The sequence below is a fragment of the Flavobacterium rivuli WB 3.3-2 = DSM 21788 genome (genome assembly GCF_000378485.1).
In the GTDB taxonomy this organism is placed as follows: domain Bacteria; phylum Bacteroidota; class Bacteroidia; order Flavobacteriales; family Flavobacteriaceae; genus Flavobacterium; species Flavobacterium rivuli.
The window spans coordinates 173,015-267,771 of record NZ_KB899972.1 but is presented as its reverse complement, the minus strand read 5'-3'; the positions used below and the strand labels follow the sequence as shown (position 1 = coordinate 267,771).

At 39.5% G+C, this 94,757-nt stretch carries 87 protein-coding genes, 1 tRNA gene, 2 rRNA genes and 1 pseudogene (1 of these 91 cut by a window edge); 51 read left to right on the top strand and 40 right to left on the bottom strand.

From position 1 onward, the window contains the following. Window positions 1-210, top strand: a 23S ribosomal RNA gene (locus tag F565_RS0116150); the annotation flags it as partial. Between the two features lie 145 nt (window positions 211-355). Beyond that, window positions 356-464 (top strand): 5S ribosomal RNA (gene rrf, locus F565_RS0116145). Between the two features lie 61 nt (window positions 465-525). Here the strand turns inward: rrf and F565_RS23260 are convergent. Next, on the bottom strand, window positions 526-939 hold the full coding sequence (locus F565_RS23260; protein ID WP_020214282.1) for a winged helix-turn-helix transcriptional regulator: 414 nt from the start codon (window positions 937-939) through the stop codon (window positions 526-528). A 56-nt stretch (window positions 940-995) separates the two neighbouring features. Here F565_RS23260 and F565_RS23445 point away from each other — a divergent pair, with 56 nt between their 5' ends. The 13 genes from F565_RS23445 to F565_RS0116080 all read left to right on the top strand — a co-directional run bounded on the left by F565_RS23445 (window position 996) and on the right by F565_RS0116080 (window position 11,305). Next, window positions 996-1,244 (top strand): SDR family NAD(P)-dependent oxidoreductase, encoded by a 249-nt coding sequence (locus F565_RS23445; RefSeq protein ID WP_081621354.1) that lies wholly within the window; start codon window positions 996-998, stop codon window positions 1,242-1,244. A 34-nt stretch (window positions 1,245-1,278) separates the two neighbouring features. Then, entirely contained in the window at window positions 1,279-1,494 is a 216-nt protein-coding gene (locus F565_RS0116135; protein ID WP_020214281.1) for an SDR family oxidoreductase, read from the top strand. A 329-nt stretch (window positions 1,495-1,823) separates the two neighbouring features. Beyond that, complete coding sequence (locus F565_RS0116130; protein WP_020214280.1) at window positions 1,824-2,732, top strand: TIGR01777 family oxidoreductase; 909 nt, start codon at window positions 1,824-1,826, stop codon at window positions 2,730-2,732. Between the two features lie 324 nt (window positions 2,733-3,056). Next, a complete protein-coding gene (locus F565_RS0116125) occupies window positions 3,057-3,653 on the top strand; it encodes a nucleotide exchange factor GrpE (RefSeq protein WP_020214279.1) in 597 nt (198 codons plus the stop codon). A gap of 32 nt (window positions 3,654-3,685) precedes the next feature. Next, the gene (gene dnaJ / locus F565_RS0116120) at window positions 3,686-4,816 is read left to right on the top strand and encodes a molecular chaperone DnaJ (RefSeq protein ID WP_020214278.1); all 1,131 of its coding nucleotides are present in this window, start codon (window positions 3,686-3,688) and stop codon (window positions 4,814-4,816) included. Window positions 4,817-5,015: 199 nt separating this feature from the next. Then, window positions 5,016-5,945, top strand: coding sequence for an ABC transporter ATP-binding protein (locus F565_RS0116115; protein ID WP_020214277.1), 930 nt, complete (start codon window positions 5,016-5,018; stop codon window positions 5,943-5,945). Beyond that, the gene (locus tag F565_RS0116110; protein ID WP_020214276.1) at window positions 5,945-7,243 is read left to right on the top strand and encodes an ABC transporter permease; all 1,299 of its coding nucleotides are present in this window, start codon (window positions 5,945-5,947) and stop codon (window positions 7,241-7,243) included. Before F565_RS0116115 ends, F565_RS0116110 begins: the two co-directional genes overlap by 1 nt. 208 nt (window positions 7,244-7,451) lie before the next feature. Beyond that, window positions 7,452-8,615: a sigma-54-dependent transcriptional regulator gene (locus tag F565_RS0116105; RefSeq protein ID WP_020214275.1), complete on the top strand. Its 1,164-nt coding sequence runs from the start codon at window positions 7,452-7,454 to the stop codon at window positions 8,613-8,615. Window positions 8,616-8,651: 36 nt separating this feature from the next. After that, window positions 8,652-9,128, top strand: a complete 477-nt coding sequence (locus F565_RS0116100; protein ID WP_020214274.1) for a hypothetical protein — start codon at window positions 8,652-8,654, stop codon at window positions 9,126-9,128. A 127-nt stretch (window positions 9,129-9,255) separates the two neighbouring features. After that, entirely contained in the window at window positions 9,256-9,930 is a 675-nt protein-coding gene (locus F565_RS0116095) for a DEAD/DEAH box helicase (RefSeq protein WP_020214273.1), read from the top strand. A gap of 12 nt (window positions 9,931-9,942) precedes the next feature. Beyond that, a complete protein-coding gene (locus F565_RS0116090) occupies window positions 9,943-10,161 on the top strand; it encodes a putative signal transducing protein (protein ID WP_026300110.1) in 219 nt (72 codons plus the stop codon). A 10-nt stretch (window positions 10,162-10,171) separates the two neighbouring features. Next, window positions 10,172-10,669, top strand: coding sequence for a hypothetical protein (locus F565_RS0116085; RefSeq protein WP_020214271.1), 498 nt, complete (start codon window positions 10,172-10,174; stop codon window positions 10,667-10,669). Between the two features lie 42 nt (window positions 10,670-10,711). Then, window positions 10,712-11,305 carry a Uma2 family endonuclease gene (locus F565_RS0116080; protein ID WP_020214270.1) on the top strand — a complete coding sequence of 198 codons (594 nt, stop codon included), beginning with the start codon at window positions 10,712-10,714 and terminating at the stop codon, window positions 11,303-11,305. Between the two features lie 30 nt (window positions 11,306-11,335). Here F565_RS0116080 and F565_RS0116075 read toward each other — a convergent pair whose 3' ends face one another. Beyond that, complete coding sequence (locus F565_RS0116075) at window positions 11,336-11,536, bottom strand: hypothetical protein (RefSeq protein WP_020214269.1); 201 nt, start codon at window positions 11,534-11,536, stop codon at window positions 11,336-11,338. A gap of 185 nt (window positions 11,537-11,721) precedes the next feature. Here F565_RS0116075 and F565_RS0116070 point away from each other — a divergent pair, with 185 nt between their 5' ends. Beyond that, window positions 11,722-13,359 carry an ABC-F family ATP-binding cassette domain-containing protein gene (locus tag F565_RS0116070; protein WP_020214268.1) on the top strand — a complete coding sequence of 546 codons (1,638 nt, stop codon included), beginning with the start codon at window positions 11,722-11,724 and terminating at the stop codon, window positions 13,357-13,359. Between the two features lie 483 nt (window positions 13,360-13,842). Here the strand turns inward: F565_RS0116070 and F565_RS0116065 are convergent, their stop codons facing one another. Further along, complete coding sequence (locus F565_RS0116065; protein ID WP_020214267.1) at window positions 13,843-14,763, bottom strand: helix-turn-helix domain-containing protein; 921 nt, start codon at window positions 14,761-14,763, stop codon at window positions 13,843-13,845. Between the two features lie 163 nt (window positions 14,764-14,926). On the opposite strand from F565_RS0116065, the gene F565_RS0116060 reads away from it, so the two are divergent. From F565_RS0116060 to F565_RS0116020, 10 genes and pseudogenes are all read left to right on the top strand, one after another. Beyond that, complete coding sequence (locus tag F565_RS0116060; RefSeq protein WP_020214266.1) at window positions 14,927-15,772, top strand: aldo/keto reductase; 846 nt, start codon at window positions 14,927-14,929, stop codon at window positions 15,770-15,772. A gap of 24 nt (window positions 15,773-15,796) precedes the next feature. After that, on the top strand, window positions 15,797-16,774 hold the full coding sequence (locus tag F565_RS0116055) for an aldo/keto reductase (RefSeq protein WP_020214265.1): 978 nt from the start codon (window positions 15,797-15,799) through the stop codon (window positions 16,772-16,774). Between the two features lie 37 nt (window positions 16,775-16,811). Continuing rightward, complete coding sequence (locus F565_RS0116050; protein WP_020214264.1) at window positions 16,812-17,186, top strand: nuclear transport factor 2 family protein; 375 nt, start codon at window positions 16,812-16,814, stop codon at window positions 17,184-17,186. Between the two features lie 70 nt (window positions 17,187-17,256). After that, window positions 17,257-17,877, top strand: a complete 621-nt coding sequence (locus F565_RS0116045) for a flavodoxin family protein (protein WP_020214263.1) — start codon at window positions 17,257-17,259, stop codon at window positions 17,875-17,877. A gap of 19 nt (window positions 17,878-17,896) precedes the next feature. Continuing rightward, entirely contained in the window at window positions 17,897-18,613 is a 717-nt protein-coding gene (locus F565_RS21830; protein WP_262486804.1) for an aldo/keto reductase, read from the top strand. 4 nt (window positions 18,614-18,617) lie between these two features. Continuing rightward, window positions 18,618-18,896 carry an aldo/keto reductase gene (locus F565_RS23340; RefSeq protein WP_262486805.1) on the top strand — a complete coding sequence of 93 codons (279 nt, stop codon included), beginning with the start codon at window positions 18,618-18,620 and terminating at the stop codon, window positions 18,894-18,896. A gap of 19 nt (window positions 18,897-18,915) precedes the next feature. Beyond that, the gene (locus tag F565_RS0116035; protein WP_020214262.1) at window positions 18,916-19,308 is read left to right on the top strand and encodes a (R)-mandelonitrile lyase; all 393 of its coding nucleotides are present in this window, start codon (window positions 18,916-18,918) and stop codon (window positions 19,306-19,308) included. A gap of 20 nt (window positions 19,309-19,328) precedes the next feature. Beyond that, window positions 19,329-20,383, top strand: a pseudogene (locus tag F565_RS21825) (NAD(P)-dependent alcohol dehydrogenase). Between the two features lie 57 nt (window positions 20,384-20,440). After that, entirely contained in the window at window positions 20,441-20,689 is a 249-nt protein-coding gene (locus tag F565_RS21820; RefSeq protein ID WP_081621353.1) for a dihydrofolate reductase family protein, read from the top strand. A gap of 133 nt (window positions 20,690-20,822) precedes the next feature. Further along, window positions 20,823-21,482 carry a carboxymuconolactone decarboxylase family protein gene (locus F565_RS0116020; protein WP_154652631.1) on the top strand — a complete coding sequence of 220 codons (660 nt, stop codon included), beginning with the start codon at window positions 20,823-20,825 and terminating at the stop codon, window positions 21,480-21,482. A 562-nt stretch (window positions 21,483-22,044) separates the two neighbouring features. Here F565_RS0116020 and F565_RS0116015 read toward each other — a convergent pair. After that, window positions 22,045-22,119 (bottom strand) — tRNA-Pro (locus F565_RS0116015). A 161-nt stretch (window positions 22,120-22,280) separates the two neighbouring features. Between F565_RS0116015 and trxB the strand changes: the two genes are divergently transcribed. Further along, window positions 22,281-23,234 carry a thioredoxin-disulfide reductase gene (trxB, locus tag F565_RS0116010; RefSeq protein WP_020214256.1) on the top strand — a complete coding sequence of 318 codons (954 nt, stop codon included), beginning with the start codon at window positions 22,281-22,283 and terminating at the stop codon, window positions 23,232-23,234. 218 nt (window positions 23,235-23,452) lie between these two features. Here the strand turns inward: trxB and F565_RS0116005 are convergent, their stop codons facing one another. Genes F565_RS0116005 through F565_RS0115990 form a run of 4 tightly spaced genes read right to left on the bottom strand, consistent with a single transcriptional unit; the run spans window position 23,453 to window position 25,570 of the window. After that, window positions 23,453-23,974, bottom strand: coding sequence for a hypothetical protein (locus tag F565_RS0116005; protein ID WP_020214255.1), 522 nt, complete (start codon window positions 23,972-23,974; stop codon window positions 23,453-23,455). 41 nt (window positions 23,975-24,015) lie between these two features. Beyond that, window positions 24,016-24,330 carry a rhodanese-like domain-containing protein gene (locus tag F565_RS0116000; RefSeq protein WP_020214254.1) on the bottom strand — a complete coding sequence of 105 codons (315 nt, stop codon included), beginning with the start codon at window positions 24,328-24,330 and terminating at the stop codon, window positions 24,016-24,018. A gap of 23 nt (window positions 24,331-24,353) precedes the next feature. Then, window positions 24,354-24,965, bottom strand: coding sequence for a thioredoxin family protein (locus F565_RS0115995; protein WP_020214253.1), 612 nt, complete (start codon window positions 24,963-24,965; stop codon window positions 24,354-24,356). An 8-nt stretch (window positions 24,966-24,973) separates the two neighbouring features. Next, window positions 24,974-25,570, bottom strand: coding sequence for a TlpA family protein disulfide reductase (locus F565_RS0115990; protein WP_020214252.1), 597 nt, complete (start codon window positions 25,568-25,570; stop codon window positions 24,974-24,976). Between the two features lie 172 nt (window positions 25,571-25,742). On the opposite strand from F565_RS0115990, the gene F565_RS0115985 reads away from it, so the two are divergent. Genes F565_RS0115985 through F565_RS0115975 form a run of 3 tightly spaced genes read left to right on the top strand, consistent with a single transcriptional unit; the run spans window position 25,743 to window position 27,452 of the window. Beyond that, the gene (locus F565_RS0115985; RefSeq protein WP_026300106.1) at window positions 25,743-26,195 is read left to right on the top strand and encodes a MarR family winged helix-turn-helix transcriptional regulator; all 453 of its coding nucleotides are present in this window, start codon (window positions 25,743-25,745) and stop codon (window positions 26,193-26,195) included. Between the two features lie 19 nt (window positions 26,196-26,214). Then, entirely contained in the window at window positions 26,215-26,853 is a 639-nt protein-coding gene (locus F565_RS0115980; protein WP_020214250.1) for an NAD(P)H-dependent oxidoreductase, read from the top strand. A gap of 29 nt (window positions 26,854-26,882) precedes the next feature. Continuing rightward, window positions 26,883-27,452 (top strand): YceI family protein, encoded by a 570-nt coding sequence (locus F565_RS0115975; protein ID WP_020214249.1) that lies wholly within the window; start codon window positions 26,883-26,885, stop codon window positions 27,450-27,452. Window positions 27,453-27,509: 57 nt separating this feature from the next. Here the strand turns inward: F565_RS0115975 and F565_RS23440 are convergent, their stop codons facing one another. From F565_RS23440 to F565_RS0115930, 8 genes are all read right to left on the bottom strand, one after another. After that, window positions 27,510-27,689 carry a GldL-related protein gene (locus tag F565_RS23440; protein ID WP_020214248.1) on the bottom strand — a complete coding sequence of 60 codons (180 nt, stop codon included), beginning with the start codon at window positions 27,687-27,689 and terminating at the stop codon, window positions 27,510-27,512. Between the two features lie 147 nt (window positions 27,690-27,836). Continuing rightward, window positions 27,837-28,013, bottom strand: a complete 177-nt coding sequence (locus tag F565_RS23040; protein ID WP_169336033.1) for a GldL-related protein — start codon at window positions 28,011-28,013, stop codon at window positions 27,837-27,839. A 27-nt stretch (window positions 28,014-28,040) separates the two neighbouring features. Next, window positions 28,041-28,475, bottom strand: coding sequence for a GldL-related protein (locus F565_RS23255; RefSeq protein WP_020214245.1), 435 nt, complete (start codon window positions 28,473-28,475; stop codon window positions 28,041-28,043). Further along, on the bottom strand, window positions 28,472-28,810 hold the full coding sequence (locus F565_RS0115950; protein ID WP_020214244.1) for a PadR family transcriptional regulator: 339 nt from the start codon (window positions 28,808-28,810) through the stop codon (window positions 28,472-28,474). The genes F565_RS23255 and F565_RS0115950 overlap by 4 nt, the downstream gene beginning before the upstream one ends. Window positions 28,811-29,111: 301 nt before the next feature. After that, entirely contained in the window at window positions 29,112-29,651 is a 540-nt protein-coding gene (locus F565_RS0115945; protein ID WP_154652630.1) for a hypothetical protein, read from the bottom strand. Window positions 29,652-29,717: 66 nt separating this feature from the next. Next, on the bottom strand, window positions 29,718-31,892 hold the full coding sequence (locus tag F565_RS0115940) for a S9 family peptidase (RefSeq protein WP_020214242.1): 2,175 nt from the start codon (window positions 31,890-31,892) through the stop codon (window positions 29,718-29,720). Window positions 31,893-32,120: 228 nt separating this feature from the next. Beyond that, window positions 32,121-34,844 (bottom strand): Kelch repeat-containing protein, encoded by a 2,724-nt coding sequence (locus F565_RS0115935; RefSeq protein ID WP_020214241.1) that lies wholly within the window; start codon window positions 34,842-34,844, stop codon window positions 32,121-32,123. Between the two features lie 129 nt (window positions 34,845-34,973). Next, window positions 34,974-36,200 carry an aminotransferase class I/II-fold pyridoxal phosphate-dependent enzyme gene (locus F565_RS0115930; protein WP_020214240.1) on the bottom strand — a complete coding sequence of 409 codons (1,227 nt, stop codon included), beginning with the start codon at window positions 36,198-36,200 and terminating at the stop codon, window positions 34,974-34,976. A gap of 163 nt (window positions 36,201-36,363) precedes the next feature. Here F565_RS0115930 and F565_RS0115925 point away from each other — a divergent pair, with 163 nt between their 5' ends. After that, complete coding sequence (locus F565_RS0115925) at window positions 36,364-36,822, top strand: Lrp/AsnC family transcriptional regulator (RefSeq protein WP_020214239.1); 459 nt, start codon at window positions 36,364-36,366, stop codon at window positions 36,820-36,822. Here F565_RS0115925 and F565_RS0115920 read toward each other — a convergent pair whose 3' ends face one another. Further along, window positions 36,823-37,383, bottom strand: coding sequence for a DUF1543 domain-containing protein (locus F565_RS0115920; protein WP_026300104.1), 561 nt, complete (start codon window positions 37,381-37,383; stop codon window positions 36,823-36,825). Window positions 37,384-37,495: 112 nt separating this feature from the next. Here F565_RS0115920 and F565_RS0115915 point away from each other — a divergent pair, with 112 nt between their 5' ends. Further along, entirely contained in the window at window positions 37,496-38,014 is a 519-nt protein-coding gene (locus tag F565_RS0115915) for a hypothetical protein (protein WP_020214237.1), read from the top strand. A gap of 159 nt (window positions 38,015-38,173) precedes the next feature. Here the strand turns inward: F565_RS0115915 and F565_RS0115910 are convergent, their stop codons facing one another. The 11 genes from F565_RS0115910 to thrA form a co-directional block, all read right to left on the bottom strand. Further along, entirely contained in the window at window positions 38,174-39,229 is a 1,056-nt protein-coding gene (locus F565_RS0115910; protein WP_020214236.1) for a hypothetical protein, read from the bottom strand. Continuing rightward, a complete protein-coding gene (locus tag F565_RS0115905; protein ID WP_154652629.1) occupies window positions 39,210-39,758 on the bottom strand; it encodes an anti-sigma factor in 549 nt (182 codons plus the stop codon). Before F565_RS0115905 ends, F565_RS0115910 begins: the two co-directional genes overlap by 20 nt. Then, complete coding sequence (locus F565_RS0115900; protein ID WP_020214234.1) at window positions 39,755-40,306, bottom strand: RNA polymerase sigma factor; 552 nt, start codon at window positions 40,304-40,306, stop codon at window positions 39,755-39,757. Before F565_RS0115900 ends, F565_RS0115905 begins: the two co-directional genes overlap by 4 nt. A gap of 38 nt (window positions 40,307-40,344) precedes the next feature. Continuing rightward, window positions 40,345-40,524, bottom strand: coding sequence for a hypothetical protein (locus tag F565_RS0115895; RefSeq protein WP_020214233.1), 180 nt, complete (start codon window positions 40,522-40,524; stop codon window positions 40,345-40,347). A gap of 210 nt (window positions 40,525-40,734) precedes the next feature. After that, window positions 40,735-41,448, bottom strand: coding sequence for a YebC/PmpR family DNA-binding transcriptional regulator (locus F565_RS0115890; RefSeq protein ID WP_020214232.1), 714 nt, complete (start codon window positions 41,446-41,448; stop codon window positions 40,735-40,737). Window positions 41,449-41,512: 64 nt separating this feature from the next. Beyond that, window positions 41,513-43,558: a S41 family peptidase gene (locus F565_RS0115885; protein WP_026300102.1), complete on the bottom strand. Its 2,046-nt coding sequence runs from the start codon at window positions 43,556-43,558 to the stop codon at window positions 41,513-41,515. A gap of 1 nt (window position 43,559) precedes the next feature. Then, window positions 43,560-44,654, bottom strand: coding sequence for a glycine cleavage system aminomethyltransferase GcvT (gcvT, locus tag F565_RS0115880; RefSeq protein ID WP_020214230.1), 1,095 nt, complete (start codon window positions 44,652-44,654; stop codon window positions 43,560-43,562). A gap of 219 nt (window positions 44,655-44,873) precedes the next feature. Continuing rightward, window positions 44,874-46,175: a threonine synthase gene (gene thrC, locus F565_RS0115875; protein WP_020214229.1), complete on the bottom strand. Its 1,302-nt coding sequence runs from the start codon at window positions 46,173-46,175 to the stop codon at window positions 44,874-44,876. A 71-nt stretch (window positions 46,176-46,246) separates the two neighbouring features. Beyond that, complete coding sequence (locus tag F565_RS22915; RefSeq protein WP_020214228.1) at window positions 46,247-46,420, bottom strand: DUF6364 family protein; 174 nt, start codon at window positions 46,418-46,420, stop codon at window positions 46,247-46,249. Window positions 46,421-46,442: 22 nt separating this feature from the next. Next, window positions 46,443-47,372 carry a homoserine kinase gene (locus F565_RS0115865; RefSeq protein ID WP_026300101.1) on the bottom strand — a complete coding sequence of 310 codons (930 nt, stop codon included), beginning with the start codon at window positions 47,370-47,372 and terminating at the stop codon, window positions 46,443-46,445. A gap of 97 nt (window positions 47,373-47,469) precedes the next feature. Further along, the gene (gene thrA / locus F565_RS0115860) at window positions 47,470-49,920 is read right to left on the bottom strand and encodes a bifunctional aspartate kinase/homoserine dehydrogenase I (RefSeq protein ID WP_026300100.1); all 2,451 of its coding nucleotides are present in this window, start codon (window positions 49,918-49,920) and stop codon (window positions 47,470-47,472) included. Between the two features lie 276 nt (window positions 49,921-50,196). Between thrA and F565_RS0115855 the strand changes: the two genes are divergently transcribed. After that, a complete protein-coding gene (locus tag F565_RS0115855; protein WP_020214225.1) occupies window positions 50,197-51,696 on the top strand; it encodes a bifunctional ADP-dependent NAD(P)H-hydrate dehydratase/NAD(P)H-hydrate epimerase in 1,500 nt (499 codons plus the stop codon). Window positions 51,697-51,767: 71 nt separating this feature from the next. Continuing rightward, a complete protein-coding gene (gene hutH, locus F565_RS0115850) occupies window positions 51,768-53,276 on the top strand; it encodes a histidine ammonia-lyase (RefSeq protein WP_020214224.1) in 1,509 nt (502 codons plus the stop codon). Window positions 53,277-53,408: 132 nt separating this feature from the next. Here hutH and F565_RS0115845 read toward each other — a convergent pair whose 3' ends face one another. The 8 genes from F565_RS0115845 to bglX all read right to left on the bottom strand — a co-directional run bounded on the left by F565_RS0115845 (window position 53,409) and on the right by bglX (window position 62,594). After that, complete coding sequence (locus F565_RS0115845) at window positions 53,409-54,485, bottom strand: alkene reductase (RefSeq protein ID WP_020214223.1); 1,077 nt, start codon at window positions 54,483-54,485, stop codon at window positions 53,409-53,411. Between the two features lie 107 nt (window positions 54,486-54,592). Beyond that, window positions 54,593-55,009 carry a DUF1801 domain-containing protein gene (locus F565_RS0115840; RefSeq protein ID WP_020214222.1) on the bottom strand — a complete coding sequence of 139 codons (417 nt, stop codon included), beginning with the start codon at window positions 55,007-55,009 and terminating at the stop codon, window positions 54,593-54,595. Between the two features lie 83 nt (window positions 55,010-55,092). Further along, entirely contained in the window at window positions 55,093-55,506 is a 414-nt protein-coding gene (locus F565_RS0115835; protein WP_020214221.1) for a hypothetical protein, read from the bottom strand. Beyond that, the gene (locus F565_RS0115830) at window positions 55,503-55,700 is read right to left on the bottom strand and encodes a GldL-related protein (RefSeq protein ID WP_020214220.1); all 198 of its coding nucleotides are present in this window, start codon (window positions 55,698-55,700) and stop codon (window positions 55,503-55,505) included. Before F565_RS0115830 ends, F565_RS0115835 begins: the two co-directional genes overlap by 4 nt. A gap of 5 nt (window positions 55,701-55,705) precedes the next feature. Beyond that, a complete protein-coding gene (locus F565_RS0115825; protein WP_020214219.1) occupies window positions 55,706-56,068 on the bottom strand; it encodes a DUF1304 domain-containing protein in 363 nt (120 codons plus the stop codon). Between the two features lie 6 nt (window positions 56,069-56,074). After that, a complete protein-coding gene (rimK, locus tag F565_RS0115820; protein ID WP_020214218.1) occupies window positions 56,075-57,451 on the bottom strand; it encodes a 30S ribosomal protein S6--L-glutamate ligase in 1,377 nt (458 codons plus the stop codon). A 337-nt stretch (window positions 57,452-57,788) separates the two neighbouring features. After that, window positions 57,789-60,236 (bottom strand): beta-glucosidase, encoded by a 2,448-nt coding sequence (locus F565_RS0115815; protein ID WP_020214217.1) that lies wholly within the window; start codon window positions 60,234-60,236, stop codon window positions 57,789-57,791. Window positions 60,237-60,299: 63 nt separating this feature from the next. Beyond that, window positions 60,300-62,594, bottom strand: coding sequence for a beta-glucosidase BglX (bglX, locus tag F565_RS0115810; RefSeq protein WP_020214216.1), 2,295 nt, complete (start codon window positions 62,592-62,594; stop codon window positions 60,300-60,302). A gap of 377 nt (window positions 62,595-62,971) precedes the next feature. On the opposite strand from bglX, the gene F565_RS0115800 reads away from it, so the two are divergent. From F565_RS0115800 to F565_RS0115750, 11 genes are all read left to right on the top strand, one after another. Continuing rightward, the gene (locus F565_RS0115800) at window positions 62,972-64,024 is read left to right on the top strand and encodes a LacI family DNA-binding transcriptional regulator (RefSeq protein ID WP_020214214.1); all 1,053 of its coding nucleotides are present in this window, start codon (window positions 62,972-62,974) and stop codon (window positions 64,022-64,024) included. 349 nt (window positions 64,025-64,373) lie between these two features. Beyond that, window positions 64,374-67,724, top strand: coding sequence for a SusC/RagA family TonB-linked outer membrane protein (locus tag F565_RS0115795; protein WP_020214213.1), 3,351 nt, complete (start codon window positions 64,374-64,376; stop codon window positions 67,722-67,724). 27 nt (window positions 67,725-67,751) lie between these two features. After that, window positions 67,752-69,281: a SusD/RagB family nutrient-binding outer membrane lipoprotein gene (locus tag F565_RS0115790; RefSeq protein ID WP_020214212.1), complete on the top strand. Its 1,530-nt coding sequence runs from the start codon at window positions 67,752-67,754 to the stop codon at window positions 69,279-69,281. A 56-nt stretch (window positions 69,282-69,337) separates the two neighbouring features. Further along, window positions 69,338-70,657: a gluconate:H+ symporter gene (locus F565_RS0115785; RefSeq protein WP_020214211.1), complete on the top strand. Its 1,320-nt coding sequence runs from the start codon at window positions 69,338-69,340 to the stop codon at window positions 70,655-70,657. Between the two features lie 20 nt (window positions 70,658-70,677). Continuing rightward, window positions 70,678-73,338 carry a glycoside hydrolase family 2 protein gene (locus tag F565_RS0115780; RefSeq protein ID WP_154652628.1) on the top strand — a complete coding sequence of 887 codons (2,661 nt, stop codon included), beginning with the start codon at window positions 70,678-70,680 and terminating at the stop codon, window positions 73,336-73,338. Window positions 73,339-73,386: 48 nt separating this feature from the next. Further along, window positions 73,387-74,553 (top strand): mannonate dehydratase, encoded by a 1,167-nt coding sequence (uxuA, locus tag F565_RS0115775; RefSeq protein WP_035642382.1) that lies wholly within the window; start codon window positions 73,387-73,389, stop codon window positions 74,551-74,553. Between the two features lie 5 nt (window positions 74,554-74,558). Then, the gene (locus tag F565_RS0115770; RefSeq protein ID WP_154652635.1) at window positions 74,559-75,560 is read left to right on the top strand and encodes a sugar kinase; all 1,002 of its coding nucleotides are present in this window, start codon (window positions 74,559-74,561) and stop codon (window positions 75,558-75,560) included. Next, window positions 75,560-76,222: a beta/alpha barrel domain-containing protein gene (locus tag F565_RS0115765; RefSeq protein ID WP_020214207.1), complete on the top strand. Its 663-nt coding sequence runs from the start codon at window positions 75,560-75,562 to the stop codon at window positions 76,220-76,222. Before F565_RS0115770 ends, F565_RS0115765 begins: the two co-directional genes overlap by 1 nt. Window positions 76,223-76,342: 120 nt before the next feature. Beyond that, window positions 76,343-78,331: a retaining alpha-galactosidase gene (locus tag F565_RS0115760; RefSeq protein WP_026300096.1), complete on the top strand. Its 1,989-nt coding sequence runs from the start codon at window positions 76,343-76,345 to the stop codon at window positions 78,329-78,331. A gap of 114 nt (window positions 78,332-78,445) precedes the next feature. Beyond that, the gene (galA, locus tag F565_RS0115755; RefSeq protein WP_020214205.1) at window positions 78,446-81,292 is read left to right on the top strand and encodes a beta-galactosidase GalA; all 2,847 of its coding nucleotides are present in this window, start codon (window positions 78,446-78,448) and stop codon (window positions 81,290-81,292) included. An 88-nt stretch (window positions 81,293-81,380) separates the two neighbouring features. Continuing rightward, entirely contained in the window at window positions 81,381-84,236 is a 2,856-nt protein-coding gene (locus F565_RS0115750; RefSeq protein ID WP_020214204.1) for a TIM-barrel domain-containing protein, read from the top strand. A gap of 13 nt (window positions 84,237-84,249) precedes the next feature. Here F565_RS0115750 and F565_RS21810 read toward each other — a convergent pair whose 3' ends face one another. Then, window positions 84,250-84,927 carry a DUF1345 domain-containing protein gene (locus F565_RS21810; protein WP_020214203.1) on the bottom strand — a complete coding sequence of 226 codons (678 nt, stop codon included), beginning with the start codon at window positions 84,925-84,927 and terminating at the stop codon, window positions 84,250-84,252. 185 nt (window positions 84,928-85,112) lie between these two features. Between F565_RS21810 and F565_RS0115740 the strand changes: the two genes are divergently transcribed. From F565_RS0115740 to F565_RS0115725, 4 genes are read left to right on the top strand one after another with little or no spacing between them, the layout of a single operon-like run. Next, window positions 85,113-86,081, top strand: a complete 969-nt coding sequence (locus F565_RS0115740; protein WP_020214202.1) for a sugar phosphate isomerase/epimerase family protein — start codon at window positions 85,113-85,115, stop codon at window positions 86,079-86,081. Between the two features lie 3 nt (window positions 86,082-86,084). After that, on the top strand, window positions 86,085-87,317 hold the full coding sequence (locus F565_RS0115735; protein ID WP_020214201.1) for a nucleoside permease: 1,233 nt from the start codon (window positions 86,085-86,087) through the stop codon (window positions 87,315-87,317). Between the two features lie 2 nt (window positions 87,318-87,319). Continuing rightward, the gene (locus tag F565_RS0115730; protein WP_026300095.1) at window positions 87,320-88,462 is read left to right on the top strand and encodes a Gfo/Idh/MocA family protein; all 1,143 of its coding nucleotides are present in this window, start codon (window positions 87,320-87,322) and stop codon (window positions 88,460-88,462) included. 4 nt (window positions 88,463-88,466) lie between these two features. After that, window positions 88,467-89,522, top strand: a complete 1,056-nt coding sequence (locus F565_RS0115725; protein ID WP_020214199.1) for a sugar phosphate isomerase/epimerase family protein — start codon at window positions 88,467-88,469, stop codon at window positions 89,520-89,522. Between the two features lie 165 nt (window positions 89,523-89,687). Here the strand turns inward: F565_RS0115725 and F565_RS0115720 are convergent, their stop codons facing one another. After that, window positions 89,688-90,569, bottom strand: a complete 882-nt coding sequence (locus F565_RS0115720; RefSeq protein WP_020214198.1) for a 3-keto-disaccharide hydrolase — start codon at window positions 90,567-90,569, stop codon at window positions 89,688-89,690. A gap of 201 nt (window positions 90,570-90,770) precedes the next feature. Here F565_RS0115720 and F565_RS0115715 point away from each other — a divergent pair, with 201 nt between their 5' ends. Both F565_RS0115715 and F565_RS0115710 read left to right on the top strand, forming a co-directional pair. Beyond that, a complete protein-coding gene (locus F565_RS0115715) occupies window positions 90,771-91,643 on the top strand; it encodes a helix-turn-helix domain-containing protein (protein WP_020214197.1) in 873 nt (290 codons plus the stop codon). A 120-nt stretch (window positions 91,644-91,763) separates the two neighbouring features. Then, window positions 91,764-92,147 carry a cupin domain-containing protein gene (locus F565_RS0115710; protein WP_231559618.1) on the top strand — a complete coding sequence of 128 codons (384 nt, stop codon included), beginning with the start codon at window positions 91,764-91,766 and terminating at the stop codon, window positions 92,145-92,147. Between the two features lie 116 nt (window positions 92,148-92,263). On the opposite strand, the gene F565_RS0115705 is transcribed toward F565_RS0115710, so the two are convergent. Further along, the gene (locus F565_RS0115705) at window positions 92,264-93,925 is read right to left on the bottom strand and encodes an NAD(P)/FAD-dependent oxidoreductase (RefSeq protein ID WP_020214195.1); all 1,662 of its coding nucleotides are present in this window, start codon (window positions 93,923-93,925) and stop codon (window positions 92,264-92,266) included. Between the two features lie 35 nt (window positions 93,926-93,960). Next, window positions 93,961-94,757 carry the 3' portion of an ATP-binding protein gene (locus F565_RS0115700; RefSeq protein ID WP_020214194.1) on the bottom strand. The gene runs 598 nt beyond the window's last position, so the window shows 797 of its 1,395 coding nt (coding positions 599-1,395); the start codon falls outside the window, past its right edge; its stop codon occupies window positions 93,961-93,963.

The following is a 94,757-nucleotide window of genomic DNA, read 5'->3' as shown; positions in this document are numbered from 1 at the left end:
CAAACCTCTGGTGTATCTGTTGTTCCGCCAGGAGCATCGCAGAGTAGCTACGTTTGGAAGGGATAAGCGCTGAAAGCATATAAGCGCGAAACCCACCACAAGATGAGATTTCTTTTAAAGGTCGTGGAAGATGACCACGTTGATAGGCTATAGATGTAAAGGCAGTAATGTCATAGTCGAGTAGTACTAATAACCTGTAAGCTTATGTACGCTCTTTTCCCCGCTGTAAAGCGGGGGAAGAACTTTCTAAATACTATTTTTTCTTTATCTCAGTATGTTAATATTATTAGTTTACGGTTTACAGTTCATAGTTAACGGTATACGCGTAAATCATTGTCCAAAGCAATGAACCTTTTAAGGTGATTATTGCGGCGGGGCTCACCTCTTCCCATCCCGAACAGAGTAGTTAAGCCCGCCTGCGCAGATGGTACTGCAGTTTGTGGGAGAGTATGTCATCGCCTTTCTTTTTAAAAGCCCTTTATCCGTATAGATAAAGGGCTTTTTGTTTTATAGAAATTATGAAAATTAGATCAATACCAAATGTGGGATTGGCAATTTATGCATATAAATTACCCTCAAATTAAATAATTTTACACAACGTATAATCCCTAAATTTACTTCTAAAGTCCTCTGTTTTTGCATCGAAAGGATCTGCTGAAGCATTGTTACTTCTGTTGTTAAAATAGTTAAGGATTGCTTGATAATTATTCTATAGAGTTTTTGATATAGTATTAAAAGACTTACTTTCTTAATTTCAATCCGGTGCTTTAAGCCGAATGCTATTAATGCATTTATAACCGGATGCGTTGCGGCCGCATGCTCTGTAAGTGCATACGAAACTGTAACAGGCTTTGTTTTATTTACGGTTCTTGTAATTAACAGATTTTCTTCAAAATCCTGTAATTCTTTAGACAGTACTTTAGGCGATATACCGCTCATAGAATTTGTCATGAGATCTTTAAAATGTTGCGTTCCATAAATATAAATTTAGAAGAATACAAAATTTCCAGGCAGGCGCGAAGGTTATTGTAACAGCCAGAAATCAGTCATTAGACTTAAATCCGGATTATCATTTTATTGCAGCCGACCTGACAAAAGGCAATGAGGTTTCCAACCTGGCAAGACAAATTAGTGAATTATTTGGCGGGATTGATATCTTAATTGATAAGATTGGTGGCCTTAACACGCCGGGCGGTGGCTTTAGCGCATTTAGCAATGAAGACTGGAAAATGAGCTTCAGTTGAATTTATAGGCAGCAATAAGATTAGACAGGGCACTATGGAAAAATTTATTGAAGACTATACGAATGCTTTAGGAATTCCGATTAAAGATGCACTTATGCAAATGATGAGCCAATTTGGGGGTATCCCTATGGGAAGATCGGCAGGGCCGGATGAAATTGCATCGCTGGTACATTTTCTCGTTTCGCCGTCAGCCGCATATCATACAGGAACAAACTACCTAATTGATGGAGGGAGCCTTCCTGTTGTATAACCTTAAAAATCTAAAGGTATTATGATAAGCAATCTGAATTTTTGGTAGTAAACGTTCAGAGCTATGCTGTCTTAATATTAAATTGAGGCGGCTTCTTTTTTATTTATAATCGGCTATTGTGCTAGCAATCACGTTAACAGTTTTGTTAAGCCTGAATTATAGATATTTAGGTAATTTAAAACTGAAAATATATAATAACTATATTTAACTTCGCGAATGGAGTGTTAATACAAAAGCTCTCAAATTGTGCAATTCATAAATATACGTTAAACATATTATTATTAACGCAAACTTGGTAGTATGAGATTTAAATTTACAGCAAAAAGAATATGAAAGTTTTAATAACCGGAGCTACCGGGCTTGTGGGTAAAGAACTGGTGTCGCTCTTGCTAAAGAATGGTATTCATATTAACTACCTCACAACATCTAAAGACAAGTTACAAAACGAAGAAAACTATAAAGGATTTTTGTGGAATCCTAAAAAGGGAGAAATAGACCAAGCATCCATTAATGGTGTAGATGCGATAATTCATCTTGCGGGCGCTACTATCTCTAAACGCTGGACACCGGCGTATAAGGAAGAAATTGTAGAAAGCCGTATACTAAGTACGAACCTGCTCTATAAGGTGCTTAATGAAAATACAAATAATGTGTACCATTTTATAGGGGCATCGGCAACAGGAATTTATCCAGACAGCCTTGATAAGGTTTACAGCGAAGATGATACAGAAACTGATAATTCTTTTTTGGGTATCGTAGTACAAAAGTGGGAAGCTGCTGAAGATAGCATAGCGAGCCTTGGTATAAAGGTAGCTAAGATAAGGACAGGTTTAGTACTATCGGGCGATGATGGTGTACTAAAGGAGCTTGCCGGGCCAACAAAATTTGGTTTGGGTACCGCTTTTGGCAGTGGCAGGCAAATACAATCCTGGATACATCATAGTGACCTTACCGGTATTTACATGTATGTACTTGAAAATGAACTTGAGGGTGTATATAATGCTGTAGCGCCATTTCCGGTTAGCCAGGAAGAATTGGTAAAAACCATAGCTAATGTATTAGATAAACCATACTTTATGCCTAACATTCCGGAGTTTGCAATGGAACTTGTTTTAGGAGAAATGCATACACTGCTTTTTACCAGCCAGAATGTAAGCGCAAAAAAAATAATAGCAGAGGGATACCAGTTTAAGTACCTCTCGCTCGAGAAAGCAATTAAAAATGCCCTTCTTAACTAACCGCCTTATGGCGGTTTTTTTATTGGTTTAAAGTGTCTTAATAAAAAAAGTAAAACTTATAACACAGGACATATATAAAGCATTTTCTAAAAAAGGAGCTGGATAGGCAACAATTAGATTAGAGGGGTTAAAATAAGCCTGTGCTAAAAATTTATTTCTATCTGGCCTCAATCCTAACTAAGGCCTATGTTTTTATGTTGTAAACTCCTTTAGTCTATTATCTCAAATCTACCATCTAATACTCTCTTTATCCTGCCAATTTGACATTTTTCTGCTTTTGGCAAAACTTTTGCATTTCGCTTTAGCGACTATACAACAAAAGTAATGTTTAAGAAAATATTTAAAAATATGAGCCAGGATAATTCTGAAAAAGTGGAAAAAGAAATAACACATGAACAAATAGTTAATGATGATACCACTAACACTGCTGATGCAGCGACCGAAGCTGGAATAGGTTCGGCAGAAGAACTGACCGAGGAAGAAAAACTTAGGGAAGACCTTGCTGCAGAGAAAGATAAATTTTTGCGCCTGTTTGCAGAGTTCGAAAACTATAAAAAACGTACCTCTAAAGAGAGGATAGACCTGTTTAAAACAGCTAACCAGGATGTGTTACAGTCTTTATTGCCTGTACTTGACGATTTTGACAGGGCATTGGTGCAAATTGCAAAAAGCGAAGACGACGTTCTTTTTAAAGGCGTAGAGCTTATACACAATAAACTTAAAGATACTTTAGTTTCTAAAGGATTAGAACAGGTAGAAATTAAAGCAGGTGATGCATTTAATGCAGATTTTGCCGAGGCTATAACGTCTATTCCTGCACCAACAGATAAGCTAAAAGGTAAAATTGTAGACGTAATAGAAAAAGGATATAAACTGGGCGACAAAATTATCCGTTTCCCTAAAGTAGTTTTGGGTAATTAATAATTTGAGGCAGTTTAAAAACGGAAGGTGAGATGAAAAAGGATTATTACGAGGTATTAGGGATACAAAAAGGCGCTACGGCAGAGCAAATTAAAAAGGCTTACCGTAAAAAAGCTATTGAATTTCACCCTGATAAAAACCCCGGCAACAAAGAGGCAGAAGAGAATTTTAAAACTGCAGCCGAAGCGTATGAAATACTAAGCGATGCTGATAAAAAAGCGCGTTATGACCAGTATGGCCATGCAGCCTTTAATGGCGGCGGCGGTGGCGGTGGTGGTTTCCATGGCGGCGGTATGAACATGGATGACATCTTTAGCCAGTTTGGAGACATCTTTGGCGGAGGCGGATTTGGTGGTGGTTTCGGCGGATTTGGCGGCGGCGGTGGCCAGCGCAGGGTAAAAGGAAGCAACCTTCGCATAAAAGTAAAGCTTACGCTGGATGAAATTGCCAATGGCGTAGAGAAGAAAGTAAAAGTAAAACGTAAAATACAGGCTGCCGGTGTTAGCTTTAAAACATGCCCTACCTGTAATGGCGCCGGGCAGGTTATGAAGGTAACAAATACCATTCTTGGCAGGATGCAAACAGCATCCACCTGTCATACCTGTGGCGGTAGCGGCCAGATCATAGAGTCTAAACCTAATCATGCCGATGCGCAGGGTATGGTAATGGAAGATGAAACGGTATCTATAAAAATTCCTGCAGGAGTGTCTGACGGGATGCAGCTTAAAGTAAGCGGTAAAGGTAATGATGCTCCGGGCAACAACAGTGTAGCCGGAGATCTTATTGTCGCTATAGAAGAGGTAGAGCATGAAAGCCTTAAGCGTGAGGGCGAAAACCTTCACCTGGATCTTTATATTAGTGTAGCCGAGGCTGTACTTGGTACATCGAGAGATATTGAAACAGTTACCGGTAAAGTAAGGATTAAGCTGGAAGAAGGTATACAAAGCGGCAAAATATTAAGGCTTAAAGGTAAAGGTATACCAAGCCTTAACAGCTACGGCAGCGGCGACCTTTTAGTACATGTTAATGTATGGACACCTAAAACGTTAAGTAAAGAGCAGCGTCAGTTTTTCGAAAAATCGTTAACAGATGATAACTTTGCTCCACACCCGGAAAAGAGCGATAAATCTTTTTTTGAAAAAGTTAAGGATATGTTTTCATAATTTAAGAAAACTTTATTATATTTGAATCTCACTAGTTCGCTAGTGATTTTCTTTTTCATAGCAATTTTTCCCTTCCTTATGCAAATAAGGGAGGGTTTTTTGTTTTTAGGCAATTTTTATATTCCCAAATTATTAATGTAACATTTTAAGAAATGTGCGTCTTATAATCGTTATTTTTACAACTTGCAATTCAAATTTAATGAAACCAATCTTAGAAGTAAAAAATGTTGTAAAGCAGTATGGCGATTATACGGCTTTAAACAGTGTTTCGCTTTCTGTTCCACAAGGGAGCATATATGGCCTTTTAGGTCCTAACGGTGCAGGAAAAACCTCGCTTATACGCATCATCAACCAAATAACCATGCCCGATGGCGGTGAGGTATTGCTTGATGGCGAAAAACTGGGTTCGCAACACATAAAACAAATAGGCTACATGCCCGAAGAGCGTGGTCTGTACAAATCTATGAAAGTAGGGGAGCAGGCTTTGTATCTTGCCCAGCTTAAAGGCCTTACCAAAAAAGAAGCCAAAGAGCAGCTTGATTACTGGTTTAATAAACTGGACATACAAGGATGGTGGGATAAAAAGATCCAGGAACTGTCTAAGGGGATGGCGCAGAAGATACAGTTTGTGGTAACGGTCCTGCACCAACCCAAGCTGCTTATCCTTGATGAGCCTTTTAGTGGATTTGACCCTGTAAATGCCAATCTTATAAAAGATGAGATAATGGAACTTCGCGATAAGGGCACTACCATTATTTTTTCTACCCACCGCATGGAAAGTGTAGAAGATATGTGCGACCACATTGCGCTGATTCACCAGTCTAACAAACTTATTGAAGGCCCGCTTAATGAAGTTAAAAAACAATACCGTACCAATACTTTTGAGGTGGGTATCGCGCCAACTAACTTTCAGCACCTGCTGGCAGATATCAGTACTAAATACCAAACCACCCAGGCGAACTTTAAAACGCTCGATGACGAACTTAAACTACAAGTAGCGCTGCCACAGGGCACGCCGCCGCGCGAGTTGCTTAGTTATCTTATGGATAAAGGCGACGTGACGTATTTTGTAGAAAAGATACCAAGTGTAAATGATATATTTATAGAAACCGTAAGCAAAAAGAACTAATGAGTCTGTCTTTAATTATAAAAAGAGAATTTAACGCCAAGGTGCGCAACAAGTCGTTTATAGTGATGACGTTTCTTAGCCCTATACTGTTTGTAGCTATGGGAGCTTTAGTAGGCTATCTGGCAAGTGTAAACGGCGATGAAGTTGAGAAAATAGCACTTTATGACCCTGCCGGTGTATTTACTAAAGATTTTAAATCAGATAAAAAAACGGCCTTTACAGATTTGTCTAAACTTCCACTGGACAAAGCAAAAAAAGAAGCTGCTGAAAACTACGAGGGCCTAATTTTTGTCCCTAATGTGGCCGACTCTAAAGAGTTGGTTAATAAAGTGGAGTATATTTCTAACGATAGTCCATCGATGGAATTAGTTGATAAAATAGAGGATGTTGTTAACGACAACCTCACTAAACAAAACCTTGTAAAAGCAAATATAGACTACAAGGCTATTGATGCCGCTAAAACTAAAGCCGAGGTTAAGCTTAGTAAATTCTCCGGAGAGAAAAGTTTTAAATGGTTTAACTATCTTAAGGTGTTTATAGGTTTCGGCTTTGGCTACCTTATCATGATGTTTATAATTATTTATGGCAACATGGTAATGCGTAGTGTTATAGAAGAAAAAACCAACCGCATTATAGAAATCATTATATCATCTGTCAAGCCGTTTAAACTTATGATGGGTAAAATAATAGGAACTTCACTTGCGGGTATACTGCAATTTTTAATCTGGGCAGTTTTAGGTGGTATACTGCTTACGGTAGCTATGGGCTTCTTTGGCCTAAAAATGGGAGCAGCATCGGCAGTATCGCCGGATATGATAGCCGCAGGCACAAGCAAAACAGAAGAAATGCAGGTATATATTACAGAGATATTAACTTTGCCATGGGCAACCATGCTATTATCATTCCTTATATTTTTTATAGGAGGTTTCTTTTTATACAGCTCTATATATGCCTCTATTGGTGCAGCTGTAGATAGCGAGACTGACTCTCAGCAATTCCTGTTGCCTATTATCCTTCCGCTTATGCTTGGTGTTTATGTAGGCTTCTTTACCGTAATGAATGACCCTCATGGCACCGTGGCAACGGTATTCTCTATGATACCGCTTACATCGCCCATTGTAATGATGATGCGATTGCCTTTTGGCGTGCCGCTTTGGCAAATCGCGCTTTCTATGGCTATACTATTTGCAACATTTTTTGGCGTGGTATGGTTTGCAGCAAAAATTTACCGCATAGGTATTTTAATGTATGGCAAGAAACCTACGTATAAAGAAATTTATAAGTGGCTTAAGTATTAAGATTAGTTTACAGTCGCAGTCACAGTTTTTCAGATTGCCGCTGATACATTTATTATAATTGCAGTTTACAGTAGTGCGAAGCAGCGTAAATAGTTAAAACTTTTTTAGATTATTTGCTATGCTTCGCACTATTTGTTACTTTTAAATCGGGTCTGTAGTATTGCATAAGCAATAATACAATCCCATCATCCAAAAATCTAAAAGAAAGATGCCCAAAATATTAATTATAGAAGACGAGTCTGCCATACGCCGTGTGCTGGGTAAAATACTCAGGGAAGAAAATGATACGTATACAGTAGACGAGGCTGAAGATGGCCTGCAGGGGCTTGAGAAAATTAAAGCCGATGATTACGACCTTGTACTTTGCGATATAAAGATGCCTAAAATGGATGGTGTTGAAGTGCTGGAAGCCGTTAAAAAGTTTAAGCCCGAAATACCGTTTGTAATGATATCCGGCCATGGCGACCTGGAAACAGCCATTAATACCATGCGTCTTGGTGCTTTTGATTACATTTCTAAACCGCCCGATCTTAACCGCCTGCTTAATACGGTACGTAACGCGTTAGACCGTAAAGTGCTTGTGGTAGAAAACAAAATGCTGAAAAAGAAAGTAAGCAAAAGTTACGAAATGGTGGGCAATAGCGAACCCATAAACCACATAAAACAAATTATAGAAAAGGTAGCCCCTACAGATGCGCGCGTGCTTATAACCGGGCCTAACGGTACCGGTAAAGAGCTTGTGGCACACTGGCTGCACGAAAAAAGCGAACGTGCCCCGCAGCCTTTTATAGAGGTTAACTGTGCAGCAATCCCATCCGAACTTATTGAGAGCGAACTTTTTGGCCACGTAAAAGGAGCCTTTACCAGTGCAGTTAAAGACCGTGCGGGTAAGTTTGAAGCAGCCGACAAAGGTACTATTTTTCTTGACGAGATAGGCGATATGAGCATGTCGGCGCAGGCAAAAGTACTTAGGGCTTTGCAAGAAAATATGATACAGCGTGTGGGTGCCGAGAAAGATATTCGGGTAGATGTACGCGTTATTGCGGCAACCAATAAAGACCTTAAAAAAGAAATTGCCGAAGGGCGTTTTCGTGAAGATTTATACCACCGCCTTGCGGTAATACTTGTAAAAGTACCGGCACTTAATGACAGGAGGGACGATATACCTTTATTAATAGAGTATTTTGCCGAAAAAATAGCTACAGAACAGGGGACTGCGCAAAAGAGTTTCTCGGCCGATGCTATTAAATTATTGCAGGAATATGACTGGACAGGTAACATTCGCGAACTGCGCAATGTTGTAGAGCGCCTTATAATACTTGGCAGCAGCGAAATATCAGAAACCGATGTAAGGTTGTTCGCCAGTAAATAATTTAGTATAAATTACACTATTATTTTATTATGAATAATGCTGATAGTAAGCTCTGCGATGCATAAACTTTTTATAGCCATACTATTCTTCGCTTTTGTGTCGTGCGTAGAAGAAGATCATTTTATTCATTATAGTTATGATGGTGTTACTATAACGCGGGTAGACAGAGGTAATGATATTGGTTTTTATTACGGAAATTATAATAGCAGGAATATATTGCCCAATGCAAATATTAAAGTAAGTTATAGGGGTTTTGATGGTTTTGTAGATGGCTATTTGGTTTTTAAAGAAGATAAAATTGTCAAGATAGTACCTATGGGTGGTTTATTTAAAACTGTTAGTGCGAGTGATGTATTTAAGATAGAAGAATTTAATAACAATATTGATTTTATCAAATGGGAAGATAAATTTAAAGGCAACTATCACAATATCTATCGTATATCTAATATCAAAAAAGCAGAAATTGAGCGTAATAAAGAAAATAAAACAGCAGTTAAAGCAATATACAATTGAGGCTATTAGCTTGTTCGCTTAGTAAATAGTATCTTTGCCACGAATTGCACAAATTCCACCAATTATTTTAGTTTTAGACTATTAAAATTTGTGATAATTAGTGTAATTCGTGGTAAAAAATTAAACTATGTTTCTGAAAAAAATAAATCCGGGCCTGTCTGAAGCGCTTGAAGATGCGGGCTTTACCCAACCTACAGAGTTACAAAAAGCAACGTTTGGTACCATAAAAAGTGGTGCCGACTGTGTACTTATTGCCGATGATACACAGGGCAAGAGTACCGCTATTGTAATCAACGTAATACAAAAGCTTGAAAAAGAGTTTGAGGAGTCGCCCCGCGCCCTTATAATTGTGCAGACTAAAGAAAAGGTGCTGGAAATGATGGAACAGTTTAAACTGTTTGGCCGCAATACCGACCTTAGGCTATATGGTGTACATGAAAAAGGTGACCTTGACTACGATAAAAATCAGATATCACTGGGTATAGATGTGCTTATAGGTACGCCACAAAGGCTTAGCGATATGTTTGCATCGGCAGGTTTTGATGTTAACCAGCTTAAAATGTTTATCCTTGATGATGCCTATGAGATACTGAAACTGCGCCATGACGTGCGTATTATGCGTATGAGCGACGGTATACCAAAAACACAAAGGCTTTTTTATACCAGCGCATCATCTGACAGGGTAGAAGCACTTGCCGATAAAATAATGATAGAACCCACTTTTTTTGAGTTTGACGAAGAAGAGGATCAAGAAGAAGAAGAAGATAATGAAGAGGATACAGAAACTAATGAAACCGAATAACTAAAAAAGATCATGGGATTAAAGAAAATATTTTCAGGGAGCGAAATTTTAGCAATGGCTTTACAATCGCGCATTGAGGCAGCAGGTATAGGTGTTGTGGTTAAAAATAACATTCAGGCGGCAAGGATATCAGGTTTTGGTCAATCAGGCCAGGCAGTAGAGGTTTTTGTTGAAGAATACAACATGGCTAAGGCTGAACCTATTATAGAAGCTTTTAAAATGGGAGAGTAACTATTTCATCATGAGTGAAGAAAAAATATTCCGTACAAAGACAGGATTTTGCCACATATTACCTGATAAAATAGTTTTAACCCGCGACGGTATTGCCGGTAGTGCCGCTAATGCAGTACCGGGTAAAACAAAATCCATTGGCAGGACGTTAATAATTTACGGCCTCCTTACCATTTACTTTGCCTATAAAGCTTTTACTATGTTTAGTAGAGGCGAAACGGTATGGGCTGTCTTATATTCTTTAGTAGTTATATTTAATATTTATGCTATTGCTACGAGCATTAATAATTCTACTGCTTCGGTTATAGAAAGAAGCAAAATAAAATCGGTTACTTTTAAAAATGCTCAACCGGGAATAACACGCTCTTATTTTGAAATTTACTTTGAAGATGAAAATGGCAAAATAAAAAAACGGTTAATCATGCTTCCGGGATCATTATCTAACGGAAATAATGAAACACAAAAGGCGGTGCAGATAATGCAAGGAGAGGGATTACTTTTTAAGTAGATATTTGTTTAAAAATGCTATTTTTACATAAACGCTTTTCTCATGGCACCAATAACCAATATTGAGCAACTTGATTTAGATAAGGTATATTCTTATGCTGATTATCTTACATGGAAGTTTCAGGACAGGCTGGAATTGCTTAAGGGCAAAATTTTTAAAATGAGTCCTGCACCAGGAAGGCTTCATCAAAATATTTCTGGGAAGTTATTTTTTAATCTGTATAAGTATTTTGAGTATAAAAGCTGTAGTGTTTATTCGGCTCCTTTTGATGTCAGGCTGCTTAATAAAAAATTAAGCACTCCTGATAATGATATTTTTACTGTAGTTCAGCCGGATCTTTGTATTATTTGCGACGAAGAAAAACTGGATGAAAGAGGCTGTAATGGTGCCCCGGACCTTGTTATAGAAATATTGTCTCCGGGAAATTCTAAAAAAGAAATGGGCATTAAGTTTAACCTCTATGAGGAAGCTGGTGTTAAAGAATACTGGATAGTGGAACCTACCCAAAAAGCAATATTTGTTTATTATTTACATAATAAAAAATTAATAGGGCAAAGGCCACTTACTACAGATGATGTTATACAAAGTCCTTTGTTTCCTGAACTTAACTTTGATGTTGCAGCAATTTTTGAATAGTCATTAAAGTTATCCAAAAAATAAGCCCAGTCAGGGCTTAATTATTTTTTTGCGTCTTGGCTTCTTCTCAAAAAGATACCCTATAATTAATCCTACCACTGCCCACAGTGGTAAACCAAGCAATAACTTTTCGAGGTTAAAACCTTCATGATCTATAATGGGAAAAAATCCCATGGTAATTATATATAATATACCGGCCCACACAAGGCCGGAGCGAACCCACTTTTTCATGACTTAAAAATTTAGGTTATACATTAAACGTACAATTACAAAATAGCCTTGCTAAATAAGTAACTGTATATCTAATTTAAGATTTTTTTTTGAGATTGGCAATTTGATAATCCATTAAATATGTAAATTTCTGTTTCGCTGCCTTCGCTAATTATCTATCTTTGCGGCTTTAAAAAATATCCCTGATGATTACAGTAGATTCTATTTCGGTACAGTTTGGCGGTACCACACTTTTTAGCGATGTTTCGTTCTCTATAAACGAGACCGACAAAATAGCCCTTATGGGTAAAAATGGTGCCGGAAAATCGACCCTGCTTAAAATTATAGCCGGCGAAAGTAAACCATCATCAGGTAATATATCTGCACCTAAAGGTACTGTTATAGCATATTTGCCACAGCATTTGCTTACGCATGACAATGCTACCGTGTTTGAAGAAACATCTAAGGCGTTTGCATCCATTTTTAAAATGAAGGCTGAGATAGATGCGCTTAACGAAGAACTTACGGTGCGTACTGATTATGAATCGGATGAGTATTATAAGATCATCGAGAAGGTATCAGAGCTTAGCGAGAAATTTTATTCGATAGAAGAAATAAATTATGTAGCAGAGGTAGAAAAAGTACTTATAGGCATGGGTTTTACCCGTGAGGATTTTACAAGGCAAACATCTGAGTTTAGCGGCGGATGGCGCATGCGCATAGAACTTGCAAAGATACTCCTTCAAAAACCCGACCTTATATTGCTGGATGAACCTACCAACCACATGGATATAGAAAGTATACAGTGGCTGGAGGATTTTCTTGTAAACAGTGCAAAGGCCGTTATGGTAATTAGCCACGACAGGGCTTTTGTAGATAATATTACAACCCGCACCATAGAAGTTACTATGGGAAGGATATACGATTATAAAGCTAAATATTCGCACTACTTAGAATTGCGCAAAGACCGCCGTGTGCATCAGCAAAAGGCATATGACGAGCAGCAAAAATTAATTGCAGATAACCAGGCGTTTATTGAGCGTTTTAGGGGTACTTTCTCTAAAACTGAGCAAGTGCAGTCCCGCGTGCGAATGCTCGAAAAACTGGTTCTCGTTGAGGTAGACGAAGTTGATACATCGGCCCTAAGGCTTAAGTTTCCATCATCAGTGCGTTCCGGTCAATATCCTGTTGTGGTTAATGAGCTGACTAAAGCGTATGGCGACCATGTTGTTTTTAACAATGCCTCTATGGTTATAGAGCGTGGGCAAAAGCTGGCGTTTGTGGGCAGGAACGGCGAGGGTAAATCTACCATGGTAAAGGCCATTATGAACGAGATAGGTTATGATAGTGGTAAATTAGAACTGGGACATAATATACAAATAGGATATTTTGCACAAAACCAGGCAGCAATGCTCGATGAAAACCTTACTGTTTTTGAAACGATAGACCGCATTGCAGAAGGTGATATCCGCACGCAAATAAAAACGATATTGGGAGCTTTTATGTTTAGTGGAGATGATACCACAAAAAAGGTTAAGGTACTTTCGGGGGGAGAGAAAACCCGTTTGGCAATGATTAAATTATTGCTGGAGCCGGTTAACCTGCTTATCCTGGATGAGCCTACCAACCACCTTGACATGAAAACCAAGGATATTATTAAAGATGCCCTTAATGCATTTGATGGTACTTTGATATTGGTATCTCACGATAGGGATTTCCTTGACGGCCTTGTAACAAAGGTTTTTGAATTCGGTAACAAACGCGTTAAAGAACATTTTGAAGGCATTAAAGGTTTCCTTGAGCTTAAAAAGATGGAAAATTTAAGAGATATAGAAAGAAAATAGCTTTTAAATATACATTGATATTTATAATAGAATACTCCTGCCTTTTCTTTTACTTGTAATTTATGCAGTACGGGAAAAGGCAAGTTATATAAAGCTTTCTATAAATATTTTTTGCTCCAAATTAGTCCTGTAAAATGAGGTAGTATACCTTAATTAAAACATATTTTCAACATAATTTTATCGCTTAATATTATTGCGAAATCGGACATTTTCCGGTTAGATGTAAATTAATATTACATTTACTTCTTATTTTTGGTTGGTAAAAGATGTACCAGATCCGGGTCATTTTTTATCTTATCCAGTTGCTAAGCGAGCGTGGAGTCACACACTGATTTTCCTTGATGAAGTACTGAAATAGGTTAAAAAAGAAGCCGCATCAAAACAGAGGAGGCTCTTTTGTGTGTTATCTCGAAAGTGTTGTTGCAGCAGAAGTTTAAATGTTAGTCACGAACCAATTGAATACATAATACGCTAAAGACAGGCTTAATTACTGGAAAAAATCATGTCTTCATTTGACTTCCTAAACTCACTTGGCGTACATCCCACACGCTGCTTAAAAAGTCTTGTAAAATGCTGTGGGTATTTAAAACCTAAGTCATAGGCTATTTCGCTTACTGATTTATTAATGTTAAAAATTCGCTCCTTGGCGATGTTGATGACCTTGGCCTGTATATATTCCTGTGCTGACTTTCCGGTTTCTTTTTTAACCAGGTCACCAAAATAGTTAGCCGACAAGTTTAGTTGGTCTGCACACCACGCCACAGAAGGCAGGCCTTCTGTACGGGGCCTGTCCGACGTAAAATATCCGTTAAGCAAATCTTCAAACCGCTCTAATACGCCTTTGTGCACGGTATCGCGGGTAATAAACTGCCTGTCGTAAAAACGCGTGCAGTAATTTAGGAACAATTCTATATTAGAAGCTATAAGGGTTTTGCTATGCTTATCAATTGACTGCTCCAGCTCATATTCAATTTTCGCGAAGCAATCTAAAATAATTTTACGTTCCTTCTCAGATAGGTGTAACGCTTCATTAGTATTATAGGAAAAAAAGCTATAATCGTCCATATGTTTGCCCAGTGCGGTACCGTGCAGAAAATCGGGGTGAAATATCAGGGCTTTCCCTACAGGCTGGTATATTTCGCCATTAGCATCCACTTCAATAACCTGCCCGGGGGCAAAGAACACCAGGGTGCCTTCCTGGTAATCGTAATAATTATTGCCATATTTTAAATCGCCGCATTTTATCTCTTTAAGGATAATACAAAAAAGCCCAAAATTCATTTTGTAATGCGAACGCGGATCTGCTTTAGACAGGTCTACAATGCTTATTAGCGGGTGTAACGTTTCGTTATTATTGAATGCATTATAATCATGCACACTATCAAAATTTATGATCCTTTCCATAATCTGTTTCTTTTCTTCAACAAATTTAAAGCTTTTTTAACAAGTGACTCATGGCGAGGATACTAATCAGTAATAATGGTAAGTAATACCGTAATCTGTATACAGCCTGCGGAGGATTTACATCGGAAATTTGCATTGTACAAATTAGTTAAACACGTAGATCATGAAATATATCACATTGAACAACAACATTAAAATGCCAATCCTTGGATTTGGCGTTTATCAAATTTCTGACCTGGAAGAATGCGAAAGAAGTGTATTTGACGCATTGCAAGCGGGCTACCGTCTTATTGATACCGCTGCCGCTTACGGCAATGAACAGGCTGTAGGCAAAGCTATTAAACGAAGCGGTGTTAACCGTGAAGATTTATTTATAACCACAAAACTCTGGATACAGGATGCAGGTTACGACAGCGCAAAAAAAGCTTTTGAAAAATCACTGCACAACCTTGGCCTGGACTACCTCGACCTGTATCTTATTCACCAGCCGTTTGGAGATTACTATGGTGCCTGGAGGGCTATGGAAGAGCTTTACAACGAAGGTAAAATACGGGCAATTGGTGTGAGTAATTTTCAGCCTGACCGTATCATGGATCTAATAGTGCACAATACAGTAGTTCCTGCAGTAAACCAAATCGAGACACATCCTTTCAACCAACAGATTCAGACACAGGAATTCCTTGAGGAGAATGGCGTACAGATACAATCGTGGGGGCCATTTGCAGAAGGTAAGAATGATATTTTTAATAACGAATTACTTAAAGATATAGCATCTAAGTACAATAAATCAGTAGCACAGGTAATACTGCGCTGGCTTACGCAGCGCGGTGTTGTAGTTATTCCAAAATCAGTAAACAAACCCAGGATCATTGAAAATATTGACATTTTTGATTTTGAGCTTACCGCTGAGGATATGAATGCGTTTGCTGGCCTGGATACAGGAACGAGCGTTTTCTTCGACCATCGTGACCCGGCAATAGTAAAATGGCTGGGGACAGTACAATTTTAATAATAGTTGCAACAACACATAAAAATGGAAAAGCGTAAATTAGGAAACAGCGGTCTTGAAGTGTCGGCACTTGGAATGGGATGTATGAACCTTAGCTTTGGTACAGGTAAGGCAGCAGATGTAAACGAAGGTATAAAAGTAATCAGGGCGGGCTATGAAAAAGGGATCACCTTTTTTGATACTGCTGAGGCGTATGGACCTTACACCAATGAAGAGTTGGTCGGGCTGGCATTGCAACCCATCCGTGATAAAGTAATTATTGCTACTAAGTTTGGGATGATATCCGATACCGGTATCAACAGCAGGCCGGAACACATCCGTAAGGTTGCTGAAGAATCCCTTAGAAGACTAAAAACAGATTACATCGACCTTTTTTACCAGCACCGGGTAGACCCAAATGTACCAATAGAAGACGTTGCAGGTACTGTGGCAGACCTGATAAAAGAAGGAAAGGTAAAATATTTTGGCCTTTCAGAGGCCGGGGAGGAAACAATTAAAAAAGCGCATTCGGTACAAAGCGTATCAGCTGTACAAAACCAGTACTCTATCTGGACAAGAGAACCTGAAGAAAAAGTTTTACCATTATGTGAAGCATTAGGTATTGGATTCGTGCCGTGGGCTCCTATAGGAACCGGTTTTTTGACAGGAAAAATTACCCCCGATATAAAATTTGACAGCGACACCGATTTAAGGGCTGTGTTCCCAAGATTTACCCCCGATGCTATTAGGGCAAATATGCCGGTTGTAGAATTACTTACAAAAATAGCAAACCGAAAAAACGGCACACCTGTGCAAATTGCACTTGCCTGGCTGATGGCTCAAAAACCGTTTATAGTACCCATTCCGGGAATGGACAAGATCGAATATTTAGATGATAATATCAAATCGGTGAATATTGCCCTTACAACGGAAGATTTGCAGGAAATTGAAGAAGGTCTTGCCGGTATTACTTTTCAGGGGGCACGGCTTAACGATGAGCTTCTTGGACTTTCAGAAGATTAATAAACAGAGGATTTCCAGATAAACAAATTCTTTAATAATGGATGCTACTGATGAAAAAATTCCGGTACTTGCCATAACCCGCCAATTGACAGATTTGATGATTAAGAGGGATATAGCAGCACTGCACACAATTTTAGATACCCATTTCACCTTAACACATATAACCGGATTTGTACAGTCAAAAGCGGAATGGCTTTCAGAGATTGAGAGTGAGCAAATGAAATACTATTCGTATACCGAAGTAAAAACTTCTATTGAAATAGAGGGAGACAAAGCACGTTTTGTAGGCCAAAGCATCCTGGATGCCAGGATTTGGGGTATGCGGAATAACTGGCGATTACAGCAAACAATGCAGCTCGAAAAACATGACGGCACCTGGATTTTTTTAAAGTCAGTCGCTACCACTTTTTAAGGTTAGGTATCTGTTGAGCCTTATACGGTGGAATTCCGGAAAAAAAAATAGTTAACTAAAAATCATAAATATGGACTCTATTAAAAAAAGTAAGCAGCATAAGATAGTAAGATTGTTGCTTATGGTAATGGTAATGGGGTCGTCCTGTTCAAAAGCACAGGAAGTTGTGCCCGGCAAAAAAATACTGATTGTATATGTATCCCGCACAAACAACACTAAAGCCGTTGCACAAATTATCCAAAGAAATGTTGGTGGCGATCTGGTGGCACTGGAACTGGAAACACCTTATCCTGCTGATTATAAAATAACCGTAGACCAGGTAAGTAAAGAGAACGAGACAGGATACCTGCCGCCCTTAAAAACGAAGATTAACAATATTTCAAAATACGATATCATATTTGTAGGGGCTCCCACGTGGGGAATGCAGCTGCCGCCACCCATGAAAAGTTTTTTAAGTGAATACAACCTTAGTGGTAAAACAGTCGTACCCTTTAACACCAATGCAGGTTATGGCATTGGGAGCAGCTTTGAAACCGTGAAAGAATTTTGCCCAAAAAGTACTGTATTAGAGGGGTTTTCTATAAAAGGCGGAATAGAGCGGGATGGCGTTTTATTTGTGATGGAGGGAAAAAAAGAGGAGGAAGCGGAAGGAAAAATAAAAAGCTGGCTGCAAAAAATTAAACTATTATAAAAGTTAGAAATATAAAATTATGAAAACAGATATTCAAAAACGTACGCTGGGTAATAGCGGCCTCGAAGTTTCCGCATTAGGTTTTGGGTGTATGGGATTAAACTTCTCGTATGGTCATTCTTTAGATAAAAGTGAATCTATAGCACTGCTTCGCGCCGCCGTAGAGCGTGGGGTTACTTTCTTTGATACTGCTGAAGTATATGGACCTTATACCAACGAGCAGTTAGTTGGCGAGGCACTGGAGCCTTTTAAAAACGAAGTGGTTATTGCTACTAAATTCGGATTTAATATCGTTGATGGCAAAATGGCCGGGCTTAACAGTACGCCGGCACAGATTAAAAAGGTAGCTGAGGCCTCTTTAAAAAGCCTGAGAGTTGAGGCTATCGACCTTTTTTACCAGCACCGTGTAGACCCTAACGTACCTATTGAAGATGTGGCCGGTGCGGTTAAAGACCTGATAGCAGAAGGTAAAGTGAAACATTTCGGACTTTCAGAAGCCGGTGCAGACACTATTCGCCGTGCCCATGCAGTACAGTCCGTAACAGCTTTACAAAGCGAGTACTCGTTATGGACACGCCGCCCGGAAGAAGCGGTTATCCCAACACTTGAGGAATTAGGTATTGGTTTTGTGCCTTATAGTCCACTGGGCAAAGGTTTCCTTACAGGTACTATGAATGCCGGTACTAAAATTGAAAGTAACGATTTTCGTGCCAACCTTCCCCGATTTACCCCCTGAGGCTATGCAGGCCAACCAGGCATTAATTGACCTCCTTACTAAAGTTGCCCAAGAAAAAGACGCTACGCCGGCACAGATAGCCCTGGCATGGTTACTGGCTCAAAAACCATGGATCGTGCCAATACCGGGAACAACCAAACTACACAGGCTGGAAGAAAACCTGGGGTCGGTAAATATTGAACTTACTAAACAAGACTTAAGTGATATTGAATTTGCGGCCGCTGCAATCAAAATTGAAGGTACGCGCTACCCTGAGCAATTGGAAAAAATGACAGGGCTTTAATCAATAAAATATACATATCATGGATATAAAATCTTTCAAAGAGAAAGGTGTACCCGGACCTGCAAATTATTTTACGGGTACGGTACATGTAAAAACGCTTATCACTCCAGAGGAGGATATTAATGCAATTATGGCTATTGTAAGCTTCGATGCTAAGGCAAGGACTAACTGGCACACACATACCTCCGGGCAGATACTCACGGTGGTAGAAGGAAAAGGCTATTACCAGGAAGAAGGACAGCCTAAGGTTGTAATTAACGAAGGCGATGTGGTAAAAATACCTAAGAATGTAAAGCACTGGCACGGTGCATCACACGAAAGTGCCATGAGGCATGTTGCCATGGTTCCCGACAGGGATGAGGATAAAACCGAATGGCTGGAACCTGTAACTGATGCGGAATATAACAGTTAAACAAAACGACATAAATTTAAATGAATACGAAAGATGTAAAGGCGTATGCTGCCCAGAATGCAGAAACGCCATTAAGGGAATTTACCATTAAGCGTCGTGAAGTCACGGCGCACGATGTAGAGATCGAAATATTATTTTGCGGTATTTGCCATTCTGACCTGCACCAGGTGCATAACGATTTTGGCGGCACTATGTACCCAATCGTTCCCGGCCACGAGATCGTGGGCAGGGCCACTGCCATTGGCGACCACGTTACCAAATTTAAAGTGGGCGATCTTGCCGCTGTAGGCTGTATTGTAGACAGCTGTGGCAAGTGCAGGCAATGCGAGGCCGACCTTGAGCAGTTTTGCGAGGTAGAAACGACGTTCTCATTCAACTCACCTGATAAATATTTAGGAGGTGCGACCTTTGGCGGCTATTCTGAAAGCATAGTTACCGATGAAAACTATGTGTTAAGCGTACCCCAATCGTTAGACCTTGCCGGTGCTGCACCACTGCTTTGTGCGGGTATCACAGTGTATTCACCTTTAAAACACTGAATGCAGGCCCCGGTAAAAAAGTAGGTGACTTGGGTATTGGCGGTTTGGGCCACTTGGCTATTAAGGTTGCAAAAGCCATGGGCGCTGAGGTTGTGGTGTATACCACCTCGCAATCTAAAGTGGATGATGCCAAACGCCTTAGTGCAGACGATGCCATATTATCTACGGATGAGGAGTAGATGGCTAAATATACAAAGTCACTTGACATTATTATTGACACAGTTTCGGCGAAACATGATGTAAACACCTACCTGAACCAACTGACTGTTGATGGCAGCCTTGTACTGGTTGGCCTTCCACCGGAGCCGCTGGAAATAGGCGCGTTTAACGTAGTTATGGGCAGGAGAAGCTTCTCGGGGTCTAACATCGGCGGTATCTCAGAAACACAGGAAATGCTGGAGTTCTGCGCCGAACACAACATTGTATCTGATATTGAAGTCATCAATATCCAGGATATTAACCAGGCGTATGACCGCCTTTTAAAAGGTGACGTTAAATACCGCTTTGTTATCGATATGGCTTCACTCAAAAACTAACACAGGCCTGCCCTGAGACGCTCAGGGCAGGTTTTTCAATGAAAAGCTTATGAAAAGATATCCTATCTTTTTGCCGGAAAAAAGGAGGTTGATTTTGCATTGGCATTAGAACAACTGGGAAGACTGTTCCCTATTACCACGCTTATGGCAGAAGGCGGTGGCCACCTTAACGGTGCTTTACTGGCAGCAGGCCTTTTGGATGAAGTAAGCCTGCTGACCATTCCCATTGCAGATGCCACGATTGATACACCAACCGTATTTGAAATGCTAAAAGAAGCAAGCGGTATTACATCTGTAGCCCTGTAGTTTACTGATGTCAAGAAACTTGAAAATGGCGTACTATGGCTTAAATACAAGGTTTAAACAGATTTTATGAAAAATATAGTAACCCTGATGGTACTTGTCCTTGGCAACCAATACCCTAAACGCACAAAACACTATGAAAACTACAACACCGCTCGATAATAAGCAGAAAAAACTGGTGACCATTTCAGCCTTCACAGCAAGGGGCGACCTCATAAGCCTTGCAAAAGAACTAAATGCGGGGCTTGATGCAGGCCTTACCATCAACCAGGTTCAGGAAGAACTGGTACAGCTCTATGCTTACTGCGGTTTCCCGAGAAGCCTCCAGGGGATCAACACTTTTATACAGGTGCTTGAAGAACGCAAGTCAAAAAGAATTACAGATAGCCCCGGCAGGGAAGCAAGCCCTTTAAACGACAGCCTTACCCGTTACCAGCGAGGAGAAAGAACGGTAGCAGTATTAACGAATAAACCTGTTGATGCACCCAAAGCCGGACCCCAGGCTTTTGCCCCGCGGATAGATACTTTTTTAAAGGAACACCTTTTTGCTGACATTTTTGATAATGACATTTTAAATTACCAAGAACGTGAGATAATTACCATCGCGGCACTGATAAGTATGGAAGGCGTTGAGCCGATGGCACAGTCACATATTGGCAACGGCCTAAATGTTGGGCTTACTATTAGCCAGATAGAGGGTATTATTGAACTTATTGCCGACAGCGTCGACAAAGAACAGGCAAAAACTGGCACTGCCCTGCTAAAAAAGGTGATGGGATCAAGGGAAGAGCAATAGTCCATAAAAAAATGAAACACAGAACGTAATATGAAAATTAAAGTATACGCGAAAAGAAAAAGTAGAGAATACCAATATTAGGCGCCGTCAATTCCTAAGCCTTGTAGGTGCCGTGATCATTGCAGTACCTTTTTTGAGCAACATTGCCTCGTGTATTTCGACATCAGACAATGAAAATAAAAACACGAATACGGCGGGTTTGGCACCCCTGCCGCTAACCACAGCAAAATGAAAAAAGGTGTAATTGGGTGTTTGTGCTTTTCATACCAATGTACTATTAAATTAAACTTACATTAAGTACCGATTCAATTTAATTGCTCACATCAGGTGGCTTTGAGAGGCATTATTCGGCGGTAAAAGTGTTAAAGAAACAAGTTTAAGTTATTTACATACAGTAACTTACAGCACTTTCTGTGAGTAGTTTTTGGAATGTCCATTTTTACTCACCTAATTGCTCACATTTATATTGATTGTTTTGGGGTATTTTGATGCCAAAAAGGCACAAAAAAACCCGTAAATACTTACAATTTACGGGTTTTGAGGTGTTTTTACCTCTATATTGTCGGGGTGGCAGGATTCGAACCTGCGACCTCCTGGTCCCAAACCAGGCGCGATGACCGGGCTACGCTACACCCCGAAAAGTATTTCCCTGTTCGAGGCTGCAAATATAACACTATTTTTTAATTTGCAAAGCTATAAACTAATTTTATTTAGTAATAACTAAAACTAATGTAAGGACTTGTTTATTTCTTCATTAAAAACTTACCTTTGTACCACAATTTCAAATAATACAAGACTATGTCTGATACTATAGAGAAAATAAAATGTTTAATTATTGGTTCTGGTCCTGCAGGTTATACTGCAGCCATTTATGCAGCCAGGGCAGACATGAACCCAATTTTATATACAGGCCTTGAGCCTGGAGGTCAGCTTACAACTACTACCGAGGTGGATAATTTTCCCGGATACCCGGAAGGCATTGATGGCCCCACCATGATGATGCAATTACAGGCACAGGCAGAGCGCTTTGGTACCCAGGTACGCATTGGCATGGCCACAGCAGTAGAATTTAGTACTGTTGAAGGTGGCTGGCATAAAGTTACTATAGACAATAATAAAGTAGTGCTTGCACATACCATAATAATATCTACCGGGGCTACTGCAAAGTATCTTGGCCTGCCAAGCGAGCAGCGTCTTAGGGGTGGTGGTGTTTCGGCATGTGCCGTTTGCGACGGTTTTTTTTACCGCGGACAGGATGTGGCTATTGTAGGCGCGGGGGATACCGCCGCCGAAGAAGCTACCTATCTTGCTAACATTTGTAAAAACGTAACTATGCTGGTACGCAAAGATGTTATGAGAGCGAGCAAGGCTATGCAGCACCGTGTACAAAATACTCCTAACCTTACAGTTCTCTATAATACCGAAGTTGATGAGGTACTTGGCGACCAGGTTGTAGAAGGTTTAAGGGTGGTAAATAATGTAAGCGGCGAAAAACAGGAAATTGCGCTTACAGGACTGTTTGTAGCTATAGGGCATAAACCAAATACTGATATTTTTAAAGGTCAGCTTGAAATGGATGAAACAGGTTATCTTATTACGCAGCCTAAAACAACTAAGACCAATCTACCGGGCGTGTTTGCAGCAGGTGATGTACAGGATAAAGATTATCGCCAGGCTATTACAGCTGCAGGCAGCGGATGTATGGCAGCTCTTGATGCCGAACGTTACCTGGGTGAACTTGGTAGCCACTAATAGGGCATTCAATTAAGATATATTATAAAAAGTATATAGCCAATGGCTAATCATGGTCGGAAGATTTATCTTCCGGCTTTTTTATTTATAATCCTGCCGCTTCCTTTTAAAGGTCATATTTATCTTAGAGCATTTTATTTACTTAAAAGTTAAAATAATGTACGTTAGGTAGTTAACGTGCACTACACTTTTTTATAATGCAGGATAGAAAAGTAGTTTTACGTACATAATGTTTTAGTTTGGTACAGCATATTTAACAGGCAAAGGGAAAAAGGATATGTGCCGGTGTATGAAGTAATTGTTATTGTTCCGGCGCTGTCAATAGCTGTCCACGTTACCGGCCGTATATAATTATTATTTGGAAAAGTGTCAATGATAAATTTTTTGCGTTCATCATGTATCTTTTTATTGTTAAAATAATGTTCTGCTCCACTAAAAACCTTAAACTCTTTGCCTGATACAGTTAACTTTTCTAACGCTAACTGGTTATAATGTATATTCTCATCTTGCGTAAGTGAAAATTTGCCTGTGTAAATTGTGAGTATAAATTTTTCGGGAAACTCTTTATTAATATACAGCTCATAATAACATTTCTCGCATGGATTTTTTTCCACAAAAAATCGTAATAACTGCTCTAACTGTTTATTGGGTTGTAACGATGCGCTATCAGGTTCTTTTATAATATTACAGGAACAGAAAGTTATAAAAGAAATTATAATTAAGAACTTTAGGTTATTCATGAATATTAGATATTTAAAAAGCCCTTTCGGGCTTTTAAAAATTATTCAGCGGCTACTACCGGGCCACTCCATTGAGAAATACCTCCTAAAAGGTTGTTGGCCTTTTCAAAACCTAATTCATTCATAATGCTGCAGGCATTAGCACTGCGGACACCACTACGGCAATATACATAATAAGTTTTGCTTTTATCAAGCTGAGAAACTTCGTCTATAAAGCCCTGCCCTTTATAATAATCAATATTTATGGCACCGGGAATTATACCTTGGTCCCATTCTTCGGGAGTACGAACATCAAGTAGTACAGCATTGCTGTCCTGCTGTGCTTCTTCCCACCATTGTTGCTGGTCTAAATTCATGTGTTGTATTTTTGGCAAAGGTATTATGCTTTTATCGAACAGCCAATAGCCTTTGTTTCTTTTACGGTTACTTCTTTACCTTTTATAAGGGCATCAACAGCGTTTTCTACATATTTTTGCTTTACGGCTTTGGCATCTTCATAATTATCGTCTATAGCGCCTATATATTTTACAACATTGCCTTTAGGCGTTTTTTGTAACACATATACATGTGGTGTTTTTGTAGCGCCATATTGCGGGAATATTTTTTGGCCTTCATCTAAGAGATACGGAAACGAAAACTTTTTATCTTTTGCCCTTTCCTGCATTTTTGCAAAACTGTCTTCCTTTTGCTTTTCCGGGTTGTTAGGATTTATAGCGACAACAGGGTAGCCAAGAGCTTTGTATTTGTTATTAAGCGCCACGATCCTGTCTTCATAAGCCTGTGCATAGGGGCAATGGTTGCACGTAAACACAACTATATAACCTTTAGCATTTTTAATATCTTTAAGAGATACCATTTTGCCATCTACGTTTTTAAGGCTAAAATCGGTTGCTGTGTCGCCCACTTTATAACCACCGGCAGGAGGGTTAACGGTAAAGGCTGCAAGAGCGCCTAACATAATAAACAGGGCCAAAAATTGTATTTTTTTCATTACATTATTTATTTAAAATTACTAACTTCTTTTTCAAGCTCATCATACGTAAACGACTTTTCGTAAAACTTGCGCATATCGGCATTATATATTAAGGTTGCGGGTATAGCACCGCTCCAGGTGCTGTCTACTTTAGATATCCAGGAATCTGCATCAGGATCGCGAAGCAGGAGTACCTCACTTTTTATCTGTTTTTCCTTAATAAAAGGCAGCAGCCTTGTATCGATCATTTTTGCCATATCAAGGCTTACTAATATTACCTTAACCTTATTCTTTTTATAATTGGCATTAATCTTTTCAAAATTGGGAAGTTCAGCAACGCAGGGTACACACCAGGTAGCCCAAAAATTAACTACATACGTAGTGTCATTTTTTTGCTTAAGAAAGTATTCCAGTCCTGCATAATCATACGCATTTACAGATACCGTATCGTTACTGTATATCTTTAGTGGCTTTGGCAGTTTAGGTAAGGTATCTTTTACTGCTTCTGTGGTCTTTACAGTTTCTGCGGGTATAGGCTGGGGTGTATTTGCTTCTTTTTTACATGAAACACTTAACGTTGCTGCCAGCACTGCTGCTAATAAATATTTTTTTTTTATTATCATTATGCACTTATTAGTATTGCTTCCATAAAATTACCTTAAAATAAAAGCCTTTATTTTGTTTAACAAAAATTTAACAATTAAAAAGCTTGTCAGAATTTCAAATCAGCCTACATTTGTATATACAAATATTGTAGATACAAATGTTACAATTACAACTATAACAAATGTAACCATGAAGATCGAAGACGTTATAAAATCGGAAAACATGACATTGTCTAAACGGGCAATCATGAATGTTATGTATGCGCACAGTGTGGTTGCAGAGAATATTTCTGATGTTATGAAGGGGTACGATCTTTCGCCGGAACAATTTAATGTACTAAGAATATTACGCGGCCAAAAAGGAAAGCCCGCGAATATGGGTATTATTCAGGAAAGGATGATTGCCAAGACAAGCAACACAACAAGGCTGGTAGACAAGCTTTTACTTAAGGAGTTGGTAAACCGTAAGGTATGCCCCGGTAACCGGAGGCAAATGGAAATAACCATTACAGAAAAAGGGTTAGAGCTCTTAAAAGAACTTGATCCCAAAGTAGATGAGCATGAAGCTAAATTTGCAAATAATTTAACAACAGAAGAGCAGGAACAACTTATTAACCTGCTTGAAAAATACAGAACAATTTAATTATATTTATACATAGATTATGACAAACTATATTGACAGCTTAAACTGGCGTTATGCAGTTAAAAAATATGATACAACTAAAAAAGTATCTGCAGAAGACCTTGAGTTTTTAAAAGAAGCTGTACGTCTTAGCGTATCATCTGTAGGATTACAGCCTTATAAAATTTTTGTAGTAGAGACTCAGGCGGTTAAAGAACAACTTGCCGAAGCTGCCGGAGGAAACAACAAAAATATATTTGCAGATGCATCGCACCTTTTTATTTTTGCTAACGAAGTTAATGTGGGTGCTGCACATGTAGATACTTATGTTAATAATATTAGTGCCCAGCGTGGTGTTGCTAAAGAGGCGGTAAGCGGTTTAAGCGATTATATTAACGGGTTTTTAGCCGGCCTTACAGATGAGCAGAAAAATGTATGGACAGCAAAACAGGCTTATATTGCGCTTTCTACCCTTATAAATACGGCTGCTATATTAAAAATTGATGCTACACCCATGGAAGGTTTTGATGCTGCCAAAATTAATGAGATCCTTATCCTTGAAGAAAAAGGACTTAACGCCGCTGTTATTGCCGCAATAGGGTACCGCCATGACGAAGATGCCGTGCAGCATGCGAAAAAGGTAAGGAAACCAAACAACGAATTATTTATTACACTTTAATATTTACCCTTAATTTAATTTAAAAAACGATGAAAAATTTCAAAACAATTGCAATTGCATTATTAGTAGCAGTAACTACACTTACAGCTACAGCTCAGGACAAAAAAATCAACGCTGCTAAAAGTACCATTACGTGGGTTGGTAAAAAAGTAACAGGCCAGCATGAAGGTACTGTAGGTATTAAAGATGGTGTTCTTAGCTTTAAAGGCGGTAAAGTAACAGGTGGTAACTTTACTGTAGATATGAACTCTATTGCTGTTACAGACCTTAAAGCGGGTGAAGGTAAAGAAAAACTTGAAGGACACCTTAAAGCTGAAGATTTCTTTGGTACTGATAAATTTGCTACATCTAAATTAGTTTTTAAATCAGTTAAAGCAAAATCAGCAAACGTTTATACTGTAACTGCAGATCTTACCATAAAAGGTATCACTAAACCGGTAACTTTTGATCTTAACACCACAAAAAATACTGCTACAACTAAGTTTAACATAGACAGGACTAAATATGGTATTAAATACAACTCTAAAAGTTTCTTCGAAACAATTGGCGATAAAGCTATCTATGATGAGTTTGAACTTACAGTAAACTTACAGTTCTAATTTATAGGGTTTAAATAGAATGTGAAAGAGGGTGTCCGTTAAAGCGGCACCCTTTTTTTATTTAGGTCCATTTTTATATCTGTTGTAAAGATATAGTGGCAAAAAACCAATTGTTAATAATGTGATACCGCTAATTAGTAACATACTGGCATAAGGCCAGTGCATAAGCTTAAAGAGGTACCCAACGAACATGAAACATGCAATTATGTATGCCAGGATATAATAAATTTTTCTCATGTATAAATTTGTAAGTCTTTATATATTTCAAATATATTATATAAAAAGTAAAGTATACTTAATCTTTTACAGTTTTGCAGGACTTAGTTACATACCTATACAAAAATGGGAGCCTGAGGCTCCCGTTTTTTTTAAAACCCAGTAATACTATACCGCAGCTTTGTATTTTTGATAAAAATAAGTGGGTAAAAAGCCAACGTTAAGCAGTAAAAAACCTGCAAATAGTAATACAGTGGCTAATGGCCAGTGCATAATTTTAAACATAAGCCCTGTAATTAGGGTAAAGCAGGCAATAAAGCCCATGACATAAACTGATCGTTTCATGATGTGATTGATTTAAATGATTATTAACTAACTCGAAATTATTTTTTTATCTGCCGTTTTGTATTTGTGGTAAAAAAACAACGGCATAAATAATACGTTCAGGATGATGAAGCCCAAAAGTAAAAGTATGGATGCAAATGGCCAATGCATAATTTTAAATAGAGACCCGGTACTAAGGCAGAAGCCCGCCACAAAACCACTTATATAAATTGTTTTTTGCAGTTGCACATTCTTTTTAAGCATTAACATAATCACAGTTTCCTGTTGCAGTATAGCCATAGCGTGATGCCCACCAAATTTTAGTATTGCCTCTTTATAGGCACTCTCAAAATCTGTAAATGTATCATTTTCGATATATGTGCATATATGGTCGAGAAGGTCTTCTCTTAATTCCTGCTGCACAACACCATAAAATTCAAGGTTAGCAGCTATATAAGCCGCCTGATCATCGGTTATTATCATGATGTTACAGTATTTTGCTTAAATATTAAAGACAGTGTTTCAATAAAATCTCCCAGTTCGTTAGTGGTTTCCTGTACAGCTTTTTTACCTGTACCTGTAATACTATAGTATTTGCGCACACGCTTGCCTATGTATACCTTTTCTGTTTCAAGTATTTTTTCGGCTTCCAGCTTATGCAAAATAGGGTAGAGCGCACCTTCAGATATTTCTATCCTGCCTTTGGTAAGTACTTTTACATGCTGGGTAATTTCGTACCCATACATTTTTTCGTTATCGCCCAATAGTTTTAAAATTATGGGCTGCAATATTCCTTTGGTAAGTTCTTTACTATACATAGTACAAATATACATTTTATTTAAATGCATTTATGTTACTTGTATTTTTTTTTTAAATATTCATAGTATTAATAATTGGTATAATCAAAAACAACACCCTGAGGTGCTGCTTTCTTAAAATAAACAAGTTTCGAACCCCGTTTATATTTATTATAAAATTTATATTTTTAGAAATATTTCCTTCTAATGACTGTATTGTAAAATTACTGATTTATAATTAAATATGTAATATTGCAAAGTTAAATAATTTATTATCAAATACATATACCTATTAATGGGTATTTTTTCTGTAAGCTGCTGCTCAAAGTTGGCAGGCGTCAATGTAAATGGTTCTATTATCTTTGCCAAAGCCAATATATAAATACTTGCCCGACTTATCTTTCGCTGTCCTTATGAATTGATAAGTTAAAGTTTCTTTTGCATGGCTTCCGGAAATATTTAGTATTTCGCCACCTTTAGTCAGTCTGTCATCTTTATGTAGTTCCCATAATAATTTGCTGTAATCTTTTTTTGAAAGTTTTATTTCCGACTGCGAACAATATTCACCATGAAAATCAGGGTATGATGCCGACTTACTTACAAACTCTGCCGACTTTGGCAACTCTCTTAATGTGACATCTTTAAATTCGTCAGCATAAAAACTTTCGTCGGGAAATATCCCTGCGTAAGTAATGCCTAATACGATAACGACTAATAAATAAATGTAGATCTTATTAATAAGTCTGCTTCGTGCAGTGCTCATTTTACCCGAACGTAACAACCATAATTTAAAAGGTATGTAAATAAAGTATGCAATTCCTCCTGCAATAGCGATACTAAAGGTTACGAGAATAAAAAACACTAATTCCATTTTGAATTTAGGTAGTAATTTAGATAAAAACAGCGCCCTAAGGCGCTGTATAAAATACTATTTCTTTAAATACGTATCAAAATAATCGGCAATCTTCTGGTTAAGGTGTGCACGGTCTTTACCTCGCACATTATGCTCGTGAGTGGGGTATAAAAAATAATCTACCTGTTTGCCTGCTTTAATACAAGCCTCTATAAACTCCATACTGTTTTGCTGCACTACAACATTATCCTGGGCACCATGTATTACTAATAATCTTCCCTGTAATTTTTGGGCTTTTTTAATAACGCTTGTTTTTTCATAACCTTCAGGGTTTTCCTGCGGAGTGTCCATGTAACGTTCGCCATACATTACTTCATAATATTTCCAGTCGCATACGGGGCCGCCGGCAACGCCCACTTTAAAAGTATCAGCATGGTCCAGCATTAACGATGTGGTCATGAAACCACCAAAACTCCAGCCGTAAACCCCAATTTTGTTTTGGTCTACAAAGGTTTTACTTTTCAGGAAATCTACACCTTTCATCTGGTCGGCCATTTCGTTAACGCCCAGGTTGCGGTGTACTACGTGCTCAAAATCACGCCCACGGGCATCGCTGCCACGGCTATCGAGCGTAAATACTACGTAGCCCTGTTGCGCCATATAATAGTCAAAGAGGCTTGCACCGCCCAGCCATTTGTTAGTAACCAACTGTGCGTGAGGGCCTCCATATACATAAACCATTACAGGGTATTTTTTGGCAGCATCAAATTTAGCAGGGTAAATAATCCTGCCATTAAGCGGGGTTTTGCCATCGGCAGATGTAAGTGTAACCAGCTCCATTTTAGGTAATACCGTTTTACCGGTATATGGGTTTTCTGCCTTAAACAGGGTAGTAGCTTTATTGCTTTTAAGGTTAATAATAATTACGTCGTTAACAGTAGTGGTGTTTGCAAAATTATCAAGAGATAATGTGCCATCGCTGCTCACTTCATCTTCGTGCGTGCCGGATGTTGTAGTAACCTGCGTGGTTTTTCCTGAAGACAATTCTGCTCTATACAATTGCCTGTCCAATCCGTTATTTGCAGTCCCTATATAAAATACATTTTTTGCGTTGGTATCAAAATTAAGTAACTCTGTTACAACAACGTCTTTATACCCCAATTTTTTTACAAGCTTTCCATCGGTAGTATAAAGGTAAAATTGCTCATAACCTTCTTTTTCTGTACGGTATAAAAACTGGTCGGCATGGCCGGGCACAAAAGTTAACCCATGTAAAGGTTCAACATACGTAGCCGCTTTTTCTTCAAACAAAGTTTTAATAAGATTACCCGTTACAGCATCATACTTGTTTAGCTTAAGATGGTTTTGCTCACGGTTAAGCACGCCCACATATATTTGCTTACCATCCGGCGACCATGTTACAGTAGTTAAAAACTGTTCTTTAGGGCCTTCAGTTTTAAGTGTTAGGCTTTTGCCTGTAGCTATATCATATAGTACAAGGGTAACTTCTTCACTCTTCATACCTGCCATTGGGTATTTTATCTCCTTATCGGTAGCAATGCGTTCTCCCCATTGCACCAACGGAAAGTTGGCTACCATACTTTCGTCTTTACGGTAGTATAGAAGTTTGTCGCTGTTAGGGCTCCACCACATACCTTTATCTATGCCAAATTCCTGGCGGTGCGTGTAGTCACTACCATTTACAATACCTTTATCGGTATCATTAGTAACATTTATGTCTTTGCCATTATTAGTAATAACTATGTTATTTTCTTTAAGCCATGCTGCCGATGTTCCGTTAGGAGATAATACCTGGTTAGCAGCATCCTGAGCGATTGCAACAGCACTTACAACTGCTTTCTTATCGGCATCAAAAACAACCATATAATTGCCTTTTGCGCCTTCTGCATTTAGTATAAGGGTACTTTTATTTTTCCAGATATAATCGTATGGGAATATCCTTAATGCAAATGTATCCTCAGGAAATTTTGCCTTTAGCGCAGCAGCAAGTTCATATTTAGTTATTAATGTGCTCTCTGCCCATTGAGAAGCCTCACTTCGCTGTATAAGCTTAGCATAAGTTTCATCAAGGTATGTTATAGTGTGGGTATCCGGCCTCCAGTGTGGAGAAACAAGGCTTTTAGGAGCAAAAATTTGGTATTGGCCGGAAGTAGCTTCCTGTATGGTTAAGTTTTTTTGAGCCGTAGCAGCCATTCCGGATATAAGGAACAGCCATATAATTTTTTTCATTTGAGTTTGTTTAAAAAGCGAATTTAATTAAAATCTACGGTTTTAGCAGGGATTTATTTATTGCGAATTATGAAAATAGATTTTTCCGGCTAAAAATCTATAGCAGTATTAATAAATAGAAAACCTTATAATAACCAAAGCCCAAAAATTATAAATATTTTTGGGCTTTGTATCTAATTACTAACCTATGCATTTAAGTTAGCTTTATAAAGTATTATTTTATAAATACTATTTTTGGATGATGATTTTGCTGGTTTCTAACGAATCTCCATTTTCTAACCGAACAAAATAAATACCCTCTATAAGGTTTTTAAGGTCTATACCATTACTTTTAGCAAATACTGCTTGCTCATGCACTTTTTGGCCGCTAATATTATATACCGTTACTAATGTTTCTTTGGCATCAGCAAGTTCTATGGTCAATGCGCCTTTTGTTGGATTAGGGTATACAAGATTTTTTAACTCATGGTTAGCAATACCCAAATTATTTGAGGTAAGTAATACGGTGTAAATTTCGCCAATTACGTAATCAGATCCAAGATCACTTGCAATGTCCATATATTTATCAGTATCATAACTTGTAAGCTGAGGACTGTAAAGTTTATAAAGAGCCGATGTGTTGTTTAAAGGATTATTATCGGTACCGTTAACTTCAAAATACTGGATAACTTTAATGTCATTAATAGTTTTATTTTCAGCATATTCTTCGTTAAATGAAGTTACAAATTGCTCAAGTTCTTCTGTTGTATAGTAAAGCCTTAACGCTGCCCCGGCAGATAGTCCTGCATTATTTTTAAACTCTACACTTTTATTATGGAACATAGCATTTTGTGTAGTGTTATTATTAAGGTTTACACTTGCTGTTCTGTAAGGTAACGATGTATCAATAGAATTTACTTCATAGCATACGCTGGATGTTCCATTATTTGCTGCTATTACAGCTGTAAAGAGGTCGCCATTTTCGTCGGTATTTGCTTTAATAGTATTTGCAAGCAAAGGTCCTGTACCACAATCGTTCCCTACAGTAGGCCAATAGTAAGATGACTGAAAAATGCCCGTTTGCTCCGATACCGGCGTGTTAAACCTAAGCTTCCACAAAGCGTTAGAATGGTTTATACCCAAAGGTGAAGTAGGTGTTTGGCCAAAAGCAAAAAACACTTCATTTGGTGTAGCAATAATAGTGTTATCATCCCCATCAAAAGGAAGGTTAGTAACATCTGTAAAAGTATTTGTTGCAGGGTCATACTCTACTAATTTACTATAGCCATAACCGCCATAAGCTCTTTGTATATATCCTTTGCCGTTGTAGGTAAAGGCTTTGTTACCAGAAAACCCACCTCCTGATGTACTTAATGTCATATCGGCCAAACTTTCCGAAGTCCAGGTATTAGTTGTAAATGAATATTTATAAAACGTTACGTTACTGGAATAATCAGTAATAACATAAGCTACATCGCCTATAGTAAAGTATGCAAATAAACTTGCAGATATTGCCGGGGCGCTGGCAAGCTGCGTCCATTGGTCTGTAGCAGGGTCATATTCATAAAAGTCGTTAGTACTGCTAAAAAAAGTGTGTATAAGTCCCATACCGGCATATAGTTTCCCGTTGTGTGAAAACGATACTATTGATACTCCACCATTACCGGGATAAGGTGCTTTCTCTGTCCAGGTATTTGTTGCAGGGTCATAAACCCAAAGATCATCTGTTGTTGTTTGTGGGTTACGGCTAAATCCGCCAATAAAATAACCTTTACCGTCAATCTCCGTAGCAGAACGCCAATGGTGCTTACTGTTAAGATCTTCTTTTTGGGTCCATGCATCAGTAGCAATATCATATTCCCAAAAATCGGTCATGTGCTCGCCATTTTCTCCACCGCCCAAGTACAGTTTTCCGTTAGCATAGAACCCAGATGCAGATCTTCTGTTGCCACCCATTTCTTCATTAACTGTTTCCCATAAATTTGTTGTAATGCTGTATTTATAAAGGTTATCAGTAAAATTAGATGTATAATCTGTAAATGATTTGTCACCGCCAAAAATATAAATATCGTTGCCTATATTACTTATAGCAGCTTTACATACATTTTCTAACCTCGGTTGGGTAATTTCAGGAGCCTGGTTTAAAAAATTGGTTTTAGCAGTCCATGTGTTTGCAACGGGGTCATACTCAAACCAGCTATCTGTACGGGTAGCTAATGTTACATTATTAACCAAATAATTATATTCGCCAAGCCCGGCATATCCTTTACCATTTTGGCTTATGCTACTGCCATAAACAGGTGGTATAAGGGTAGATGCTTTTTCGGTCCATGCGTTAGTTTCAGGATCGTATTCATAAAACTCGTTAAAAACGCAATTATTTCCTGTACAGCCTATAATTTTTCCGCCGCCATAATAACCTTTTCCATTTATTGCAAAAGCAAAGGTTCCGCTTTTGTTTTCCGTTCCGGGAGCATCTGCCATTGCTGTAACAGTATTGTTTTCTGTGTCGTAGGCATAAAAATCATTACCTATAAATGATTTTACATAAATAATGTTGCCAATTACAAATCCTGAGTCGGGAAAGAAATTTTGAGGCTGCGTTAATACATTTGATGTCCATGTATTTGTTTCAGGATCGTAAACAGATATACCGGTGCCACTATCGCTAAACTGGTACATTAAGTTGTTAACAGTAAAAAAACAACGCCCTAAAGGGTTACTGCATCCGGTAGAAAGTTGTGCCAGTTTAGTAACCTGTCCATTAGAGGGATCGTACTGTATAAAATCTTTTGGCGCACAGCCATTATTACCGCCTAATATAAATAACTTATCGTTGTAAGTTACCATAGAGGCGCCTTCTCTGGCGGTAATATTATTACCTAATGATGCCTGCTGAGTAAACACAGGTGTTTCCTGCGCAGTAGCAGCTGCGCAAAAAGCAAAAAATAATGTGGTAAATAATTGTTTCATAATCTGTAAGTTGTTGATTTCCTACAAAATTACCACATACCTGTATTCTAAAAAATACCTATAAATAGGTATTTTTTTATCGAAAATTAAGCTATTTAGTTGATTATTAAATTTTTATTTAAATATTATTTATAATGCATTGGTCAACTTATTTGTAAGTATTCCTAACTCTACCATACAATCCTTCATCATCCTGTATGTCCTTTCAATATCATTATCAAGCCCTACAGAAAACCGGATAAGCCCATCGGTAAGACCCATTGCCTTTTGCTCTTCTAACGGTATTTCGCTCGATGTTGATGTTCCCGGTGCACTAAATAGTGTTTTGTAGAAGCCAAGGCTTACGGCAAGATAGCCCAGATTACGATGCTGCATTAATTCCATAAGGTCATTAGCTTTATCTATAGACCCTACATCTACGGTCATCATTCCGCCAAAACCATATTCAGGGTTTATCATGGTTTTGTAAAGTTCATGGCTTGGGTGGCTTGCAAGGCCGGGGTAAACCGTTTTTAACCCGTCTTTTTCAAAACGTTGTGCTAAGTAAAGGGCATTGTGACTGTGCTGTTTTATACGTATATGCAGGGTGCGCAGGTTTTTCATGATGCTTGCAGCGCGTAGGCTATCCATAGTAGGGCCAAGCAGCATGGCAGCGCCATCGTTAACATTGCGCAGGGCATCTATAAATTTTTGAGTGCCACAGGCTACACCGCCCACAGTATCGCTGCTGCCATTTATAAATTTGGTAAGGCTGTGTATAACCACATCTGCACCCAGCTTAGCAGGAGAAACCGATAGGGGAGAGAAGGAGTTATCTACAATTAGTTGCAGGTTATGTTTTTTTGCAATTTTAGATAATGCAGGAATATCTGCAACCTCAAGCAATGGGTTGCTTACTGTTTCGCAAAATAAAACTTTGGTATTAGATGTAATAGCAGCTTCAACAACTTCTAATTTTGTGCTGTCAACAAAAGTTGTAGTAATCCCTAAACGCGGTAAAAAGTTTTTCATGAAAGCATAGGTGCCACCATAAATTGTGCGGCTGGAAACTATATGATCACCACTATGGCACAACTGCAACAGGGCGGTAGTTATGGCTCCCATGCCCGATGCTGTTACATTAGCAGTCTCAGTACCTTCCATAGCTGCAAGTGCCTGCCCAAGGTATAAATTACTGGGAGATGAATGGCGTGAGTACAAATAGCAGCCATCGGCATTTCCCTCAAAGGTGTCAAACATGGTTTTTGCTGAAAGAAAGGTATAAGTGGATGAGTCAGAAATTGATGGATTCACACCGCCAAATTCTCCAAAGTATTGCAGGTCTTGTATATTATCGGCAGGGTTAAAATTTTTCATCACGTTTGTTGTTTATGTTTGTTATATATCAAATTGACGATTTAATAATTTTAAAATCAACAATTATGTGAGTTGTTAGATTATAAATCTAATAAATTTAATTTTGTTAGATTTTAAATTTATAACTTGCCAATAACTCTAATAAGAACCGAAAATTTATCTTATGGCTTTAGATGCAATCGATAAAAAACTAATATACCTGTTGCAGGAAGACAGCACAAGGACAACAAAAGAGCTCTCTGTAAAGTTAAACCTTTCGGTTACTGCCGTATATGAGCGTGTAAAAAAACTGGAACGCGAGGGTATTGTGCATAAGTATGTTGCAGTTGTAAACCGCAATAAAGTAAATAAGGGCTTTGTGGTTTTTTGCCATTTAAAGCTTATACAGCATACTAAAGAATATCTTACCAGGTTTGAGCAGCAGGTTACTAAACTTGACGAGGTTTTAGAGTGTTACCATGTTAGCGGCGATTATGATTATATACTTAAAATATTTGTAGCTAATATGGAGGAGTATCGCGAGTTTATGGTAACCAAGCTTACAACACTACAACATATAGGCAGTACCCATAGTACATTTATGATAAGCGAGGTAAAAAACTCTAATATTATTGTAGTATAATTATAAAGCTTTACCCAGTTTTAAATAGCCAATGTGCAAGTCGTCTTCAATGCCATCATCAGTTTTGGTAATTTTAATGTGGTATTTATCTTTCATGTGTGCGGGCAATATGTCCTCCACCTTATGCATATCATCTACGTCAAGGCCATACTTTTCATCAATATGGCTTTCGGCACCTTTAAAGCCATAATGTTTGTAAAAAATAGTTTTTTTAGATTCTTTAATAGCCTTGCTCATAGTATCTGCAACTATAAGGGCTTTATAATGGTATTCTTCAAACTCGCCGGGTTTGTAACCACCCAGGTTAATCAGGAATAATTTTTCGGGTTGTTCTGTAGCTTCTTCTTTCGGTACAATAGATATCCGGTAGCCATTTACGTGTGTTACCGCCCTCCATGAGTCTCCATGCAGCTGCCCTGCATCGGGCCATGAGGCATACATATCGCGTTTTAAATCAAGCACTGATTTACCTATCCCAAAAAAGATATCGTGCTGCTCTGTTAGCCTGCCGGGAGGTGTGCATCCCAGCAAAACCATATAAAGATTGAGGTTCGTGTTCATAATATGGTAAAGGTAGATAAATAAAATTTTATTAAAATTAAGCTAAAACGATTTTCTGGCTCATTTTTTGAATCTACCTTAGTAACTAATAATAATACATAAAATTTAAATTATGAAAAAGATACTTATACTTTTTTCTGCTATTGGGCTTATTTCGTTAACGGGTTGTAATAATGATGACGATGTTGCCGTAGTTCCCGCTAACCAGGTTGTAGAAAATGAGGTTTTCCAGGTAGGGCCGGTAAATTTTGCTTACGATTCTTCAATCAATATGTATTCTTTAATATATGACCTGAATCCTCAAATCTTACCTGCAGATATGATACTCGTTTATAGAAGAACAGTTGATCCGGGTGCTAATAATGCGCCTGTATGGCAATTAATACCAAGAACGATACACAACGGGGCAGATGAAATTGATTATGATTTTAATTTTGACCAGGGAACTATATTATTTACCGTAGATGCTAATTACGATTTACAGGAAACACCAACATATATTAACAACCAGATATTTAGAGTTGTAATATTACCGGGTTATGATAGCTCTGCAAGATTTGATTATAGTAACTATGATGCCGTGGTTAAAAAATTCAATATTAAAGAAAGCGATATTAAAGTGCTAAAATAAATTTTAAATTACCCAATAAAAAGGCTCCTGTAAAGGAGCCTTTTTATTGGGTTTAAATATTTGATTTAAACGTAATGAACTAATGATTATTGATGATGACTGAACTGTAAAGCCCTGATTGCAATTAATTCAAATTGACTTTTGCTAATTATTATTGTCTTAGTTACTCTTGCCCACAGATAGGTCGCCGTATTGAGACTTAACATATATACGGCCTACGCCACTTGTTTTATAGTACCCTTTATAGATATATGTAGATGACTTTTCTATCTTTTCAGATGTTTTAAGATTGCTTAAACCCGACACATCTGAATAAGACCCTGTAAATTCAAAATCAAAAGCAATTTCCGGGTCAAAGTTTAATTTTACATCGGCATAAGTATTAACGATGGTTACGTTTTTAACCAGCCTGCCTAATTTAGATACGGTTAAGTCGCCATAATTTGTAGTAATATTTAAAAGCTGGTCTATTGTCCCAAAAGAAAGGTCTGAATAGCTTCCAGAGCCTGTAAGCCTGTCGGCAGATCGTACAATTAAGTCGCCATACTGGCATTTATAATTTACTGTACCTGCATTATTAACTATAACATCGCTATACTGGCTGTCAAGCTGTAAAGTGCCAACTTTTCCCAAATTAAAATCAGAATATTGTGCAATGATGTCGGCATTTTTAAAATAGTTTAATTTGCCACTACTGCAGTACTGCATTTTTAGGTTATTAGTATCGCCATTAAGTTCATCTATAGAAACTTCTCCATACTGGCAGCTAAGGTTAATATCACCATAAATCTTGCCTAATTTAATGGCCCCATATTGATTAGCAATGCCTAATGTACCATTTTTTGGTATTTTTACAGTATAGTTAATTTCTATATTTACATTTCTGCCCCTAAAGTTAGCTATTACTGTTTTGGCAGTTACAGATGCTTTTGATGCAGAAAATTCTACATCTATGCCATCGAGCCTTTTTGTAATAACATCTTCATCATTGCCGCTAACTTTAATAAGCACATCAATTTCGGTCCTGTTCTCATCCCAGGTTGTAATATAAACGCTGCCATACCTGTTAGCAATTGTAGTACCGGCATTGCCATTTACCACGTAGGCTTTGGTTATACGTTTTTCTTTATTGTATTTTCCTTTTGTATTTCCTGCCATCATAACAGTGGGCAGTATAAGTACAACAAACAGGATTTTATATAATATTGTTTTCATGGTGACTTTCTTTAATCTTTTTAATATTTTCTATTTGTACCAATACCTTTTCTAAAAATGCAATGCGTACCTGCAGGTTAGTAATCATGGCATGCAAAATTTTCTTGTTCTCGCCCTTTTCCTGTAGTTCCAGTGTAAGCCTGTTATAATCAGCTTCCAGTAGTTGCATGTGGTTTAAGGCATCCTGAACGATCTTTTTAGTTTCGGGGCTATTTTCTTTTTCTACTTTTGTGAGTTCCTTTTCTATAATAGAAGAAAAATATATTTGTGTTTCCTTAGCCTGCGGCGACATTTTATTGAGCGCCATATTTTTATTCTGCATAGGGTTAAAAACAATGAGTAAACCCATAAGTATTGCAACAGCTGCCGCTACAGGTGCTGCAAGTTTAAAAGGAAAACGTTGTTTCTTTTTACCATCAAGCCTGTTTAAAAAGCGTTCCTGGTGCCCTAAGTCCGGATGATCAGTATCCCATTGGCCTTCAAAATGGCTAAATAATTCGTCTAAATTGTCTTTTTCATTTTTCATCATGCATTCAGTTTTTTTAGCAGGCTTTCCTTCGCCCTGCTTATGGTAGTGCGGCAGTTACCGGGGGTAATAGCCATAATTTCACTAATTTCTTCATGGTCGTAACCTTCAATGTACAGTAGGGTAAGGGCAATACGGTAATTTTCTTTAAGCGACTGCAGGGCCGCCATAACCTGCTGAACCTTCATATTAGTAAAGTCCAGTTTTGCCTCTTCCTTATAACCATCATCTTCTACTTTATACAAAATATCATCCAGGCTGTCCATGGCATTCCTGTTTATCTTCTTGTAATTATCAAGTGTCTGGTTAACCACAATTTTTTTTAACCATGCGCCAAAAGTAACCTCGCCTTTAAACGAATCCAGCTTGGTAAACGCCTTTAAAAATGCTTCCTGCATAATATCTTCGGCCCAGTGGCTGTCCTTAACAATACGCAGCGCCGTGTTAAACATGGTTTTATAATAGCGGTTATACACCTCAAACTGCGCGTTGCGGTTGCCCTGCCTGCACAGGGTTATTAATGTATCTATATCCGGGTTTGCGTTACTCAACTTTGGTTGCTTGGTTTATACTAATGACGTTGCGAAACTTAAGATGTTACAGTTTCATGAAAAAAAGATACTATTTTATATGTAATAAATTGCATGATCATTCGTTTAGGGTTGAATTTCAGGTTTTTATAAGCAGCACTACGCTTGCGCATTTTATAAGCCCTGTTCCTGCTTTCCGCTTTATCTGCCTCCCTGCGGTTGGCAGGATGCCGCTGCAATCAGGGCTAAGCGAGTGCTTTAGGTGTTTTTTGGATGTAGTGTAGTACTTAACCTGCAAGGTTTCTAAGACCTTGTAGGTTTAACCTTACAATAACTATTGAAAATAATTATACCTACAAGGTCTTAAAGACCTTGCAGGAACTCACATTCTAAAAAAAAGTAAAGGCCACCTCACGGCAGCCTTCAATATAAATATATAAGCAAAAGTATTACTCCTGCATAGTGTGGTACACGTTCATAACGTCGTCGTCCTCCTCAATTTTTTCAAGAAGTTTCTCAACATCAGCAACCTGGTCTTCGGTAAGTTCTTTAGTAATTTGCGGAATCCTTTCAAAGCCTGAAGATAATATCTCAATACCTCTGTGCTCTAATTCTTTCTGGATGGCACCAAAACTTTCAAACGGGGCATACATAACGATACCGCCATCTTCATCGGCAAAAATCTCTTCTACGCCAAAGTCGATCATTTCAAGCTCCATCTCTTCAACATCGCGGCCTTCGGCAGGAATACGGAAGTTACAGGTATGGTCGAACATAAATTCTACAGATCCCTGCGTACCCATAGTACCATTACATTTATTAAAATAACTGCGGATGTTTGCTACCGTACGGTTGTTATTATCTGTAGCGGTTTCTATAAGTATGGCAATGCCGTGAGGTGCATATCCTTCAAACAATACCTCCTTAAAATTTGCGGTATCCTTATCAGATGCTTTTTTAATGGCACGCTCTACATTATCTTTAGGCATGTTAGCTGCCTTGGCATTTTGTATAACCGCCCTTAGCCTGGAGTTAGTTTCGGCATTTGGCCCGCCTTCTTTAACGGCCATTACTATATCTTTACCTATCCTTGTAAACGTTTTGGCCATAGCCGACCAACGTTTCATTTTCCTGGCTTTCCTAAATTCAAACGCTCTTCCCATAGTTAAATAATTTGCAGCACAAATTTATAATTATTCGTTGTTTTTGCAAACACAAATTTTGCTGCTATCTCTTTTTATAATTGTTCATGTCCTGCAGTATTTTCAGGCTCTCAAATATGTACGGGTCTGTCCGTACCGATTTTACTTTAGACTCTGTAACCGTCTTTAAAAACGAATCTTTCTCTGTTTCAACAGCACCTGTAACCGGGGTTACAGTTACACTGCTTTCCTTATCCATCTCGCCGGATATTTCTTTCCACAGGTTATCTGTAACATGCACATCGTCATAAACGGTGTCAAAGGTAACAGGTAGTGGTGGCTTCTGGTTTTTATAAACGCCGTTAATTTTAGTGTTAACCTCTTTTATGTGATTAAGCGATTTACTCTTATTTATACGTTCTTTGCTCAGTACCACGGCCTCTTTTAAAATTTCATCGGGCATTTTGCTGTAGCGCAGGCTAATGTCTATACTGTCATTTTTTAGGGCAGTAGGCATGGTCTTTTCGCGGGGCAGCATATCGTTAAAAAAAGTAGGCAACTCTACATCCGGCAGTATGCCTGTGTACTGGCTGCTCTTACCTGTAACGCGGTAAAACTTATCTATAGTAACTTTTACAAAATCGTTAGGGTCGTCGTTGTCCAGTTGTTGTATGGTTTGCATAGTTGCCTTGCCTACAGTGGGTGTACCCACAATAACGGCACGGTTATAATCCTGCATTACACCGGCAAAAAATTCGCTGGCAGATGCTGTAAAACCGTTTACTAATACTATCATGGGGCCATTATACAACATGCCGCGGTTATAATCGCGAATGGTGTTATATTGCATATTCCTGTCAGTTACTACTGCTATAGGGCCAAAGCTAATAAACATGCCCGCCATACGGATAACCTCGTCCATAGAGCCGCCACCATTATATTGCAGGTCTATAATAAGGCCGCTTATCTCGCTTTTTTTAAGTTTAGCCACCTCTTTAGCCACGTCATCGGCAACACCTCCATTTTGGTCGCCATTTTCAAAAGCGGTATAAAAGCTTGGTATTTTTATGTAGCCTGTTTTTTGTTTGCCTTCGCCCAGTATAAAGCTGTAAACAGTGTGGTCATCGGCTTTCATAATTTGTTTTTCCAGGCTAACGTTGTACAGCGTACCATCTTTTTTACGCATGGTGAGGTCTACTTTTTTGTAATTATCGCTGCTTACAATATTGTTTATGGCCTCCATAGATGCGCATGATACCGTATATTCCGTATCGTTTGCAGCGAGCTTTATAATCTTGTCGCCCTTTTCAACTTTTTTAGTGCCAAAGGCCGGCCCTCCTGGAACCACTTCTTCCACAACGATCTCTTCTTTTTCGTTTTGGCTTACATAAATGCCAAGCGAATAATTTTCGGTAGAGATTGATGATACAAAAGACGCTTTTTCGTTATAATTAAAATAAGTGGAATGCGGGTCGAAATACGAACAGAATACCGAGTAAAACCTGTTGTACATACTCTCGTCAAATCCTTCCGACGGGTTAAGCTGACTGTTTACACGGCAGAGGTAAGTGTCTATAACTTTATTTTTAGATGCTTCAAAAAGCCCGGCCACTTTACCGCGAAGTGAATCTTTGTTTTTACTAAGCATAGATATGTCCTCCAGTATATCGAAGGTTATTTTCTTGCGCAAAAATTTTTTAATCCGTTCCGGGTCAGAATGGTAGGGGAATGTTTTTTTGCTGTAAAAAATGGTGTCTTTAGAATTGTAGGAGAGGGGTTCTTTGGCAATTTCTTCTACAAATCTTTTGTTGCGCTCCAGTGCTTTTTTATATGAAGCTACAAAATCTCCAAAAAAAGCACAGTCTTTACCGGTAAGGTAATCGTCTATTTTGTACTTATGTTTTTCCAACAACGCATTTTCCTGGGCTAAAAACAATATTTTGTTATCGTCCAGCTGCTCCATTACTGTAGTGTAGACATAAACCGAAAGGCTGTCGTCTACCGGTTTTGGTTTATAATGCCTGGTTTGCAGCACATCATTAATGCGGCTAAAAACGCTGCATGCCTTTTCCTGCCCCTGTGCCATTGCCTGTAGGGAGCAAAAAAAGGCCAATACAGCTATTTTTTTCATACTATTCTTTTTCTTCTTTTTTATAGAAAGGTAGTTTTACTACCGTTGCAGCCACATCGTTTTTACGAATGCGAATAAATATTTCGCTTCCCGGTGCAGCATATTCGGTTGGTACATAACCCATGCCAATACCTTTGTTAAGTGAAGGTGCCATAGTGCCCGATGTTACAATACCTATAACAGTACCTTCGGCATCTACAATTTCGTAATCGTGGCGTGGCACACCTCTTTCGGTTAGTTCAAAGCCTATAAGCTTGCGGCTTACACCAACTTCTTTTTGCTGCTTTAGAGATTCTGAATTTACGAAATTTTTATTAAACTTGGTTATCCATCCTAAACCTGCTTCAAGAGGCGATGTTGTATCGTTAATATCGTTACCATAAAGGCAAAAGCCCATCTCTAAACGTAACGTATCGCGGGCAGCAAGGCCTATAGGCTTAATGTCATAAGCGGCGCCTGCCTCAAATACTTTGTTCCAAATTTGTTCTATCTCGCTGTTTTTTGCATAAATCTCAAAGCCACCACTACCGGTATATCCTGTAGCTGAAATAATTACATGCTCTATACCTGCAAAATCGGCCACTTCAAAATGGTAATACTTAATGGCGGCAAGGTCTATAGATGTTAACGATTGCATTGCCTCCATAGCCATAGGCCCCTGAATGGCAAGCAGCGAATAATCATCGCTAAGGTTGCGCATGGTAACGTCAAGATCGTTATGAGACGATATCCATTCCCAGTCTTTATCTATGTTACTTGCATTTACAACAAGCAAATATTCTTCTTCTTTAAGTTTGTACACAATAAGGTCGTCTACAATACCGCCAATAAGGTTAGGTAAACAAGAATACTGTGCCCTGCCAATAGTAAGCTGAGAGGCATCGTTACTGGTAACTTTTTGTATCAGGTCTAATGCTTTAGGGCCGCTTAAAAGAAATTCTCCCATGTGCGATACGTCAAAAACACCCACGCCGTTGCGCACCGTGTCGTGTTCTGCATTAACTCCTTCATAAAGTACAGGCATATTGAAGCCCGCAAACGGAACCATTTTGGCACCAAGGCCCTCGTGTATGTGCGTAAGCGCAGTATTTTTCATTTATGTGTAAAGTAAAAGTTTGATTGCGCTAATTTATTGAAAAAACCGCAACCAATGTATCTGTATTTTAACAATTATGATTTATTAACGAAATTGCAGCAACGTGTGATTCCTAATTTATCAGATTGCTTTGTGTGTAATATAAGTAGCAGGAAATTATCTATTCAAAATTTAAACTGTTTTGGCTTTATGAATTCTTATAGTCTTTGTTAATACTACCTACTGCGCTGATAACAAATATCCCTTCAACCCTTCATAACTATTTATAGCAATAACTTTTTTCTCGCCATTCATAACACTTTTTATTTGCTCAGGTATAGGGATTTCAATAGCAAGGTTTTTAATAATACTGTCGGCAAACTTAACCGGGTGGGCAGTTTCAAGGAACACGCCTGTGTATTCACCATGCTTATCTGCCAGATATTTTTTTAAGCCTAAGTACCCTACAGCCCCATGCGGGTCGCACAGGTATTCATCTTCGGTATATACTTTTTGCAGGGCAGCTATAGTTTCCTTATCCGTAAAACTGTATGAAGTCAGTTCTTCATCAAGCTTCCCAAATTGCTTCCCGAACAACTCCAGTATGCGTACAAAATTGCTTGGGTTACTCACATCCATAGCGTTAGATAGCGTTTCTATAGTGCCTTTGGGTGTATATTCCTGTGTATCCATATAGCGTGGCACGGTATCATTGGCATTGGTAGCCGCTATAAAATGAGCAATGGGCAGCCCGATTTTTTTAGCCATCATACCCGCGCAAATATTGCCAAAGTTACCGCTGGGTACTGCTACAACAAGTGGCTTGCCGGCCTTCTTTAAAGCTTTGTAGGCAAAAAAGTAGTAGAACATTTGCGGCAGCCAACGTGCAATATTTATCGAGTTGGCCGATGTTAAGCTCACGTCTTTAAGTTCTTCATCAAGGAATGCTTTTTTTACCATATCCTGGCAATCGTCAAATGTGCCTTCTACCTCAAGGGCAGTAATATTCTGGCCGAGTGTGGTTAACTGTTTTTCCTGTACATCGCTTACTTTACCGCTTGGGTATAATATTACTACATTAATACCCTCTACACCAAGAAAGCCACTTGCTACAGCGCCACCGGTATCTCCGGATGTTGCTACGAGTATGGTTATTTTTTTATCTGCTTCGTCTTTTGTAAAGTAGTTAAGGCAGCGCGACATAAAGCGTGCACCCACATCTTTAAACGCCATAGTAGGCCCGTGGAATAACTCCAGCGCATACACATCTTCCTCAACTTCAACTAATGGGAAATTAAACGACAATGTTTCCTCAACGATTTGTCTCAGTCTGTCTTCCGGAATTTCGTCGCCTATAAATGGGGCAATTACTTTATAGGCAATCTCTGCCCCGGTATAATTTTCTATATTCTCTATAAAATCAGCATCAAGCTGTGGTATGCTTTCCGGGAAGTAAAGGCCTTTATCGGGCGCAATGCCGGTTATGGCAGCTTCCTTAAAGGATACTTTATGCGATGGATTATTTAAACTGTAGTATTTCATGATTGTAAAATGTTAGGGCAACAAATAATAGCGCTCCCTGATCTTTAATAATATTTTGTTCGCTTTATCAGCTACGGTTTTATTTGCTGAGTTTCCTCATCTTTTTCATTATCATTTTGCTCGGATGTTATGTGCTTCAAATAATTACTGACAATGTCAGATAAACTGCAATTCTGCTGCTTAGCAAACTCTTTAGCTTCCTTCAGTACCTCTTCGTCTATTGTTAAAGTTAGTTTAGAATTCATAATAAAAGATTTAGATATTAAATTATTGCACGTGTATTATTTTTATCCCCTCCGGGTTTATTGCCGATACATGCACTTCAAACGGGATTCCTGTGTCTTTCATTATGGCAGCCATTACCTGCCCGGCTCTTTTTGCAGTAGTTAATCCTTTGGACAATGCAAATACCGATGGCCCGCTGCCGGATATCCCTCCGCCTAAAGCGCCTGCTGCAATAGCTGCTGCCTTGAGCTCGTCAAATTTCGGGATAAGGATACTACGAACCGGCTCAACGAGCTCGTCATGAAGTGACCGTCCTATAAGGTCGTAATCGCCGGTGTATAAACCACTGATTAACCCGCCCAGGTTACCGCATTGTATGGTCGCCTTTTTAAGGCTGATATTCTCTTTTAGTACAGATCGCGCATCTTTAGTTTTAAGTTCTATTTGCGGATGGATTACGGTAGCGTACAATTCTGTCGGCGATTTAATAGCAATAATATCCAGCGGGTCGTAACTGCGCACAAGGGTAAAACCACCCAAAAGGGCAGGGGCTACATTATCGGCATGGGCGGTACCACTTGCCAGTTTTTCGCCCTGCATGGCATACTGCACAAGTTCTTTTGTGCTTAGCGGGCTGCCAAGTAAGTGGTTAATGCCAAATACCGCACCCGCAGCACTGGCAGCACTGCTGCCTATACCACTACCTGCTTTTATATTTTTTGTAATGCTAATGCTAAAACCAAAGTCAGGGTCTAAGGCTTCAATTAAAGCCAAAGCTGCAACACCCGCCACATTTTTCTCTGTCTCCAACGGGAGGTCGGCACCAATGATCTCTGTTATCCTGATTCCTTTTTCAGGAGTTTTGGTAACCGTCATGGTATCGCCCACACTTTCCAGGCAAAGGCCAAGCACGTCGAACCCGCAGGAAACGTTAGCTATGGTAGCAGGGCAAAATAGTTGTATCTCGTTCATGATATTTTTAGCCACGAATTGCACGAATTACACCAATTCAGTTTAGAACGGGCAAAAATTTGTGCTAATTCGTGAAATTCGTGGTTTAATCTAATTTTTACTTATTCCCAATCCTTATCACATCTGCAAAAATACCCGATGCTGTTACTGCCGCACCTGCACCTGCACCTTTTATAATTAGAGGCTGGTCGGCATAACGATCGGTGTAAAACAGCACAATGTTATCTTTACCCTCAAGGTTATAGAACGGGTGGGTTAGAGGGATAAACTGCAGTCCCACATTTGCCTTGCCATTCTCGAACGACGCAACAAATTTAAGTCGGTCGCCATTTAAATGAGCTCTTTTATACAAAGCATCAAAGTGCGCAGCATTGTTAACCAGCGACTGTAAAAAATTATCGTTATTAGTTGTTGCCAGGCATTCATCCGGCAGGAACGAAATAGTGTCTATATCGTCAATTTCCATCTCATACCCGCTTTCGCGGATAAGTATAACAAGTTTGCGCTTTACGTCAATCCCGCTAAGGTCAATCTTAGGGTCGGGTTCCGTGTAACCTTCCGTCATAGCTTGCTTTACGACGTTTACAAACGGAGTGTTTTCGCCAAAATTATTAAATATAAAGTTAAGGCTGCCGCTAAGCACCGCCTGTATTTTATGTACCCGGTCGCCACTGGCAATAAGGTTTTTAAGCGTATCTATAATGGGTAATCCGGCACCCACATTGGTTTCGAAGAGGAATGGCGCATTATATTGCCTCGACAGGTTTTTAAGGTGTTTGTAATTAGCATATTCAGATGAGCAAGCTACTTTGTTACATGTAACCACGGCAATGCTATTCTTTAAATATTCTGCGTATGTAGCTGCAACGGTATCGCTTGCCGTATTATCTACAAAAATACTGTTGCGCAGGTTAAGCTCTTTTATTTTGCTAATAAAGCCATTGGTACTGGTAGCTTCGCCGGTTTCAAGAAGCGGTTTGAATCCTTCAAGGTCTATGCCTTCTTCATCAAAATACATTTTGCGGGAGTTAGAGAGCCCCACAATACGCACATTAATCCTTAAATTATCCTTAAGATAGCTATACTGCGATTTTATCTGGTCAAGGAATTTTTCGCCCACATTACCCACGCCCATTACAAAAAGGTTAAGCTGAATGGTAGCATCTTCAAAAAAAGTTTCGTGCAAGGTATTAAGTGCTTTCTTAACATCTTTTTTATCAATAACTGCAGAGATATTTCTTTCAGAAGCGCCCTGTGCAATCGCCCTTATGTTTATATTGTTCTTACCAAGCGTGCTAAACATACGTCCGCTCAATCCCTGGTGGTTTTTCATATTCTCGCCAACTACGGCGATAATTGAAAGGCCATTCTCTATAATGGCGGGATATATTTTAAGCTGCTTAATCTCAAAATCAAATTCGGCATCAATGGCAGCCTGTGCTTTTTTGGCTTCAGCCTCCACAATACCCAGACAGATGGAATGCTCAGACGATGCCTGAGTAATAAATATCACGTTAATGTTCTCTTTAGAAATTACTTCAAACAGTCGTTTAGAGAAACCTGCCACACCCACCATACCGGGGCCTTCAAGAGTTATCAGGGTAACATCATCTACATTACTAATACCGCGAATAGGGTTACCGCTCTTTACCTCGGGCACTTTGTTTATGGTGCTACCGTGGGCATCGGGCTCAAAAGTATTTTTTATATGAAGCGTAATATCTTTATTTAATATCGGCTGAATGGTAGGAGGGTAGAGTACTTTAGCACCAAAATGCGAAAGTTCCATAGCCTCTTCAAACGTAATGTAAGGTATCGGTTCGGCCTGTTTTACAATTTTAGGGTTGGCGGTATAAATACCGTTCACATCAGTCCATATTTCAAGACTTTCCACATCAAGCGCGGCGGCTACAATGGCAGCGGTATAATCGCTTCCACCACGGCCCAGGGTAGTGGTGTGACCGTCGCCGGCCTGTGCAATAAAGCCGGGCATTACAGTAATGTCGTGCTTATTTGTAGAGAAATATTCTGCAATAAGCGCATTGGTAACTTCAAAATTAACCACCGCTTTACCAAAACGGCTGTTGGTTTTTATCAGGTCTCGGCTATCGGCAAGCGAGGCATCTTCGCCTTGTGCCTTTAAAACCTCCGATATAATGTAAGACGAAAGCACTTCGCCAAACGACAGTATAAGATCTTTAGTACGTTCAGATAATTCGCCAAGCAGGAAGCAACCGTCTAACAATGTTTCAAGGCGGTTCAGTTCTCTTTTGGCATGGCTTAAAACGCTGCTTTGCCCCGTTGCAGGCACTAACGTTTTAATGACCTCAAGGTGGCGTGCTTCAACTTTTTCAAGTACGGGTTTGTACTCCTCACTTTTTTCTGACGCGCTTATGGCGGCAGCAAGCAGTAAATCGGTCACTCCGCCAAGGGCAGAAACTACCACAACAACAGGGGCAGTTTGCTTTTTTTGTTTAACAATATTTATACAAAGCGATATATTTTGGGCATTGGCAACAGATGTTCCGCCAAATTTTATAATGTTCATGGGAGTAGGTTTGTTATTAGTGTACATGGGGGTTTAAGCTATTTGTATAAATAACCATGGCACGCGGTCTATATGTAATTATTATACCCCAATTGGGGTGATCGTAGTTGTGGTAATAGAAATATTTACAGCCCCTGTAGAGGTAGGGGTTATTGTAGTTAAATATTTGTTGCTATTAGCCATCATATACTTACAAATGTAATAAATTTACATAGCTGCCCAAGTTTACTGGGGCTTTTTACGGATATTTTATTAATACAACAAATTGACTGGTAAATGAAGATTTTTGACACAATAAACATACGTGAGGCTGATAAAATAACAATTACCAACCAGAGTATTACATCCATCCAGCTTATGGAAAGGGCCGCTTTTGAAGTTTTTTTGTGGCTTAAAAAACATTTTGCCGATAAAGAGACCACTTTTCATGTTTTTTGCGGGCGGGGTAACAATGGTGGCGACGGGCTTGTGGTTGCCCGGCTGCTTAAGGAAGACGGGTATCCGCTTATACTGGATATTATAGAAGATGCCGGAAGGCCCACCCCCGAATATGAAGTTGCCTTAAAGCATATAGAAGAAAACAATATAGCTTATAACACCGGCGAAGTTTACGATTTTAAAAGGGGAAAACTTGTTTATATCGACGCATTATTTGGTATTGGGATGAACCGAGACCTGCCTGAAAGTGTGGTAACCGTTATCGACAGGATAAACCGTTGCCAGGGCACTATTATATCTATAGATGTACCATCGGGTATGTATATGGATAAGCCTACTGAGTTTGCAGTACAGAGCGATATTGTTTTAACATTCATGTTCCCAAAGCTTGCCTTTTACATGGCAGGCAATAGTGATTATATAAACCGTGTAGAAATATTAAACATAGGCATAGACAAGCAATTTATACATGACACCCCGTCTTATTACGAGTTTATAGATAGCCACCAGATTGAAAAACGTTACCGCCCCATAAAACCCCATGCACATAAGGGCACACAGGGGCATGCATTAATTATAGGTGGTAGTTATGGTAAAATAGGTGCGGTGTGCCTTTCGGCAAAGGCTGCTTTAAAGTCGGGATGCGGACTGGTAACGGCATACCTGCCTAAATGTGGGTACGAAATTATACAGTCTTCTTTCCCCGAGGCTATGGCACTTACTGATGGCGATGAGCATATTACAAAAATAGGTTTCGAATTGCAGCCCAAAGCTGTAGGGTTAGGCCCCGGTATTGGGCAGCATCCTGAAACCCAGCAGGCCATCCATGATTTTTTAAAACTTGCCACTGTACCGATGGTAATAGATGCCGATGCGCTCAACATCTTATCATACAATAAAGAATGGCTGGAACACCTACCGGAGAACAGCATCCTGACCCCGCACCCCAAAGAACTGGAACGCCTTTTAGGCAAATGGGATAACGATTTTGATAAGCTGGAAAAAGCAAAAGCTTTTTCAACTCAGTATAAATTGGTTATTGTGGCTAAAGATGCCCATACCTTTATTGTTAACGGCAATAGTGTGTATATAAATTCTACAGGTAATGCAGCTTTGGCAACCGGTGGCACGGGCGATGTGCTTACCGGTATTATAACCGGGCTTCTTGCGCAGGGGTATGTAGCGGCAGATGCAGCAGTACTGGGCGTTTACCTGCACGGGCTTACCGCCGATATTGCAGTTACAGAGACGGGGCATCAGGCATTTACAGCGTCAGATGTTATTAATTATTTGGGCAAAGCCTATCTTAAAATAGAAGCAGAATGCAGGCAAAAATGAAAAATTGCTAAAAATGTTGTTTTTTACTTGCGAATTAGTGAATTTTGCGGATTCTAAACCACAGCCTAAACATGGATACTATACATTATATCAGCAGCGACATCTTATCTCTTGAAACCGTGAACGATATCCTTTCGCAGGATAAAAAACTCGCTCTTTCTGAAGAGGCACGCGCCAACATAGAAAAATGCCGCAACTACCTCGATAACAAAATGCTGGATAATGATAAGCCCATCTACGGTATCAATACCGGTTTTGGCTCGCTTTACAACATCAAGATATCTAACGACGACCTTTCTAAATTACAGGAAAACCTTGTAAAATCGCATGCCTGCGGTACAGGGGATGAAGTACCCGGAGCGGTGGTAAAGATCATGCTGCTGCTTAAAATACAGTCGCTTAGCTACGGCCATAGCGGTGTGCAGTTAGTAACGGTAGAAAGGCTTATCGATTTTTATAATAACGACATCCTTCCTGTAATATATACATTAGGATCACTGGGAGCCTCGGGCGATCTTGCACCGCTGGCACACCTTTCTTTGCCTCTTTTAGGGGAGGGCGAAGTATATGCAGATGGTTTCCGCCAGCCTGCACATAAAGTGCTGCAAAAAATGGGATGGGAACCTATTGTCCTTAAATCGAAAGAAGGTTTGGCACTGCTTAACGGTACCCAGTTTATGAGTGCTTATGGTGTTCATGTATTGCTAAGAAGTACTAAATTTTGCTATCTGGCAGATGTTATTGCTGCCGTTTCCCTTGAAGGTTTTGATGGCCGTATAGAGCCGTTTAATGAGCACATACACATGATTCGCCCACACAAAGGGCAAATTATTACGGCCCGCAGGTTTAACGATTTGCTTGAAGACAGTGAGATCATTGCACAGCCTAAACAGCACGTTCAGGACCCGTATTCTTTCCGTTGTATACCGCAGGTGCATGGCGCTACCAAGGATACTATAGATTATGTGAAAAAAGTATTTAAAACCGAGATCAATTCGGTAACCGATAACCCAAATATATTTGTTGAAAGCGATGAGATCATCTCCGGTGGTAATTTCCACGGGCAGCCACTTGCCTTAACACTCGACTTTTTAGGCATTGCCCTTGCCGAACTTGGTAGTATATCCGAAAGGCGTACCTACCAGCTTATATCAGGGTTGCGCGGCCTGCCGCCATTCCTTGTCAGCAACCCCGGACTTAATTCCGGCTTTATGATTCCACAATATACTGCGGCGAGCATTGTGAGCCAGAATAAGCAACTTGCTACCCCTGCAAGTATAGATAGTATAGTATCGAGCAACGGCCAGGAAGACCACGTGAGTATGGGTGCTAACGCTGCTACCAAAGCATTGCGTATTATGGAAAACCTGGAGCGTATATTGGCAATAGAACTTATGAATGCTTCCCAGGCATTAGAATTCAGGAGGCCATTGAAATCAAGTGATTTCATCGAGATGTTCATTAAATCTTATCGCGAAGAAGTGCCTTTAGTTACCGAAGACCGTATACTTCATTACGATATAGAAAATACCATTGCATTTTTAAATAACCTGCATCTTGATGATAGTGTTATTGAATAATCCTATTTCAGATTTTTGATTTCAGAATTGACCACATAAATTTCCCGTAGAGACGCATTGAATGCGTCTCTCGTGCTATAATTCAGTTTTCATTGTGCGAGACGCATTTAATGCGTCTCTACGGGGTAAATATTACTCTTTGTAAACAGGATAATCTGTATAGCCTTTTTCGCCGGGTGTATAAAACGTGCTTTCTTCTGCCTGTGTAAGATACTGGTCGTTCTCAAAACGGTTTACCAGGTCGGGGTTGCTGATATACAAGTTGCCAAATGATACCATATCGGCTTCGTTACTTTCTATGGCAGCAGTTGCCCTTTCTTTTGTATAGCCACTATTAAGGATTAATATTCCATTAAAATAAGCGCGCATTGCCGATATAAGTTCTAACCCTTTTTGCTGTTTTCGTGCTGCACCATCTAACAGGTGAATGTATAGAATACCTGTTTTATTCATCTCTTTTGCAAGGTATTCGTATGTTTCATATACTTCGTCATACGGGGGCATGGTATTAAAATCATTATAAGGCGAAAAACGTATACCGGTTTTATCCTTGCCAATAGCATCTGCCACAGCTTTAGTAACCTCAATAACAAAACGGGCACGGTTCTCAATGCTGCCGCCGTATTCATCAGTTCTGGTATTGGCATTCGGGTTTAAGAATTGCTCCAGTAAGTAGCCATTGGCACTGTGTAATTCCACACCATCAAAGCCTGCAGCAATAGCATTTTTCGCCGACTGAACAAATTCAGCAATGGTATCTTTAATGCTATCTGGTGTAATTGCTTCGGGAGTATCGGTTTTTACCATACCCTTAGTGTCAGTAAACATATCTCCAAAAGCTGAAATAGCCGATGGCGCAACCAGTGTAGCTCCCTCAGGTAAATTTTCGTAACTGCCTACGCGTCCTACATGCATAAACTGTATAAATATCTTACCGCCTTTAGCATGTACGGCATCGGTGGTTCTTCTCCATCCTTCAATTTGTTCTTCACTAAAAATTCCCGGAATACGTGGGTAGCCAAGCCCGTTAGGCGATGGGGAAGTCCCCTCCGTAATAATTAGCCCTGCCGTTGCGCGTTGGCTGTAGTATTCAGCCATCAGGTCGTTTGGGATATTATCTATCGCACGCGAACGGGTCATGGGAGCCATCACGATGCGGTTGCTAAAATGCTGTAGGGGGCTTAGGAGTATATTGCTTTCTGTTGCCATTTTTGTTACAGTTTAAATTGTAGGTACAATTTACAAAATAACGCAGTAAGTAACTGTAGATTATAGGTTAACCTTGCCTTAAAATATTACTGATAATCTTAATTTTGTTAAGGCTTTTCTACCTGTGCCAGCCATTGCCTCAGCACAGTTTGAAGATCGTCATTTTTAGAAGTAAGATTATCCATACCGGTTATGGTTACCATACGGCGGCCATCGGCATAACTGCCCTCAAATAATCCTGAAGTATCATTTATAGTTGCCCCTGTTGGAAAAATAAGAAGAATATAATTGTTTTTGCGAAGGTTAAAAACTACAATATCGCGTTTGTATTCTTTGGCATTAAAACTAGCCATAACGCCATTGTAGTAAAAGGCTGGTGAGTTCCATTTTATTTGTTCGCTGATACCTTCATCAGTACTTAAAATTACTTCGCGCAAAGCCTGCATCACATCGGCTAAAGGATGTGCTGAGGTTGTAATATATTGTGTAACCAAATCTGAATCTGAAAGTTTAACTTTAGCCATAGATTTTTTATCAAAGATAAAAGTTACAATCTATCCCGATACTATGTAAAACGGACAATAAAGGGAGGGAAATAAGACAGTAATCAGCCTTTATTTTCTTCATTTTTAACCAGGTACACTTTATCCTCACGCCTAAATTTAGGTTTGTTAGCAATTTTTATGCGTTGCACATAAGAGCTGTCTTTTGCCCGTGTAATCATAACCGTCATAGTACCCGCCTTATTAATATCTTTAATGCGTGCTGCTGTGGCAGGGGTAGGGCTAACGGTATACGTACAGTCATCTATCCACACAATATCAAAATCATATACCTCTTCGGCATTTTCCATTTTTTCAGTCTGCACGTTGCCCTTACGGGTTATGTAGCATATTTTTTTACTGGTGGGGTCGGTTACTTTAAAAGTTCCCTCCTTAAATTTTGAGCATGTTTTTTCCTGTGCATTAGTAAAAAAAGAGAGTAGTAGTGTAAAAGCTATAAATGTAATTTTTTGAATCATATTTTATTATTTTTAGTAGGCGACGGAGCCATTAGTGACCTGATAACCAATTTAGCAAGTGCTATAACCTCGGCAGCAAGGCCGGCAATAAGTATAACTGTTGAACCCGGCCAGTGCATTATCCTGAATAAAGCACCCACAATTACAACCACCATTCCTGCGAGCATTAGTATGAGCAACCCTTTATTTTTCATCTTCGCTATATTTTAAAATAATTAGCAAGCAGCCCCACTATAGCAGGGACTGCCTGTACATATAATATTTTTTTCTGCACTGTGGCTGCTCCATATATTCCGGCCACTAAAACGCAGCCCAGAAAAAATGAGGCAATATTAGCACTCCATTCAGCATCATTTATTAATAAAGACCATATAAGCCCTGCTGCCAGGAAGCCATTGTAAAGCCCCTGATTTCCCGCCATAGACTTTGTTTTCTCAAACATATCTGGTTGTAAAGTACGAAAAACTTTTCTTGCTAGTGTAGTCCATGCAAACATTTCGAGCCACATTATATAAATATGGATTATGGCAACAAAAGCTATTATTACAGTGGCTACAATCATAATTAGTTATACTACGTTAGTCCATTTAAAGTTACGTTCTATGGCACGTATCATTTCTCCGGCAATGTCTTTATGGGTTGCGCCTTCAATACCTTCAAGTCCCGGCGATGAGTTTACTTCTAATAGTAATGGCCCTTTTGCCGAGCGGATGATATCTACACCCGCCACTTTCAGGTTCATGGCTTTGGCAGCCCTTATGGCAATACGCTTTTCATCGGCAGTAACCTTAATTATAGAGGCTGTACCGCCAAGGTGAATGTTAGCACGGAATTCTCCCGGCAACGCTTCACGCTGAATAGCAGCTACTACTTTGCCGTCTATAACAAAACAGCGAATGTCTTTACCATTAGCCTCTTTTATAAATTCCTGAACTAATATATTGGCATTTAGGCTTTTAAAAGCATTTATAACGCTCTCTGCGGCTTTTTTAGTTTCGGCAAGTACTACTCCTTTACCCTGCGTACCTTCTAACAGTTTAACAATAAGCGGGGAACCACCTACCATTTTAATAAGGTCGTTAGTATCAAGCGGAGAATTAGCGAAACCTGTAGTAGGGATATCTATACCGCTGTTAAGCAGTAATTGTAGCGAATATAATTTGTCGCGGCTTTGGCTTATAGCCATTGCAGAGTTTAAGCAAAATACCTTAAGTGCTTCAAAGTGGCGCGTTAATGCACAGCCGTAAAACGTCATGCTTGGGCGTATGCGGGGTATAACAGCATCAAAATCATTAAGTACGCGGCCGCCCCTGTAGTGTATTTCAGGAGTATCAGCATCCAGCTTCATGTAGCAGTACTTAAGGTTTAAAAAATGCATTTCGTGGCCGCGGGCTTCTCCGGCTTCCATGATGCGCTTGTTGCTGTACAGTTCCGGGTTGCTGGCAAGCACACCTATGCGCAGGCCGCGCTTGGGCTCTTCGCCTTTTTCGTAATATTCGAGTAGTTTTTCGCGTGTTGGCTGGCCCAATAAGTATTTTTGTTCGGGGTCTACCAGTAATCTTCCGCTCATTGCTTCGCGGCCTAAAAGCATCCTGAAACCCATAGAGTCACGGTTGGTTAGCGTAAATTCTGCTTCCCAGTTAATTTCGCCCACCTGTATCTGCGACCTTATAACATAACGCTGTTCACGGTAGCCGCTGCTGCTTTTTACCACACGCTTATCTACCAGCGGAGCCTGGCAATGTATAACGGTTTTAGAGTTATTTTGTATAGGATTTATGTCAAACTTTACCCAGTTTTCTCCATCTTTCTCAAAAGGGGCAATGTTTATGGCATGCAGTGCCGATGTTTTTGCGCCAGAGTCTACACGTGCTTTAATGGTGGGTATTCCAAGTTCCGGGAAGGAGCACCATTCTTCGCTTCCTACTATTACTTTTTCGTGCATTTTTAGATTTAATTTCTTAATCTAAATTACTACTTTTTTTAATAGTGGAATGTGATGGTGCAATATTTAGCAAAAAAATAATACGCCTGCTTTTTTAAAAGAAACATATTTAATTTTGTTAAAAAATTCTTACAAAATTTATTGATGATAATATGTTTAATGTTATCAGATTAGTTTACTAATATTCAAGAGATATAATAATTATTATTTGTTTATAAATAATGTCAACCTGTTCAAAATCGTGTTGCCATTCTTTAAATTTTTTTTGAATGATTATACAAAAGCCTGGATTTACAGTAGAAACCAGGCCTTTTATATGGTGATAATATTAATTTCACTATGGTTTTAAATCTTCAAATTTTACATCTGCTGCAAAAGAGTCATGTACTTTTTCGGCTACAATTTCTTTCGGGACAGTAAACGTAACTGTTTTTCCGGCTGCAGCCGATGAGGCAGATGCTTTAATTGTATAGCTTCCGGCCTCTGCAATCCATGCGCTTTTGCTTTCTGTAAACGATGCAATGTCTTTTGCTGTTAATGTAAAAGTTAGCGTTTCACTTTCGCCCGGCGCAAGTGTTTTGGTTTTACCAAAAGCCTTAAGTTCCTGCTTAGGTTTATCCAACGTTTTGGCAGGTGCCGAAACATATAGTTGTACCACCTCTTTACCGGCAACTTTGCCTGTGTTTTTTACCGTTACAGATACGGTTACATTATCGTTAAATGTTTTAGATGATAACTTTACAGTACTATAATCAAAACTGGTGTATGATTTCCCGAAACCAAATTCAAACGACGGTTTTACTTTAAAAGTATCATAATAGCGGTAACCTATATAAATACCTTCCTGATAGTTTACGTCTTTAGGGGCTTCTTTTGGCGTACCCAGCCAGTTTTTTGCCGATGGAGTGTCTTCATATTTTACAGGAAATGTCATGGTAAGCCTTCCAGACGGGTTAACTTTTCCGCCAAAAACATCGGCTACAGAGTTACCGCCTTCCTGTCCCGGCTGCCATGCCAGGAGTATGGCATCTACCTTATCTTTCCAGCTTGCAGTTTCTATAACCCCGCCAATGTTAAGTATCACTACCACTTTTTTACCTTTGGCATGAAAGGCTTTCGCTACATCTTCTATTAATTTATGCTCATCTTCGCCCAGGTTAAAGTCGTTATCCACCACACGGTCACTGCCTTCGCCACTATTACGGCCTATGGTAATAATAGCAAGATCGTCGAATGCTGCTTTTTCATTAAGCTCTGCTGTTGTAAATCCCATTTCGGGTAACCTTTTGTGGGTGGTAAGTTTGCCTTCTTTTTTGCGTCGGGCATCTTCTATGCCTTTTACTTTATCTGTATAAGGCTGGTATATTGCCCTAAGGGGTTCATCTACTTTATAACCTGCATTTTTAAGTCCGTCAAGCAGCGATACTGTATAGGCTTCGTTAACATCGCCACTGCCTGTACCGCCCGAAATAAAGGCATACGACGTAACCCCAAATGCAGCAACCGAATTTGTTTTGCTTGTGTAAGGCAAGGCATTGCCCTCATTTTTTAGGAGTATGATACCCTCTGTAGCAACACTGCGGGTTATGGCTGCATTAGCAGTAAGATTAGGTTTATTGCTGTACGGAATTTTTTTTGTAGTTGGTGATTTCATTACCAGTTCCAACATTCTTTTTACGCAGGCATCAACAGCTTCCTTACTTAGTTTGCCACTTTTAAGGTTCTCTATAATAGATGCCCTTTGCTCTTTCATGCCCGGCATAAGCAAGTCGTTACCGGCAGTTAATTGTGTGGTTACATCGCTCGTTCTGCCCACTAATGCTGTTAGAGCGGCATAACCACCATACCAGTCGGTCATAACAATGCCTTTGTATCCCCATTCGTCACGAAGCACATCGGTAAGTAAATCTTTCCTTTCAGATGTATATGTACCGTTTATAAGATTGTAGCTGCTCATAACCGTCCAGGGTTGCGACTCTCTTATGGCAATTTCAAAATTGCGCAGGTAAATTTCGCGTAGTGCCCTTTTGCTTATGTGTTCGTTAATAGAAAACCGGCTTGTTTCCTGATTGTTTGCTGCAAAGTGTTTTATACTTGTACCCACACCATTACTCTGTATGCCCCTTACCATTGCGGCGGCAATTTTGCCTGATATTAAAGGGTCTTCAGAATAATATTCGTAATTACGGCCGCACAACGGGTTACGATGAATATTAAGGGCAGGGGCAAGGAGCACATCAACACCATAGTCTTTTGTTTCGCTGCCTATGGCGGTACCCACACTTTCTATAAGTGCTGTATTCCAGGTACTGGCAAGCGATGTGCCTACAGGGAAAGCGGTACAGTAATACGTATTGGCATCATTATCACGAACAGGTTTTATGCGCAATCCTGCAGGGCCATCGGCAAGGGTTACACCGGGAATGCCAAGCCTTTCTATAGCATATGTAACTCCGGCAGCACCGGGTACACGCCCCTCTACAGATCCTATCACGGCTGTTAACCCATCATTACCGGGTTTTCCTGTCCCTGTTAAAAAGTTTGCCTTTTCTTCATCGGTCATCTGGCTTACCAAATCATTAATGCGTTCTTCAAGGCTAAGGCGGTAATCTTCATATTTATCAAGCTTACCGTTACGGTTAAGGTCGCTAAATTCCAGCCCTTCAATTTTTAGTACAGGAGGATCTCCCACATGACCGGTTGCGGCTTTAGTTCCTAAAGATGCAAGCACAAGTGCTGTAAGCAACGGCACTTTTATAAATTTGTTATTGTTTATTTTTTTCATGATAGCAAATGTTTGATGCAGATGGCACTTATAAAGTATGAGCAGCCTCTTATATTAATTTGTTTATTTAAGTTCAAATTGCAATTCCTGTACATTATCGCTGGCTGTGCCTACAAATATTTTAAATATTCCCGGTTCTGTCAGGAAGTCACCGTCGTTGTTGTAAAAGCCAAGTTCGGTATCTGTTAGCGTAAAGTTTACGGTTTTGGTTTCTCCTTTTTTAAGCGATACCATTTCAAAACCTTTGAGTTCTTTTACGGGGCGTGATAAACTGGCCGAAATATCCTGAATGTATAGTTGGGCTACTTCTTTACCATCAAAATTCCCTGTATTAGTAATAGCAACAGTTATTTGTACGGGTTCGCCCTTTAAATAAACTGTTTTATTTAACTTAGGTATACCATATTTAAAAGTAGTATAGCTAAGGCCGTGGCCAAAAGCAAACTGGGGAGTTTTCTCCACATCTGTATAATGCGACCAAAACACATTTTTATCGCTGTCTGCCGGCCTGCCGGTACTGTGCTGGTTGTAATAAATAGGAATCTGGCCTACGTTTCTGGGAAAACTCATAGGTAATTTCCCACTTGGGTTATAATCGCCATAAAGTACCTGTGCCACGGCATTTCCGGTTTCGCTGCCCAGGTGCCATGCTTCAACAATTGCAGGTATATGTGCTGCAGCCCAGGGTAGTGCAAGGGGACGGCCATTGTTAAGCACTAAAACTATATTGGGGTTTACTTTATAAATTTCTTCTAACAATTCCTGCTGAAGCCCCGGCAGGTCAAGGTTAGTACGGCTGCGGCCCTCGCCACTCTGAAAGCCATGCTCACCCAAAACCATTACCACAACATTGGCCTCTTTAGCGGCTTTTTTAGCGGCTTCAAAACCACTTCTGTCTGTAGTATTAAAAACCAGTTCCTGCTGAAAAGAAGTTTTACCAATAGTAAGGTGGGCTCCTTTTTCGTAAGTAAGTACATTACCTTTATATTGCTGCATCCCTTCTAATACAGATATTGCAGAGTTATCGTCTCCGGCGATCCTCCAGCTTCCCAGCGGGCTGTTTTTATCGGCGGCAAGCGCACCTATTAATGCTATTTTCTGTCCTGATTTTTTAAGCGGCAAAAGGCTATTTTCGTTTTTTAAAAGTACTATAGATTTCCTGGCAACATCAAGCACAGCTTCGTGATTTGCCTTGCTGTTTATGGTTGTTCTTTCGCGCTTTTCGTTGCAATAGCGGTACGGGTCGTCAAACAGTCCAAGTTCATATTTTACCCTTAGTATCCGGCGCACCGCATCATCTATCAGCTTAACATCTACTTTACCATCATTAACAAGCTTAACAAGTTCGGTTACATACAAACGAGATTCCATATCCATATCGGCACCGGCAGTAACTGCTTTTAAAGAAGCCTCTGCACCATCTTTTGCATATCCCCATGTTATCATTTCACGTATAGAGGCCCAATCTGTTACAACAAAGCCTGTAAAACCCCATTTGCCTTTAAGTATCTCTCGCTGTAAAAAGCTGTTACCTGTTGCAGGCACGCCATTAAGTATATTAAAAGAGTTCATAAAGGTGCGTACCCCTGCATCTTTAGCGGCTTTAAAAGGAGGCAATATGGTATTATATAAGGTTGCATTGCCTACATCTACAGTATTGTAATCACGGCCTGCCTCGGCAAAACCATAACCGGCAAAGTGCTTGGCACATGCAGCAATAGTATTTGGTAAAGAAAGGTCATCTCCCTGGAAACCCTTAACCCTGGCAAAAGCGACCTTACTGCCCAGGTAGGGGTCTTCGCCGGCACCTTCCATCACGCGGCCCCAACGCGCATCGCGGCTAATATCTACCATAGGGCCAAAGGTCCAGTTGATGCCGGAAGCCGATGCCTCATCTGCAGCTACTTGTGCACTATGCTTTATTGCATCCATATCCCAACTGGCTGCTTCGGCAAGCGGAACGGGGGAGAGGGTCTTGTAACCGTGTATAACATCAAAGCCTATAATAAGCGGTATGCCTAACCTTGTTTCTTCAACAGCTATTTTTTGTATGGCGCGAACTTCTTTTACACCACGCACGCTTAGCATAGACCCTATCCAGCCCTTGCGCAGGTGTTCATATTTTATAGCAGCATTACCTTCTTTTGGCGCAGGGCCTGTAACATCCCAAAAGCCATTGTACTGATTCATCTGGCCCACTTTTTCTTCAAGGGTCATTTTAGCCATTAAAGCTGTTATCTTTTGTTCGTTATCCTGTTTAATAAGCTTAGTTTTTTCTTGTGCTTGCCCTATTGTAGTTGCAAAGCACAATGTCGCAATCGTTATAATGAGTGGTGTAATTTTATTTTTAGGCAGCATAGTATTTTTTGTATGAAAATGAATGAATTTATGGCTAAGTACTTACAAGCCATCTGCGGGATTAAAATAAATAGCAATATTACATTTGATAAATCGATTTACCAAATATTATATGTACTTTTATCCAAAAATTAAAATAGTTTTAATAATTTTGATGCAGTATTTTGATTATCCTGTAAAACTTTAAAGATGTTTTAAGTTTTATCTCTAAAGATGTTTTAAAGTGTTTACTATACATTTATTATTATAGTTTTGGAAGGAATTTTGTATGTCCTGGCAATTTAAAATTAATAGGTACATACTGTGATGATTTAGGTATATTTGTATTATTGGCTCATAAAGAAGCAATCTCGTATTAAGTTAGTATTTAATAAATAATGAAAAAGAATAAAATATCAATTAAAGATATAGCAGCGGCTGCAGGTACATCTACCACGACCGTGTCTTTTATTCTTAACGGGAAAGCAGACCATAAAGTTAGCCCGGCATTAATAGAGAAGGTGCTCAGGATAATTGAAGAGAAAAATTATCGGCCAAGTTCTCTTGCCCAGAGTCTTAGGACCGGGAAAACCAATACTATTGCATTACTTGTAGAGGATATTTCTAATCCGTTTTTCTCTGGCATAGCCCGCCTGATAGAAGAAAGAGCTGCAAAGAGCGGTTATAAAATTGTTTACAGCAGTACTGAAAATAATCCTGAAAAGACAAGCACTTTGCTTGATTTTTTTCAGGAAAAGCAAGTAGACGGCTATATAATATCTCCACCGGATGGCGCTTTAGAGGATATTCTTAAACTGAAAAATAAGAATATTCCTGTAGTTTTATTTGACCGGCATTTTGCAGAAACTAATATGAACCATGTTGTGGTAGATAACAGGCTTAGCTCTCAAACAGCAATTAAACATGTTATTAACAATGGTTTTAAAAATGTGGGCTGCATTACGCTAAACTCTCATCAAACCCAGATGGCCGGGCGTCTACAGGGATATAATGACGCCATTGAGCAGGCCGGGCTTAAAAAATACATATTAAATATAGATTATAAAGCGGGCGAAAATGAAAGGATGGTTATAGAAATGGCCAAATTTTATAAGGCCAATCCATCTATGAACGCCTTATTTTTTTGCACTAACTATTTGGCTATATTAGGGTTAGAGGCTATGCAGCGCAGCAATTTAAAAGTAGGTAAGGATTTTGCCGTTGTGTGTTTTGATGAGCATGACCTGTTTAGGCTTTACTCGCCTCCTATTACCGTTATAGCACAGCCACTTGCTGAAATTGCAGAGAATGCCTTTGCTATACTTCTTAACGAGATGGAAAACCAGTCGAATATTAAAAGGGTAGAAATGATTGAAATTCCCGCTACCTTAATAATTCGTCAGTCCACTTCAAACTTCTCAAACTTTAGTATTACTGGTTCTGTATTCTAATATAAGAATGAACTATTACGATACAGTTTAGTAAATATTTACTGAAACGGGAATTTTTAAATTCGATTATATATTTAATAATTTAGCATTTATCAATATAAACAGTATTTTATTGATTTTTTATAAAATTACAACGATGTAGTTTTGATAAAAAAATCCATCTTAAAATGCTTCTTTCAAATATTTTTATGTTAAATATTTAATTTATATTTCAATATAACATGATTTTAAATCATTTTTTTAAATTATACAAAAAAATGTAAAAATATTTTTTAGCTAATGTTATTATATTAACAAAATATTATATTTTTGGTAAATCGATTTACTAACTATTTTAAAAATCTAATTTATGACTAAAAAAATATTTATGGCCGTTTTTTGGCTTTTTATTGTAAATATTGGATATGCGCAAAACCATGACGTGTCCGGTACTGTTACTTCGGGGGCAGGACTACCGTTAGTAGGGGCTGCCGTTCATGTTGAGTCTTCCGAAGAAACCGTTTTAACGGGCGAGGGTGGCGTATTCTCTGTAACAGTTCCTCAGGGAAAAAAAATAATAGTTAGCCAGTCAGGATATACTACTAAAGAAGTGGTTATAACTAAAGAAGAAACCTCTTTATCTGTAGTACTTGTAGCGTCAGTTAAAACTGCAAACCAACAATTATCTAAATTATATAATGTGGCAGGGCATGTAGTAGCCCAGGATGGGTCGCCAATAGGCGGTGCTACAGTAAAAACAGAAAACTCCGGGGCAAGCACAATAACAGATGCAAACGGAGCCTTTGCTATTAGTGTTCCTGAGGGTACTATGCTAATAATAAATTATGTAGGTTATGCACCTAAAGAAGAGTTTATTATGCAGGATGAAGCTAATCTTAAAATTACCATGAGCACATCTGTCACTACTCTTAATGAGGTAGTTGTAACTGCATTAGGTATTAAAAAAGAGAAAAAAGCACTTGCTTATGCTGTAACAGAGATAAAAGGCAGTGAGCTTACCGAAGGCAGAAGCCCTAACATTGCCAGCACATTAGCCGGTAAAGTTGCGGGTTTAAATATTACTACACCTGCTACAGGTGCAAATGGTGCAAGCAGGATCGTTATTCGTGGTAACGGGTCTATATCTGGTAATAACCAACCGCTTATTGTGGTAGATGGTATTCCCATTAATAACGACAATGCCTTGCTTGGCCCACCGGTATCTATTGTAAATGGCAACTGGGCAGGGTCTGACAGGGGGGATGGTATGTCGAGTGTTAACCCCGATGAGATAGAAACTATAAGTGTACTTAAAGGTGCTACTGCTGCTGCACTTTATGGCTCAAGAGCTTCTAACGGTGCAATATTAATAACAACAAAATCGGCTAAAAATGGTCAAAAAGGCCTTGGTGTAGAGGTAAATATCAACTCTGTAGTAGAAGATCTGTTAATTAAAAAGTTTGATTACCAGTATGATTATGGTAGTGGTACAGGTGGTGTAAAACCAGAGACTGTAGCACAGGCAAAAACGGGCAGGTTTAGCTGGGGTGGCAGGCTTGATGGTAGCAATGCTATGTTTTACGACGGCGTTGCAAGGCCTTATGTAGCTCAAAAAAACAACCTTAAAGATTTTTACAATACAGGTACGTCTATAACATCATCTGTAGCATTATCCGGTGCATCAGAGTCTACAAGATACCGTTTTTCGTTCACTAACCTTGATTATGAAGGTGTATTGCCAACAAATAGCCTTGACCGTAAAAACTTTGCATTAAACCTTAACAGCAACCTTGGTAAAAACCTGTCTGTTTTAGTAAATGCAAAGTATGTAAGGGAGAAAAATCATAACCGCCCGCGTGTTAATGACTCTCCCGGTAATGCGGCATTTTCTATTATGGCTTTGCCTACATCGCTGGGTGTAGATGTGCTTAAAAATTCTAAGTATGATGCCAATGGCTATGAGTTAGCGTGGTCTGACAACGTATTTACACAAAACCCGTATTTTGCTACAGACGATTTTAAGCAGGATGATAGTAAAAACAGGCTTATTGCTGCTGTAGAGCCTAAGTACCAAATAACCGACTGGCTGTATGCTAAGGCAAGGTTTGGTATGGATTATTTTAACTATACCAACAAAATGATCGAGCCTTATGGTACAGCATCAGAAATTCGCGGAGCTTATATATATAGTGAAAGGACTTTCAGGGAGTACAATACAGACTTTATGCTTGGTTTTAACAAAGACATAAATTCTGATTTTAATGTTAATGCTTTAGTAGGTACTAACAACATGCAGCAGGTTACCAATGCATTAGATATTAACGCATACAATTCGTTCAATATTCCGTTCTTTTACGACATATCTAATATAGACCCGAGTGCACGTACGGTTGCAGAAGCTTTAATACGCAAAAAAATAAGCTCGGTTTACGGTAGCGGCGAAGTATCATACAAAGGGTATCTTTACCTTAATGCATCTGCAAGGAACGACTGGTTCTCTACACTTGCATCAAAAAATAATAGTATCATCTACCCATCTGTAGGTACGAGCTTTGTAGCTTCTCAGGCTTTTGAAATGCCGGAGGTTATTAACTTTTTAAAAGTAAGGGCATCATGGGCACAGGCAGGCGGCGATACAGACCCTTACAACCTAAACCTTAGATATGTACTTAATGGGGCTAACATGGGTGCGCCATTAGGGCAAATAAATGGTTCTAACGTTCCTAATGCTAATTTAAAGCCGCTTACATCTACTACATTTGAAGTGGGTGTAGAAACTAAAATGTTTAATAACAGGTTTGGCGTAGACCTTACTTACTACACCAGGAAAACCACCGATGATATTGTGGCTGCCACAATATCGGGTACATCAGGTTTTAATACAGCATTATTTAATGTGGGTGAAATATCTAATAAAGGTATAGAGCTTTTAGTAAGCGGAACACCTATAAAAACAAATGATTTTACCTGGGATACTTCATTCAATATGGGGTACAACAAGAGTGAAGTGGTTAGTTTATACGGAGACGCTACAACACTACGTGTAGATTCGGGCAGGTATGGCACCGCTTTTATAGACCAGATCGTGGGCAAGCCTTACGGCCAGATTACAGGTTTTGATTATAAAAGAGATGCAGCAGGTAATATAGTGCATGATGCAACAGGTGCTCCAATGAAGGGCGACCTTAAAGATTTTGGCAGTGGCGTATCGCCTTACCAAATGGGTTTTACCAATACATTTACATACAAAAACCTTTCGCTTAGTGTTTTAGTAGATAGTAAATTTGGAGGATATGTTTACTCAGGTTCAAACGCTGTTGCTTACCGTTTAGGTTTAGCCGAAGAAACGTTACAAGGCCGTGAAGGCGGTATAGTAGGGCAGGGTGTTAACGAAGCCGGTACAGTAAATACAGTAAATACTACTGCTCAAAACTACTGGGGTAACCTGTTTAATAAAGTTGCGACGCCAAACGTATTTAAATCGGACTTTATAAAACTTAGGCAAATAATATTAAACTACTCGTTTAAAACATTTAACGTAAAAAATACTCCGGTTAAATTTACGGTAGGCCTTGTAGGGCGCAACCTGGCAATACTTAAAAAATATACGCCAAACATAGACCCAGAATCAAGCTATAATAACGGTAATGCCCAGGGGCTTGAATATGCAGGTGCGCCTGCTACAAGAACTTTTGGAATTAACCTTAACGCCAGATTTTAATTCCTGTAATTTAATTTAAAGTAAGTCATGATCAAGAAAATAATATTACCACTATTTATATCTGCTATTGCACTATCATCGTGCACGTCAGACTTTGAGAGAATAAATGTAGACCCAAACAAGCCTACCTCGTTGCCGTTAGAGTATTTGCTGAGTGAGGCGCAAATACTTATACCGGCATCGCCAGATGCGGGTGCAAAAACACAAAGGGTAAACTTTGCACATGCTGCATGCATTGTACAACAAATGTCCAGCACCGATGCCGGATTTTATGGCGGTAGCTTTTACAGCAGCGCCAGTAATACCTACATGTTCTATTTTGATTATTCATATCCTAATACTATTAAAAACATTGTAAACCTTATAGACCTTTCTGGTGCTCCGGCAAATGTAAATATACATTCTATGGCAAGGATACTAAAGGTTATGGAGTTTGCAAGGCTTACAGACCTTTATGGCGATGTACCTTATTTTGAAGCAGGAAGAGGATTTATTGATAATAATTTTACGCCTAAATATGATAAGCAGCAAGATATTTATATGGATATGCTAAAAGAGCTTAGCGAGGCCGGAGCTGCATTTGACGATGCTGCGGCCAAACCTACCCGTGCTGATTATATTTATACCGGAGATCTTGCAAAATGGAGAAAAGCTGCAAATACCCTTATGCTTAGGCTGGCAATGAGGCTACAAAAAGTAGACCCGGCTGCTGCACAAACCTGGGCTGCAAGGGCAGTTGCCGATGGTTTAATAACTAATGCCGATGAAAATGTAACAATACATTTTGATGGTTTGGCAGGTTCTCAAATCAATACAAATCCTAACTCATATACGTTGGGCCCGGTGGGTGCAAACGTTGCTAACTTAAATGGACTGCTATGGGGTAAGACTTTTATAGACCTTATGAAAAACAGGACAGACCCAAGGCTTACCGTGGTTGCAAGCCTTAAAAATGGCAATAATGCTGCCGATGTACAGGTAGGTTTGCCTAATGGTATTACTGCTAACGAGCTTATTAACCTGCCCGTTACAGACCTCAATAATTATTCGCGCCCATCTACAGCGATGTTAGCATCTAACGCGCCGTGGATATACATGACCTATGCAGAATCTCAGCTATTGCTTGCCGAAGCTATAGAGAGAGGCTACGTTACAGGATCTGCTGCTGCAGCATTTGCAGCAGGCCAGGAGAGTGCGGTTAAGCAGGTATCTGTTTATGGTACTACGCCATCTGCGGAGGCTGTTGCTGCTTATGCTGCGGCTAACCCTTACCCGGCTACAGATCTTAATGCTAAATTAAATGCTATACATACAGAAATTTATCTTGTTAATGCGGTAACATTTAACCATATAGAAGCATGGGCAAACTGGAGAAGAACAGGTTTTCCTGCACTTACACCTGTTAACCCGCCGGGTAATGAAACAAATGGTGTAATACCAAGGAGGCTAAAATATTCGGCTAACGAATATGGTGTTAACGGTGCTAATGTTGCCGAAGCCATTAACCGTCAGGGCCCTGATTTATTTACAACAAAAGTTTGGTGGGATAATAATTAATTTACACAGGGCATCTATATTTATATTGATGCCCTGTTTTTACAAAAAAGAAGAAAATGTCGTTACTCATTGTTATACTATCGGTGGTAGCCTTGCTTATACTGCTGATAACCAAATTTAAAATTAACCCCTTTATTTCATTTCTGCTGGCATCTATAGCTGCAGGTTTTGCTTTAGGTATCCCCGCCGAAAAGATATCAGAATCTGTACAAACCGGTATAGGCAGTATGTTAGGGTCTATACTTGTTATTATTTGCATTGGTGCCATGATAGGCAAACTTGTAGCCGAAAGCGGTGCCGCCCAGGTAATTTCAGATTCTATCATGAATGTCTTTGGCCGTAAATACATACAATGGGGCCTGCTTTGTACAGGTTTTATTATTGGTATACCATTGTTTTATAATGTAGGCTTTGTGCTTACTATTCCCATAATATTTGCGCTGGTGTATAAATATAAATTACCTGCGGTATACATAGGGTTGCCCATGCTTGCGGCCCTCTCTGTAGCGCATGGTTTTTTGCCACCACACCCGTCGCCCGCGGCACTGGTTACAATTTTTCAGGCCAGTATGGGTAAAACCTTATTTTACGGAATCATTATAGCCATACCGGCTATAATAATTGCCGGACCTTTATTTTCGCAAACTGTAAAAAACATTAAGCCCGTTGGTGGTTTAACAACGTTTGAGAGGGTAATGCCACTATCGGTACTGCCAAGTACATTTAATAGTTTTTTTTCTGCGCTATTACCTGTATTTTTACTTGCAGTAACGTCTATATTATTACTGGTTTTGCCAGAAGGATCGCCGCTTACCAAGGTTTGCCGCTTTTTAAGTGAACCATCTATTTTAATGCTTATAGCCCTTATTGTAGCAACCTACACTATAGGTATAAGGATGGAAAAAAGTATAAAAGAGATAATGCGCATTTATGAAGATGCCATAAAAGATATTGCCATCATCCTGCTTATTATAGGCAGTTCCGGAGCATTAAAACAGGTGCTTATGGACAGTGGTGCGAGCGAAGAGATAGGTACTTACTTTGCACACCTGCAAATACACCCATTAGTATTGGCATGGCTTATCTCGGCATCAATACGCGTATGCCTTGGTTCTGCCACGGTAGCAGGGTTAACAACTGCAGGCATTATTGCACCGTTAATGAGTACATTTAACGTAGACCCAAGCCTAATGGTGCTTGCCATAGGATCGGGCAGTTTAATGTTCTCTCATGTAAACGACCCCGGTTTCTGGATGTTTAAAGAATATTTTAATATATCGCTAAAAGATACCTTCAGATCCTGGTCTTTAATGGAAACCATAGTCTCTGTTGCAGGGCTCGTGGGGGTAATGATTTTAAACTATTGTATAAGCTAAACATGTATAAAAATACTACTATGCACATTTCTATTACCAGGTTACTTTTATTTGCATTACTTTCATTTAGTGCCTTTGCCCAAACACCTGCTAACGTTACCCTTACAAACGGGTGGCAGCTTCAGGACATTGCCAAAGTGCAGGACAGCGGAGAAAAAATATCAACATTAGATTATAAAGCCAATAACTGGTATACCGCCACAGTTCCCGGCACGGTTTTAACCAGCCTGGTAAATAATAAGGTTTATCCTGACCCCATGTATGGCGAAAATAACCGCCCCGAAATAATATCAGAATATTTATGCCACACATCTTACTGGTATAAAACTAAAGTTACCGTACCTAAAAGTTATGACGGCAAAGCTATCTGGCTAAATTTTGACGGTGTAAACTATGAAGCCACTATATACGTAAACGGTAAAAAAGCAGGAACTATAAAAGGAGCTTTTGCAAGAGGGGTATTTAATATTACTCCATTTGTTACGGCAGGTAAAGAGGCTGCCATAGCAGTACTTATAGCCCCGCAGCCCAATCCGGGAATATCTCACGAGCATAATATTGCAACGGGCATGGGTAAAAACGGGTTATATTCATCTTATGATGGGCCTACATTTTTATGCTCTATAGGCTGGGACTGGATTCCTGCCATACGCGACAGGAACTCAGGCATTTGGCAAAAAGTGTTTTTGTCGGCTACAGATGCCGTGTCTATTAAAGACCCTTTTGTAGTGACCGACCTTCCGCTACCCGCTACCGATAAGGCTGCTATAAAAATTGAAACTACATTGCAAAATAATACCAATGCCTCTCAAACCGGTGTTTTAAAAGGCAGCATAGGGAATGTTACTTTTCAGCAGAATGTTACTGTGCCTGCAAATACGTTGAGCATAGTATATTTTACGCCTGAAGCGTTTAAACAGCTTAACTTTAAAAATCCCAAATTGTGGTGGCCTAACGGTTATGGCAGGCAGGACCTTTATAACCTTAAATTAAGTTTTGAACTTAACGGTAAAGTATCTGATGAGCGTGAACTTAAATTTGGTATCCGCGAATATGAATACGCGGTGCCAAGCTCTGAATTTTTAACTATATCTGTTAATGGTGTTCAGGTAATTTGCAAAGGCGGTAACTGGGGTATGGATGATGCTATGAAGAGGGTTACGCCAGAAAGGCTTGAAGCCCAGATAAAAATGCACCAGCAGGCAAACTACACCATGATACGTAACTGGGTAGGGCAAAGCACTAACGAAATGCTGTATGACCTTTGCGATAAATACGGGTTAATGATATGGGACGAATTTTTTCAGGCAAATCCCGGCGATGGGCCAAACCCTGCCGATGTAGATTTGTACCTGTATAACGTTCAGGAAAAAATATTACGCTACCGTACACACCCAAGTATTGCGGTGTGGTGTGCAAGGAACGAAGGTTTCCCTCCCAAAAAGATAGATGATGCCTTAAAGATCATGCTTGGTAAATTAGATACAAGTCGTTTATACCAGGCCAGTTCTACCGATGGTAAGGGTGTGCGATCCCACGGCCCATACTCATGGAGAAAGCCCGAAGAGTTTTATACTATAGAGGAAGCGTTTAAAACAGAAACAGGCACAATGTCTATCCCAACACTGGAATCGGTACAGGGAATGATGCCGCAAAAAGACTGGGAAGAAATTAATGACGACTGGGCACAGCACGATTTTGCAAAAGGCGCGCAAAAAGCACAGCTTTTCCCCGATATTATTAACGAACGTTATGGCAAAATAAAAAACCTTGCCGATTTTGTGAGGAAATCTCAGTTAGCAAATTATGAGTCGTACCGTGCCATGTATGAAGGCCGTTTTGCAAAACTTTTCGATCCAGTAACTGGTGTAATAACCTGGATGAGCCACCCTGCACAGCCCAGCTTTGTATGGCAATTATACCATTATGACCTGGAGCCTAACGCATCGTTATTTGCTGTAAAAAAAGCATGTGAGGCTATACACATCCAATTTAACGAAAAAGAGGGCAATGTACAGGTAATCAACTCAACACCGCAAGCATTGGCAAAAGCTAAAGTGCACACTGCTATTTATGATATAAATGGCAAGCTGCTTCAAAAAACAGATGTTACCATAGATGCCCCTAAATATAAAGCTACAGGATTGCCTAAACTGCAACTGCCTCAAAACCTGACTGCAGTTTATTTTATAAAATTGCAATTGACCGATGCTAAAGGCAAAGTATTATCGGATAATTTTTACTGGAAAGGCAGCCAGCCCGATAACATGCAGGCATTAGACGTTTTACCAGTTGTAAATATTAAAGCTACAGCTACTAAAAGAACCGAAGGAAGCAAATGTTTTATTGATATAACGTTAAGTAACCCTACTGATAAGCCTGCTGTAATGGCACACCTGCAACTAAGAAAATCAAAATCTGATACGCGTGTGCTACCGGTTTATTATACAGATAATTATGTGAGTTTACTGGGTGGCGAATCTAAAAAAATAACTATTGAAGCTGCCATTGCTGATTTTAATGGTGAGGATGCCCTTATTTTGGTAGATGGTTTAAACGTAGGTATTACAGATATTAATGCTAACGGCGTTGCAGTAAAGCTTAATAAAAATACCCAGGTTAGCACATGGCCGGAAACCGGTTTGCCATGGAGTCCGTTTTTTGTAGAAGATAAAAAATAATTCAGCTTTTAATTTATGACTGATTTTAAAAATATAAGTGCCAACCGTATGGAGCAAACTATGCGTTGGTACGGCCCTAAAGACCCTGTAAGCCTTAGCGATATAACGCAGGCAGGGTGTACAGGTATTGTTACCGCATTGCACCATATACCTAATGGCGAGGTGTGGCCTGTTGAAGAAATACTAAAACGCAAGAAAGAAATTGAAGCTGCGGGTATGGCCTGGAGTGTAGTAGAAAGTGTACCCGTACACGAGGCTATTAAAACCCAGGGGGCAAATTTTACTGCTTATATTGAGAACTACAAGCAATCAATACGCAATTTGGCAGCCTGTAATATCTATACGGTTACCTATAATTTTATGCCGGTGCTGGATTGGACGCGTACCGATTTATCGTATACTGTTGAGGATGGCAGCAAAGCCCTGCGGTTTGAAAAAGCCGCCTTTATAGCTTTTGACGTATTTATCCTGAAAAGAAAAAATGCCGAAAAAGATTACACTACCGAAGAGCTACAGAGAGCTGAAGCACGGTTTAATGCCATGGATGATGCCGAAAAGCAATTACTGCAGCGCAACATTATAGCCGGACTGCCGGGTAGCGAAGAAAGTTTTACACTACAGCAGTTTCAGCAGGCGCTGGATGCTTATGCCGATATTGATGCCAATAAACTTCGTGCCAACCTTATTTACTTTTTAGAGCAGATAATACCTGTAGCAATAGAAACGGGCGTAAAAATGGTAATCCATCCGGATGATCCGCCTTATGCCATACTTGGGCTGCCAAGGGTGGTAAGTACCGCCTTTGATATAGAAGCATTAATAAAAGCTGTGCCATCATTACATAATGGTTTATGTTTTTGCACGGGTTCTTTTGGGGTACGCGAAGATAACAACCTGCCACAAATGGTAAGACAGTTTGGCGACAGGATAAATTTTATTCACCTGCGCGCCACTACATGTAATGAGCATGGCGATTTTTTTGAAGATAACCATCTTGAAGGTGATGTTGATATGTATGCCGTAATAAAAGAACTTGTACTTGTTATGCAACAGCGTAAGGTTTCTATTGCAGTACGGCCGGATCACGGCCACCAGATGCTGGACGACCTTACCAAAAAAACAAATCCCGGCTACTCTGCAATAGGGCGCTTGCGCGGCCTTGCCGAAATTCGCGGCCTGGAGTTGGGTATTATAAGAAGTCTACAGGATAATTAATGGACATGGATAAAGGCAAAATAGTTTGTTTCGGAGAATTATTGCTGCGGCTTTCGCCTAATATGGATAGGGACTGGACCTCTCAGGATGCCCTGCCTTTTTACATAGGCGGAGCAGAACTTAATGTTGCTACAGCATTGGCTAACTGGCAAATTCCGGTTAGTTATGTTACGGCGCTTCCGGACAATTATTTGTCCCAACAAATTTCAGGTTATATAAGCTCTAAGAATATACAGGCCGATAATATATTGTTTTCGGGAAACCGTATGAGTATTTACTATCTGCCGGTTGGGTTAGATGTAAAGCATAATAGTGTAATTTACGACAGGGACCATTCGTCGTTTGCTGATTTAAAACCCGGGACTATAAATTGGGATGGTGTTTTTGAAGGCTGTACGTGGTTTCACTTTAGTGCTATAAGCCCTGCGCTTAATAAAAATAGTGCGGCAGTATGTAAAGAAGCTTTAGAGGCAGCATCGGCAAAGGGGATAACCATATCTGTCGACCTGAACTACAGGAGCAAACTATGGCAATATGGTTGTGAACCCATTAGTGTAATGCCAGACCTGGTAGCCTACTGCAATGTAATAATGGGCAACATCTGGGCGGTAGATTCATTGTTGGGTATAACATCTCCGGTTGATGATAGCGATGGCAAAACGCAGCAGGAATTAACAGATGCCGCTGCTGCGAGCATGGCATTAGTGCAATTAAAATATCCAAGGGCTGCTACATTGGCGTACACTTACAGGCTACAGGATAACTATTTTGCAGTGGTAAAAAAGGACTCAGAAGCGGCTGCGTCAAAATATTATACTATTCCCGAAATTAAGGATAGGGTAGGGAGCGGCGATTGTTTTATGGCAGGGCTTATATATGGCCTACACAAAGATTATGATGCAGACTTTATAGCCAACTATGCTGCCGCTGCCGCCGTAGGTAAACTACAGGAGGCAGGCGATGCCACAAAGCAAAGTATTGAAAACGTTGAAAAAAGAATGATATAATGAATAAAAAAGATATAGCTGCTACAGCAATTAAAGCACAGGGTCTGTTGCCATTATTTTACCATGATGATGTTACGATTTGTATTGCCGTGGCAAAAGCCCTTTATGATGCCGGGGTTACAACCATAGAATTTACTAATCGTGGTGTTAATGCCCTTAAAAATTTTGAAGCACTAATAAAAGAGAGAGATGCAAAGATGCCCCAATTATTATTAGGCATAGGTACAATTACAAGCAATAAAGAAGCGGCAGATTTTATAGCACTTGGTGCTGATTTTTTAATAAGCCCGTTTTTTGATGATGAGGTATGCGCTGTAGCAATAGAACATAACATTTTATGGATTCCGGGCTGCATGACACCAACCGAAATTCATACAGCTAAGAAAGCGGGGTGTACCCTGATAAAATTGTTTCCTGGTAATGCTCTTGGAGCCGGTTTTGCCGAAGCTGTTTTACCGCTGTTTAAAGGTCTTGATTTTGTAGTTACCGGCGGGGTAGAAGCTAATGAGCAAAGCATAAGCCAATGGTTTAAGGCAGGCGTAGTTGGTGTAGGTATGGGCAGTAAGCTTATTACTAAAGAAATACTGGCAACGTCAAATTTTGAACAGTTAAAAAACAGTACTGCCAATGTACTTAACATCATCAATACAGTAAAAATATAAAGATTTCATATTTGTGTTATTTGGTTAGGTTAGTTACCGGGTTCCCTAACTTTTGTTAGGGAATCCTTTTATTAAACAACAATATCAATTAGCTAAATGCTAAAAATAAAAATAGTATCAATGAAAAAAGCACTACTTACATTACTACTTCTGTCAGTTTTAAATGTCTTTGCCCAGAAAGCAAAAGAGTTTAAACTAAACTCTCCTGATAAAAAACTGGAAATTACAGTTACTATATCTGATAAAATAAGCTGGGCAGTAAAGCACCAAAATGATGTTGTACTGGCACCTTCGCCAATGTCTGTTACATTGGCTACGGGAGATGTTTTAGGAAAAAATGCTGTAGTTACAAGCTCTAAAACAGAGAGTGTACAGTCAGTCTTTGCGACTCCTTTTTACAAAAAAAAGCAGGTAGAAAATAATTACAACAGCTTAGTAGTAAAGTTTAAAAATGATTTTAGTATAGAATACCGTGCTTTTAATGATGGTGTTGCCTACAGGTTTATTACCGCAAAGAAAAAAGATATTACTATTAAAGACGAAGAAGCAGGCATTTATTTTGATAAAGATCTAAATACCTTAATGCCTTATGTAAGAGATTTAAGAAACCCTAAAGACCCTTATATATCATCATTTGAAGCCTTATATGAAAACAAAAAAGTATCAGGGTTCTCTAAAGATACGCTCGCATTTTTACCTTTTTTAGTTGAGGTAACTCCAAAAAAGAAAGCCGTTTTTCTTGAAGCAAACCTTGAAGATTACCCGGGCATGTTTGTTAAACAAGCTGATAAAGGCCTGGGCTTTAAAGCTGTTTTCCCTAAATACCCGCTGGAAGAAGTTAATGGCGGCTTTCATGACATTAATAAACTGATTACTAAACGTGCCGATTATATGGTTACCACAAAGGGTACGCGTACGTTTCCGTGGCGCATTGTTGTAGTGTCAGAAAATGATAAGGACCTTGCCAATAATGATATGGTACAAAAATTATCTGAACCATCTAAAATTAAAGACGTAAGCTGGATTAAGCCCGGTAAAGTTGCGTGGGACTGGTGGAATGACTGGAATATTTATGGTGTTGATTTTAAAGCAGGCATTAATACACAAACGTATAAATACTACATAGACTTTGCATCAGATAATAAAGTAGAATATGTAGTGCTTGATGAAGGCTGGAGCATGGAAAATGATATTATGAAACACAGTCCAGATGTAGACCTTGAAGCTTTAATAGCGTATGGTAAACAAAAAAATGTTGGCATAATACTTTGGGCGTCATGGATGGCGGTACACGAAAATCCGGATAATGTATTTAAGCACTATGCTGCTTTAGGAATAAAAGGTTTTAAGGTAGATTTTATAGACCGTGATGATGCCAAGATGGTAAAATCTGTTTATGATATTGCACAAAAGGCGGCAGATAATAAAATAATGATCGATTATCATGGTATGTATAAGCCTACAGGTATACAAAGAACGTATCCTAATATCCTGAATTTTGAAGGTGTGAAAGGAATGGAAAACAACAAATGGACACCGGGAGACGATGTACCTGCTTACGATTGCACCATACCGTTTATACGCATGATGGCGGGGCCTATGGATTATACGCCCGGAGCTATGGATAATACCACAAAAAAGCAATTCAGGTCGGTAGGGTCTAAGCCTAAAAGCCAGGGAACCCGTTGCCACCAGTTAGCTTTGTATACCGTTTTTGAAGCACCGCTGCAAATGATGGCCGATAGCCCTACAGCTTATAAAAAAGAACAGGAATCTACAACTTTTATCGCTAAAATACCAACAACTTTTGACCAAACTGTAGCATTAGACGGCAATGTAGGCAAATATTTGTCTTTGGCGCGAAAAAAAGGAAATACATGGTATATAGGGGCGATAACAAACTGGGATGCAAGGGATATTACGGTAGACTTTTCGTTTTTAGAAAAGGGAAAAACGTATCAGGCAGAAATATTTAAGGATGGAGTAAACGCAGATAAGGCTGCGGTAGATTATAAAAGGGAACTGGTAACAGTAACAGCCGATACTAAACTAAACTTTCATCTTGCAGAAGGTGGCGGTATGTCGGCTATCATTACACCTAAAAACTAATTTATTTGCATCCGCATCCTGATACTATTTTATCATAATCTATGCAGCTTTTATTAACCTATTTATAAAGACAAGTATACACAAATATTTGCCTGCACTATTTATAAACACCACATGAAAACTAAAATATTTTTGATGTTATTTTTAGCCTGTAGTATTATGCAGGCTCAGGATGCAGCTACACCCAGAGAGCATATTAATATAGATAAAAGCTGGTATTTTGCCTTTGGGCATCCGTCAGATTCTAAAAAGGATTTTAATAACGGTACGGCTTATTTTTCATATTTAGCAAAAGCGGGTTATGGGGATGGTGTTACCACTCCTAAATTTGATAACAGAAGCTGGCGTAAACTGGACCTGCCACATGACTGGGCAGTAGAGCAGCCATTTGACGAAAAGGGAAGCCTGAGCCACGGCTTTAAAGCAATAGGCTATAACTTTCCTGATGCAAGCATTGGCTGGTACCGTAAAAATATTACTGTTCCCGCATCAGATCTTGGCAAGCGAATTACACTTGCTTTTGATGGTGTTTTTCGTAATAGTATAGTTTGGGTTAACGGCCATTATCTTGGCCTGGAGCCAAGTGGGTATCTGGGTTTTGAATATGATATAAGTGCTTACATAAACTATGGTGGCGATAACACTATTGTAGTGCGTGCAGATGCCATGATGGAAGAGGGCTGGTTTTATGAAGGTGCCGGTATTTACAGGCACGTATGGCTTAACAAGACCCATAATTTGCATGTTGCCACTAATGGTACTTTTGTAACGAATACAGTAAATGGAAACTCTGCTACTTTAAATATTGAGGCTACCGTAAATAACGATGGCCTTAAAGCTGAAAATTTTACTGTAACCCAAACAATACTCGATGCATCCGGCAAGACAGTTGCAACTAAGACAACAGGCAAGGTAAACCTGGCATCGATGAAAAATGAATTGCTTACAACAAACGTTACAATTCAAAACCCTGTACTTTGGGATATTGAAAATCCGTATCTATACACTTTAAAAACAACTATCGTTCAGGATAATAAAACTGTAGATAGTTACATTACAACATTTGGTATACGAACAATACGTTTTGATGCTAACGAAGGTTTTTTTCTTAACGGTAAGCATGTAAAAATCAAGGGCACTAACAATCACCAGGATCATGCGGGGGTTGGGTCGGCATTGCCGGATGATTTACAATACTACAGGATAAGACAACTAAAAGCTTTTGGCAGTAATGCATACAGGTGTTCGCACAACCCACCTACACCGGAGTTGCTTGATGCCTGCGACCGTTTAGGAATGCTTGTTATAGACGAGCACAGGCTTATGGGTATTACGCAAACCCACCTTAACGATGTAAAAAGGCTTATAGACCGCGACAGGAACCACCCCAGTATTATAAGCTGGAGTGTGGGCAACGAAGAGTGGGGTATAGAAAATAAGGTAGAGGGTGCGCGCATAGCCACAACCATGCAGGCTTATGTAAAGTCGTTAGATACCACACGCCCGGTAACTGCAGCGTTTAGCGGACGTATAGGCAGCCAGGGAATTACAACGGTAATGGAGTTGTTAGGCATTAATTATATAGTAAACAAAAGCACCGATGAGCAGCATAAACTTTTCCCAAACCAAAGCCTGTGGGGTACCGAAGAGGGGAGTACTAATGCTACGCGGGGTGCTTATTTCAGGGATGATACAAAGCACATTATTCCGGCCTATGATAAGGCACCAAACAGCAATTTTATAAGCATAGAAGACGGATGGAAACATTATGCATCGCGCCCTTACCTTGGTGGCATGTTTATATGGACAGGGTTTGATTACCGTGGCGAGCCTACGCCTTATGGCTGGCCGTCTATAACGTCTTATTTTGGTATGGTAGATCTTTGCGGTTTCCCTAAAGATGATACCTGGTACCTAAAAAGCTGGTGGGCTAATGAAACTGTTTTGCACCTGCTGCCACACTGGAACTGGCAGGGCAAAGAAGGCCAGCCTATTGAGGTTTGGGCTTACAGCAACTGCGACGAAGTGGAGCTGTTTTTAAACAAAAAAAGTTTAGGAAAAAAAGCAATGCAGGCCAACAGCCATTTACAATGGGAGGTTAACTACGCCCCCGGTACTCTGGAAGCTGTAGGGTATAAAAATGGTAAAAAGGTACTTACAGACAAAGCACAAACAACTAAAGGAGCTGAGACGATAAAGGTATCATCTGATAAAAATAAAATTACAGCAAATGGTAGCAGCCTTGCCATGATTACCGTAGATGTAAAAGACCGTAATGGCCTGCATGTCCCTACGGCAGATAACGAAATTACGTTCTCTATAAAGGGTCCCGGCAAAATAATAGGTGTGGGTAATGGTAACCCAACATCGTTAGAAAAAGACCGTTTTATAGAAACTATTGAAGTTGCTGCCATTGAGGGTTTGAAGGAAAAGATAGTTCAAAGCTTAGATGGCAACACTAATGAGGTTACGGCTAATTACAATGATGCTTCGTGGGATGCTGCCTTTAAAGATGACCGTACTGAGGAGTTTGGCAAAAAAGCACCGGTGGTATTATACAGGGGTACATTTACATTACCACAATGGCAAAAAGGTGCTACCATAAACTTTTTTAGCAATAATGTAGGTGTCGAAGAAACTATTTATATTAACGGTACTGCTATAGCCACAAAATTAAAAGAAAGTAAAGAGTTTGTAATAGACCAGTCGCTGGTACATGCGGGTAAAAATACTATAGCTATAGTTGCAACCCCTTTATTAAAAAAACGCCCGTGGGATATTGTTAACAGCAACCCCGGCCTCTTCCAGATTGTAACCCCTGCACCGGCATGGAAACGTAAATTATTTAATGGCCTGGCACAGGTTATTGTACAATCTACAGGAGAAGTCGGAGATATTATACTTACCGCAACATCAGGGTCGCTAAAAGCAGGATCAGTAACCGTTAAGGCAGGACAGTAGTGTTTTAATCCAACTAAATAACATACATTTAGTTGGATTAAAAACGTACAATGATCATATAGTCAAATTAACCAATATAATTACAGTTATGGCTTGCAATAATTTAAAATTTAAAGTTTTTTTTGGAGCGGTCTTCTTTACTGCGCTGTCAGCTTTTGCACAGGACGGTTTTAAAAACCTTACCGATGGTATAGAAATTAAAATATCAAAACCTGCAAAAAATGATGCAGCATTTGTAAAAATCCAGGTAATTACAGATGATATTATACATGTTTCTGCAAGCCCTGTAGCGGTTTTTGACGCTACAAAAAGCCTGATGTTATTAGATACACAACCTGCTGTAGTAAAATTTACAACAAAAAATTCAAACGATTTAGTTATAGTATCTACAAAAAATCTTGATGCAGTTGTTTCAACAATAACTGGCGAAATTGTTTTTAAAGACAAATCAGGAAAGATATTATTGCAGGAAACAGCATACGGCGGCAAAAGCTTTACGGGCACTACGCTCGAGGGCGAACAGTCGTATAGCATAAGGCAATCATTTACATCAGATGATGATGAGGCTTTTTACGGGCTTGGACAGCATCAAAACGGAGCTTTTAACTACAAGGGTACAAAAGTTTTACTATCGCAATATAATACAGAGGTGGGTGTGCCTTTTCTTATATCGAGTAAAAATTACGGCATTTTATGGGATAATAACTCAATAACAAAATCTATAGATACCCATGATTATGAAAATCTGTCAACACTAAAATTATTTTCTGACAAGGGAGAACAAGGCTGGCTTACAGCTACGTATTATGATAAAAATAATCCCGGAAAAATTATTACTGCCCGTCCGGAATCGTACATTGATTATAGTTACATACCGTCGCTTAAAAACCTGCCCGATGGTATTAATTTAAAAAATACCCTGGTAAAATGGGAGGGCTCAATCGAATCAGGATTTACGGGCGAGCACCAGTTTAATTTATGGTATTCGGGCTACGTAAAGCTTTATATAGATGATAAACCGGTAGCCGACAGGTGGCGCCAGGGCTGGAATGCCAGTACCCATTTAATAAAGCTTAACCTTGAAAAAGGTAAAAAATACAAGATTAAAATAGATTGGGATCCTGTTTCTGCAGAGTCGTTCCTTGCCCTTAACTGGTCTAAGCCATTAACTAAAGAATTGAAAAATGAATTTGCATTTGAATCTGAGGCAGGGCAAAAAATCGATTACTATTTTATATCCGGCAATAGCATGGATAAAGTAATAAGCGGATACAGGCAGCTTACAGGCAAAGCTACCTTATTGCCAAAATGGACGATGGGCTTTTGGCAAAGCCGTGAACGCTATAACAACCAGGAAGAAATTCTGAGCACTGTGGCCGAGTTCAGGAAACGTAAAATAGGGTTAGACAATATAGTGCTTGACTGGAGGTACTGGAAAGAAGGCCAATGGGGAACACAACAGTTTGATACAGATCGTTTTCCTGATGCTGCTGCCATGACAAAAACGCTGCACGATAAATACCATACAAACTTTATGATATCTGTATGGGCTAAGTTTTATGAAAATACCCAAAATTATCAGGACTTAAAGGCAAAAGGTTTCATGCTTACAAGAAACGTTTCTGACGGCAGGTTAGACTGGCTTGGATTTAAAAATGCCATTTACGACCCGTATAATCCCGAAGCAAGAAAAGCATTTTGGAAATTATTAGATGCTAACCTGTATAAAAAAGGTATAGATGCCTGGTGGATGGATGCCTCTGAACCAGACGTTCATAGCAATATGCCACCCGATGTGCGCAAGGAAATGATAGGGCATAACTACCTTGGCGCACCCGAAAAAAACTACAATGCGTTCTCTCTGGTAAATGCACAGGGTATCTATGAAGGCCAACGAAGTGCCAATCCTGATAAGCGGGTTTTTATTTTAACACGGTCGGGCTTTGCGGGCTTGCAGCGTTATGCTGCCGCTACGTGGAGTGGCGATATAGGTTCGCGTTGGGAAGACCTGCAAAACCAGATACCTGCAGGTTTAAACTTTTCAATGTCGGGCCTGCCGTACTGGACATCAGATATCGGAGGATTCTCGGTAGAAAAGCGCTATGAAAATGCAACCGGAGAAACGCTTGAAGAGTGGCGTGAGCTTAATGCCCGTTGGCATCAATATGGGGTTTTTTGTCCATTATTCCGTGCACATGGGCAGTTTCCGTATAGGGAGATATATAATATAGCGCCGGATGACCATCCTGCATATAAAAGTATTTTGTATTACAATAAACTGCGTTACAGGTTAATGCCTTATATATACTCGCTTGCCGGTAAAGTGTACCATGAAGATTACACTATGATGCGTGGCCTGCCAATGGATTTTAGTTCTGATAAAAAAGTACTTAACATTGCCAACCAGTTTATGTTTGGACCATCAATACTGGTAAACCCTGTTACCGAATATAAAAAGAGGAACAGAGAGGTTTATCTGCCTGGCAATACAGGATGGTATGATTTTTACACCAGCGAGTTTACGGAAGGCGGCAAGACCATTACTGCCGAAGCTACTTATGAGAAAATTCCTCTTTATATAAAAGAGGGCTCTATACTTATTGCAGGTGCTAATATTGAGTATACGTCTCAAAAATCAACCGAACCACTAACAATTTATGTGTATACTGGTAACAATGCTTCCTTTACCTTATATGAAGATGAGGGCATAAACAACAATTATGAAAAAGGGCAGTTTGCAACCATCGATTTTAATTATAACGAAGCTACTAAAACACTTACCGTAAGCAACCGTAAAGGCAGTTTTAAGGGCATGGAAAAAGACAGGGTCTTTAATGTAGTGTATGTAAGTAAAACTAAAAAATCAGTGTTTAACCTGCTTTCAGACGGCAAGTATGACAAGCAGATAAAATATTCGGGTAAAAAAGCTGAGATAAAGTTGTAGTGTTTTGGCAGTACTATTTACTTATACTTGCAATTACATTTACAGTTAAAGCCACAATAATAGTATTAAATACAAACGATATAAGGCTGTGCATTAATACATAGCGCCTTACGATCTTTGAAGAAATTGTAACATCTGATACCTGAAAGGTCATGCCTATAACAAATGAAAAATAGGCAAAATCTATATAGTCGGGCTGCTCTGCATTAGGGAAATCTATGCCGTGGTTACCCGTCTCCTGCTTATCATGGTTGTGGTACAGGTGTGCATAACGTATTGTAAATATGGTGTGCAGCAATATCCAGGAAACTGTAATGGCGGCAAGTGTAACAATGGTTCGCAAATCTTTTTCAAAAACAGATTCGTCGCTATTTAGTATCAAGAGCACGGTGCCCAGCAGGCTAACACATACAGATGTAAGTACAATGGCAAATATTACCCTTATGTCTTCGTCCTGCCTTTTTACAATAGCATGTTGCTGCTCGGCTGTAGTATTAAAAAAAAGTATCCAGCTCATGGTAATCATTGCCGTGGCAAATACGTCCCAGCATATTATAATGCCGGTACTTGCATTTATATGCAGCAGATGTGTTACAGCAAAAGTACAGGTTGCAAAAAAAAGCGACAATAGTAATTTTTGGTATCCGCTTGTAGCTGCTGCCCATTTAGGTGGGATAGAATTTTTAGTCATGAAAATAGTAATAAACGGTTAGGCGTTTAATGGCTTTACCAAAAGTACTATTTAAAAATTGTTGTTAAGCATTATAGGCAGTTGTACAACCAAAAAAATTAAGTACAGCCTACATTGGTATTAATATTATTGTATTTTTAAATTTAAAAATTTTGAATCAAACATAACACCAACAATAACATAACATGAACAGACGATTATTCCTTGAAAATACAGGCAAATTCAGCATGGCATTAGGGCTGGCACAAATTATAAATCCATTAGATAGATTGTTTGATGTGACTGATGAACCGGTAACAGAAAAAGACTTGTTCTTTAAATTTTCGCTGGCACAATGGTCACTGCATAAAGCAATACATTCTAAAACACTCGATGCACTCGACTTTGCCAAAAAAGCAAAAGAACTTGGTTTTGATGCTGTGGAATATGTAAACCAACTATATACTATAGATCAGGATAATGCCACAGCATCTATAAACAAACTGGTTAAGGAACTTAAAACCCGCAGTAACGACAATGGTGTAAGCAATGTATTAATCATGATTGACAATGAAGGCGAACTTGCCGGTGTAAACAAAGCTACCCGTAATGACGCAATAGTTAGGCATTCGCGATGGGTAGATGCCGCCGCCGGGCTGGGCTGCCACTCTATAAGGGTAAATTTATCAGGTAAGGGAGCCGAAACTTTTGATATCTGGAAAGAAAAATCGGTTGATGGTTTGGGCAGGCTTGCAGAATATGCTGCAAAAAGCAAAATAAATGTGATTGTAGAAAATCACGGTGGTCTATCGTCTGATGCGGGTAAGCTTACAGATGTAATAAAAACCATTAACCTGAAAAATTGCGGCACATTGCCCGATTTTGGCAATTTTTGCATTAAGCGCGAAGGCGATAAATGTACGGATGAGTATGACAGGTATAAAGGTGTAAAAGAGCTGATGCCTTTTGCTAAAGGGGTAAGCGCTAAAACTTATGATTTTGATGCCAATGGAAACGAGATAACTATAGATTATGTAAAGATACTGCAAATAGTAAAAGACGCAGGCTACAAAGGCAGGATAGGTATAGAGTATGAGGGCGACCGACTTAGCGAAGAAGAAGGCATTAAAGCTACCAAAGCATTGTTGCTTAAGGCAGCAGCTAAATTAAGTTAACTAATGAACATACAAATACGTACACGGTTATCGTTAATGATGTTTCTTGAGTTTTTTATATGGGGCGGCTGGTTCGTTACCTTAGGTACTTACCTGGCTAATAATCTTAATGCTACAGGTGCACAAAGCGCTATGGTTTTTGCTACGCAGTCGTGGGGTGCCATTATTGCGCCATTTATTATTGGCCTTATTGCCGACCGTTTTTTTAATGCCGAAAAAATACTTGGCATACTACACCTTGCCGGGGCAGTATTAATGTACCTGCTTTTTAAGGCAGAAAGTTTTGAAGCTTTTTACCCGTATGTACTGGCTTACATGGTTGCTTTTATGCCTACGCTTGCCTTGGTAAACTCGGTTTCGTTTAACCAGATGAAAGATCCTTCACGCGATTTTTCGTCAATAAGGGTATGGGGAACTATAGGCTGGATTGCGGCAGGCCTCGCTATAAGCTATTTGTTCGAATGGGATTCTCTTTCAGCAATAAAAATGGGATTTCTTCAAAATACATTTTTGGTTACAGCAATTGCCTCGGCAGTATTAGGTATATATAGCTTTACACTTCCTGCAACACCTCCCAAAGCATCTTCAGGTCAAAAATCTTCGCTTACACAGCTATTAGGGCTCGATGCCTTAAAACTTTTAGCGAATAGAAACTTCTTAGTATTTTTTATGGCCTCAGTATTAATATGCATACCACTTGCCTTTTATTACCAGAATGCCAACACTTTTTTCTCTGAGATTGGCATGGCAAACCCTACCGGTAAAATGACTATAGGGCAGGTATCTGAAGTTGGGTTTATGCTCCTGCTACCCATTTTCTTTAAACGCTTTGGTATAAAAGTAACATTACTTGCCGCCATGCTGGCATGGGCAGTGCGTTATCTGCTATTTTCTTATGGCAATGCAGGCGAACTTTCTTTTATGCTTATTACCGGTATTGCCCTGCATGGGGTGTGTTACGATTTCTTTTTTGTAAGCGGGCAAATATACACTAACTCTAAAGCGGGCGAACATCAAAAAAGTGCTGCACAAGGCCTTATTACCCTTGCTACTTATGGCGTGGGTATGCTTATAGGGTTTGCCGTTGCAGGCCGCATAACAGATGCACATAAATATCTAAAATCCTCAGGGCATGACTGGCAGGCAATATGGCCATTCCCGGCGGGGTTTGCACTTGTGGTAATGGTCCTGTTTGCCGTGTTTTTTAAAAATGAAAAAATAGAATATAAAGAGTAGCTATGAGAAAATTACGAATGGGAATGGTGGGCGGCGGCATTGGCTCTTTTATAGGCGATGTGCACCGCAAAGCCGCTGCTATAGACGGTATGATAGAGTTGGTATGTGGTGCGTTTAGCAGCTCGGCAGAAAAATCTAAGGAGAGTGGCAAAGCATTATTTCTGCCTGAAGAACGGTGCTATGCTGATTTTGAAGAAATGATACTGGCAGAAAAGCAATTGTCCGACGGGGAACGTATGGATTTTATAGCTATTACCACTCCTAACTACCTGCATTTTGCACCTGCAAAACTGGCATTGCAAAATGGTTTTCATGTAGTGTGCGATAAGCCCATGACTTTAAATGTTGAGGAGGCTAAGGAATTAGTAACCCTTTTAGAGCAAACGGGATTACTTTTTGCACTGACACATAATTATACCGGCCACCCTATGGTACGCCAGGCTAAAGCTATGGTTGCTCACGGCGACATTGGTAAAATACGTAAGATACAAGTGCAGTATTTACAGGGATGGATGGCTGCCCCCGTAGAAAAAATAGAAGGCCCAAAAGACTTTTGGCGCATAGATCCTGCTAAATCGGGTTTAGGCGGGGCGTTGGGCGACATAGGCACCCATGCCGAAAACCTTACTGAGTTTATTACGGGGTTAAAAATTACAGAACTGGCTGCCGACCTGGGCCGCTTTGGCGAAGGGCGTGTACTTGATGATGATGGCAATGTGCTGTTACGTATGGAAAATGGTGCAAAGGGAACTATGTCATTCTCGCAAATTGCAGCTGGCGAAGAAAATAACCTTGCCATTAGGGTATATGGCGAAAAGGGTAGCTTAGAGTGGCATCAGGAAAATCCTAATGAGCTTATAACACGCTGGCTAAATGAGCCCAAAAAGATATTTACGCCAAATGGTAACGGCTTGTATCCTGAAGCTGCCTTAATTTCACGCATACCATCCGGGCATCCTGAAGGATATCTCGAAGCTTTTGCTACCGTATATCATGGTTTCGCTAATCATTTAATGGCTATTTTAGCGGGTAAAATACCTCATAAACCTGTATACCCTACAGTGTATGACGGCTTAAGGGGATTACAATTTATAAGTGCAGCGGTGCAGAGCGATAGCAATAACGCAGCGTGGACAAAACTATAGTAATATGAAAAAAGTAAAAGGGCCGGGAATTTTTTTGGCACAGTTTATAGGTAATGAAGCACCCTATAATTCGTTAGACGGTTTATGCCAATGGGCGACAGGACTGGGGTATAAGGGAATACAGATACCAACATCTGACTCATGGCTTATTGACCTTGATAAAGCTGCCGATAGCCAGGATTATTGCGATGAACTTAAAGGTACAATAAACAGTTACGGCCTGGAGATAACCGAACTATCTACACATTTGCAGGGTCAGCTTATAGCAGTAAACCCGGCCTATGATGTTATGTTTGATAATTTTGCACCTTTAGCAGTAAAAAACAACCCTAAAGCCCGTGCCCAATGGGCTATAGAAACGGTTAAAAAAGCCGCAACGGCATCGCGCAGGCTTGGGCTTACCACTCATGCAACGTTCTCCGGGGCCTTATTATGGCATACTATGTATCCGTGGCCACAACGCCCACCGGGATTAGTAGCCGCTGGCTTTGAAGAACTTGCCAAACGCTGGCTGCCTGTACTAAACCATTTTGATGATAATGGGGTTGATGTGTGTTACGAAATTCATCCGGGAGAAGATTTGCATGACGGAATTTCGTTTGAGCGTTTTCTTGAAGCAACAGGTAACCATAAAAGGGTAAATATGCTGTATGATCCCAGCCATTTTTTACTTCAACAACTTGATTACCTAATTTATATAGACCATTATCATGAATTTATTAAAGCGTTTCATGTTAAAGATGCCGAGTTTAACCCTACAGGTAAACAGGGTGTTTATGGAGGATATGCCGACTGGGTCGACAGGGCAGGAAGATTCAGGTCGCCGGGTGATGGGCAAATAGATTTTAAAGGTATTTTTAGTAAACTAACGCAATATGGCTGTGATGTATGGGCAGTTATGGAGTGGGAGTGCTGTATAAAAAGCCCCGAACAAGGGGCAAGGGAAGGAGCACCATTTATAAATAGCCACATTATAGAAGCTACCCAGAAAACCTTTGACGATTTTGCAGGTGGAGTAACCGATCCGGCAAAGATTAAAAAGATATTAGGGTTAGACTAATAAATATAAAGATATAGTCTCAAAATTTTCATTCTGAACGTAATGCAATGAAGTGAAGAATCTCAATTGCTTAATAATAAGAGATTCTTCCTTCGTCAAAATGACAAAAAATATTTGTTAAGTATTTTTTGAGATAAGTGCTTTGTTTTATTAAAGGAGAAATTGTTATTTAAAGTAAGACGTATATTCTGCTGGCAAGGCTTTAAGTTCCTTTATCATTACATCTTTATAAAAAGTCTCGGCGGCTTCGCTTTGCATTTGTATTTTGCCCTTTGTTAACGGTATTGATGTACCATTTTCTACATAGCGCGAGTTTTGCAGCACCATAACCACATGGCCGTTTACAATATGCAGGCTTTTACCTTCAAAACATATAAGTTCTATCTGGGTCCATTCTCCCTTAGAACTTTCATGGTTTTCGCTGCGAAGGCAAAAACCACTTGTTCCTGTGTTACTGCCAATAGGCAGGAAAGGTTGTTTCTCATTTGCCACAGGGTTCATAATACCTTCCGGAATAAAAGCGCGGACATCTATTGCTGCATTGGCAATATTCCAGTAATCGCCCATGTGGCCCTCCATTAATTGAAATTCCTGAGACAGCATCCAGGCACGCCAGTAATCTTTACCGGCCTCCCCAACAGAGTGGTATAAAATTCCTGAATCCCTTAACTTATCGCTGCGCGGATCCCATTTTTTTTCTCCCCATTTTACTTTTGCCTTAAAATGATAATTTTCATATTCAGCTTTTGTGAAAATGCAACCATAAATTTCGCCACTTACGCGAAGTACAGGCTGACCTTTATCTTCTATAACGGTAAAAACGTTAGCTTCATTTTTATTATAGCCAACAGGCTGTACCTGCTCGCCTTTATCATTAACAGGAACTTTACCATTATAGCCGGGTTTATGCCTGTAACTAAGGTACATTTCCCATTGCGACAGGTTTTTGTCCAGCAGGTTGTTCCATTCTGGTTTATGGGTAAAGCTTGTTAAAGCAGCGGTAAAAAGGAATACGCCTATAATTTTAAGTAATGGTTTAAAGTACATAGAGCTTGATTTTTAGCACTATAAATATACTTTTTTTTAGTGGGATTTAAAATTTAGTAAGCATCAATTATTTCACTTTTTAGGTAGTTGTAGTGATACTATTTTATTTATACGGTACACAAAAATGTATTAAAATTGCCTGTTACGTATTTTCAACATTCAAATTACCGAAAATATATTTGATTCCCTTAACTTTGCAAAATGGATAATGAAACACCTAACTGTGCCCCTGATTTTAAAGGATCGGACTTAAAGCTAAAAGGCTTCAGGGTTTATGAGATAATGGGCAATGCTGCTACAGTACCAACATACAATAGAAGAGATTTTTATAAAATAGCCATAAACACAGGAAAAAACACCATTCATTATGCCGACAGGGGTATAGAAACAGATGGTACTATATTGTTCTTTGGTAATCCGCACGTTCCTTACTCTTGGGAAACATTATCTCCTGATTATAATGGTTTTGCCTGTGTATTTACTGAAGATTTTTTTAAGACAGCAGAAAGGTCTGAGTGCCTTACTGAATCGCAATTGTTTAAGCCGGGCGGTACTCCCATATTTTCGTTATGCGAAGAACAAAAATATTTTATAGACAGTATGTTTAAGAGGATGATAGCAGAGCAGGATTCTGACTATGTATTTAAGGATGACCTTATTCGCAATTGCCTCATGCTCGTAATACATGAGGCACTTAAAATGCAACCGACGGAAAGTTTTTTTAAACATAAAAATGCTTCTTCAAGAATAACAACGCTTTTTCTTGAGCTGCTGGAAAGACAATTTCCTATAGAAACTAAAGAACGCCCGCTTAAACTTAAAACGCCGCAGGACTTTGCGCAAAACCTTGCCATACACGTAAACCACCTTAACAGGTCGGTTAAAGAAATAACAGGAAGGTCTACAACATCGCACATTGCAGAAAGGGTTATTAGCGAATCTAAGGCACTATTACAACACACCGACTGGAGTATTGCTGATATTGCTTACTCATTAGGGTTTGAATATCCCAGCTATTTTAACAACTACTTTAAACGGTTAACAGGAACCATACCAAAAGCAATAAGGGGATAAATTGTTTCAAATTCATAATTTTTTGTTTGATATGTGTTATCACTGCTCTTTATTAAGCATGTAACTTTGCAGCATATAAGCAAAACTATGGATACATCATTAAATCAACAGAAGGGTACAATGGATACTCAAAGAGTGCAGGTGCCAAATAGTTATGTTACAGGTACAGCATGGGCACAAATTATTGTTCCTAACAACCGTGTTTACAATAACATGATTAAAAATGTATTGTTCGAGCCGGGGTCAAGAATGAACTGGCACACCTATCCCGGTATACAAATACTTATTGTAACAGATGGTGCCGGTTATTACCAGGAAAGAAATAAGCCTGTGCAGCTATTGCGTAACGGAGACGGAGTTACCGTACATCCCGGTGTAGAGCACTGGTATGGTGCCTGTCCTGATAGCGAATTTAAATATATTGCTATTATCAACAATACCAATACAGGATATGTTGAATGGAAAGAACGTGTAACCGACGAGCAGTATACAAGCGTGCTATAAGTGAAAAAACACTGATAGTCAGTATACTAAAAAAAGGTGCTAAATCATGATAGATTTAGCACCTTTTTTTTTGCACTTTTCTTTCTTAGAAGTAAAACTGTACAGGGTTAATTATTTTAATTTTCTGAAAGGTACTTATGTACAAAAGATATCGCCATAGAACCTTCTCCCACTGCAGATGCTATGCGGTTCATGGCACCCGATCGTACATCGCCGGCTGCAAAAATACCAGGCGTACTTGTTTCCAGTAAAAAGGGGTCGCGTTTAAGTTTCCAGCGTTGCCCAAAATCTTTGTACACTTTTAATTCGTGGCCGGTTTCTATAAATCCTCTTGGATCGCGCCTAATTTCGCTATTTAGCCAATCTGTATAAGGTTTGGCACCAATAAAAATATATAGGGCAGCGGCCGGGCCTGTTGTTTTTTCTCCTGTTACCACGTTCTCTATTGTAAGGTGTTCCAGGTGCTTGTCTCCTGTTGCCTCCTTTACTTCGGTATCAGTAAGCACTTCAATATTGGGCAGGTCGGCAATTTGCTGTATCAGGTAGGCAGACATGGTGTAGGAAAGGCTGTCGCGCCTTATTACGATATATACTTTAGTTGCAAATTTAGATAAGTAAACGGCAGATTGCCCTGCCGAATTTCCACCACCCACTATATAAACATTCTGGTCCTTACAGGCAGATGCTTCTGTAATTGCGGCACCATAATAAACCCCTGCGCCTGTAAAATCTTCTATACCCTTAGTTTCCAGTTTTCTATAATCAACACCTGTGGTAATAATTATCGCCCGGCAGTTAATCTCGCTGCCATCTGTAAGTTTAAGTATTTTATAATTGTCAACTTCCCGTATGGCCACAACTTCTTTAGGAGATAAAAATTCTGCTCCAAGGCGCCGTGTCTGGCTAATTGCCCTTTGCGCTAAATCGGCACCTGTAAGGCCCGATGGAAAACCAAGATAGTTTTCTATGCGCGAGCTTGTACCTGCCTGCCCACCGGGTGCTTTGCGCTCTATTACCAGTGTTTTTAAACCTTCAGATGCGCCATAAACCGCTGCGGCAAGCCCAGCAGGGCCGGCACCTATAATAACAACATCATACACATCTGCTGTAATTTCCGGGTTAGTACCTATACTTTCTGCAAGGGTTAGAATATCGGGCTGTTGTAGTATCTCTCCGTCTTCCAGTAGTACTATAGGCAAGCATTCGGTAGTAAGATTGTTAATTTCCAATAAATTATTGGCCTCTGTATTTTTTTCTATATCCATCCAGTGGTAGGGCATAAGGTTGCCTGCAAGAAAATCTTTAATGGTATGCGATAGCGGAGAATACTGGTAGCCTATAACGCGTATACCTTTAAAATCGGGCTTATAGTTTCTTTGCCAGTCGGTAAGTAAATCATTTAAAAGCGGGTACAGTTTGTCTTCGGCAGGATCCCAGGGTTTCATTAGGTAATAATCCAGCTGAATTTTATTGATGGCGCTAATGGCGGCTTCAGTATCAGAGTAGGCGGTAAGCAAAATTCGCTTAGCCTCCGGGAAAATTTTAATGGCCTGTTCTAAAAATTCCACACCTTCCATTTCGGGCATACGCTGGTCGCACACAAACATAGCTATGGCGCGGGCTTCATTTTTAAGTTCGGTAACCCTCTCAAGTGCTTCCTTTGCAGATGTGGTACTTATAATTTTGTACTCGCCGCTGTATTTTGCCTTAAGGTCTCTTGTAATGGCATTTAATACCTGCTGATCGTCGTCTATAGAGAATATAATTGGTTTTTCCATGTTGTTTTATTGTTTAATTATCTATAGCCGTTTTATTAATTTACAGGAAAACATAGTGTAAAAGTTGTTACTCCGGGTACAGATTCTACTTTAACAGATCCGTTATGTTTTAAAACTATTCGTTGTACAGTTTCAAGCCCCATGCCTGTTCCTTTACCAACTTCTTTCGTAGTAAAAAAGGGATCAAAAATGTTAAGCCTTATATTTTCAGGAATTCCAGGTCCATCATCGGTAATGGTAACCTTTATAAATTCGCGGTCTTTTTCGGTAGTAATAATAATTTTACCCTTCCTGTTACTTTCCATACTGTCCAGCGCATTATCTATAAGATTGGTCCATACCTGGTTAAGCTCGCCGGTATATGCCATAATGTTAGGCAGTGTACTGTCATAGTTTTGTTCCAGTTGTATATTTCCTTTTCTTATTTTATGCCCCAGTATGCTTAAGGTATTTTGTATACCGTCATGAATGTTTGTTATAATTTTTTCGGCTCCCCTGTCCATATGGGTATATATTTTTACCGATTTTATCAATTCAGAGATCCTGCCAGACGATACCTGAATGTCCTGTAGTATCTTTTCGGTAGTTAAAATATTATATATCCAGTTAAATACAGGCGACAATGCATTTTTAGGAAGTGGCTGCCCCAAAGTTTCTAACTTTTCAAAGCTAAAGTTAAAATCGGCAAATATCTCGCTCATTTCCTCATAATTTTCAATTCCGCGTTCATCAAGCCAGTCGGCAATAGCCTCTTCTTTTTTGGTTTTTTCTTTAAGGCTTAAAGCCGGCCTGTTGTTTACACCTACTATTTTCTTGATCTCTGTATTTATAG

Excerpts from the sequence above, each read along its gene's own strand:
- F565_RS23340 (WP_262486805.1), top strand. The coding sequence starts at position 18,618 with ATGCAGGCCAACCAGGCATTAATTGACCTCCTTACTAAAGTTGCCCAA.
- F565_RS0115865 (WP_026300101.1), bottom strand. The coding sequence starts at position 47,372 with ATGAACGAGATACAACTATTTTGCCCTGCTACCATAGCTAACGTTTCC.
- F565_RS0116085 (WP_020214271.1), top strand. The coding sequence starts at position 10,172 with ATGAGTGAAGAAAAAATATTCCGTACAAAGACAGGATTTTGCCACATA.
- F565_RS0115780 (WP_154652628.1), top strand. The coding sequence starts at position 70,678 with ATGCACATTTCTATTACCAGGTTACTTTTATTTGCATTACTTTCATTT.
- gcvT (WP_020214230.1), bottom strand. The coding sequence starts at position 44,654 with ATGAAAAATACTGCGCTTACGCACATACACGAGGGCCTTGGTGCCAAA.
- F565_RS0115890 (WP_020214232.1), bottom strand. The coding sequence starts at position 41,448 with ATGGGAAGAGCGTTTGAATTTAGGAAAGCCAGGAAAATGAAACGTTGG.
- F565_RS0115855 (WP_020214225.1), top strand. The coding sequence starts at position 50,197 with ATGAAGATTTTTGACACAATAAACATACGTGAGGCTGATAAAATAACA.
- F565_RS0115840 (WP_020214222.1), bottom strand. The coding sequence starts at position 55,009 with ATGGCTAAAGTTAAACTTTCAGATTCAGATTTGGTTACACAATATATT.
- F565_RS0115720 (WP_020214198.1), bottom strand. The coding sequence starts at position 90,569 with ATGTACTTTAAACCATTACTTAAAATTATAGGCGTATTCCTTTTTACC.
- F565_RS0115915 (WP_020214237.1), top strand. The coding sequence starts at position 37,496 with ATGAAAAAGATACTTATACTTTTTTCTGCTATTGGGCTTATTTCGTTA.
- hutH (WP_020214224.1), top strand. The coding sequence starts at position 51,768 with ATGGATACTATACATTATATCAGCAGCGACATCTTATCTCTTGAAACC.
- dnaJ (WP_020214278.1), top strand. The coding sequence starts at position 3,686 with ATGAAAAAGGATTATTACGAGGTATTAGGGATACAAAAAGGCGCTACG.
- F565_RS0116110 (WP_020214276.1), top strand. The coding sequence starts at position 5,945 with ATGAGTCTGTCTTTAATTATAAAAAGAGAATTTAACGCCAAGGTGCGC.
- F565_RS0115990 (WP_020214252.1), bottom strand. The coding sequence starts at position 25,570 with ATGATAATAAAAAAAAAATATTTATTAGCAGCAGTGCTGGCAGCAACG.
- F565_RS23440 (WP_020214248.1), bottom strand. The coding sequence starts at position 27,689 with ATGAGAAAAATTTATTATATCCTGGCATACATAATTGCATGTTTCATG.
- F565_RS0115785 (WP_020214211.1), top strand. The coding sequence starts at position 69,338 with ATGTCGTTACTCATTGTTATACTATCGGTGGTAGCCTTGCTTATACTG.
- F565_RS0116070 (WP_020214268.1), top strand. The coding sequence starts at position 11,722 with ATGATTACAGTAGATTCTATTTCGGTACAGTTTGGCGGTACCACACTT.
- F565_RS23040 (WP_169336033.1), bottom strand. The coding sequence starts at position 28,013 with ATGAAACGATCAGTTTATGTCATGGGCTTTATTGCCTGCTTTACCCTA.
- F565_RS0115995 (WP_020214253.1), bottom strand. The coding sequence starts at position 24,965 with ATGAAAAAAATACAATTTTTGGCCCTGTTTATTATGTTAGGCGCTCTT.
- trxB (WP_020214256.1), top strand. The coding sequence starts at position 22,281 with ATGTCTGATACTATAGAGAAAATAAAATGTTTAATTATTGGTTCTGGT.
- F565_RS0115725 (WP_020214199.1), top strand. The coding sequence starts at position 88,467 with ATGAAAAAAGTAAAAGGGCCGGGAATTTTTTTGGCACAGTTTATAGGT.
- F565_RS0116035 (WP_020214262.1), top strand. The coding sequence starts at position 18,916 with ATGGATATAAAATCTTTCAAAGAGAAAGGTGTACCCGGACCTGCAAAT.
- F565_RS0115950 (WP_020214244.1), bottom strand. The coding sequence starts at position 28,810 with ATGTATAGTAAAGAACTTACCAAAGGAATATTGCAGCCCATAATTTTA.
- F565_RS0115735 (WP_020214201.1), top strand. The coding sequence starts at position 86,085 with ATGAACATACAAATACGTACACGGTTATCGTTAATGATGTTTCTTGAG.
- F565_RS0115845 (WP_020214223.1), bottom strand. The coding sequence starts at position 54,485 with ATGGCAACAGAAAGCAATATACTCCTAAGCCCCCTACAGCATTTTAGC.
- F565_RS0115760 (WP_026300096.1), top strand. The coding sequence starts at position 76,343 with ATGAAAAAAGCACTACTTACATTACTACTTCTGTCAGTTTTAAATGTC.
- galA (WP_020214205.1), top strand. The coding sequence starts at position 78,446 with ATGAAAACTAAAATATTTTTGATGTTATTTTTAGCCTGTAGTATTATG.
- F565_RS0115795 (WP_020214213.1), top strand. The coding sequence starts at position 64,374 with ATGACTAAAAAAATATTTATGGCCGTTTTTTGGCTTTTTATTGTAAAT.
- F565_RS0115980 (WP_020214250.1), top strand. The coding sequence starts at position 26,215 with ATGACAAACTATATTGACAGCTTAAACTGGCGTTATGCAGTTAAAAAA.
- F565_RS0115815 (WP_020214217.1), bottom strand. The coding sequence starts at position 60,236 with ATGAAAAAAATAAACAATAACAAATTTATAAAAGTGCCGTTGCTTACA.
- F565_RS0115930 (WP_020214240.1), bottom strand. The coding sequence starts at position 36,200 with ATGAAAAATTTTAACCCTGCCGATAATATACAAGACCTGCAATACTTT.
- rimK (WP_020214218.1), bottom strand. The coding sequence starts at position 57,451 with ATGCACGAAAAAGTAATAGTAGGAAGCGAAGAATGGTGCTCCTTCCCG.
- F565_RS0116045 (WP_020214263.1), top strand. The coding sequence starts at position 17,257 with ATGGACTCTATTAAAAAAAGTAAGCAGCATAAGATAGTAAGATTGTTG.
- F565_RS0115920 (WP_026300104.1), bottom strand. The coding sequence starts at position 37,383 with ATGAACACGAACCTCAATCTTTATATGGTTTTGCTGGGATGCACACCT.
- F565_RS0116055 (WP_020214265.1), top strand. The coding sequence starts at position 15,797 with ATGGAAAAGCGTAAATTAGGAAACAGCGGTCTTGAAGTGTCGGCACTT.
- F565_RS0115730 (WP_026300095.1), top strand. The coding sequence starts at position 87,320 with ATGAGAAAATTACGAATGGGAATGGTGGGCGGCGGCATTGGCTCTTTT.
- thrA (WP_026300100.1), bottom strand. The coding sequence starts at position 49,920 with ATGAACATTATAAAATTTGGCGGAACATCTGTTGCCAATGCCCAAAAT.
- F565_RS0115800 (WP_020214214.1), top strand. The coding sequence starts at position 62,972 with ATGAAAAAGAATAAAATATCAATTAAAGATATAGCAGCGGCTGCAGGT.
- F565_RS0116100 (WP_020214274.1), top strand. The coding sequence starts at position 8,652 with ATGCTGATAGTAAGCTCTGCGATGCATAAACTTTTTATAGCCATACTA.
- F565_RS23260 (WP_020214282.1), bottom strand. The coding sequence starts at position 939 with ATGAGCGGTATATCGCCTAAAGTACTGTCTAAAGAATTACAGGATTTT.
- F565_RS0115715 (WP_020214197.1), top strand. The coding sequence starts at position 90,771 with ATGGATAATGAAACACCTAACTGTGCCCCTGATTTTAAAGGATCGGAC.
- F565_RS0115935 (WP_020214241.1), bottom strand. The coding sequence starts at position 34,844 with ATGAAACAATTATTTACCACATTATTTTTTGCTTTTTGCGCAGCTGCT.
- F565_RS23255 (WP_020214245.1), bottom strand. The coding sequence starts at position 28,475 with ATGATAATAACCGATGATCAGGCGGCTTATATAGCTGCTAACCTTGAA.
- F565_RS0116065 (WP_020214267.1), bottom strand. The coding sequence starts at position 14,763 with ATGGAAAGGATCATAAATTTTGATAGTGTGCATGATTATAATGCATTC.
- uxuA (WP_035642382.1), top strand. The coding sequence starts at position 73,387 with ATGGAGCAAACTATGCGTTGGTACGGCCCTAAAGACCCTGTAAGCCTT.
- F565_RS0115790 (WP_020214212.1), top strand. The coding sequence starts at position 67,752 with ATGATCAAGAAAATAATATTACCACTATTTATATCTGCTATTGCACTA.
- thrC (WP_020214229.1), bottom strand. The coding sequence starts at position 46,175 with ATGAAATACTACAGTTTAAATAATCCATCGCATAAAGTATCCTTTAAG.
- F565_RS21810 (WP_020214203.1), bottom strand. The coding sequence starts at position 84,927 with ATGACTAAAAATTCTATCCCACCTAAATGGGCAGCAGCTACAAGCGGA.
- F565_RS0116080 (WP_020214270.1), top strand. The coding sequence starts at position 10,712 with ATGGCACCAATAACCAATATTGAGCAACTTGATTTAGATAAGGTATAT.
- F565_RS0116075 (WP_020214269.1), bottom strand. The coding sequence starts at position 11,536 with ATGAAAAAGTGGGTTCGCTCCGGCCTTGTGTGGGCCGGTATATTATAT.
- F565_RS0115835 (WP_020214221.1), bottom strand. The coding sequence starts at position 55,506 with ATGATTCAAAAAATTACATTTATAGCTTTTACACTACTACTCTCTTTT.
- F565_RS0115705 (WP_020214195.1), bottom strand. The coding sequence starts at position 93,925 with ATGGAAAAACCAATTATATTCTCTATAGACGACGATCAGCAGGTATTA.
- F565_RS0115710 (WP_231559618.1), top strand. The coding sequence starts at position 91,764 with ATGGATACTCAAAGAGTGCAGGTGCCAAATAGTTATGTTACAGGTACA.
- F565_RS0116000 (WP_020214254.1), bottom strand. The coding sequence starts at position 24,330 with ATGAATTTAGACCAGCAACAATGGTGGGAAGAAGCACAGCAGGACAGC.
- F565_RS0116125 (WP_020214279.1), top strand. The coding sequence starts at position 3,057 with ATGTTTAAGAAAATATTTAAAAATATGAGCCAGGATAATTCTGAAAAA.
- F565_RS0115885 (WP_026300102.1), bottom strand. The coding sequence starts at position 43,558 with ATGAAAAAAATAGCTGTATTGGCCTTTTTTTGCTCCCTACAGGCAATG.
- F565_RS0115830 (WP_020214220.1), bottom strand. The coding sequence starts at position 55,700 with ATGAAAAATAAAGGGTTGCTCATACTAATGCTCGCAGGAATGGTGGTT.
- F565_RS0115985 (WP_026300106.1), top strand. The coding sequence starts at position 25,743 with ATGAAGATCGAAGACGTTATAAAATCGGAAAACATGACATTGTCTAAA.
- F565_RS0116050 (WP_020214264.1), top strand. The coding sequence starts at position 16,812 with ATGGATGCTACTGATGAAAAAATTCCGGTACTTGCCATAACCCGCCAA.
- F565_RS0115765 (WP_020214207.1), top strand. The coding sequence starts at position 75,560 with ATGAATAAAAAAGATATAGCTGCTACAGCAATTAAAGCACAGGGTCTG.
- F565_RS0116130 (WP_020214280.1), top strand. The coding sequence starts at position 1,824 with ATGAAAGTTTTAATAACCGGAGCTACCGGGCTTGTGGGTAAAGAACTG.
- F565_RS0115975 (WP_020214249.1), top strand. The coding sequence starts at position 26,883 with ATGAAAAATTTCAAAACAATTGCAATTGCATTATTAGTAGCAGTAACT.
- F565_RS0116105 (WP_020214275.1), top strand. The coding sequence starts at position 7,452 with ATGCCCAAAATATTAATTATAGAAGACGAGTCTGCCATACGCCGTGTG.
- F565_RS0116115 (WP_020214277.1), top strand. The coding sequence starts at position 5,016 with ATGAAACCAATCTTAGAAGTAAAAAATGTTGTAAAGCAGTATGGCGAT.
- F565_RS0115825 (WP_020214219.1), bottom strand. The coding sequence starts at position 56,068 with ATGATTGTAGCCACTGTAATAATAGCTTTTGTTGCCATAATCCATATT.
- F565_RS0116095 (WP_020214273.1), top strand. The coding sequence starts at position 9,256 with ATGTTTCTGAAAAAAATAAATCCGGGCCTGTCTGAAGCGCTTGAAGAT.
- bglX (WP_020214216.1), bottom strand. The coding sequence starts at position 62,594 with ATGCTGCCTAAAAATAAAATTACACCACTCATTATAACGATTGCGACA.
- F565_RS0116005 (WP_020214255.1), bottom strand. The coding sequence starts at position 23,974 with ATGAATAACCTAAAGTTCTTAATTATAATTTCTTTTATAACTTTCTGT.
- F565_RS0115925 (WP_020214239.1), top strand. The coding sequence starts at position 36,364 with ATGGCTTTAGATGCAATCGATAAAAAACTAATATACCTGTTGCAGGAA.
- F565_RS0115750 (WP_020214204.1), top strand. The coding sequence starts at position 81,381 with ATGGCTTGCAATAATTTAAAATTTAAAGTTTTTTTTGGAGCGGTCTTC.
- F565_RS0115770 (WP_154652635.1), top strand. The coding sequence starts at position 74,559 with ATGGATAAAGGCAAAATAGTTTGTTTCGGAGAATTATTGCTGCGGCTT.
- F565_RS0116060 (WP_020214266.1), top strand. The coding sequence starts at position 14,927 with ATGAAATATATCACATTGAACAACAACATTAAAATGCCAATCCTTGGA.
- F565_RS22915 (WP_020214228.1), bottom strand. The coding sequence starts at position 46,420 with ATGAATTCTAAACTAACTTTAACAATAGACGAAGAGGTACTGAAGGAA.
- F565_RS0115905 (WP_154652629.1), bottom strand. The coding sequence starts at position 39,758 with ATGATGAAAAATGAAAAAGACAATTTAGACGAATTATTTAGCCATTTT.
- F565_RS0115940 (WP_020214242.1), bottom strand. The coding sequence starts at position 31,892 with ATGAAAAAAATTATATGGCTGTTCCTTATATCCGGAATGGCTGCTACG.
- F565_RS0116090 (WP_026300110.1), top strand. The coding sequence starts at position 9,943 with ATGGGATTAAAGAAAATATTTTCAGGGAGCGAAATTTTAGCAATGGCT.
- F565_RS21830 (WP_262486804.1), top strand. The coding sequence starts at position 17,897 with ATGAAAACAGATATTCAAAAACGTACGCTGGGTAATAGCGGCCTCGAA.
- F565_RS0116135 (WP_020214281.1), top strand. The coding sequence starts at position 1,279 with ATGGAAAAATTTATTGAAGACTATACGAATGCTTTAGGAATTCCGATT.
- F565_RS0115910 (WP_020214236.1), bottom strand. The coding sequence starts at position 39,229 with ATGAAAACAATATTATATAAAATCCTGTTTGTTGTACTTATACTGCCC.
- F565_RS0116020 (WP_154652631.1), top strand. The coding sequence starts at position 20,823 with ATGAAAACTACAACACCGCTCGATAATAAGCAGAAAAAACTGGTGACC.
- F565_RS0115740 (WP_020214202.1), top strand. The coding sequence starts at position 85,113 with ATGAACAGACGATTATTCCTTGAAAATACAGGCAAATTCAGCATGGCA.